This is a genomic window from Hoeflea marina (genome assembly GCF_003182275.1).
GTDB lineage: Bacteria > Pseudomonadota > Alphaproteobacteria > Rhizobiales > Rhizobiaceae > Hoeflea > Hoeflea marina.
Genome location: NZ_QGTR01000004.1, coordinates 226,919 through 338,286, shown reverse-complemented (window position 1 = coordinate 338,286; position 111,368 = coordinate 226,919). Strand labels below are relative to the sequence as shown.

General features: G+C 65.5%; 116 protein-coding genes, 1 pseudogene and 1 riboswitch (2 of these 118 running past the window's edge). Of the genes and pseudogenes, 74 read left to right on the top strand and 43 right to left on the bottom strand.

What is annotated here, in order from left to right; translation table 11 throughout:
• The 17 genes and pseudogenes from DFR52_RS17020 to DFR52_RS16940 all read left to right on the top strand — a co-directional run.
• Positions 1-1,762: the 3' portion of an AMP-binding protein gene (locus DFR52_RS17020; protein ID WP_110033194.1), read on the top strand. Its footprint begins 221 nt before the window's first position; the window shows 1,762 of its 1,983 coding nt (coding positions 222-1,983); its start codon lies beyond the left edge, outside the window; its stop codon occupies positions 1,760-1,762.
• The gene (locus DFR52_RS17015; RefSeq protein ID WP_110033193.1) at positions 1,759-2,583 is read left to right on the top strand and encodes an ABC transporter ATP-binding protein; all 825 of its coding nucleotides are present in this window, start codon (positions 1,759-1,761) and stop codon (positions 2,581-2,583) included. The genes DFR52_RS17020 and DFR52_RS17015 overlap by 4 nt, the downstream gene beginning before the upstream one ends.
• Positions 2,583-3,542, top strand: a complete 960-nt coding sequence (locus DFR52_RS17010; RefSeq protein ID WP_110033192.1) for a branched-chain amino acid ABC transporter permease — start codon at positions 2,583-2,585, stop codon at positions 3,540-3,542. Before DFR52_RS17015 ends, DFR52_RS17010 begins: the two co-directional genes overlap by 1 nt.
• A 9-nt stretch (positions 3,543-3,551) precedes the next feature.
• Complete coding sequence (locus DFR52_RS17005; protein WP_110033191.1) at positions 3,552-4,631, top strand: branched-chain amino acid ABC transporter permease; 1,080 nt, start codon at positions 3,552-3,554, stop codon at positions 4,629-4,631.
• A gap of 120 nt (positions 4,632-4,751) precedes the next feature.
• The gene (locus DFR52_RS17000) at positions 4,752-6,065 is read left to right on the top strand and encodes an ABC transporter substrate-binding protein (RefSeq protein WP_245415396.1); all 1,314 of its coding nucleotides are present in this window, start codon (positions 4,752-4,754) and stop codon (positions 6,063-6,065) included.
• A 77-nt stretch (positions 6,066-6,142) separates the two neighbouring features.
• Positions 6,143-6,985, top strand: coding sequence for an ABC transporter ATP-binding protein (locus DFR52_RS16995; protein ID WP_110033189.1), 843 nt, complete (start codon positions 6,143-6,145; stop codon positions 6,983-6,985).
• 88 nt (positions 6,986-7,073) lie between these two features.
• Complete coding sequence (locus tag DFR52_RS16990) at positions 7,074-7,679, top strand: TetR/AcrR family transcriptional regulator (protein WP_110033188.1); 606 nt, start codon at positions 7,074-7,076, stop codon at positions 7,677-7,679.
• A 14-nt stretch (positions 7,680-7,693) separates the two neighbouring features.
• Positions 7,694-8,842, top strand: a complete 1,149-nt coding sequence (locus tag DFR52_RS16985; protein ID WP_483423390.1) for an isovaleryl-CoA dehydrogenase — start codon at positions 7,694-7,696, stop codon at positions 8,840-8,842.
• Between the two features lie 111 nt (positions 8,843-8,953).
• Entirely contained in the window at positions 8,954-9,442 is a 489-nt protein-coding gene (locus DFR52_RS16980) for a hypothetical protein (protein WP_146215626.1), read from the top strand.
• Complete coding sequence (locus DFR52_RS16975; protein WP_110033185.1) at positions 9,439-9,822, top strand: type II toxin-antitoxin system VapC family toxin; 384 nt, start codon at positions 9,439-9,441, stop codon at positions 9,820-9,822. The genes DFR52_RS16980 and DFR52_RS16975 overlap by 4 nt, the downstream gene beginning before the upstream one ends.
• Positions 9,822-11,438 (top strand): carboxyl transferase domain-containing protein, encoded by a 1,617-nt coding sequence (locus DFR52_RS16970; protein ID WP_110033184.1) that lies wholly within the window; start codon positions 9,822-9,824, stop codon positions 11,436-11,438. Before DFR52_RS16975 ends, DFR52_RS16970 begins: the two co-directional genes overlap by 1 nt.
• 54 nt (positions 11,439-11,492) lie before the next feature.
• Entirely contained in the window at positions 11,493-11,747 is a 255-nt protein-coding gene (locus tag DFR52_RS16965; RefSeq protein WP_110033183.1) for a FitA-like ribbon-helix-helix domain-containing protein, read from the top strand.
• 2 nt (positions 11,748-11,749) lie between these two features.
• Positions 11,750-12,184 (top strand): type II toxin-antitoxin system VapC family toxin, encoded by a 435-nt coding sequence (locus tag DFR52_RS16960; RefSeq protein WP_158284988.1) that lies wholly within the window; start codon positions 11,750-11,752, stop codon positions 12,182-12,184.
• Positions 12,181-12,261 (top strand): annotated as a pseudogene (locus DFR52_RS25125) (biotin carboxylase N-terminal domain-containing protein); the annotation flags it as partial. The gene DFR52_RS16960 and the pseudogene DFR52_RS25125, both read left to right, overlap by 4 nt.
• A gap of 49 nt (positions 12,262-12,310) precedes the next feature.
• On the top strand, positions 12,311-12,577 hold the full coding sequence (locus DFR52_RS16950; RefSeq protein WP_110033180.1) for a type II toxin-antitoxin system RelB/DinJ family antitoxin: 267 nt from the start codon (positions 12,311-12,313) through the stop codon (positions 12,575-12,577).
• Positions 12,564-12,845, top strand: a complete 282-nt coding sequence (locus DFR52_RS16945) for a type II toxin-antitoxin system YafQ family toxin (protein ID WP_110033179.1) — start codon at positions 12,564-12,566, stop codon at positions 12,843-12,845. Before DFR52_RS16950 ends, DFR52_RS16945 begins: the two co-directional genes overlap by 14 nt.
• A 10-nt stretch (positions 12,846-12,855) precedes the next feature.
• Positions 12,856-14,862: an acetyl/propionyl/methylcrotonyl-CoA carboxylase subunit alpha gene (locus DFR52_RS16940; protein ID WP_110033178.1), complete on the top strand. Its 2,007-nt coding sequence runs from the start codon at positions 12,856-12,858 to the stop codon at positions 14,860-14,862.
• A 21-nt stretch (positions 14,863-14,883) separates the two neighbouring features.
• Here the strand turns inward: DFR52_RS16940 and DFR52_RS16935 are convergent, their stop codons facing one another.
• A complete protein-coding gene (locus DFR52_RS16935) occupies positions 14,884-15,597 on the bottom strand; it encodes an HAD family hydrolase (RefSeq protein WP_110033177.1) in 714 nt (237 codons plus the stop codon).
• A gap of 101 nt (positions 15,598-15,698) precedes the next feature.
• Between DFR52_RS16935 and DFR52_RS16930 the strand changes: the two genes are divergently transcribed.
• The 3 genes from DFR52_RS16930 (at position 15,699) to DFR52_RS16920 (ending at position 19,471) form a co-directional block, all read left to right on the top strand.
• A complete protein-coding gene (locus DFR52_RS16930; RefSeq protein WP_110033433.1) occupies positions 15,699-16,244 on the top strand; it encodes a DUF924 family protein in 546 nt (181 codons plus the stop codon).
• A 180-nt stretch (positions 16,245-16,424) separates the two neighbouring features.
• Complete coding sequence (locus DFR52_RS16925) at positions 16,425-18,953, top strand: mechanosensitive ion channel family protein (RefSeq protein WP_110033176.1); 2,529 nt, start codon at positions 16,425-16,427, stop codon at positions 18,951-18,953.
• Positions 18,954-19,207: 254 nt separating this feature from the next.
• Positions 19,208-19,471: a hypothetical protein gene (locus tag DFR52_RS16920; protein WP_110033175.1), complete on the top strand. Its 264-nt coding sequence runs from the start codon at positions 19,208-19,210 to the stop codon at positions 19,469-19,471.
• Positions 19,472-19,718: 247 nt separating this feature from the next.
• Here DFR52_RS16920 and DFR52_RS16915 read toward each other — a convergent pair whose 3' ends face one another.
• Positions 19,719-20,195 carry an Lrp/AsnC family transcriptional regulator gene (locus DFR52_RS16915; protein ID WP_110033174.1) on the bottom strand — a complete coding sequence of 159 codons (477 nt, stop codon included), beginning with the start codon at positions 20,193-20,195 and terminating at the stop codon, positions 19,719-19,721.
• Positions 20,196-20,294: 99 nt separating this feature from the next.
• Here DFR52_RS16915 and DFR52_RS16910 point away from each other — a divergent pair, with 99 nt between their 5' ends.
• The 4 genes from DFR52_RS16910 to DFR52_RS16895 all read left to right on the top strand — a co-directional run bounded on the left by DFR52_RS16910 (position 20,295) and on the right by DFR52_RS16895 (position 24,173).
• Positions 20,295-21,302, top strand: coding sequence for a threonine ammonia-lyase (locus DFR52_RS16910; protein WP_210205859.1), 1,008 nt, complete (start codon positions 20,295-20,297; stop codon positions 21,300-21,302).
• Positions 21,303-21,410: 108 nt separating this feature from the next.
• On the top strand, positions 21,411-22,220 hold the full coding sequence (locus DFR52_RS16905) for a DUF1194 domain-containing protein (RefSeq protein ID WP_110033173.1): 810 nt from the start codon (positions 21,411-21,413) through the stop codon (positions 22,218-22,220).
• Positions 22,221-22,374: 154 nt separating this feature from the next.
• A complete protein-coding gene (locus DFR52_RS16900; RefSeq protein WP_170132299.1) occupies positions 22,375-23,220 on the top strand; it encodes a response regulator in 846 nt (281 codons plus the stop codon).
• A gap of 62 nt (positions 23,221-23,282) precedes the next feature.
• On the top strand, positions 23,283-24,173 hold the full coding sequence (locus DFR52_RS16895) for a response regulator (protein ID WP_158284987.1): 891 nt from the start codon (positions 23,283-23,285) through the stop codon (positions 24,171-24,173).
• A gap of 63 nt (positions 24,174-24,236) precedes the next feature.
• Here DFR52_RS16895 and DFR52_RS16890 read toward each other — a convergent pair whose 3' ends face one another.
• Together DFR52_RS16890 and DFR52_RS16885 are read right to left on the bottom strand one after the other, a co-directional pair.
• Positions 24,237-25,238 carry a GlxA family transcriptional regulator gene (locus DFR52_RS16890; protein WP_110033170.1) on the bottom strand — a complete coding sequence of 334 codons (1,002 nt, stop codon included), beginning with the start codon at positions 25,236-25,238 and terminating at the stop codon, positions 24,237-24,239.
• Between the two features lie 200 nt (positions 25,239-25,438).
• Complete coding sequence (locus tag DFR52_RS16885; protein ID WP_110033169.1) at positions 25,439-25,639, bottom strand: hypothetical protein; 201 nt, start codon at positions 25,637-25,639, stop codon at positions 25,439-25,441.
• Positions 25,640-25,752: 113 nt separating this feature from the next.
• Between DFR52_RS16885 and DFR52_RS16880 the strand changes: the two genes are divergently transcribed.
• Together DFR52_RS16880 and DFR52_RS16875 are read left to right on the top strand one after the other, a co-directional pair.
• Positions 25,753-26,658, top strand: coding sequence for a LysR family transcriptional regulator (locus DFR52_RS16880; RefSeq protein WP_110033168.1), 906 nt, complete (start codon positions 25,753-25,755; stop codon positions 26,656-26,658).
• Positions 26,659-26,783: 125 nt separating this feature from the next.
• Positions 26,784-27,149 (top strand): SH3 domain-containing protein, encoded by a 366-nt coding sequence (locus DFR52_RS16875; protein ID WP_110033167.1) that lies wholly within the window; start codon positions 26,784-26,786, stop codon positions 27,147-27,149.
• A gap of 37 nt (positions 27,150-27,186) precedes the next feature.
• Here DFR52_RS16875 and DFR52_RS16870 read toward each other — a convergent pair whose 3' ends face one another.
• Both DFR52_RS16870 and DFR52_RS16865 read right to left on the bottom strand, forming a co-directional pair.
• The gene (locus DFR52_RS16870) at positions 27,187-28,377 is read right to left on the bottom strand and encodes an MFS transporter (RefSeq protein WP_110033166.1); all 1,191 of its coding nucleotides are present in this window, start codon (positions 28,375-28,377) and stop codon (positions 27,187-27,189) included.
• Positions 28,378-28,500: 123 nt separating this feature from the next.
• The gene (locus tag DFR52_RS16865; protein WP_110033165.1) at positions 28,501-28,923 is read right to left on the bottom strand and encodes a PACE efflux transporter; all 423 of its coding nucleotides are present in this window, start codon (positions 28,921-28,923) and stop codon (positions 28,501-28,503) included.
• A 158-nt stretch (positions 28,924-29,081) separates the two neighbouring features.
• On the opposite strand from DFR52_RS16865, the gene DFR52_RS16860 reads away from it, so the two are divergent.
• Positions 29,082-30,014, top strand: coding sequence for a hypothetical protein (locus tag DFR52_RS16860; protein WP_110033164.1), 933 nt, complete (start codon positions 29,082-29,084; stop codon positions 30,012-30,014).
• 29 nt (positions 30,015-30,043) lie between these two features.
• Here DFR52_RS16860 and DFR52_RS16855 read toward each other — a convergent pair whose 3' ends face one another.
• The 6 genes from DFR52_RS16855 to DFR52_RS16830 all read right to left on the bottom strand — a co-directional run bounded on the left by DFR52_RS16855 (position 30,044) and on the right by DFR52_RS16830 (position 36,506).
• Positions 30,044-32,092, bottom strand: coding sequence for an ASKHA domain-containing protein (locus tag DFR52_RS16855; RefSeq protein ID WP_110033163.1), 2,049 nt, complete (start codon positions 32,090-32,092; stop codon positions 30,044-30,046).
• A gap of 470 nt (positions 32,093-32,562) precedes the next feature.
• Positions 32,563-33,522 carry a methyltetrahydrofolate cobalamin methyltransferase gene (locus tag DFR52_RS16850; protein WP_110033162.1) on the bottom strand — a complete coding sequence of 320 codons (960 nt, stop codon included), beginning with the start codon at positions 33,520-33,522 and terminating at the stop codon, positions 32,563-32,565.
• A 79-nt stretch (positions 33,523-33,601) separates the two neighbouring features.
• On the bottom strand, positions 33,602-34,702 hold the full coding sequence (locus DFR52_RS16845) for a methylenetetrahydrofolate reductase (protein WP_170132298.1): 1,101 nt from the start codon (positions 34,700-34,702) through the stop codon (positions 33,602-33,604).
• Positions 34,699-35,289: a methylenetetrahydrofolate reductase C-terminal domain-containing protein gene (locus DFR52_RS16840; protein ID WP_110033161.1), complete on the bottom strand. Its 591-nt coding sequence runs from the start codon at positions 35,287-35,289 to the stop codon at positions 34,699-34,701. The genes DFR52_RS16845 and DFR52_RS16840 overlap by 4 nt, the downstream gene beginning before the upstream one ends.
• The gene (locus DFR52_RS16835; protein ID WP_110033160.1) at positions 35,282-35,587 is read right to left on the bottom strand and encodes a virulence factor; all 306 of its coding nucleotides are present in this window, start codon (positions 35,585-35,587) and stop codon (positions 35,282-35,284) included. The genes DFR52_RS16840 and DFR52_RS16835 overlap by 8 nt, the downstream gene beginning before the upstream one ends.
• 148 nt (positions 35,588-35,735) lie before the next feature.
• Positions 35,736-36,506: a formyl transferase gene (locus tag DFR52_RS16830; protein WP_110033159.1), complete on the bottom strand. Its 771-nt coding sequence runs from the start codon at positions 36,504-36,506 to the stop codon at positions 35,736-35,738.
• A gap of 200 nt (positions 36,507-36,706) precedes the next feature.
• On the opposite strand from DFR52_RS16830, the gene DFR52_RS16825 reads away from it, so the two are divergent.
• Positions 36,707-37,660: an alpha/beta fold hydrolase gene (locus tag DFR52_RS16825; RefSeq protein ID WP_158284986.1), complete on the top strand. Its 954-nt coding sequence runs from the start codon at positions 36,707-36,709 to the stop codon at positions 37,658-37,660.
• A 96-nt stretch (positions 37,661-37,756) separates the two neighbouring features.
• On the opposite strand, the gene DFR52_RS16820 is transcribed toward DFR52_RS16825, so the two are convergent.
• Both DFR52_RS16820 and DFR52_RS16815 read right to left on the bottom strand, forming a co-directional pair.
• The gene (locus DFR52_RS16820; RefSeq protein WP_110033430.1) at positions 37,757-38,401 is read right to left on the bottom strand and encodes an exopolysaccharide biosynthesis protein; all 645 of its coding nucleotides are present in this window, start codon (positions 38,399-38,401) and stop codon (positions 37,757-37,759) included.
• Between the two features lie 83 nt (positions 38,402-38,484).
• Positions 38,485-39,102, bottom strand: coding sequence for a DUF1638 domain-containing protein (locus DFR52_RS16815; protein WP_110033157.1), 618 nt, complete (start codon positions 39,100-39,102; stop codon positions 38,485-38,487).
• 68 nt (positions 39,103-39,170) lie between these two features.
• Between DFR52_RS16815 and DFR52_RS16810 the strand changes: the two genes are divergently transcribed.
• Positions 39,171-39,299, top strand: coding sequence for an entericidin A/B family lipoprotein (locus tag DFR52_RS16810; protein WP_110033156.1), 129 nt, complete (start codon positions 39,171-39,173; stop codon positions 39,297-39,299).
• A 51-nt stretch (positions 39,300-39,350) separates the two neighbouring features.
• Here the strand turns inward: DFR52_RS16810 and DFR52_RS16805 are convergent, their stop codons facing one another.
• A complete protein-coding gene (locus DFR52_RS16805; protein WP_110033155.1) occupies positions 39,351-40,052 on the bottom strand; it encodes a corrinoid protein in 702 nt (233 codons plus the stop codon).
• A 249-nt stretch (positions 40,053-40,301) separates the two neighbouring features.
• Between DFR52_RS16805 and DFR52_RS16800 the strand changes: the two genes are divergently transcribed.
• From DFR52_RS16800 to DFR52_RS16785, 4 genes are all read left to right on the top strand, one after another.
• Positions 40,302-41,888: a trimethylamine methyltransferase family protein gene (locus tag DFR52_RS16800; RefSeq protein ID WP_110033154.1), complete on the top strand. Its 1,587-nt coding sequence runs from the start codon at positions 40,302-40,304 to the stop codon at positions 41,886-41,888.
• A gap of 100 nt (positions 41,889-41,988) precedes the next feature.
• Positions 41,989-42,723, top strand: coding sequence for a 4Fe-4S dicluster domain-containing protein (locus tag DFR52_RS16795; RefSeq protein WP_110033153.1), 735 nt, complete (start codon positions 41,989-41,991; stop codon positions 42,721-42,723).
• A 36-nt stretch (positions 42,724-42,759) separates the two neighbouring features.
• Positions 42,760-43,248: an HXXEE domain-containing protein gene (locus tag DFR52_RS16790; protein ID WP_110033152.1), complete on the top strand. Its 489-nt coding sequence runs from the start codon at positions 42,760-42,762 to the stop codon at positions 43,246-43,248.
• Positions 43,249-43,604: 356 nt separating this feature from the next.
• Positions 43,605-44,045 carry a PadR family transcriptional regulator gene (locus tag DFR52_RS16785; RefSeq protein WP_245415381.1) on the top strand — a complete coding sequence of 147 codons (441 nt, stop codon included), beginning with the start codon at positions 43,605-43,607 and terminating at the stop codon, positions 44,043-44,045.
• 81 nt (positions 44,046-44,126) lie between these two features.
• Here DFR52_RS16785 and bmt read toward each other — a convergent pair whose 3' ends face one another.
• The 5 genes from bmt to DFR52_RS24535 all read right to left on the bottom strand — a co-directional run bounded on the left by bmt (position 44,127) and on the right by DFR52_RS24535 (position 49,315).
• Positions 44,127-45,140: a betaine--homocysteine S-methyltransferase gene (gene bmt, locus DFR52_RS16780; protein WP_110033429.1), complete on the bottom strand. Its 1,014-nt coding sequence runs from the start codon at positions 45,138-45,140 to the stop codon at positions 44,127-44,129.
• Positions 45,141-45,293: 153 nt separating this feature from the next.
• A complete protein-coding gene (locus DFR52_RS16775) occupies positions 45,294-46,346 on the bottom strand; it encodes a quaternary amine ABC transporter ATP-binding protein (RefSeq protein WP_110033150.1) in 1,053 nt (350 codons plus the stop codon).
• Positions 46,339-47,226 carry an ABC transporter permease gene (locus tag DFR52_RS16770; RefSeq protein ID WP_110033149.1) on the bottom strand — a complete coding sequence of 296 codons (888 nt, stop codon included), beginning with the start codon at positions 47,224-47,226 and terminating at the stop codon, positions 46,339-46,341. Before DFR52_RS16770 ends, DFR52_RS16775 begins: the two co-directional genes overlap by 8 nt.
• A gap of 199 nt (positions 47,227-47,425) precedes the next feature.
• Positions 47,426-48,433, bottom strand: a complete 1,008-nt coding sequence (locus tag DFR52_RS16765; RefSeq protein WP_110033148.1) for an ABC transporter substrate-binding protein — start codon at positions 48,431-48,433, stop codon at positions 47,426-47,428.
• A gap of 717 nt (positions 48,434-49,150) precedes the next feature.
• Entirely contained in the window at positions 49,151-49,315 is a 165-nt protein-coding gene (locus DFR52_RS24535) for a hypothetical protein (protein ID WP_158284985.1), read from the bottom strand.
• Between the two features lie 322 nt (positions 49,316-49,637).
• Here DFR52_RS24535 and DFR52_RS16760 point away from each other — a divergent pair, with 322 nt between their 5' ends.
• The 10 genes from DFR52_RS16760 (at position 49,638) to DFR52_RS16715 (ending at position 59,881) form a co-directional block, all read left to right on the top strand.
• Positions 49,638-51,101, top strand: a complete 1,464-nt coding sequence (locus tag DFR52_RS16760) for a cobyric acid synthase (RefSeq protein WP_110033147.1) — start codon at positions 49,638-49,640, stop codon at positions 51,099-51,101.
• Between the two features lie 42 nt (positions 51,102-51,143).
• A riboswitch (cobalamin riboswitch) is annotated at positions 51,144-51,510 on the top strand.
• Positions 51,511-51,560: 50 nt separating this feature from the next.
• Positions 51,561-51,740 (top strand): CbtB domain-containing protein, encoded by a 180-nt coding sequence (locus DFR52_RS16755; RefSeq protein ID WP_110033428.1) that lies wholly within the window; start codon positions 51,561-51,563, stop codon positions 51,738-51,740.
• Positions 51,741-51,752: 12 nt separating this feature from the next.
• Complete coding sequence (locus DFR52_RS16750) at positions 51,753-52,565, top strand: CbtA family protein (protein ID WP_110033146.1); 813 nt, start codon at positions 51,753-51,755, stop codon at positions 52,563-52,565.
• Positions 52,562-53,095, top strand: a complete 534-nt coding sequence (cobU, locus tag DFR52_RS16745; RefSeq protein WP_110033145.1) for a bifunctional adenosylcobinamide kinase/adenosylcobinamide-phosphate guanylyltransferase — start codon at positions 52,562-52,564, stop codon at positions 53,093-53,095. The genes DFR52_RS16750 and cobU overlap by 4 nt, the downstream gene beginning before the upstream one ends.
• Positions 53,096-53,098: 3 nt before the next feature.
• Positions 53,099-54,157, top strand: coding sequence for a cobalamin biosynthesis protein CobW (cobW, locus tag DFR52_RS16740; RefSeq protein WP_110033144.1), 1,059 nt, complete (start codon positions 53,099-53,101; stop codon positions 54,155-54,157).
• Positions 54,158-54,163: 6 nt separating this feature from the next.
• Positions 54,164-57,970, top strand: coding sequence for a cobaltochelatase subunit CobN (cobN, locus tag DFR52_RS16735; RefSeq protein ID WP_110033143.1), 3,807 nt, complete (start codon positions 54,164-54,166; stop codon positions 57,968-57,970).
• Positions 57,963-58,352 (top strand): GFA family protein, encoded by a 390-nt coding sequence (locus DFR52_RS16730; RefSeq protein ID WP_158284984.1) that lies wholly within the window; start codon positions 57,963-57,965, stop codon positions 58,350-58,352. Before cobN ends, DFR52_RS16730 begins: the two co-directional genes overlap by 8 nt.
• Before the next feature lie 2 nt (positions 58,353-58,354).
• Complete coding sequence (locus DFR52_RS16725; protein WP_110033141.1) at positions 58,355-58,786, top strand: GNAT family N-acetyltransferase; 432 nt, start codon at positions 58,355-58,357, stop codon at positions 58,784-58,786.
• Between the two features lie 36 nt (positions 58,787-58,822).
• Positions 58,823-59,437 (top strand): cob(I)yrinic acid a,c-diamide adenosyltransferase, encoded by a 615-nt coding sequence (cobO, locus tag DFR52_RS16720; protein ID WP_110033427.1) that lies wholly within the window; start codon positions 58,823-58,825, stop codon positions 59,435-59,437.
• 12 nt (positions 59,438-59,449) lie between these two features.
• Positions 59,450-59,881 carry an EamA family transporter gene (locus tag DFR52_RS16715; RefSeq protein WP_110033140.1) on the top strand — a complete coding sequence of 144 codons (432 nt, stop codon included), beginning with the start codon at positions 59,450-59,452 and terminating at the stop codon, positions 59,879-59,881.
• Positions 59,882-59,887: 6 nt separating this feature from the next.
• Here DFR52_RS16715 and DFR52_RS16710 read toward each other — a convergent pair whose 3' ends face one another.
• A complete protein-coding gene (locus DFR52_RS16710; RefSeq protein ID WP_110033139.1) occupies positions 59,888-60,673 on the bottom strand; it encodes a TSUP family transporter in 786 nt (261 codons plus the stop codon).
• Between the two features lie 186 nt (positions 60,674-60,859).
• Here DFR52_RS16710 and DFR52_RS16705 point away from each other — a divergent pair, with 186 nt between their 5' ends.
• The 9 genes from DFR52_RS16705 to cobM all read left to right on the top strand — a co-directional run bounded on the left by DFR52_RS16705 (position 60,860) and on the right by cobM (position 68,768).
• Positions 60,860-61,318, top strand: a complete 459-nt coding sequence (locus DFR52_RS16705) for a TerB family tellurite resistance protein (protein ID WP_158284983.1) — start codon at positions 60,860-60,862, stop codon at positions 61,316-61,318.
• Complete coding sequence (locus tag DFR52_RS16700; RefSeq protein WP_110033137.1) at positions 61,315-61,737, top strand: TerB family tellurite resistance protein; 423 nt, start codon at positions 61,315-61,317, stop codon at positions 61,735-61,737. The genes DFR52_RS16705 and DFR52_RS16700 overlap by 4 nt, the downstream gene beginning before the upstream one ends.
• A 273-nt stretch (positions 61,738-62,010) precedes the next feature.
• On the top strand, positions 62,011-62,253 hold the full coding sequence (locus tag DFR52_RS16695; RefSeq protein WP_110033136.1) for a DUF6732 family protein: 243 nt from the start codon (positions 62,011-62,013) through the stop codon (positions 62,251-62,253).
• Between the two features lie 4 nt (positions 62,254-62,257).
• Positions 62,258-63,532, top strand: coding sequence for a sirohydrochlorin chelatase (locus DFR52_RS16690; protein WP_110033135.1), 1,275 nt, complete (start codon positions 62,258-62,260; stop codon positions 63,530-63,532).
• A 3-nt stretch (positions 63,533-63,535) separates the two neighbouring features.
• The gene (locus tag DFR52_RS16685) at positions 63,536-64,177 is read left to right on the top strand and encodes a precorrin-8X methylmutase (protein ID WP_110033134.1); all 642 of its coding nucleotides are present in this window, start codon (positions 63,536-63,538) and stop codon (positions 64,175-64,177) included.
• A complete protein-coding gene (cbiE, locus tag DFR52_RS16680; RefSeq protein WP_110033133.1) occupies positions 64,170-65,396 on the top strand; it encodes a precorrin-6y C5,15-methyltransferase (decarboxylating) subunit CbiE in 1,227 nt (408 codons plus the stop codon). Before DFR52_RS16685 ends, cbiE begins: the two co-directional genes overlap by 8 nt.
• Entirely contained in the window at positions 65,393-66,127 is a 735-nt protein-coding gene (cobI, locus tag DFR52_RS16675) for a precorrin-2 C(20)-methyltransferase (RefSeq protein ID WP_110033132.1), read from the top strand. Before cbiE ends, cobI begins: the two co-directional genes overlap by 4 nt.
• A complete protein-coding gene (gene cobJ / locus DFR52_RS16670) occupies positions 66,124-67,986 on the top strand; it encodes a precorrin-3B C(17)-methyltransferase (RefSeq protein WP_110033131.1) in 1,863 nt (620 codons plus the stop codon). Before cobI ends, cobJ begins: the two co-directional genes overlap by 4 nt.
• Entirely contained in the window at positions 67,983-68,768 is a 786-nt protein-coding gene (gene cobM / locus DFR52_RS16665) for a precorrin-4 C(11)-methyltransferase (protein WP_110033130.1), read from the top strand. The genes cobJ and cobM overlap by 4 nt, the downstream gene beginning before the upstream one ends.
• 21 nt (positions 68,769-68,789) lie before the next feature.
• On the opposite strand, the gene DFR52_RS16660 is transcribed toward cobM, so the two are convergent.
• The 5 genes from DFR52_RS16660 to DFR52_RS16640 all read right to left on the bottom strand — a co-directional run bounded on the left by DFR52_RS16660 (position 68,790) and on the right by DFR52_RS16640 (position 72,031).
• Positions 68,790-69,128 carry a helix-turn-helix domain-containing protein gene (locus tag DFR52_RS16660; RefSeq protein ID WP_110033129.1) on the bottom strand — a complete coding sequence of 113 codons (339 nt, stop codon included), beginning with the start codon at positions 69,126-69,128 and terminating at the stop codon, positions 68,790-68,792.
• Entirely contained in the window at positions 69,125-69,472 is a 348-nt protein-coding gene (locus tag DFR52_RS16655; RefSeq protein WP_245415380.1) for a type II toxin-antitoxin system RelE/ParE family toxin, read from the bottom strand. Before DFR52_RS16655 ends, DFR52_RS16660 begins: the two co-directional genes overlap by 4 nt.
• A gap of 83 nt (positions 69,473-69,555) precedes the next feature.
• Complete coding sequence (locus DFR52_RS16650; RefSeq protein WP_110033128.1) at positions 69,556-70,182, bottom strand: glutathione S-transferase family protein; 627 nt, start codon at positions 70,180-70,182, stop codon at positions 69,556-69,558.
• Positions 70,183-70,251: 69 nt separating this feature from the next.
• The gene (locus DFR52_RS16645) at positions 70,252-70,932 is read right to left on the bottom strand and encodes a cobalt-precorrin-6A reductase (RefSeq protein ID WP_110033127.1); all 681 of its coding nucleotides are present in this window, start codon (positions 70,930-70,932) and stop codon (positions 70,252-70,254) included.
• Positions 70,922-72,031, bottom strand: a complete 1,110-nt coding sequence (locus DFR52_RS16640) for a cobalt-precorrin-5B (C(1))-methyltransferase (protein ID WP_110033126.1) — start codon at positions 72,029-72,031, stop codon at positions 70,922-70,924. The genes DFR52_RS16645 and DFR52_RS16640 overlap by 11 nt, the downstream gene beginning before the upstream one ends.
• Before the next feature lie 87 nt (positions 72,032-72,118).
• Here DFR52_RS16640 and cobA point away from each other — a divergent pair, with 87 nt between their 5' ends.
• The 5 genes from cobA (at position 72,119) to DFR52_RS16615 (ending at position 76,819) form a co-directional block, all read left to right on the top strand.
• On the top strand, positions 72,119-72,964 hold the full coding sequence (cobA, locus tag DFR52_RS16635; RefSeq protein ID WP_110033125.1) for a uroporphyrinogen-III C-methyltransferase: 846 nt from the start codon (positions 72,119-72,121) through the stop codon (positions 72,962-72,964).
• Positions 72,961-74,259 (top strand): cobyrinic acid a,c-diamide synthase CobB, encoded by a 1,299-nt coding sequence (locus DFR52_RS16630; RefSeq protein ID WP_110033124.1) that lies wholly within the window; start codon positions 72,961-72,963, stop codon positions 74,257-74,259. The genes cobA and DFR52_RS16630 overlap by 4 nt, the downstream gene beginning before the upstream one ends.
• Positions 74,260-74,264: 5 nt before the next feature.
• Positions 74,265-75,287, top strand: a complete 1,023-nt coding sequence (gene cobD, locus DFR52_RS16625; protein WP_245415379.1) for a threonine-phosphate decarboxylase CobD — start codon at positions 74,265-74,267, stop codon at positions 75,285-75,287.
• The gene (gene cbiB, locus DFR52_RS16620) at positions 75,284-76,261 is read left to right on the top strand and encodes an adenosylcobinamide-phosphate synthase CbiB (RefSeq protein ID WP_110033123.1); all 978 of its coding nucleotides are present in this window, start codon (positions 75,284-75,286) and stop codon (positions 76,259-76,261) included. Before cobD ends, cbiB begins: the two co-directional genes overlap by 4 nt.
• A 126-nt stretch (positions 76,262-76,387) precedes the next feature.
• Positions 76,388-76,819 (top strand): L,D-transpeptidase, encoded by a 432-nt coding sequence (locus tag DFR52_RS16615; RefSeq protein WP_110033122.1) that lies wholly within the window; start codon positions 76,388-76,390, stop codon positions 76,817-76,819.
• A gap of 60 nt (positions 76,820-76,879) precedes the next feature.
• On the opposite strand, the gene DFR52_RS16610 is transcribed toward DFR52_RS16615, so the two are convergent.
• From DFR52_RS16610 to hemN, 7 genes are all read right to left on the bottom strand, one after another.
• Positions 76,880-77,812 (bottom strand): lipid A biosynthesis lauroyl acyltransferase, encoded by a 933-nt coding sequence (locus DFR52_RS16610; RefSeq protein WP_110033121.1) that lies wholly within the window; start codon positions 77,810-77,812, stop codon positions 76,880-76,882.
• Positions 77,813-77,841: 29 nt separating this feature from the next.
• The gene (locus tag DFR52_RS16605) at positions 77,842-78,870 is read right to left on the bottom strand and encodes a zinc-binding dehydrogenase (protein WP_110033120.1); all 1,029 of its coding nucleotides are present in this window, start codon (positions 78,868-78,870) and stop codon (positions 77,842-77,844) included.
• 155 nt (positions 78,871-79,025) lie between these two features.
• A complete protein-coding gene (locus DFR52_RS16600; RefSeq protein ID WP_110033119.1) occupies positions 79,026-80,312 on the bottom strand; it encodes a beta-ketoacyl-ACP synthase in 1,287 nt (428 codons plus the stop codon).
• 11 nt (positions 80,313-80,323) lie between these two features.
• The gene (locus tag DFR52_RS16595) at positions 80,324-81,532 is read right to left on the bottom strand and encodes a beta-ketoacyl-ACP synthase (RefSeq protein WP_110033118.1); all 1,209 of its coding nucleotides are present in this window, start codon (positions 81,530-81,532) and stop codon (positions 80,324-80,326) included.
• The gene (locus DFR52_RS16590; RefSeq protein WP_110033117.1) at positions 81,529-82,050 is read right to left on the bottom strand and encodes an ApeI family dehydratase; all 522 of its coding nucleotides are present in this window, start codon (positions 82,048-82,050) and stop codon (positions 81,529-81,531) included. Before DFR52_RS16590 ends, DFR52_RS16595 begins: the two co-directional genes overlap by 4 nt.
• Positions 82,051-82,072: 22 nt before the next feature.
• Positions 82,073-82,351, bottom strand: a complete 279-nt coding sequence (locus DFR52_RS16585; RefSeq protein ID WP_170132296.1) for an acyl carrier protein — start codon at positions 82,349-82,351, stop codon at positions 82,073-82,075.
• Positions 82,352-82,470: 119 nt separating this feature from the next.
• The gene (hemN, locus tag DFR52_RS16580; RefSeq protein WP_110033115.1) at positions 82,471-83,820 is read right to left on the bottom strand and encodes an oxygen-independent coproporphyrinogen III oxidase; all 1,350 of its coding nucleotides are present in this window, start codon (positions 83,818-83,820) and stop codon (positions 82,471-82,473) included.
• A gap of 186 nt (positions 83,821-84,006) precedes the next feature.
• On the opposite strand from hemN, the gene DFR52_RS16575 reads away from it, so the two are divergent.
• The 3 genes from DFR52_RS16575 to DFR52_RS16565 all read left to right on the top strand — a co-directional run bounded on the left by DFR52_RS16575 (position 84,007) and on the right by DFR52_RS16565 (position 87,542).
• The gene (locus tag DFR52_RS16575; protein ID WP_110033425.1) at positions 84,007-84,729 is read left to right on the top strand and encodes a Crp/Fnr family transcriptional regulator; all 723 of its coding nucleotides are present in this window, start codon (positions 84,007-84,009) and stop codon (positions 84,727-84,729) included.
• Positions 84,730-84,843: 114 nt separating this feature from the next.
• Entirely contained in the window at positions 84,844-85,545 is a 702-nt protein-coding gene (locus tag DFR52_RS16570; protein ID WP_110033114.1) for a PAS domain-containing protein, read from the top strand.
• A 269-nt stretch (positions 85,546-85,814) separates the two neighbouring features.
• Entirely contained in the window at positions 85,815-87,542 is a 1,728-nt protein-coding gene (locus DFR52_RS16565; RefSeq protein WP_110033113.1) for an electron transfer flavoprotein-ubiquinone oxidoreductase, read from the top strand.
• 200 nt (positions 87,543-87,742) lie between these two features.
• Here DFR52_RS16565 and DFR52_RS16560 read toward each other — a convergent pair whose 3' ends face one another.
• Both DFR52_RS16560 and DFR52_RS16555 read right to left on the bottom strand, forming a co-directional pair.
• A complete protein-coding gene (locus tag DFR52_RS16560; RefSeq protein WP_110033112.1) occupies positions 87,743-89,242 on the bottom strand; it encodes an AMP nucleosidase in 1,500 nt (499 codons plus the stop codon).
• 47 nt (positions 89,243-89,289) lie between these two features.
• A complete protein-coding gene (locus DFR52_RS16555; RefSeq protein WP_245415378.1) occupies positions 89,290-89,748 on the bottom strand; it encodes an Lrp/AsnC family transcriptional regulator in 459 nt (152 codons plus the stop codon).
• Between the two features lie 117 nt (positions 89,749-89,865).
• Here DFR52_RS16555 and DFR52_RS16550 point away from each other — a divergent pair, with 117 nt between their 5' ends.
• The 4 genes from DFR52_RS16550 (at position 89,866) to DFR52_RS16535 (ending at position 92,203) form a co-directional block, all read left to right on the top strand.
• A complete protein-coding gene (locus tag DFR52_RS16550) occupies positions 89,866-90,702 on the top strand; it encodes a PhzF family phenazine biosynthesis protein (RefSeq protein WP_110033110.1) in 837 nt (278 codons plus the stop codon).
• 95 nt (positions 90,703-90,797) lie between these two features.
• Positions 90,798-91,244: an SRPBCC family protein gene (locus DFR52_RS16545; RefSeq protein ID WP_110033109.1), complete on the top strand. Its 447-nt coding sequence runs from the start codon at positions 90,798-90,800 to the stop codon at positions 91,242-91,244.
• Positions 91,231-91,587 carry an ArsR/SmtB family transcription factor gene (locus DFR52_RS16540; RefSeq protein WP_110033108.1) on the top strand — a complete coding sequence of 119 codons (357 nt, stop codon included), beginning with the start codon at positions 91,231-91,233 and terminating at the stop codon, positions 91,585-91,587. The genes DFR52_RS16545 and DFR52_RS16540 overlap by 14 nt, the downstream gene beginning before the upstream one ends.
• A gap of 247 nt (positions 91,588-91,834) precedes the next feature.
• Entirely contained in the window at positions 91,835-92,203 is a 369-nt protein-coding gene (locus tag DFR52_RS16535) for a response regulator (RefSeq protein ID WP_110033107.1), read from the top strand.
• Positions 92,204-92,372: 169 nt separating this feature from the next.
• Here the strand turns inward: DFR52_RS16535 and DFR52_RS24610 are convergent, their stop codons facing one another.
• Positions 92,373-92,546 carry a hypothetical protein gene (locus DFR52_RS24610; protein WP_170132295.1) on the bottom strand — a complete coding sequence of 58 codons (174 nt, stop codon included), beginning with the start codon at positions 92,544-92,546 and terminating at the stop codon, positions 92,373-92,375.
• Between the two features lie 26 nt (positions 92,547-92,572).
• Positions 92,573-92,743: a hypothetical protein gene (locus DFR52_RS24530; protein WP_158284982.1), complete on the bottom strand. Its 171-nt coding sequence runs from the start codon at positions 92,741-92,743 to the stop codon at positions 92,573-92,575.
• Positions 92,744-92,897: 154 nt separating this feature from the next.
• On the opposite strand from DFR52_RS24530, the gene DFR52_RS16530 reads away from it, so the two are divergent.
• Positions 92,898-93,599 (top strand): glutathione S-transferase family protein, encoded by a 702-nt coding sequence (locus DFR52_RS16530; RefSeq protein ID WP_110033106.1) that lies wholly within the window; start codon positions 92,898-92,900, stop codon positions 93,597-93,599.
• Between the two features lie 36 nt (positions 93,600-93,635).
• On the opposite strand, the gene DFR52_RS16525 is transcribed toward DFR52_RS16530, so the two are convergent.
• Positions 93,636-94,529, bottom strand: coding sequence for a LysR family transcriptional regulator (locus DFR52_RS16525; protein ID WP_110033105.1), 894 nt, complete (start codon positions 94,527-94,529; stop codon positions 93,636-93,638).
• 101 nt (positions 94,530-94,630) lie between these two features.
• On the opposite strand from DFR52_RS16525, the gene DFR52_RS16520 reads away from it, so the two are divergent.
• The 3 genes from DFR52_RS16520 to DFR52_RS16510 are packed head-to-tail and all read left to right on the top strand — an operon-like array spanning position 94,631 to position 96,510.
• The gene (locus DFR52_RS16520; RefSeq protein WP_110033104.1) at positions 94,631-95,371 is read left to right on the top strand and encodes an SDR family oxidoreductase; all 741 of its coding nucleotides are present in this window, start codon (positions 94,631-94,633) and stop codon (positions 95,369-95,371) included.
• Positions 95,372-95,378: 7 nt separating this feature from the next.
• On the top strand, positions 95,379-96,281 hold the full coding sequence (locus tag DFR52_RS16515) for an SDR family oxidoreductase (protein ID WP_110033103.1): 903 nt from the start codon (positions 95,379-95,381) through the stop codon (positions 96,279-96,281).
• 16 nt (positions 96,282-96,297) lie between these two features.
• The gene (locus tag DFR52_RS16510; RefSeq protein ID WP_110033102.1) at positions 96,298-96,510 is read left to right on the top strand and encodes a tautomerase family protein; all 213 of its coding nucleotides are present in this window, start codon (positions 96,298-96,300) and stop codon (positions 96,508-96,510) included.
• A 72-nt stretch (positions 96,511-96,582) separates the two neighbouring features.
• On the opposite strand, the gene DFR52_RS16505 is transcribed toward DFR52_RS16510, so the two are convergent.
• Positions 96,583-96,924, bottom strand: coding sequence for a DUF2147 domain-containing protein (locus DFR52_RS16505; RefSeq protein WP_110033101.1), 342 nt, complete (start codon positions 96,922-96,924; stop codon positions 96,583-96,585).
• Positions 96,925-97,454: 530 nt separating this feature from the next.
• On the opposite strand from DFR52_RS16505, the gene DFR52_RS16500 reads away from it, so the two are divergent.
• Positions 97,455-97,721, top strand: a complete 267-nt coding sequence (locus DFR52_RS16500; RefSeq protein ID WP_110033100.1) for a sel1 repeat family protein — start codon at positions 97,455-97,457, stop codon at positions 97,719-97,721.
• A 201-nt stretch (positions 97,722-97,922) separates the two neighbouring features.
• On the opposite strand, the gene DFR52_RS16495 is transcribed toward DFR52_RS16500, so the two are convergent.
• On the bottom strand, positions 97,923-99,032 hold the full coding sequence (locus DFR52_RS16495; RefSeq protein WP_110033099.1) for a pyridoxal phosphate-dependent aminotransferase: 1,110 nt from the start codon (positions 99,030-99,032) through the stop codon (positions 97,923-97,925).
• Positions 99,033-99,377: 345 nt separating this feature from the next.
• Here DFR52_RS16495 and DFR52_RS16485 point away from each other — a divergent pair, with 345 nt between their 5' ends.
• The 5 genes from DFR52_RS16485 to DFR52_RS16465 all read left to right on the top strand — a co-directional run bounded on the left by DFR52_RS16485 (position 99,378) and on the right by DFR52_RS16465 (position 107,330).
• Complete coding sequence (locus tag DFR52_RS16485; RefSeq protein WP_110033097.1) at positions 99,378-101,624, top strand: tetratricopeptide repeat protein; 2,247 nt, start codon at positions 99,378-99,380, stop codon at positions 101,622-101,624.
• A 420-nt stretch (positions 101,625-102,044) separates the two neighbouring features.
• Positions 102,045-103,001 carry an AEC family transporter gene (locus DFR52_RS16480; protein WP_110033096.1) on the top strand — a complete coding sequence of 319 codons (957 nt, stop codon included), beginning with the start codon at positions 102,045-102,047 and terminating at the stop codon, positions 102,999-103,001.
• A 136-nt stretch (positions 103,002-103,137) separates the two neighbouring features.
• A complete protein-coding gene (gene glpD / locus DFR52_RS16475; protein ID WP_110033095.1) occupies positions 103,138-104,646 on the top strand; it encodes a glycerol-3-phosphate dehydrogenase in 1,509 nt (502 codons plus the stop codon).
• Between the two features lie 115 nt (positions 104,647-104,761).
• Positions 104,762-106,255: a glycerol kinase GlpK gene (gene glpK / locus DFR52_RS16470; RefSeq protein ID WP_110033424.1), complete on the top strand. Its 1,494-nt coding sequence runs from the start codon at positions 104,762-104,764 to the stop codon at positions 106,253-106,255.
• Between the two features lie 73 nt (positions 106,256-106,328).
• Complete coding sequence (locus tag DFR52_RS16465; RefSeq protein ID WP_245415377.1) at positions 106,329-107,330, top strand: alpha/beta fold hydrolase; 1,002 nt, start codon at positions 106,329-106,331, stop codon at positions 107,328-107,330.
• A 220-nt stretch (positions 107,331-107,550) separates the two neighbouring features.
• Here DFR52_RS16465 and DFR52_RS16460 read toward each other — a convergent pair whose 3' ends face one another.
• From DFR52_RS16460 to pobA, 3 genes are all read right to left on the bottom strand, one after another.
• Positions 107,551-108,639: an Acg family FMN-binding oxidoreductase gene (locus tag DFR52_RS16460; RefSeq protein WP_110033093.1), complete on the bottom strand. Its 1,089-nt coding sequence runs from the start codon at positions 108,637-108,639 to the stop codon at positions 107,551-107,553.
• A gap of 124 nt (positions 108,640-108,763) precedes the next feature.
• Positions 108,764-110,128: a L,D-transpeptidase gene (locus DFR52_RS16455; protein ID WP_425351214.1), complete on the bottom strand. Its 1,365-nt coding sequence runs from the start codon at positions 110,126-110,128 to the stop codon at positions 108,764-108,766.
• A gap of 92 nt (positions 110,129-110,220) precedes the next feature.
• Positions 110,221-111,368, bottom strand: the 3' portion of a protein-coding gene (gene pobA / locus DFR52_RS16450; RefSeq protein WP_110033091.1) for a 4-hydroxybenzoate 3-monooxygenase. Its footprint extends 34 nt past the window's final position; only the last 1,148 of its 1,182 coding nucleotides appear in the window; its start codon lies off the right edge, out of view — the gene reads right to left on this strand; the stop codon is at positions 110,221-110,223.

The window sequence follows — 111,368 nt, the reverse complement described above, 5'->3', positions numbered from 1 at the left end:
CTCCAATCGGCCGCGCCTCTACTGGGCCTTCTGCGCCGCGCAGTCGCTGAAGGCCATTCCGGTGCCGGTCTATGCCGATGCGGTGGCCGAGGAAATGGCCTATGTGCTCGACAATTCGGGCGTCCGCTTCGCCATCGTCCAGGACCAGGAGCAGGTCGACAAGATCCAGTCGATGGCCGAACGCATCCCGCTCCTCACCGACATCATCTTCGACGAACCGCGCGGCCTGCGCGACTATGATCTCGCCAAGCTGCACGACTACGAGGCGGTCGCCGAGTCAGGGCGCGCCGCTGGTGCCGACGCGAAGGCCGTCTCCGACTGGGAGGCGGGCATCGCCGCCTCCGACGGCTCGGAAATCTCCGCCATCCTCTACACGTCCGGCACCACCGGGCGCTCCAAGGGCGTGATGCTGGGGGCTGCGCGGTCGGTGAAGGCCGCCGAGGACACCGCCCGCTTCGACCATCTCGACGAGCATGACGAGGTGCTCGCCTACCTGCCGCTGGCCTGGGTCGGCGACCATTACCTCAACTATGCCCAGGGCTATGTCTCGGGCCTGTGCATGAGCTGCCCGGAAAGCCCGGACACGGTCCCGCTCAACCTGCGCGAGATCGGCCCGACCTTCTATTTCGCCCCGCCGCGGGTGTTCGAGGGGCTGCTCACCAGTGTGATGATCCGCATGGAGGACGCAAGCGGCCTGAAGAAGAAGCTGTTCCGCCATTTCCTCGCTGTCGCCAAAGCGCATGGCGAGAAGATCCTCGAGGGCCGGCCGGTGCCATTGTCCGGGCGGATCGCCTACTGGTTTGGCGACAAGATCATCTACGGGCCTCTGCGCAACGTGCTGGGCTTCACCCGCATCCGTGTCGCCTACACCGCCGGCGAGGCGATCGGGCCGGATCTGTTCTCGTTCTTCCGCTCGCTCGGCATCAACCTCAAGCAGCTCTACGGCCAGACCGAGGCGTTCCTCTATGTGACCTGCCAGAAGGACGGCGAGGTCCGCCCCGACACGGTGGGGCCTGCCGCCCCCGACGTCGAGATCCGCATCGCCGAGAGCGGCGAGGTGCAGTTCCGCTCGCCGGGCATGTTCGTGGGCTATTACAACGCCGCCGAAAAGACGGCCGAGACGCTGACCCCGGACGGCTTCGTGATGACCGGCGACGCCGGCATCTTCGACGCCCAGGGGCACCTCAAGATCATCGACCGCGCCAAGGACGTGGGCAAGCTCAACTCGGGGGCGCTGTTTGCACCGAAATACATCGAGAACAAGCTCAAGTTCTTTCCCAACATCAAGGAGGTCGTGGCCTTCGGCGACAAGCGCGACTTCGGCGCGGTGATGCTCAACATCGACCTGACGGCGGTGGGCAACTGGGCCGAGCGCAACAACATCTCCTACGGGTCCTACCAGGAACTCGCCGGCCTGCCGCAGGTCTACGAGATGATGCGCGGCCATGTCGAGCAGACCAACCGCGACCTCGCCGCCGAGCCGATGATGGCCGGCGCGCAGATCAAGCGGTTTCTGGTGCTGCACAAGGAACTCGACGCCGACGACGGCGAACTGACGCGGACGCAGAAGGTCCGCCGCAGCTTCATCGACGAGCGCTACGCGCCGCTGATTGCGGCGCTCTATGACGGCTCGAGCGAGAAATATGTCGAGACCGAAGTCACGTTCGAGGACGGCCGCAAGGGCATGATATCGGCCACGGTGAGGATCGTCGATGTGCCGGTCTTCCCCGCGGCTGCCGATCACAGGGAGGCCGCGGAATGAATGCGCGAATCCAGCATGTCGAGCTGCACGCCGCCGATGACGGGCTCAAGCCCGGCGACGTCATGCTCAACATCGAGAACGTCTCGCTGTCCTTCGGCGGCGTCAAGGCGATCACCGACATCTCCTTCGACATCCGCAAGGGCGAGATCCGCGCCATCATCGGCCCCAATGGCGCCGGCAAGACCTCGATGCTCAACGTCATCAACGGCTTCTACCACCCGCAGCAGGGCACCATCACCTTCCGCGGCCAGGCGCGCTCGCGCATGCAGCCGCACGAAGCGGCGCTGTCGGGCATCGCCCGCACCTTCCAGAACGTGGCGCTGTTCAAGGGCATGTCGACGCTCGACAACATCATGTCGGGCCGCACGCTGAAGATGAACACCAATTTTTTCTGGCAGATGCTGCATGTGGGGCCGGCACGCAACGAGGAGATCGCGCACAGGCTGAAGGTCGAGGAGATCATCGACTTTCTCGAGATCCAGGCCATCCGCAAGACGCCGGTGGGCAAGCTGCCCTACGGGCTGCAGAAGCGCGTCGAGCTGGGCCGGGCGCTGGCGATGGAGCCCGACCTGCTACTGCTCGACGAGCCGATGGCGGGAATGAACCTGGAGGAGAAGGAGGACATGAGCCGCTTCATCCTCGACGTGAACAGCCAGATGGGCACGACGATCGCGCTGATCGAGCACGACATGGGCGTGGTGATGGACATTTCCGACCGTGTCGTGGTGCTCGATTACGGCCGCAAGATCGGCGACGGCACGCCCGGCGAGGTCAAGGCCAACCAGGACGTCATCGACGCCTATCTGGGAGTGTCGCACTGATGGATACGCTCTATGCAGTCTTCGTCGATCCCTTCGCGCAGATGATCGACATGCCGGACTTCTTCCTGCAGGTGCTGTGGGAAGGCTTCGTCGCCGGCGTGCTCTATGCGCTGATCGCGCTCGGCTTCGTGCTGATCTTCAAGGCCTCGGGCGTGTTCAACTTCGCGCAAGGAATCATGGTGGTGTTCGCCGGGCTGACCCTGGTTGGTCTGCACGAAAAGGGCGTGCCCGCCTGGCTGGCGCTGATCCTGGCGATCGCGGTGATGGGGGTGCTGGCGTTGGCCGTCGAGCGCCTGGTCATGCGGCCGCTGGTCAACCAGCCCGACATCATCCTGCTGATGTCGACGATCGGGCTCACCTATTTCCTGGTCGGCTTCGGCGAGTTCGTCTTCGGCGGCGAGCCCAAGCAGATGATCACCCGGGAGCTCGGCCTGCCGACCGGGTCGACGGCCATCGAAATCGGCGAGAACGGGCTCCTGATCCTGCAGCACATCGACATCGCCGCCGCCGCCATCGCGCTGCTCATGGTGGCGGGGCTCGGCATCTTCTTCAACAAGACCCGCATCGGCCGGGCGCTCCGGGCGGTGGCCGACGACCACCAGGCGGCGCTGTCGGTGGGGATCTCGCTCAACCAGATCTGGGTCATCGTCTGGTTTGCTGCCGGCATCGTGGCGCTCGCCACCGGCATCATGTGGGGCGCGCGCTCGGACGTGTCGTTCGCGCTCGAGATCATCGCGCTCAAGGCGCTGCCGGTGCTGATCCTCGGCGGCTTCACCTCGATCCCCGGCGCCATCGTCGGCGGGCTGATCATCGGCATCGGCGAGAAGCTCGGCGAGATCTACTGGGGGCCGCTGGTCGGCGGCGGCATCGAGAGCTGGCTCGCCTACATGATCGCCCTCATCTTCCTCCTGTTCCGGCCGCAGGGCCTGTTCGGCGAACGCATCATCGAGCGGGTCTAGGAGACAGCCATGTTCTACCGCGAATCCGGCCAGTACAAGACGACCTACGAGAGCGACCAGGCGATCTTCCCGATCCGGGAGGACCGCATCGGCATCGCCATCATCATGGCGATGGCGCTCATCACCCCGTTCATCGCCAGCGAATTCATTCTCGCCTCGATCATGATTCCGTTCCTGATCCTGGCGCTCGGCACCATCGGGCTCAACGTGCTCACCGGCTATGCCGGGCAGCTGTCGCTCGGCACCGGCGCCTTCATGGGGGCGGGGGCCTATGCGTGCTACAAGCTGGCGACGATCTTTCCCGACATCAACATCGTCGTCCTGATCCTGCTGTCGGGCGTCTTTTCCGCCGGCGTCGGCATCCTGTTCGGCCTGCCGTCGCTGCGGATCAAGGGACTGTATCTGGCGGTGACGACGCTGGCGGCACAGTTCTTTCTGGAATGGTGCTTCATCCGCATTCCCTGGCTCTACAACTACAATGCCTCCGGGGCCATCGAGGTGCCGGAGCGCCGCGGCTTCGGCGATCTCATTCTGACCGGGCCTTCGGCGACGGCGACGACACGCTACTACGTCGTGCTGGCCATCGTCGTGGTGGTGACGCTGGTGGTCAAGAACCTGGTTCGCGGCCGCATCGGCCGGCAATGGATGATGATCCGCGACATGGACATCGCCGCCGAGCTGATGGGTGTCCGGCCTTTGTGGGCAAAGCTGTCGGCCTTCGCCGTTTCGTCCTATCTGGCGGGCGTGGCCGGCGCCATGTTCGTCTTCTTCTATCTCGGCGCGGCCGAGCCGTCGTCCTTCGGTATCTCGCTGTCTTTCCAGGTTCTGTTCATGGCCATTCTCGGCGGGCTCGGCTCGCTGGTGGGCTCGTTCTTCGGCGCTGCCTTCATCTGGATCCTGCCGATCGCGCTGCGCGTGGGCCTGCCGGCCGTCGGCGTCGATGTCGGGGCCGAGATCATCTTCCAGATCGCCCAGATGGCGGTGGGCGCCCTGATCATCTTCTTCCTGATCGCCGAGCCGCACGGACTGGCGCGGCTGTGGGCGATCGGCAAGGAAAAACTGCGCGTCTGGCCGTTTCCATACGCCTGAGCGCTTTCGACATGCCCGAAGCCTCGGGCATCATGAGAAGGCACCGGACAATCGAGCCAGGTCCGGTGATCGCATATCGGCTCGGACGTATTGATGCGATCATGGGAGGAAAACATGAGCATGCTTAAACTGACCACAGCGGCCTTCGCCGTTGCCCTTGCCGCCGGCGTGGCACTGCCCGCGCAGGCGGAAGACAGTGTCTACATCCAGCTTCCGACTTACCGGACCGGCCCCTATGCCGGCTCGGGCATTCCCATCGCCAACGGCATGCACGACTATCTCACGATGCTCAACGAGCGTGACGGCGGCATCAACGGCGTCAAGATAAATGTCGACGAATGCGAGACCGGCTATGACACCCAGAAGGGCGTCGAATGCTACGAGCAGGCCAAGGCCAAGGGCACGCTGGTGTTCAATCCCTGGTCGACCGGCATCACCCTGCAGGTGATCCCGAAGGCGTCGGTGGACAAGATTCCGGTTCTCTCGATGGCCTATGGCCTCTCGGCTGCCTCGCAGGGCGACGTTTTCCCCTGGGTGTTCAACCCGCCGATGACCTACTGGGACGGCGCCTCGGGCATCATCAAGTATATCGGCGAGCAGGAAGGCGGTCTCGACAAGCTGAAGGGCAAGAAGATCGGCTACATCTTCCTTGACGCCGGCTACGGCCGCGAGGCGATACCGCTGCTCGAGGATCTGTCGAAGGAATACGGCTTCGAGATGCTGCAGTATCCCGTCGCCGGCAAGGAAATGCAGAACCAGTCGTCGCAGTGGCTCAATGTCCGCCGCGACAAGCCCGACTACATGGTCATGTGGGGCTGGGGCGCGATGAGCCCGACGGCTGTCAAGGAAGCCACCAAGATCCGTTATCCGATGGACAAGTTCATCGGCGTCTGGTGGTCGGGCGGCGAAGACGACGCGCGGGCCGGCGGCGCCGCTGCCAAGGGCTACAAGACGCTCAACTTCAACTCGGTGGGTCCGGACAAGCCGGCGCTGCAGGACATCAAGAAGCTGGTCGTCGATGCGGGCAAGAGTCAGGTCGATCCCGCCAAGTTCGGCGAGAACCTCTACAATCGCGGAGTCATGAACGCGGTGATCATGGCCGAGGCCATCCGCGTGGCCCAGGACAAGTCCGGCAAGACGGTGATCAACTCCGAAGACATGCGCGTCGGTCTCGAGAATCTGAGCATCGATGCCGCCCGCCTGGAGGCCATCGGCCTGCCCGAGTTCTTCTCGCCGATGCAGATCAGCTGCAAGGACCATTCCGGCCATACCAAGATGTATGTGCAGGAGTGGGACGGGGAGAACTGGAAGCAGGTCTCGGACTGGTTCGAGCCGATGTCGGACAAGGTCGAGCCGCTGCTCGCGGCGGCGGCAGAGGAGTACAAGACCTCCAACGCGCCATGGCCCGCCCGCGCGGAAGCCTGCGCCAACTGAGCGTGGCATGAAGCGGACGCCGCGCGACAGCGCGGCGTCCCAACCGTCCGATCCCAAGCCAACCGGGGTGCCGAGAGATGACAGACCAGACATCCGGACTTGCGCCTGCCCAGGCAGGAAAGCCGATCCTCGCGGTCAACAACATCGAGGTGATCTACGACCACGTCATCCTGGTGCTCAAGGGCGTGTCGCTGACAGTGCCCGAGGGCGGGATCGTGGCGTTGCTGGGCGCCAACGGCGCCGGCAAGTCCACCACGCTGAAGGCGATCTCCAACCTCTTGCGCTCCGAGCGCGGCGAGGTGACGAAGGGATCGATCGAATTCGAAGGCGCCCGCATCGAGGCGCAGACTGCCAACGAACTGGTGCGGCGCGGCTGCATCCAGGTGATGGAGGGCCGGCACTGCTTCGGCCATCTCACCGTCGAGGAGAATCTCATGACCGGCGCCTTCACACGGCGCGACGGCAAGGCCGCGATCAAGCGCGACCTGGATATGGTCTACGACTACTTCCCGCGGCTGCGCGAGCGCAGGTCGAGTCAGGCCGGCTACACATCGGGTGGCGAGCAGCAGATGACGGCGATCGGACGGGCGCTGATGAGCCGTCCGAAGATGATCCTGCTCGACGAGCCGTCGATGGGCCTGGCGCCGCAATTGCAGGAAGAGATCTTCGAGATCATCCGCAAGCTCAACGAGGAGCAGGGCGTCTCCTTCCTGCTGGCCGAGCAGAACACCTCGATCGCGCTGCGTTACGCCACCTATGGCTATATACTGGAATCAGGCCGCATCGTCATGGACGGGGCGGCAAGCGACCTGCGCGAGAACGCAGACGTCAAGGAATTCTATCTCGGCGTTGGCGGCGAGGGCCGGCGCTCTTTCAAGAACGTCAAGCACTACAAGCGTCGCAAGCGCTGGCTGGCATAGGCAAGGCTGTTGATGCCGCTGCCGCGGACTTGCGTGACGGGAACCAAGTGGATAGAAATGAACAAATGTTCATTTAAATGTGGGAATCATGGCGCGGAAAGTCGGATCGACCGGGGCGGAGACGGCGCAGAGGGTGCGCGAGGCGGCGCTTGAGCTGTTTGCCCGCTCAGGCTACGCCGCCGTGTCGATGCGGGCCATCGCCGCCGAGATCGGCGTCCAGGCGGGCGCCATCTACAACCATTTCCCCACCAAGCAGGACCTTCTCAAGGAACTGCTGACCGGGCACATGGAGACGCTGATCGCCGCCTGGCGCGCGGTGGAACAGCCTGACCTCAAGCCGCCGCAGGCGCTGGAGGCCTTCGTCCGCTTTCATATCCGCTACCATCTCGACCGCTCGCGCGAGGTGTTCATCTCCTACATGGAATTGCGCAATCTCGAGGACGAGAATTTCGGCCAGATCGAGCAGTTGCGGCGCGATTACGAGCGGATCCCGTGGACCATTCTCGAGAATGGCTCGGCCGACGGCTCGTTCGACATCATCGACCCGCAGGTCACCACCATGGCGATGATCGCCATGCTGACCGGCATGACCACCTGGTATCGCGACAGCGGACGGCTGTCGCTCGACGAGATCGAGGCCATCTACATCCGCCTGGTGGCACGGATGGTGCGTGGCCGGAAAAGGAGCCTGTGATGTTCAACGCAAGCATGAATTTCGGCCATGGCGAGGAGATCGACGCGTTGCGCGACACCGTGGCGCGCTTCGCCCGCGAGCGGGTGGCGCCGGTGGCCGACAGCACCGATCGCGACAACCAGTTCCCGATGCATTTGTGGACCGAGATGGGCGAGTTGGGTCTCCTGGGGATGACCGCCAATCCGGAGTTCGGCGGCACCGGCATGGGCTATCTCGCCCACTGCGTGGCGATGGAAGAGCTCAGCCGCGCCTCCGCCTCTGTGGGCCTGTCCTACGGCGCGCATTCCAATCTCTGCGTCAACCAGATCAACCGCTGGGGCACCGAGGCGCAGAAGCAGAAATACCTGCCGAAGCTCTGCTCGGGCGAGCATGTCGGCGCGCTGGCGATGAGCGAGCCCGGTTCGGGCTCCGACGTTGTCTCGATGAAGCTGCGTGCCGAGAAACGTAACGACGCCTATGTGCTCAACGGCAACAAGATGTGGATCACCAACGGACCCGACGCCAGCACGCTGGTGGTCTATGCCAAGACCGATCCGGCTGCGAAGTCGCGCGGCATCACCGCTTTCCTGATCGAGAAGACGATGAAGGGATTCTCCACCGCGCAGAAGCTCGACAAGCTCGGCATGCGCGGATCCAACACCTGCGAGCTGGTGTTCGAGGACTGCGAAGTTCCTTACGACAACGTGCTCGGCGAGGAGGGCCAGGGCGCCGCGATCCTGATGTCCGGGCTCGACTATGAGCGCGTCGTGCTGGCCGGCGGGCCGCTCGGCATCATGGCGGCGGCGATGGACGTGGTGGTACCCTATGTTCACGAGCGAAAGCAGTTCGGCCAGCCGATCGGCGACTTCCAGCTCATGCAGGGCAAGCTTGCCGACATGTACACGACAATGAACGCCTGCCGGGCCTATGTCTACGCGGTGGCTGCCGCCTGTGATCGCGGCGAGACGACGCGCAAGGATTCCGCCGGCTGCATTCTCTATGCCGCCGAGAAGGCGACGCAGATGGCTCTGGAGGCGATCCAGGCGCTCGGCGGCAACGGCTACATCAACGACTACCCGACCGGCCGGCTTCTGCGCGACGCCAAGCTTTACGAGATCGGCGCCGGCACGAGCGAAATCCGCCGCATGCTGATCGGTCGCGAGATGATGGTGGAGACGGCTTGAGGGACAAGGGGTCAAAGCTAACGCTGCGCTGGGAGCGAGGGGATCTTGATTTATCGATAATAACGTTATATATCGAATTTAACGTTATTTCGTCAATCGATGGAGGTTGTCATGCTGCATGAACAGGTTCGTGTCGGGTCGGAAAAGAAGCGCATCTGGAAGATGTGCGACGAGCTGCTCGCCGAACGGGGCGAAATCCCGTCGGGCCGCGAGGTTGCCGATCTCTATGTGGCATCGGGCGGCAACGAGGGCACCGGATTCACCCAGTATTCCCATTGGAAGCGCGCGCTTGCCGAACAGCAGGCGGGCGCGGCAAGCAGGGCTTCCGCGGAGATGAACGAGCCGGGCACGGTCGGGTTCAGGGCGATGAATGTGGCGGGCGACGGAACTCTGCAACTGCCCGACGACATCCGGGCCGCCATGCTGCTCGACCGCGACGGCCGGGTGACGGTTCGGGTCGAGGACGGCGAGTTGCGCATCATCTCGCCGCTCGCGGCGGTCAAGCGGCTGCAAGCGAGGGCGGAACAACTGATCAAGCCCGGTGAGCTGGTGTCCGACGAACTGATCGCCGACCGACGTCGCGAAGCGTCCCGCCCATGAAGCCGGTGGTCCTCGACGCCTCCGCGATCCTGGCGCTGGCCTTCCGGGAGCCTGGCGAGGAACGGGTGACCGGGGTGCTCTCGCAGGCCATCGTCAATGCGGTCAATCTGTCGGAATCGGCGGTGAAGCTGATCAAGAAGGGCTTCGCGCCCGACGAGGCCATAAACTGGCTTGGTGCTATCGGCTTTGAAGTGGTGTCCTTCGACACTGATCATGGCTGGCGCGCTTCGCGGCTCAGTGCCGATCCGGCCAACAAGCGGCTGTCCTTCGCCGATCGCGCCTGCATCGCCACCGCCGAACGCGTCGGCGCCACAGCGCTGACAACCGACCGCATCTGGGCCGATCTCGACCTTCCGTGCAAAGTGGAGCTGATCCGATAATGACCATCATCCAATCGAAAATCTCCACCGGATCGCAGGCCTATCGCGACAACGAGGCGCGAATGCTCGAGCTGATCGCCGGGACCGAAGCGGTGGCGGAGACGATCGGGGTCGGCGGCACGGCGCAGGCGCGCGAGCGCCATGTCGGCCGCGGCAAGCTCCTGCCGCGCGAGCGGGTGCGCGCGCTGCTGGATCCGGGCACGCCGTTCGTGGAGGTGGGGCGGTTCGCCGCCCATGATCTCTACGGCGGCGAGATCGCCTCGGCCGGCATGATCACCGGCGTCGGCCGGGTCTCGGGCCGCGACGTGATGATCGTCTGCAACGACGCCACGGTGAAGGGCGGCACCTATTACCCGATGACGGTCAAGAAGCATCTGCGCGCCCAGGAAATCGCCGCCGAGAACGGACTGCCCTGCGTCTATCTGGTGGATTCGGGCGGCGCCAACCTGCCCAACCAGGACGAGGTTTTCCCGGACCGCGACCATTTCGGCCGCATCTTCTACAATCAGGCGATGATGAGCGCCGCCGGCATCGGCCAGATCGCCGTGGTGATGGGGTCGTGCACGGCGGGCGGCGCCTATGTGCCGGCGATGAGCGACGAGACCATCATCGTGCGCGAGCAGGGCACGATCTTTCTCGCCGGCCCGCCGCTGGTCAAGGCCGCCACCGGCGAGGTGGTGAGCGCCGAGGATCTCGGCGGCGGCGACGTGCACACCCGGCTGTCGGGCGTCGCCGACCATCTCGCCGAGGACGACACCCATGCGCTGCTCTTGGCGCGGCAGGCGGTGGCCAATCTCAATGGCATGGGCAGGCTCGGGCTGGCGCAGATGTCCTTGCAGCCGATCGAGGACCCGCTCTACGACCCGTCCGAGATCGCCGGCATCGTGCCAACCGATACGCGCCAGCCCTACGACATCCGCGAGATCATCGCACGGCTGGTCGACGGCTCCCGTTTCGACGAGTTCAAGGCGCGCTACGGCACCACCATCATCTGCGGCTTTGCCCATGTGATGGGCATGCCGGTCGGCATCATCGCCAACAACGGCGTGCTCTTTTCCGAAAGTGCGGTGAAGGCCGCGCATTTCGTCGAACTGTGCTCGCAACGGAAAATCCCGCTCGTGTTCCTGCAGAACATCACCGGCTTCATGGTGGGACAGAAATACGAGGCCGGCGGCATTGCCAAGGACGGTGCCAAGCTGGTGACCGCTGTCGCCACCACCAAGGTGCCGAAGATCACGATGATCGTCGGCGGCTCCTTCGGCGCCGGCAATTACGGCATGTGCGGCCGCGCCTTCGGCCCGCGCTTCCTGTGGACCTGGCCCAACAGCCGCATCTCGGTGATGGGCGGCGAGCAGGCGGCCGGCGTGCTCGCCACCGTCCGCCGCGACGCCATCGAGCGCAAGGGCGGTGAGTGGTCGGCCGCCGACGAGGCCGAGTTCAAGCGCCCGACCATCGAGATGTTCGAACGCCAGAGCCACCCGCTGTATGCGTCGGCGCGGCTCTGGGACGACGGCATCATCAATCCGCTGAAGAGCCGCGAAACGCTGGCGCTGAGCCTGTCGATCGCGCTCAACGCGCCGGTGGAGGAGACGAAGTTCGGCGTGTTCAGGATGTGATGGATTCGTCGAGGCGGAAATGATATCATTTTGATATCAATCGGAGCGAGTGAGATGGGTCAGATCATCGTAAGGCAATTGGAAGAGGCGGTGCTGGAAGCGGTGAAGCGCCGCGCGGTGGCAAACAAGCGGTCAACCGAAGCCGAGGTTCGTGCCATCCTGACGGACGCTGTCGGCCTCTCGACGCCGAGGGCTGATGACCGGCATCCCCGGACATTTCGCGATTTTGTCGGCATCGCTGCCAACAGACGCACCCAGGACGAGATTGACACCTATGTTCGCGCGCTGCGTGACGAATGGGATCGCTAGGCATGGCAAACGCCCGACGCGTCTATCTTGATACCAATGCGCTGATCGGCATCCTTGAGAGACGCAGTGAACTGGATGGTGCACAGGAGCAGTTGGTCGAGGATATCACGGACGGTGAAGTCGAGGCGGCGACCAGTGAGCTTGCATTGGCAGAATGCCTCAGCAAGCCGATCGCCGACCGGGACGAGGCGCTGGTGCGCATTTATCTGCGGTTGCTCGCGACCGACAGCAAGTTTGTGCGGGTCGTTCCTGTGAGCCGAGACGTCATTCTTGAGGCGGCGAGGGTGCGCGCGGGCACAGGCATCAAACTGCCGGACGCCATTCACCTCGCGACCGCCAGGATGAGCCGCTGTGATGCGTTCATCAGCAACGACAGGCGCCTGGCCTCCGCATCCGCCATGCCTTTCAGACTCTGGAGCGAAATGGGAAAGCCATGATCACGAAAATCCTCATCGCCAACCGCGGCGAGATCGCCTGCCGCGTCATCCGCACCGCGCGCAGGACGGGACTGTCTGGAGATGGGGTTCCCACTGTGCTACATTGTAGCCCAAAGGAGTTTCGCTATGGCTGAGAATGATGTGGTCCGGGCGCGGATCAATGGCAAGATCAAGGAGGAAGCCTCGGTTGTGCTCGAGGCGATGGGGCTGACGGTGTCGGATGCGTTCCGGATGCTGCTGGTGCGGGTGGCGCGCGACAAGGCGTTGCCGTTTGAGCCGCTGGCGCCCAACGCGGAGACGATCGCGGCGATCGAGGCGGCGCGACGTGGAGAATTTTCCAGAGAGTTCGGCACTGTGGATGAGCTGATGGACGATCTGGGTGCGGAAGGTTAGGGCGCTATCGCAGTTCAAGAGAGATTTTCGCCGTGAACGGTCCGGCCGCCACGGAGCCCGGCTGGATGTGGAATTGAAGACGGTGCTCGACCAGTTGGTCCGCGACGAACCGCTGCCTCGCCATCGCTTCGACCATCCGCTCAAGGGTGAATGGAATGACTGCCGTGACTGCCACATCCGGCCCGATCTGGTGCTGATCTACCGGAAGCCGGACGACGAGACACTGGAATTGCTGCGGCTCGGGTCGCACAGCGAACTGGGCTGGTAAGGGAGAGAGCATGATCACGAAAATCCTCATCGCCAACCGCGGCGAGATCGCCTGCCGCGTCATCCGCACCGCGCGCCAGATGGGCATCGCCACCGTGGCCGTGTTTTCGGACGCCGATGCGGACGCCCTGCATGTCGAGATGGCCGACGAAGCGGTGCGGATCGGCCCGGCGCCGGCGGCGGACAGCTATCTCAAGATCGACGCCATCCTGCATGCGGCCAAGGTCACCGGCGCGGACGCGATCCACCCGGGCTACGGCTTCCTGTCCGAAAATCCCGGCTTCGTTGAGGCAGTCAGCAAGGCCGGCCTCATCTTCATCGGGCCGTCGGCCTCCGCGATCCGCGCCATGGGTCTCAAGGATGCCGCCAAGCAGCTGATGGAGAAGGCCAATGTGCCGGTGGTGCCGGGCTATCACGGCGAGGCACAGGAACTGGTGGTGCTCTCCGGTAAGGCCAGGGAGATCGGGTTTCCGGTGCTGATCAAGGCGCGCGCCGGCGGCGGAGGCAAGGGCATGCGCCGGGTCGACGCGCAGGCGGATTTCCCGGCGGCGCTGTCGTCGGCCAAGCGCGAGGGCAAGGCCTCCTTCGGTGACGACCGGGTGCTGGTGGAGAAATATGTCTCCAGCCCGCGCCACATCGAAATCCAGGTGTTCGGCGACAATCACGGCAATGTGGTGCATCTGTTCGAGCGCGACTGCTCGGCGCAGCGCCGCCATCAGAAGGTGATCGAGGAGGCGCCGGCGCCGGGCATGACGGCGGAGATGCGCGCGGCCATGGGCGCGGCCGCCGTGCAGGCGGCCAGGGCGATCGGCTATTCCGGCGCCGGCACGGTCGAGTTCATCGTTGACGCCAGCGACGGGCTGCGATCGGACCGCTTCTGGTTCATGGAGATGAACACGCGGCTGCAGGTCGAGCACCCGGTCACCGAACTGATCACCGGGCTCGACCTTGTCGAGTGGCAGATCCGGGTGGCGGCGGGCGAAAGGCTGCCAATGAGCCAGGAGCAGCTGTCGATCAACGGGCATGCGGTCGAGGCGCGGATCTATGCCGAGGACCCGGCGAAGGATTTCATGCCGGCGGTCGGCACCATCGGCCATCTGGCATTTCCGAACAATGGCATCCGGGTGGATTCCGGCGTCCGTTCCGGCGACGCCATCACCCCGTTCTACGACCCGATGATCGCCAAGGTGATCGCCCATGGCGCCACCCGCGCCGAGGCGCTCGACCGGCTGGCCGGAGCGCTCGGCCGCACCGAGATCGCCGGCACCGTCACCAACACCGCCTTCCTGGCGCGGCTCGTCAGGCAACCGGATTTTGCCTCGGGCAAGCTCGATACGGGGCTGATCGACCGCAATCTCGAAGAGCTTTCGCTCGCTGAGCCGACGCCGCCCGACATCGCCGCCCTCATGGCGCTTGCGGCCTCGGGCATTGCCGTGCGGCCGGCGGACAGCGGCGACCCGGCGGAGCTTGTCGGTCCCTGGGAAAGCTGGGGCCGGCCGGAGCGCGGCCTGAGGCTCATCGGCGGCGACGGTGAGTTCGCGGTCCGCATCACCAGGCTTGCAGCCACCGACTGGCTCGTCGCGGGCGAGGAAGCCGCGGCATCCGGAGTGACCCTGTCGCAGGTGACGCGCGCCGCCGATGGCGTCTCCTGGACTGCGTTCGCCGGCGGCCGGCGGCTCGGCGTGCGCATCATCGTGCTCGAAGGCTCGGTCACCGCCATCGCCGGGGGGCATACCTACAGCCTCGGCCTGCCCAGGGCGGCGGTCGCCGGAGCCGATGCGTCGGGGGGGGATTCGGTGATCTCACCCATGCCCGGCATCATCAAGGAGGTGCTCGCCGTGGCGGGCCAGATGGTCAAATCAGGCGATGCCATGGTGATCATGGAGGCGATGAAGATGGAAATGACCCTTGCCGCGCCGCGCGACGGCACGGTCGGCGAGGTGCTGGTCAGGGCAGGGCAGCAGGTGGCGGACGGGGCGTTGCTGGTGGCGCTGGAGGTGGCGGCGAAGGCGGCATGAGCCGGAAACCGCAGCCGGCCGTCAGCTGGGATGGCCCAGAGCGTCGAGCAGAGCGGGGAGTTCGGCGAGCCGGGCGATTTCGCGGAAGCGCGGCGCGTGCAGCGGCGCCTCGGCATGCTCCAGCGACCAGGTCAGGTCGTGCGGCACATAAATGCCCCAGGCGCCGGCCTCGATGGCCGGGATGACATCCGATCTGAGCGAGTTGCCCACCATCATCGAGCGCGCCGCACCGTCGCCGTGGCGCCGGAACACGCTCTCATAGGTCGAAGGCTTCTTGTCGGAAACGATCTCGACGGCCTGGAACAGCTCGCCCAGACCCGACTGCGCCAGCTTGCGCTCCTGGTCGAACAGGTCTCCCTTGGTCACCAGCACCAGCTTGAACCGGCCGGAGAGTTCGGAGAGCACCTCTGCTGCGCCCGGCAGGGTTTCCACGGGATGGGCAAGCAGCTCGCGACCGATGGCAAGGATCCTGCCGATCACCTCCGCCGGCACCGCATTGTCCGTCACCTCGATGGCCGTCTCTATCATCGACAGGGTGAAGCCCTTGATGCCGAATCCGTAGAGGCCGAGGTTGCGCCGCTCCGCCTCGAGGAGCCGCGCCGTGACCGTGTCGTGGTCACCGTGGTCGCTGAGCAACGCGGCGAATTCGCGCTCGGTGAAGCGGTAGAACTGCTCATTCTGCCAGAGTGTGTCATCTGCATCGAAGCCTATTGTTGTCAGTTCGCTGTCGGTCAATTTGCAGCTCCATTCGGCCTGTCGCCGGCCAACCCATTGAAATCCGGCGCTTGATGACCCAGATTGCAGGAGGTTCCGAAGTCCCGGCGGAAGGTTATCCCATGACAGAAAACATCGAAAGCGTTCTTGAATTCTGGTTCGACAGGCTCACTCCCGAAGACTGGTTCGTCAAGAAGGAGGCGATCGACCAGGAGATGATCCGGCGTTTTTCCGGCCTGCATGTGATGCTGTCGCGGGAGATTTCCGACGACTGGAGGGCCGACCCGGAGGCGCGGCTGGCGCTGATCATCGTGCTCGACCAGTTCCCGCGCAACATCTTTCGTGGCAGCCCGCACGCCTTCGCCACAGACGGGCTGGCCCTCCGCGAGGCCAAGGCGGCGATCGCGGCCGGGGCCGACCAGGCCGTCCCGGACGAGCGGCGCTTCATCTTCTACATGCCGTTCGAGCATGCAGAGGACATGGCCGAGCAGGACCGCGCCGTGGAGCTGTTCACGGCTCTCGGCAACGCCAATTATCTCGATTATGCCGTGCGCCACCGGGATGTGATCGCCCGCTTCGGCCGTTTCCCGCACCGCAACCCGATCCTGGGCCGCGAGAGCACGGCGGCCGAGGCGGAGTATCTTGCCCAGCCCGGCGCCGGGTTCTGAACCCGGACACCGCTCCCGATGTCGGTCGTCCGGTCCACAGCGTCCGCGCATGCCAGCCACCGTCCCGCAGCCGATCACGGCTGACAACAGTCTTCGTCCCGTATAGGGTTCGCCAGAAGCCGGTTGTCTTGGCGGGTGCCTGGGCGCCGGCGGCAAGTCGTGCGAAAGCTCGGGGGCCGAATGTCATTGCGAACCATGTTGATCCATCTGTCGCTGGCCGTGCTGATGGCGCTGGCGCCCTGCGCGGCGCTGGCCCAGGCCGACACCGTCGACTCCTCGCCGGTGGTGGCGGAGGCGATGCAGAAACTCTCGGCGGCTGAGGAGAAGATTGCCGGGCTGAGCAAGAGAATCGAGGCCGAAAAGGACAACGACAGCGCCCTGGCGAGCCTGAACATCGAAGTCGAGGCGCTGGCCCGCAGCATGCTCGACATCGGCGTCAGCCTCAGGCCTCGACTCAGCGAACTCAAGGCCCGCATCGACCAGCTGGGCGCCAAGCCCACGGCCGACGAGGAGCCGGAGGCGCCGATGGTCGCCGAGGAGCGGGCACGGCTGGCCGAGGAGCGGGCGGCGATCAATGCGCTGACCGGGCGGGCGGAGTCCGTCTCGGTCGGAGCCAGCGAACTGGGTGGACAGATCATCCAGATCCGCCGCGAGCTGTTTGCCAACACGCTGCTCAACCGCACCAGCATCGATGCGGAGTTTTTCCTCAGTGCCGTCGAGGCCTGGAGCGCGGAGGCCTCAGATTTCAGGCGGACGGTGCGCAGCTGGTTCAATTTCGTCTGGTCGTTCAAGACCAATGCGCTGCTCGGGGCCGTCTTTCTATCACTGATGGCGGCGCTGTTCTTCATCGCCGGCGGCTACCGGCTGTTCGGCCGGCTGATCGAACGCGACCCGGCCATCGCCGATCCCTCCTATATCAGCCGGCTTTCGGTGGCGCTGTGGTCGACGGTGATCCCCACCGCGTCGGTGCTGGCGCTGGTGCTGTCGATCTTCGGGTTCCTCACCAATTTCGCGGTGCTGCGCGGCGACATCAGCACCATGCTCTCGATCCTTCTTGCGGTGACGGTGGTCGAGTTCTTCGTCGGCAAGCTGGCGCGATCGGTGCTGGTGCCGACCATGCCGAACTGGCGCCTGGTCAACATGTCCAACGGCGGCGCGCAGCTGATGTTCTGGCTGGTGCTGGCCATGGCGATCGTCAACGGCGCCGACTATGTGCTGGGCGGCATCAGCGAGGCGCTGGGCTCTCCTGTCGTCCTGACCGTGGCCAAGAGCTTCGTGGCCGCCATCATCATCGGTCTCATCCTCATCGTGATGTCACGCAGCCGGCCGATGCTGGCCGAGAGCGGCGATCCGAAGGATCCGGGGCGGCCATGGCCGCGGCTGATCTCGGCGGCGCTGATGCTGGCCGGCCTCGGTCTGGTGCTGATGGCGCTCACGGGCTATGTCGGGCTGGCGCGTTTCGCGGCCACCCAGATCGTGGTCACCGGCGCCATTCTCGCCACCATGTACATCGGCTACCTGTCGGCGCAGGCCGTCTCCGGGCCATCAGCCTTTGCCGAGACGACGATCGGACGCTTCATCGACCGGCGGTTCGCTCCTGGCCAGGTGACGCTGGACCAGACGGGAATCGCGGCCGGACTTCTGATCAATCTCGCGGTGCTGCTGATCGGTGTGCCGCTGATCCTGCTGCAATGGGGCTTCCAGATCCAGGACATCCAGATCTGGCTCTATCGGGTGCTCACGGACATCCGCGTCGGCGGCATCACCATATCTCTGATGGGGATCCTCATCGGGGTACTGCTGTTCCTGTTCGGCCTTTTCGCGACCCGCTGGTTCCAGCGCTGGCTCGACGGCAGCGTCATGGCGCGCGGGCGCGTCGACACCGGCGTGCGCAACTCGATCAAGACAGGCATCGGCTATCTCGGCGTCGGCCTCGCCGGGCTGCTGGCGATCTCGGCGGCGGGCATCGATCTTTCCAGCCTGGCGCTGGTGGCCGGCGCCCTGTCGCTCGGCATCGGCTTCGGCCTGCAGAACATCGTCTCGAATTTCGTCTCCGGGCTGATCCTGCTGGTCGAGCGGCCTTTCAAGGTCGGCGATTGGGTGGTCACCGGGGCCACGGAGGGCTTCGTCAAGAAGATCTCCGTGCGCGCCACCGAGATCGAGACCTTCAACCGGCAGTCGATCATTGTTCCCAATGCCGACCTGATCAACGCCTCGGTCGGCAACTGGACCCACCGCAACCGCATGGGCCGGGCCGATGTCAATGTCGGCGTCGGCTATGGCAGCGACCCGCGCCAGGTTATGACGATCCTCGAGGAGATCGCGCTGGCCCATCCGAAGGTGCTGAGAAACCCCGAGCCGATCGTCCAGTTCATCGAATTCGGCGCCTCGTCGATCGATTTTGCGCTCAAGGTGTTCATCGCCGACATCCTCGACGGCGGCCAGGTTCGCTCCGAACTGCGACTGGCTATCTTCGAAAGGCTGAAGGCGGAGGGCATCGAGATCCCTTATCCGCAACGCGACTTCAACATCACAGCGGTATCGGCAGAGAATCTGGCCCGCGCCTTTTCGGCGGGTAGGTCCCCCACGCCTGAACCGCAGGCCGGTTTCGTGCTTCCGGACGACAGGCCGGTGGGCGCGGGCGATGGTGAGGCTGCGGCGGTAACAAGGGTCAAGGCCGTGTCGAAACGCAAACCGGCCCGGGCCTGATGCAGGGCGCCCGAAGCTGTGCAGCAGTTTCGGCACCACGACCTGCATGTTTCAAAGGTGCGACGGCACATCGCGTGATCTGGTTACATGCGATGCGCCTTGGGCGTCGCCCGGCCCGGCTCCGTGTCGGGGAAGGACAGGACCTCTAGGCGTTCAGCTTGCATTCAGTTTCAAGCTGCTAGACAAAGATCCAGGACGAAAGCTTCGGACTTCGTCACAGCAACAAAGGAGCGGCGGACACTCGCCGGCAACACATGAACCAAGTCCTCATTGCCATCGCCCTGATCCTTGCACCGGTGAGCAGCGCGCTTTCGGCAACCGTGATCAACAAGGATGCGCAGGCTCAGGTGCTTGTCGTGACCGAAGACGGCAACACGGTGAACGTCGCAGTGGATGCTGGCGGCCAGATCGAATTCTGCCCGAACGGATGTTTCGTGACCATGCCGAGCGGCGACCGCGAGACCCTCAGCGGCAGCGAGACCATCGAGATCGTCAACGGCTCGGCCGTCATCCGCTGACCCCTGGTGCATTGCCAGACGAAGGTGAACTTCACTTCGTCACAGGACACCGCGACACATCAAAGGCTTCGAGCGCTTCTGCGATTCAATGAAAAGCAGAAGCGCTCCGAGGGCAGGGCGCCGGCCTCCCTGCACGGCGGCCAATGAATGGCACGCGGGTCCGGCCATCAGGGCCGTCCGACATTCGCCGCAGAGACGGCTCGCTTCGCAAGGATCGGGCACCTCCGGCGCCCGCCGCGGTCATGCGTCAGTCGCCTACGGGAACGCGCAGGCCGCGCTTGAGCGTCTTCAGCGCCACGCTGGTGGTGAATTTGCGGATGTTGCGGTTGTCTTCCATCATCCGCTCCGCCAGTCCGTCGAACTCCTCGATCGATCGCGTGACCACCACCAGCAGAAGATCACCGCGACCGGTGATCTGCCAGGCCTGCTGCACGGAGTCCGTGGCCGCGATCCAGTCCTGAAGCGCCGGCATCAACTCCGGGCGGTCGCGCTCCAGTTCGAGTTCGACCAGCAGTGTGATGCGTGTTCCCAGCCTTTTCGGATCGATCACCGCGATCTCGCCGCTGATCACCTTTGAATCGCGAAGCCGCTGCAGGCGGCGCTGGGTGGCGGAGGCGGAAAGGCCGCAGGCCTGTGCCAGCGCCTCGATGGTCCGCCTGGCATCGTCCTGCAGCAGCGAGATGAGCTTCCTGTCAGCGGCATCGATCGGGATATTTTCCGGCATTGGCGCTCTCCGTGGGCAAACAATCCGTCATGTGTAGCACAATTGGATGAAAAACCCAAGCAAGCGCTCTACGCTTTGGCTTTCGGTAGGAGCCAAGCCATGAACCCAGCCCTTTCGCCTGATCTTCCCTTCGACGCCCATCCCGTCCATCGCCTCTCGCTGGCCAACATCCGCCGCGCCATGGACGTCATCGACCCGGTGTTTCTGGGATCGCCGCAGTACGAATGCGAGGCGCTGAGCGCCGCCGTCGGCTGCCGGCTGACGCTGAAGCTGGAAACCGCCAATCCGATCCGCAGCTTCAAGGGGCGAGGGGCTTCCTTCCTGATCCGCGAACTGCTGGCGCGGGGCGACGCCGAGGGGCGGCGGCTGGTGGCGGCGAGCGCCGGCAACTGGGGACAGGCACTGGCTTATGCCTGTCGCTCCGCAGGGCTGCCGCTGCTGCTCTATGCGTCTGCGAACGCAAATGCCCTCAAGGTCGAGCGCATGCGCGCGCTCGGCGCCGAGATGCGGCTTGGTGGCGAGGATTTTGACGCCGCAAAGCTGCGCGCGGAGGATTTTGCCCACCGCAGCGGGGCGCTGATGCTGGCCGACGGGCTGGCACCGGAGGCCTCGGAAGGCGCAGGCACCATGGCGCTGGAACTGATGGCCGGACCGGACATCCCCGACTGCATCGTCGTGCCCCTGGGGAACGGCGCCATGCTGACCGGCATCGCCCGCTGGGCCAGGGCGGTGCGGCCGGACATCGAGATCATCGGCGTGCAGGCCGAGGGCGCCGATGCGATGGAGAAGTCCTGGCGCACCGGAAAGCTGGTGTTTCCCGCCACCGTCTCGACGATTGCCGACGGAATTGGCGTCCGGGTTCCGATCGCGGAAGCGGTCGCGGACATGGCCGGGCTGGTCGACGACGTGCACCTGGTGACGGATGGGTCGCTGATCGAGGCCATGCGGCTGTTTCATCAGACAGCCGGGCTGGTGGCCGAGCCGTCGGGAGCCGCCGGGCTGGCGGCCATCCTGTCGCATCCGGAGCGGTTCCGAGGCAAAAGAGTGGCGACAATCCTGTGCGGAGGCAATCTGACCGGCGAGCAGATGCGGTCCTGGCTGGCGTGACCATGCCGGCGACCCGTCGCCCGCCCGGCGATCCTGCTGACGGAATGTTGAACGGCATTCGCCGGCCGGCGCCTGTTAATTGCCATGATCCTGGTTATGATTTGTCCCATGACGAAGTCTGGCGCCCTTTCGCTCATTCTCGCCGCGGCCCTCGGGCTGGGACTGAAGGACGACGCCCGTGCCGAAGACGTCGACGTCACGCTGGTGCTGGCCATCGACGTATCGCGCTCGATGTCGCCGGACGAGTTGCGGATCCAGCGCGAGGGCTATGCCGCGGCCATCAACCATCCGGATGTGATCCGAGCCGTCGGCCAGGGCGCCTATGGCCGCATTGCCGTGACCATGTTCGAATGGGCGGCTGACTACAACCAGCGCGAGGTGTTCGGCTGGACGCTGGTGGAAAACCAGGCGGATGCCGACAGGCTGTCGGACATCATCCGGGCCGCCCCTACCTATGGCCAGAGCCGGACATCGATTTCCGGGGCGATCAACCACGGCGTCGACCTGCTTGCCGACCCGCCCTACCAGGGCTTTCGCAAGGTCATCGACATCTCGGGCGACGGTCCCAACAATCAGGGTGGCCCCGTGGTCGAGGCCCGCCAGAAGGCACTGGACCAGCGCATCGTCATCAACGGGCTGCCGCTCATGACCCAGGGCGGCTACGGCGCCGCCTTCAACATCGGGGCGCTGGACAGCTACTACGCCGATTGCGTCATAGGCGGTCCGGGCAGTTTCCTGGTGCCCGTCAATACCTGGGAGCAGTTCCCCGAGGCGATCCGGCGCAAGCTGGTGCAAGAGATCGGCGGCGCCGCGCCGCCCAAGTCGCTGGTGGTCCCCGCAAGCGCGGAGGTGCCCTCCGACTGCATGGTCGGAGAAAAGATCTGGAAACAGCGGCAGTGGATGTTGGACGCGCAATAGCACTGCCGGTCGATCCGCCGCATTCCTTGGCGCTGTACCGCAGACCGGGCGCTGATTGCGCGGGCGGTGCGCCAACGGCCAGATGCTGGGCCAAACGTTAACCAAAAATTGAATGGAGCCGTGATTAGCCTTACTCAACAATAGAGGGGCGCCCATGTTCATTGGCATATCGGGAATGCAATATACCGGCGGTTCTCTCGGAGAACACCGTATTCTGGTTGCCGAAGACTCCAACTTCTTCACATCCATGATTGGCCAGAAGTTCAAGGAGCTTTTCGATATCGACATCGAGGTCTGCCGGAACTTCGAACAGATCCAGCTTGCCTTCGAGTATGGCAGCAAACCGATCACCCTGGCGATCTCGAACATCAACCTGCCGGGCGCCGAGAACGGCGAGGCGCTCAATTACCTGGCCGAACTGTCGATCCCGATCATCGTCTTCACCGGCACCTTCCACGAAAAGACGCGCGAGGGCATCCTGGCGCGCGACATCGTCGACTACGTCATCAAGGACAGCACGCTCGCCATCGACCTGCTTGCCGAGTCCGTGTGCCGCTTCCTCACCAATCACCGCCACCATGTTCTCATCGTCGATGACAGCCCGACCGCAAGAGCGCTGCTGCGCAGCCGGCTCGAACGGTTCAATTTCAAGGTGAGCGCCGCAGCCAGCGGCGGAGAGGCGCTGGAAATCCTGAAGGCGTCGCCGGATATCGGCCTGGTCATCACCGACTACAACATGCCCGATATCGACGGTTTCGAGCTGACGCGGCGCCTGCGCACGGTGCGCGGCAGCCACGAGCTGCGCATCATCGGGGTTTCATCCTCCGACAACCGCCTGCTGTCCGCCCGCTTCCTGAAAGCCGGCGGAAATGATTTCATGCTCAGGCCGTATGTGGACGAGGAATTCTACTGCCGCGTCAACCAGAACCTTGACACGCTGGATCAGATCAAGGCGGCGCGGCGATGGGGCGGGATCAGCGGCGCCAACAAGGTCGCCTGACCAGTGCGCGACATCGCTCTCGGCCGTCCCGGGCCGGCACATGCACAACAGGAGTGGCTGACGTGCCTCTAGCGCTGAAACAGAAGATGGACAATGCCGCAGGGGCCGATGCTCCGGGGGACAATGCCGCGGGCGCTGCAGTCGCCGCCGAACGCCTGCGCGTGCTGATCGTGGAGGATTCGCGTATGTTCACCTCCGCGCTGAAATATCGTTTCGAGATGGATCTCGGCGTCGATGTCGTGACCTGCGCGTCGCTGGCGGACATGAAGAAAGCGGCGGCCGACGCCGACCATGGCTTCTATCTCGCGGTCACGGACCTCAACCTGCCCGATTCGCCCCACTGCGAGGCACTCGATTATGCGCTGCAAATCGATCTGCCAACCATCGTGTTCACGGGGAAATTCGACTTCCATACCCGCGAGAGCATTCTGAAGAAGAACGTGCTCGACTACGTCATCAAGGACAATGACCGGGCTTTCGACGAGATCGCCGCCGCGGTCAGCCGCATCATCTCCAACCGCGCTTTCCGGATTCTCGTGGTCGATGATTCGAAGACCCAGCGCAGCATTCTGTCCTCGATGCTGCGGGCGCAGAAGTTCCAGATCATCGAAGCCGCCTCCGGCGAGGAGGCGCTCGATGCGGTCCGGTCCGATCCGGAGATCAGGCTGGTGCTGACCGACTATCACATGGGCGACATGGACGGCTATCAACTGACGCGGAAGCTGCGTCGGCTCTATTCGGACGACGCGCTGCGCATCATCGGCATCTCCAACTCCACGGACCCGGCGCTGTCGGCAAGCTTTCTGAAGGCGGGGGCGAGCGATTTTCTCTACCGCCCCTTCGTCCAGGAGGAGTTCCAGTGTCGCATCGCCCAGAACATCGGCATCATGGTGAAGATGGAAGCGCTGCGGAAGGCAGTTGCGGCGCTGACGCCGGCCGTCCTCTCCGCCTGACGGACCAGCCTGCCGGGGCCGGCCAAGTCATCCGGTTTCAGGTTCCCGCGCCGTTGGTTGCGCTCAGGCCGCGACGAGATACTGCTTGCGGTCGGCGCGCTCCTGCTGCGGCGAACGGCTGTAGAGTTCGCGGTAGCATTTGGAGAAATGCGACGCCGACACGAAGCCGCAGGCAACGGCCACCTCCACCACAGGCATCGATGACTGGATGAGAAGGTGCCTCGCCCGGTCGAGCCGGATCTCGAGATAGTAGCGCGCGGGCGAACGGCCCATTTCCTGCCGGAACAGTCGCTCGATCTGACGGCGCGACAGGTCGGCCCCGTCGGCGATCTCGATGAGCGACAGCGGCTCTGAGAGATGGGCCTCCATCAGTTCGATGATCGACAGCACCTTGGAGTTCTGGACGCCGAGACGGGCGCGCAATGGCAGCCGCTGGCGGTCCTGGGCGTTGCGGACGCGATCCGTGAGCGCCATCTCGCAGATGCGGTTGACCAGATGTTCGTCATGGTCCTGGCCGATGAGGCTCAGCATCATGTCGAGGGCCGCGGTGCCGCCGGCGCAGGTGTGGATAGTGCCGTCGATCTCGTAGAGATCGGCATAGACATCGGCCTTTGGAAACGCCTCGGAAAAGCCCGGCAGGTTCTCCCAGTGGATGGCGCAGCGTTTGCCCGACAGCAGGCCTGCCAGCGCCAGGATGTGGGCGCCGGTGCACAGGCCGCCGACGGAGACGCCGCGGTTGTGCTCCTCGCGCAGCCAGGCCAGCACCGACTTGTTGGAGAATTTCTCGACATTCACGCCGGAGCAGACAAAGACCATGTTTGGTCGCTGTTCGCCGCCCATGTTGCGGCGCTCGTCGGCCAGCGACGTGTCGGCGGCGATGCTGACATGGTTGGAAGCCGAGACCGGCTGGCCGTCATAGGAGGCAAGCCGCCAGCGGTAACACTCGAAGCCGAGCATGCGATTGGCAAGCCGAAGCGGCTCCACCGCCATGGCGAAGGCGATCATCGAGAATTCCGGTACCAGATAGAAAACGATCGAACGTTTGACTTTGTGCGCGGACTGCATTCGCAAACCCTGTCGATGACGGTGATGTCGCATTCAGGGCATAAATTGTTGAAGATGTCACCGGAAATCTGCATCGCAGACTGATTGCGACATGAATTAAAGCTGGCGAGGCATCCAGATGCCTCACTTTTAGGCAGGCCGCGTGCCCTGGCCTGACGGACGCGGGGATTGACCGCGTCCGTGCAAGGCGAGGTTCATCCTCATGCCAGCCGACGGCCGGATGCGCCGGGAACGCCGCGGCGTTTGCAACTGGTGTCTGGGCCGAGGTCGACCGGAGTCGGCCAGCCGAGATCCTTGCGCACGCCCTGGGGCATGGACGAGAGGATTTCCTCCAGCCGGCGGCGTTCGCGGTTCATGCGGTAACGCTGGGCGTAATCGATGATGCGCTGGGTCAGAAGCATGGTTCTCTCCTTCTCTGGTTGCCCGGACAATCCGGATTGACAACAGCATCATTGATGGGCATCATTCAATCAAACGAAATGAATTGACACCTTAGATCAACGGAATTGATGCCATGAACGCTCCGCTCGCCCATCCCGTGCCCATGCTGGACCCCGAATTGCTGCGCAGTTTCGTTGCCATTGCCGAGACCGGCAGCTTCACGACTGCCGCCGCCCGCGTCTTCCGCACGCCTTCGGCGGTGTCGATGCAGATCAAGCGGCTCGAGGAGCATCTGGGCGTGTCGGTGTTCGCGCGCGACGCCCGCAATGTCTCGCTCACGCCTGACGGCAGCGTACTCCTCGGTTACGCGCGGCGGCTGATCGCGCTCAACCGCGAGACCGTGACGCGCTTCGTCACGTCCGCCGTCAGCGGCGTGGTGCGGATCGGCACGCCGAGCGACTACGGCGAGGCGGTGCTGCCGGGCGTGCTCAAGCGCTTTGCCAAGACCCATCCCTCGGTGGTCGTCGACGTGGTCATCGACCAGTCCTCAAGCCTGCGCAAGCGGCTGGCTGCCGGCCAGATCGACATCGCTCTGGTCAGCTGCGTGGTCGACAACGCGGTCGAGCTGGGCGAGGTGGTGATGCAGGACCGGATCGTCTGGGTCGGGGCCAAGGGCGGCCAGGCGCACATGATCGACCCGTTGCCGGTGTCGATGTGGGACGAGGGCTGCGTCTGGCGGCAGCGCGCCATTGCCACGCTCGACGCGGTCGGCCGCCGATACCGGGTCGCCTTCATGACCGCGCATGCCTCGGGCCAACGCACGGCAATCCTGTCGGATCTGGCCGTAGCGCCGATGGGGCAGAGTTTCCTCGGCACGGACATCCAGGTGCTGGGACCCGACTGCGGCCTGCCCGATCCGGGCACCTACGAACTGCTGCTGCAGGTGGCGCCCGACGCGCCGCCGCCGGTGCAGGCGGTGGCCGACCATTTCCGCGCCGTGTTCGAGCATTTCCGCCAGGAGGGCAGCTTCCTCTATTGATGTCCGCCGCGCCGGCGGCTTTGGTGAACGGCGGCTGAACCGGCGGTTCAGCTGCGGGACAGCAGGATGCATGTAGCTTTCATGAACCGGCGCAGATCGACGCGCCACTACAGGGAGACAAGAGCATGAACCAGTCCATTCACATCCTGCTGGCCGTGTCGGCCGCAGTGGCGAGCCTCGGCCCGGCGCCGGCCGTGGCGTCGGCCTTCACCGCCGGAACGGTCACGGCGATTGCCCCCGATGACGCGCTCAACATCCGCAAGTGGCCCTCGGCCGGTTCACAGGTCATCGACGCCTATGCGCTCAATGCGCCGATCAGCCTGACCGGCCGCTGCAAGAACATCGTCACCAACATCTCGTTCCGGGTCGATGGCTGGGGCAGCGCGCAGGTCAAGTACGACACGATGAAGCGCGCCAATGTCTGGTGCCAGGTGATGACAAATGACGCCCAGCTCGGCTGGGCGCGCGGCAAATACATCTGGCCCGAGTGACCGACCGGCGATGACCGAACAACTCTGATCCGGTGGGTCAATCCGGCCGGATCTGGCCGAGAGCAACCCTCCGGCAGCTCCGCGCCATGGCCAGATGCACGGCGATGGCGCAGGCATAGCAGCCGATGAGGAAGAGCGGCAGGCCCGCGGCCAGCCCGGTGGAGGCGATGGCGAGCATGGCGGGCGTGCCGAGCGCGTTGCCGATGTTGCCGGTCTGGGCGATGCCGCCATTGCCGAGCGCGCGATCGGCGGTGGACGCATTGAGTTCGGGCACGGCGGCGAAGCTGGCGCCCTGGACCAGGCCGAGCGCGGCAAACAGGGCGATGAACAGCCACGGATCCGGACCGGCCAGCATGAAGACCATGAGCAGGGCGATGGCCACAGAGAATCCGGTGATGATGACCGCGACCGCCGACAGGCGCCGGAGCAGCATGTTGCCGGCGGTCATCGACGAGATGATGCTGGCGACCGGCATGGCGGCGGCAACGAAGGGGCGCATTGTGGGCTCCACCATCGACGGCAGGATGGCGAGCATGGAGACGAAGGTGAGCGTGTAGAACAGCCAGCCCAACGCCGGGGCGGCGATGAAGGGCGAGGAATAGACGACCACATGGCGGCGGGCAATCTCCGCCAGGGACGGCCAGGGCGGCGCGTCGCGACCGTCCGGCGCGGGCAGCAGCGCTGTGAGCAGCACCGCGAAGGCCGCCATGTAGACGGCGTGCAGCGCCGGCAGGCCGGCCAGACCGAGTGTCCGGAGGATCGGCGGCGCGGTCAGCGCCACGGTGGCGAAGGCGACACCGAAGTAGGTGCCCCACAGGGTGAGCGCCATCCCCTGGTGACGCTGCACCGTCAGCTGCGCGATCAGCGTCGGCGCGGAGACCACGATCGCCAGATGCGAGAGACCCTCGAGAAAGCGGCTGGCCAGCATCCATTCAAAGCCGGGAAGCGTTGCCTGGAAGCCGGATATCAAGGCGCCGAGCACCAGCCCCGCCAGCAGCAGCCGGCGCACCCCGATCTGGGTGGCCAACACTCCTGCGATCAGCCCGAGGGTCATCCCGACCACGGACAGCAGCGAGACAAGATAGCCGGAGGCAGCACCCGTCTCGCCGTAATGGGCCTGCAGTTCGGGGAAGATCACCACGATCTTGGCAAACTGCGCGGCGGCGCCAAGGCCCGCGGCCCAGAGCGCCAGAACGAGGACCAGCGGTGATCGGATGAAGGAGGACACGTCAGACGCCTAGACCGAGTTTCGATTCGGGTAAAGGGAGGGCGGCCCGCCCGGGGGCAGTCTCACGCGGCCACCACTCCGGTTCAAGTTCGGCCGGCCGCCCCATGCCTCGGCTCCGCGGCTTCACGATGCGGGCGCCGGGATCGGGAAGACCCGGTCATAGGCCCAGTTGAAGCCGAAGGCATAGACCATGTAGAAGAGGGAGAACGACACATCCATGGTGAGCGCATGCATCAGGCTGACATCCAGATACCAGGCGATGAACGGCATCAGCAGCACGACCACCCCGGCTTCGAACAGGGCGGCGTGCAGCACGCGCATGGCGAGAGTCTTGCGCAGATCGCCGAGAAAACGGACGAGGGCATGGTCGAACATCAGGTTGAAGACATAGTTCCAGGCCGTGGCGATGGTCGCGCTGACGAGGCTGACCACGCCGATGTCCTCGAGCGGCATGCCGAAGGTCCAGGCGCCGAGCGGGGTGACGAGGCTCAGGCCGATGATCTCGAAGCTGATGGCGTGTCTGATCCGGTCTCTGGTGGTGCGCATGACGGTCCTCGTTGGCTCCGGGTCGTCCCGAACAGGTCCCGGATGGGGGAGGTCGTCCTCACTCGTTCCGTCTATAGACGTGCAGGCATGGCCGGACAAGGGGGCCGTCTGCCGGTTCGCCAAGGCGAAACCGGGGTGTCGAAGGGCGCGCCCGGAGGATGACCCTTCTCATTCACATCGGCACGACCAAGACGGGCTCGAAGGGCATTCAGACCTTCCTGCAACGCAACCAGCAGATCCTTCTGCGGTACGGATGCGTCTGGCCGACGGAGGGAAGGGACGGCAACTGGCATCGCCCCCTGGTATTCGACTTCGATCCCGCGATGATCCCGGTCCTTGCCGGCCAGGTCGCGGAGGCTTCGCACGCGGTCATATCCTTTGAGAACCTTTACGAAGCCGGCGATTCCCTCATCGAGCATCTGTCCCGGCTTTCCGATGCCCCGACCGTCCTGCTGTTCGTCAGGAACCCGGTCGACTGGGTCAACTCCTTTCTCAACCAGATGGTCAAGTCGCATCGGCGATCGATCCGGGACATCGACGGCTTCGCCTGGAACGATGCGGGGCTCTCGAACCGGTTCGATGTCGAATCCCATTTGCGCCGCTGGGAACGGGTCTTCGGCCGGCAGGCGATCAGGGTCGTCCCCTATTCAAGGCAGCGCTCGTCGGTGATGCCTGTCATCGAATGCCTCGACCTGCCGGAGGCGGCGCTCGCCGAACTGACGTTCCCGGCCGAGAACATGAACAAGGCAGCCGACATCTCCAGCCTGCGGGTCCTCTACCGCCTCAAGCAGCAGATCGGCGTCGACGACATGGAGCGGCTGGTCAGGGGCGTCACGCTCGCCCATCGCCATCTGGCAGAAAGATGGATCGACAGCCGCGTCGCGGCGGTGCCGATGCTGCTGGGAAGGGCCGACCGCGATGCCATCGCCGCCGCCCTGGGCGGGCCGACCCGGGCAATCGCCGAACGGTACGGTCTCGGGGAGAGTCTGATGACGGACGGCGACTGGTCGGAGGCGGAGGGCGCAAGGTTTTCTCGTCCCACCGACGAGGAGGCCGAACTGGCCGATGCCCTCTACCGGGCATCGGCATGAGGTGAGGGGCGGGCGGCCTCAGGTCTGCCTCAGCCCCGCCTGCGTCCGCCCCGCCTGCGACCGGCGCCCGGGTCGATTCCGTCGGCCGCATCGGTGTCCACCGAGCGTTCCGGCAGCTTGACGACCTCGGCGAGTTTGGGGAAGGCGTCGACCTTGTTGGGCAGCGCCATGGCGTAGACGAAATGCTCCTGGAATTTCGGCTCCAGAGCGGTCTCGATCTTCTCGATGCGGGTGACCGTGTCCTCGATCTCGCGGCGATGGTCGCGGTTGAGAAGCGCCATGCGCGCGCCGGTGCCGGCGGCGTTTCCGACGGCCTTGACCTTGTCGAGATCGCAATCGGGCACAAGGCCGAGCACGAGGGCGTATTTGGGATCGATGAAGGAGCCGAAGGCGCCGGCGAGCCCGATGCGGTCGACATGGTCGATGCCCTGTTTGTCCATGAGCAGCTTGATGCCGGCATAGAGCGCTGCCTTGGCGAGCTGGATGGCGCGCACGTCGGTCTGGCTGATGGTCAACCTGGGCTCGCCGTCCTTGAGCAGATAGGACCAGGTGCGGCCGGTGGCGATGACGCGCCGGCTGCGGGCGGCCAGCGCGCCGTTGATGACGCCGTCCTCGGAGATGATGCCGGCAAGATACATCTCGGCGATGATCTCGATGATGCCCGAGCCGCAGACGCCAGTGACGCCGACACTCTTGGCCATTTCCTCGAAGCCCGGCTCGTCCGACCACTGCTCGATGCCGATGACGCGGTAGCGCGGCTCCAGCGTCTCGGGGTCGATGCGGATGCGTTCGATGGCGCCGGGGGCGGCGCGCTGGCCGCAGGAGATCTCGGCGCCCTCGAAGGCGGGTCCCGTGGGCGAGGAGGCGGCCACGGTGCGGGTGCGGTTGCCGAGCACGATCTCGGCATTGGTGCCGACATCGACCAGTAGCATCATCTCGTCCTGGCGGTGCGGGCCTTCGGTCAGCGTGGCGGCCGCCGCATCGGCGCCGACATGGCCGGCGATGCAGGGCAGCATGTAGGTTCGCGCCCCGGTGTTGAGGTGGATGCCGATCTCGGAGGATTTGAGCGCGACCGCACCGGAGACCGCCAGCGCGAAGGGCGCGCCGCCGAGTTCCGTCGGGTCGATGCCGAGAAACAGATGGTGCATGATCGGATTGCCGACGAAGACCGAATCGAGAATGTCGGTGCGCACGATCCCGCCCTCGGCGCAGACCTTGTCGATGAGCCCGTTGATCGCCTCGCGCACGGCAATCGTCATGCCCTCGCGGCCTTCCGGGTTCATCATCACATAGGAGACGCGGCTCATCAGGTCCTCGCCGAAGCGGATCTGCGGGTTCGACGTGCCGGCGGAGGCAAGCGTGCGGCCCGAGAGCAGCGAGGAAAGATGCATGGCAATCGTGGTCGAGCCGATGTCGCAGGCAATGCCGTAGGCCTCGTTCTTGAGGCCGGGATAAACGGCGATGAGATGCGGGCGCTCGCCGTCGGCGTCATGATGGATGGCAAGCGTCACCTTCCACTCGCCCTGGCGCAGCACCTTCTGGATGCCCGGAAGGATATGGGCGTCGATCACCGGGCGGCCGATGCCCCAGTCGGTCTCAAGCGCGATCAGCATGCGGTCGAGGTCGCCCAGCGGCTTGTGCATGTCGGGTTCCTCGACCTCGACATAGCACATCTGGATTGCCGGATTGCGCGCGATGACGCGGCCATCGGAGTCCTTGCGCACCACCTGGGCGTTGACCACGGTGTCCTGGGGGATGTCGATGACCAGGTCGCCAAGCACCCGTGCCGTACAGGAGAGGCGGCGGCCGGGCTTGAGGTCGCGCTTCTCGGCGTAGCGGATCTCGTTGCCGCCGAAGGGGGTGATGTGGTCATTGGAGGAGGTGATGCCGTGCTTGGCGAACTTGCCCTCCTGGACCTCGATCTGGCAGCGGCCGCAGATGCCGCGCCCGCCGCAGACGCTTTCCACATGCACGCCGAGCTGGCGCGCCGCCTCGAGAAGCGGGGTGCCTTCAGCGAAGCGGCCGCGCTTGCCCGACGGCATGAAAAGGACGAGGTGGTCTGCGCTGGACGCTGTCATGGGATGGGGAACTTTCGGGGGTTTACCAATCCTTGGCGGATTGGGCGGAAGCTGGCCGGCAAAGCGGAGACCGGCGAGCCTGATGTATTCCTGACGTCTTTGTTTTCAAGCTTTTTTCTGGTGCCGCCACGGATCGTCGGCGCGGCGGTCCCTGTGGCCACACCCTCTCCCTTCGAGCCTTCCCCTCGCCATGCTCGGGCTCGCATCTCAGGATGAGTGTGCGGAGGTAGCGCCGGCCAGTCCTTTCCCTCATCCTGAGTGGGCCGCGCGGCGGCCCTCGAAGGGCGAGGAAAAGCCACTGCGCCGGCAACCATCACTGCAGCCGCCATGCGCTTTTCCTCCACGCACAAAGCCGCGGCGACAGGGGCCTGATCCCGTTCCGCTGGCTTGCTCGTGATGGTGGTTTGGTCGGATATGGCAACCTCCAAAGGCAGTGGGGACCATGGCCCGTGCGGCCATGGTCCGCCGGATCATGCCCCGCCGGAGCGGGCAGCGCGGCCGCCGCGGCGGCGTCCGCCTTCGGCCGAGGAGACGGCCGGGTTCGGCGTCGGGGCGGAACCTGCGACGTGCGGCTGGTAATCCTTGTAGGTCTTGATCCAGTTGGTGCAGTTGGCATCGGTGCCATTGAGAACATTGGCGGCACGCACCGCTTCCATCTCCTGCGGCCGGCACGGATTCATGATGGCGCTCGTCATGCCCGCGCCGATGACCATCGGGATGAAGCCGGCATTGATGCCGTGGCGGTGAGGCAGGCCAAAGGAGACGTTGGAAAGGCCGCAGGTGGTGTTCACCTTCAGTTCCTCGCGCAGGCGGCGGAGCAGAGCGAACACCTGGCGCCCGGCGTCGCCCAGCGCGCCGATCGGCATCACCAGCGGATCGACAACGATGTCATAGGCCGGGATGCCGAAGTCGGCGCAACGCTCCACGATCTTCTTGGCCACGGCAAAGCGGACGTCGGGGTCCATGGAAATGCCGGTCTCGTCGTTGGAGATGGCGACCACTGGGACGTTGTATTTCTTGATCAGCGGCAGGATCGCCTCGAGCTTCTCCTCCTCGCCGGTGACAGAATTGACCAGCGGGCGGCCCTTTGCGACCTTCAGTGCCGCCTCGATGGCGGCGGAAACCGAGGAATCGATCGACAGCGGCACGTCGACCAGATCCTGGACGATCTGCAGCGTCTGTACCAGCAGGCCCGGCTCGGTCTCGTTCGGGTTGACCGAGGTGACCCCGGCATTGACGTCGAGCATTGTGGCGCCGGCGGCGACCTGTTCGAGCGCATCCTTGATGACGGTGTCGAAATTGCCCTCGACCATCTCGGCGGCGAGCTTCTTGCGGCCGGTGGGATTGATCCGCTCACCGATGACGCAGAAGGGCTGATCGAAGCCGATGATGATTTCTCGGGTGGCGGAGGCTACGATGGTGCGGGTCATGTCTGGTCCTTGGTTTCGGGACATAAAGATTTACTTATGTCATTATGCGGTTTTCGGGCTGATTATCAAGCCGCCCGAGTCAATTCGGTTCGTTGCTTTCGGCGGCGACGCCGGCCATGGCATGGGGCGTCATGCGCGGCTGTTCGGCCGCCTCCTGGAGATGGGCTTCTGCCAGCGCATTGGCCGGGTTGGGCTCCTTGCGCCAGGGCTTGCGGCCCTTGAGCACACCTGAATCATGGACGATCTCGGCGACGAATTCCTCCTGCCGGTAGGCCATGACATGGATGCCCGAGACGCCTTCTATTTCCTTGACCTCGTTGATGATGTCGATGCAGATCTGCTTGCCTTCCTTCTTCTGGTCGGCAGCGCCCTCCAGGCGGGCAATGATGTGATCGGGAATGTGGACGCCGGGCACGTTGGCGCGCATCCACTTGGCGGTGCGGGCCGAGGCCAGCGGTCCCACGCCGCAGAGGATGAAGCAGTCTTCGGTCAGGCCGAGTTCCCGGACCTTCTGCATGTAGCTGCGGAACATCGGCACGTCGTAGCAATACTGGCTCTGCACGAACTGGGCGCCGGCGGCAATCTTCTTGGCCAGCCGATGCGGACGGAAATCATAGGGCGGCGCAAACGGATTGATGGCCGCACCCAGGAACACCTGCGGCGGTGTCGTCAGCTTGCGGCCGGAGAGAAACTTGCCGTTGTCGCGCATGATGCGGATGGTCTCGAGCAGCGACATGCAGTCGAGATCGAAGACCGGCTTGGCGCCCGGCTGGTCGCCGGCCTGCACGCCGTCGCCGGTCAGGCACAGGATGTTGCTCACGCCCATGGCTGCGCCGCCGAGCACGTCGCCCTGGATGGCGATGCGGTTCTTGTCGCGGCAGGCGATCTGCATGATCGGCGCGTAGCCCATGCGGGTCAGCAGCGCGCAGATGCCGACCGAGGACATGTGGCAGTTGGCGCCGGAGGCATCGACCGCGTTGATGCCGTCGACCCAGCCGTCAAAGACGGCGGCGCGATTGTAGACATCTTCAGGGTCGGCGGAATCGGGCGGGTTGAGTTCAGTGGTGACGGCGAATTCGCCGCGCCTGAGCACGCGTTCCAGCCGGCCGCGCGAGGAGTGCCCGGGCAGCGGATCGAGCGGCAGGTGAACGCCGGCGGGATTGACGTCGGACATGCTCATGCGGGTGTTTCCGTGGTCTTGGCGGCCTCTTTGCGGGCGGCGGCCTGGGCGGTGGTCCTGAGCCAGGCGGATGTCTCGCGCAGGGATTGATCGACCGGCTTCTGCACGGCGAGGATGGCCTTGTTCTCGACCATCTGCTGCGAGCCGTTCCATGCCTGCACCCAGACGCAGGGCATGTCGGGCTCGACTTCGCAGTTGCCGTTGGCCCGCACGCCGCCGCAGGGGCCGTTGCGCAACTGCTTGGGGCAGTTCATCGGGCATGACATGCCGGTCGACGACAGCACGCACTGGCCGCACATGCGGCAATCGAACAGGAAACCCTTGACGTGGCGCTCGACGAATTTGACCGGCCCCTCGACACGCTGGTATCCGAGCGCCTTCCACACCGGATGCAGCAGCAGGAAGAGGTCGGCAAACTGCTTGTAGACCCATTCCAGGGCGCGCGAATGCCGCACCGCCCAGAGCCGGACGACGAAGCGCCGGCGGTAGCGCCGGACGGCCGACACATCGGCCGGCTTGTAGTCTGTCTTGGGCGCGGCCTTGCGGTTGAGGCTCGCCTGGGTGGTCGGCGTCGGGCTGTCAGTCATCGCTTTCCTTGCCGTGGCTCTTCACCAGGGCGACGAGGCGCTCCTTGGGATAGGCCGCTTCGAGTGCTGCCGCCGCCTCATCGGCTTCGGCTTCCAGGTCGTCGGAGACAGGCTCGGGTGCCGCACGGCGCCACTCGGCAAGATAGTCCTCGGTCTCGGCCGCGCCTGAGCGCATGGCTGACATGTCGATGGCCTCGGTGAACCGGAGCGACAGTTCCCGCTTGGCGGTGGCACGGCCTTTCTTGATGATCACCTGGGCGGGAATATCGCGCCAGTAGACGATTATGCGGTCTGCCATTTGGGTCTCCTTGAGGATTAGAATGCGCACGCGGAATTTTTGCCCGCTTCGCTCACGGCGACGCGTGCAGCGTCAAAAACGACTTGCCGATTTTCAGGCGCCGGAATAGGGCAGACTTGCCCCGCAAGTTGGCGCGGTCAAGGGCCTGCTACCAGGTTCCGCGGGAAAGGCCGTTGCCGATCCACGTCCAGATCGGCGGGTGAAACCGCTGCACCGAGGGCAGGTCGACCGGCTGCGGTGACAGCCTGCCGTCGAGTGCATCGCGGACGGCGGCAATGACGATGTCGCGCGACCCGGCCGCCTGCGCCATGGCATCGGTGAGCAGGGTCTCGGCGGGGTCGGGGGTGATGAAGGCCTGGTAGAGCACCGCGCCGGTGTCGACGCCCGCGTCGACCAGATGCACGGTGGTGCCGTAATTGCCGGGATCGCCGAGCGCGCGGGCCCAATACCCGCCCTGCACGCCGCGGTACTTCGGATTGATGCCGGCATGGTAGTTTATCACCGGGCACGGGATGGCCGCCAGGGTGGCGCGGCTGAGCATGCGGCAGCCGGCGAGCAGCACCACCGCCGGCCGTGCGCCGGCGATGGCGGCCAGGCACTCGGATGAATTGGCAGAGGGGACATGCGTGATGGGGATGCCGGGGGCCGGTTCAGTGGCGAGGCCGTGGCGCAAGATCAGGTCCGCCTCGCGGGCGCGGACGCAGCGTTTGCCGAAGCGTGACAGCGTCATGGTTGCGAACTGGCCTGCGGTCTGCAGCCAGCCGACCTTGCGTGCCCTGCGGCGCAGGAACAGCGCCCGGGATTCCGGCGCCTCGACAAGCACCTCCACAGAAGGGAATGCCAGCGCCAGCGCATTGATGACGATCCAGGGATAGGGGCCGCCCGCGGTCAAGACGAGAATGGTGGCTGGTCTGGTCATCTCTTCCCCGGCTTGCTTGGGCCCGAACCGGTCTAGCCGATCGGGGTTAAGAAACCGCAAGCCCGGGCCGCCCGGGCTTGACCGGCGTCAAAGTGGCGGCGGAGTTTCGCGTCCATCCTCGCCTCGCGGACAGGCACGCATGCGGAGGGAAGGATGTTTCCAGATCGCCAGGAATGCGGTTTTGCCGCGGGCGGGCACCGGTGAGCCGGTGGTCGTTGCGCCTGATGGCGCTGGCGCTGGCGGCGGCCGCGGCGCTCGCCGGCGTTCTGGTGTTGGCCGCCTATCGACGCGACATGGCGGCCGTTGCAGCCCGGCTGGCCGCCGACGGCCGTACGGTGGAGACGCGCGCCGGGCGCATCGAGTTTGCGAGCGGCGGCGAGGGGCCCGCGCTCATCGTCTTGCACGGCGCCGGCGGTGGTCATGACCAGGGCCGGCTGATCGCCGCTGTGTTCGCCGACTGCGGCTTCAGGTGGATCGCGCCGTCGCGTTTCGGCTATCTCGGCACGCCGATGCCCGAGGACGCCTCGGTGGCCGCGCAGGCCGAGGCGCTCGCGGCCCTTCTCGACCACCTCGGTGTCCACGACGCCGCCGTGCTGGCCATGTCGGGCGGCGTCCCGGTGGCGCTGCAGTTCGCCGCCGGGCATCCCGGCAGGAGCCGGGCGCTGGCGCTGCTGTCATCGGCACCCTTCACGCCGATGCGGGCGCGCGAGCAGGGTCTGGCGCTGCCCGCCGGGCTGTATCAACTGCTCTTCCGTTCGGACTTTCCATTCTGGCTGATTGCGCATGCGGCACCCCGGCTGATGGAGCGGCTGTTCGACGTCACCCCGGCGATCAGGGCCCGGATGGGAGATTCCGACCGGAGATTCCTGTCCGCCATGATCGACCTGTTCGAACCGGTGAGCGCCCGGGCAGCCGGACTGGCCAACGAGGGGGCGGCGATCGACCCTGCCGCCCGATACGATCTCGCCGCCATTGCCGCGCCGACTCTGGTGGTGCATGCGCGGGACGACGCGATCAACGCGTTCGCCATTGCACAGACCATTGCCGGCGGGATCCAGGGTGCGGATCTGATGGCGCTCGAGGAAGGTGGACATCTGCTGATCGGCCATCATGCCGAAGTGCGGCAACGGGTGTGCCGCCACCTGGCCCGATAGCCATTGCCGCAGGCGCCTTCCTATATTCAAAAAGACAGAGCATGTCCCGACGAGCTGAACTTCACCTCGCCGCAGGACAATGCGACAATCAGGAACCTAGAAAATCCGCAGCAGCAATGCGCCGGTGAACAGCACGATGGCGCTGGCGACGGTCGCGGCGATGATGCCGACCACCCCGCCGAGCACCAGGCAGTTGCCGTCGCGCTCGGTGTGGGCGATGCCGAGAATGGCGATGGCGAACGCTGGCGGCCAGTTTCCGAACGGAATCGGCAGGACACAGATGATTGCGAGAATCAGCACGAACAGTCCGAAGATCTGCTCGCGGATGGCACCGTTGAGAGGCCAGTTGCGCGGCCGCACCCAGGTCTCTGTCCGCCTAAGCCAGGGGACGACCCGCAGCACCATGCGCTGGAACGTGGCCCGTTCCACCGAATAGTCGGCCAGCGCGCGCGGCAGCCAGACCTTGTTGTAGCCGATCAGCATCTGCCAGGCGACGACCACCATTGGCAGCCCCAGGATCATGGTGGCGCCAGGGGGGAGCGGAATCAGGTTGGGCAGCGCGAAGACAAGCAGGAAGGCGCCGAAGGAGCGGTCATCCAGCGCCTCGGCCATCTGGCGGATCGAGATGCGGTCGTCTGCGGTGCGGGCCAGCCGCTCGAGCAGATCCGATAGCTTCTCAGGATGATGGCGAACCCCCGCCTGGATGGCGGGAACGACGGAAGTGGATGATTGGTGACTCACGGTGCGACACATCCTGCTGATTGCAGGTCTGATATAAGCACGAATTGCTTAAAGAATATGGCAATTGCGGCCGCCGGAAAAAATCATCCCAACTGTGACATCGCTGCCGCGAGATCCCCGTATCCCGTGAGCCTGCGCTCGTAGCGCAGCCCAAGACGCTCCGCCGCGGAACGTGCCTTCTGCTCAAGTTCCGGATCCTCGGTCTGGGCAAGGTACAGCGCGCGCTCGTAGTTTCCGAAGTACATTTCGCGCAGTTCCGGATGGCGGTCGAGCCCGAGCGGGCGGATCAGGAAGGCCTCGAAATGGCGGGCCAGGAAATCGGTGATGAAGAATGTGGTCATCATCCCATCGCCTTCCGCCTCGAAGGCCCGGTTTCCCATATAGAAGGAAAAGCAGTGCGGGCCGGCGATGCGGTCGACCCCGTGGGCGGCGCAGACCTTGTCGAGTTCGCCGCCGGTGCCGCAGTCGGCATAACCGATGAAGACATGCTCGTAGCCCTCGGCGCGGGCCTGGCGGATGGCGCGGTCGGCAGCCGGGGCGATCTTCTCGGGGTGATGGTGGAAGTCCGCGTCGAGACACTTGAGGTCGACATGGTCGAAGCCGAGCGACCTGTTCACCGCCAGGACCTCGCGGGCGATCATGCCGCAGGCGATAACCCGCACACGGTGTGGAACTTTTCCCGAAGCTTGACGTTGTGCCATCGTAGTAGCCTTTGCGAAGGCGGACTTCTCAACCCATGCATTCCTGCAGCACCAAGGATTTTACCCCGATGACCCTCACCAAGATCTCCGCAGTCCTGTTGATCGCCCTGACGCTTGCGTCCTGTGCGAACACAATCCGCGGCGTCGGCCGCGACGTCAATGCGTCCGCGGATGCGGTCGAAGATTCGGTCAACTAATACAGCCCGGAACAGGCGCCGCATCCGGCGCCTGTTCCGTATGACTGCGGATCAGCCGCCCGCGGCGAGCCGGTTGTGGCGGCGCTTGATCAGTTCCTTGGCGGTTTCCACCGCAACGGCCGCATCGCGGCAGTAGGCGTCGGCTCCGACGGCCTTACCGAATTCCTCGTTCAGCGGCGCGCCACCCACCAGCACGATGAAGTCGTCGCGGATGCCCTTTTCCGTCATCGTGTCGATGACGACCTTCATGTAGGGCATGGTCGTGGTCAGCAGCGCGGACATGCCGAGAATGTCGGGCTGCTCGCGCTCGATCGCCTCGATGTATTTTTCCACCGGATTGTTGATGCCGAGATCGATCACGTCGAAGCCGGCGCCTTCCATCATCATGCCGACAAGGTTCTTGCCGATGTCGTGGATGTCGCCCTTGACGGTGCCGATGACCATCTTGCCGAGTTTCGGCGCACCGGTCGCAATCAGCAGCGGCCGCAGAATGAACATTCCGGCCTTCATGGCATTGGCCGACATCAGCACTTCCGGGACAAACAGGATGCCGTCGCGGAAATCTTCGCCGACGATGCGCATGCCCTCGACGAGCGCCTTGGTGAGCACGTCGTAGGGGGTCCAGCCGCGCTCGAGCAGGATGTTGGTGCCTTCCTCGATCTCCTCCTTCAGCCCATCATACAGATCATCATGCATCTGCTGCACAAGCTCGTCGTCGGACATTTCGGACAGGATGATTTCGTCGTCGGCCATGCTATGCTCCCTTGATGTCCCGGCGGCCCTGAAGGCGAATTGCATGCCGCATGCATAGCGATACAGGCCTTCGATTGCAAAACGTTCTTTGAAAACGACAGAGCGGCAAAAAAATGCGACGGGGCCGTTTCGACAGTATCCCTCATGCGGCAAGGCTTGGCGTTTAAAGGAAGGTGCGCGGCGTGCTATGGGCTAGCATGGCTCACACAAGGTGCAATTGGGCGCCAACAGAGACATGGCAGGTTCGGCATGGATACCATAGACCCACAGATCCCCGAGGAAACCGCCGGCGAACCGGCTGCGGGACGTCGCACGCGGGGCGTGGCCGGCGCGGCCGGCCGGCGTGCTGCCCGCTCCGGCGGCGGTCCCGGCCTTTCCCAGCCCTTCATCATGCGCAAGCTCGGTGTCTACGAGGTGCTCGACGAGGAAGGGCTCCAGCTGATCGAGCGCAACGCGGACAAGATCCTCGAGGAAATCGGCATCGAGTTCCGCGATGACGCCGAAGCCCTGCGGCTCTGGAAGGATGCCGGCGCCGATGTCAGGGGCGAACGGGTTCACTTCCCGGTGGGACTGTGCCGCGAACTGCTCAAGACCGCCCCGGAAGTCTTCACCCAGCATGCCCGCAACCCGGCCCGCTCGGTGCAGATCGGCGGCAAGGCGACCGTGTTCGCGCCGGTCTACGGCCCGCCCTTCGTGCGCGACCTTGAAGGCGTGCGCCGCTATGCGACGATCGAGGATTTCCGCAACTTCGTGAAGCTGACCTACATGGCGCCGTCGCTGCACCATTCCGGCGGCACGGTCTGCGAGCCCGTCGACGTGCCTGTCAACAAGCGCCATCTCGACATGGTCTACAGTCACATGAAGTACAGCGACAAGCCGTTCATGGGTTCGGTGACCGCGCCGGAACGTGCGGAAGACACGATCGAGATGTGCAAGATCCTGTTCGGCGCCGAGTTCGTCGACCAGAACTGCGTCACCCTCAACCTGATCAACGCCAATTCGCCGATGGTCTTTGACGAGACCATGCTCGGCGCGCTCAAGGTCTATGCCCGCAACAACCAGGCCTGCGTGGTCTCGCCCTTCATTCTTGCCGGCGCCATGAGCCCGGTGACGGTGGCGGGCACGCTGACGCAGATCCTCGCCGAGGTTCTGGCCGGCGCCTCGTTCACGCAGCTCATCCGTCCGGGCGCTCCGGTGCTCTTCGGCACGTTCGCCGCCTCGATCTCGATGCAGTCGGGCGCGCCGACCTTCGGCACGCCTGAGCCGTCGCTGGTCTCCTACGGCGCGGCGCAACTGGCGCGCCGGTTGAAGATCCCGTTCCGCACCGGCGGGTCGCTGTGCGGCTCCAAGGTTCCCGACGCGCAGGCGGCGCACGAGAGTGCGGCGACGCTGAACATGACGCTTCTGGCCGGCACCAACTTCGCGCTGCACTCGGCCGGCTGGCTGGAAGGCGGGCTGGTCAGCTCCTACGAAAAGTTCATGATCGATGTCGATCAGCTCGGCATGCAGCAGCGCTTCGCCGAGGGTGTCGACCTGTCGGAAACCGGTCAGGCTCTTGACGCCATCGCGGAAGTCGGCCCGGGCAGCCATTATCTCGGCTGCGCCCACACCCAGGCCAATTTCCAGACCGCCTTCTATCGTTCGTCGCTGGCTGACAACAATTCCTACGAGCAGTGGCTGGCCGAGGGCGAAAAGCGCATCGAGGACCGCGCCCGCGTGCTGTGCCAGTCGTGGCTCGACAGCTATCAGGGGCCGGAACTCGACCCCGCGATCGACGAGGCTCTGCTCGCCTATATCGCCAGCCGCAAGGACTCGATGCCCGACGCCTTCACCTGAACACAGCCCGTTCAAGCCAGGGAGTCAGGCGCACAGGAGAAAGTCGCAAACCTCATCCACAGGGAGGTCTGGAGATCCGCGTTCAAAAGCGGCGGTTCAGGTGGATGAAGCGGGGCTGATCGCCGGCGTCGCCGCCGCGCTGGACTTTTCGGGTCTCGCGCCGCGAGGCTGGCTTAGGCCCGCCCCTGACTTGGCGCCGCGGCTGGCGGATGGCGAGGCCGCGGCCGCCATCTGCCTCGTCGGCCATGCCGGCGGGGCGTTCTGGCCCGTTTTTGCCGCCTGGCACGCCGACCATCCCGGAATTGCCGACCCGCTCGACCGATGGTCGGAAGCGGTGATCGGGCCGGTCGCCGACCTTGTGGGCGGCTCGGCGGTGTTCCCCTCCGACAGGCCATGGCAGCCGTTCCAGCAATGGGCGATGGCGGCGGAGGGCCTGACGCCCTCGCCGCTGGGGATGCTGATCCATCCCGTATACGGACTTTGGCACGGCTATCGCGGCGCGATCCTCTTTGGAATGGACAGGCTGGCTGTCGAGCGGGAAAACCGCGCCGCTCAGGGATCGGAAGCGACCGCGTGGATCGCCTCGGCGGCCATGGCGGAATCTGCCCATCCCTGTGAGCGTTGCGTGGGAAAACCCTGCCTCGGCGCCTGTCCGGTGGGCGCATTCGTTGCCGGCGGCTTCGACGTTGCCGGCTGCCGGACGTATCTGGCCAGTGAAGCGGGAACCCGCGGCTGCATGCAGACCGGCTGCCTTGCCCGCGCCGCCTGCCCTGTGGGGCCAGGCTATCGCTATGGCGAGGCGCAACTGCGATTTCACATGGCCGCCTTCCGCTGAGCGCGATAGAATGGCCCGGTGCGCGGGGAGGCTGCCATGGGGTTCCAGGCCTGGTGCCTTATATTTGTCGGCGCGGTGGCCGCCCACAACCTAGAAGAGGCGATCTGGCTGCCGGACTGGTCGCGCCGCCGGGGACAGCGGCTGCGTCCGGTGCAGGACGCGCCGTTCCGCCTCGCCGTCATCGTCTTCACGCTCCTGGCCGGTCTCTGTGCCTGGCTGCCTCGCACCGAGCTCCCCGGTTCCGCCTATCCCGTCAGTGGCTACGCGCTTGCGATGCTGATCAATGCGCTGGTGCCCCATCTTGCCTTCACCGTTGTCGACCGTCGCTACATGCCCGGTACCGCAATTGCCATGCTGCTCGTCGCTCCGGCCGCCATCGCCCTCCTAATGAGCGCATTTCGCAAGGGGCGGGTGACAATCGCCTCTTTCCTCGTCACGGGGCCGCTTGTGGCGCTGGCGCTGGCGGGACTGATCCCTTTGCTGATCGCCGCCGGGAGCCGCCTGGTCCGGCAGGATGGGTCATGAACCCGTCCGGCTGCCGGCAACGTAAGACACGATAGCCCGGTCACATGCGAGAAGCGGCAGAAATACCCTCATTAAACCAATGGCCTGGCCGGGACGTCGCAGGATTCCTTTCGATGCGTCTTGCAAAAGATATATCTTTGCATAGATAATCTGTTATCAAGACTGAACGCAACGATGAGGATATCGAAATGTTTGGAATGCACAGACACGATTGCCACGGCCATGGCCGTGATCGCAGGGGGATGTTTGCCGGCCCCGAGGGTTCCGAAGGCGCCGGGGGGCGCGGCGGCCGAGGCGGCGGCGGACCCTACGGGCGCCATCGCGGCGGACCGTTCGGTGGCGGCAGGGGCAGCCGCATGTTCGATTCGGGTGCCTTGCGCCTGGTCGTTCTCGGGCTGATCGCCGAGCAGCCGCGGCACGGCTACGACATCATCAAGGCGCTGGAGGCCCGTTTCCAGGGCGCCTACAGCCCGAGCCCCGGCGCCATCTATCCGATGCTGCAGATGCTGGAGGAGGCCGACCTGGTGTCCTCCGAGATGCAGGGCAACAAGAAGCTGTTCTCGATCACCGCCGAGGGCAGGGCCTATCTCGAGGACAACCGCGCCGATCTCGACCGGATCAACGCCCAGCTCGACGAGGCGTCCGAGGAAATCCAGGGCGTGGCGCTGGGCGGCGAGTTCCGCGCTCTGCGCAAGTCACTGTTCCGGCAGGTGAGGGGCGGGGAGTTCTCGGCCGCCCAGGCACAAAAGGCGCTGGAAATTCTCAGGCAGGCGCGCAAGGACATCGAAAGCCTGTGAGCAGCGTGTCCGCTGCAGACGGAAAAGGCCGGAGCGTCAGCTCCGGCCTTTTTCATTTCATTGCCAGATGCTGATTGAGGTTCAGCCCCTGCGGCCACGGCGCTCGCGGGTCGGCGCAGGGTTGTCGGTGGCCACCGTGTTGCGCATCGGGCCGATGCGCTCGACGATCTCGGCCACGCTGGGGCGCTGGGACTTGATGTGGCTGTCGACCGCCTCCCGCATGGCGCGCAGATGGTCGCACGACGTGCCGCAGCAGCCGCCGATGATGCGGGCGCCGCTGTCGATGGCAAGCCGCGCGTAATCTGCCATCAGCGGCGGGGTGCCGGAGTAGTGAATCACCGCGCCGCGGAATTCCGGGATGCCGCAATTGCCCTTGACGATGACGACGGCCTCGGGATCGGCGTCGGTCATGTCGAGCAGCGATGAGAGAATGTCGGAGGCGCCGACGCCGCAATTCGCGCCGACCGCGAAGGGACCGTCGCCGATGTCGCGCGCCAGCGAATGGATGTCGCGCGGATGAACGCCCATCATGGTCTTGCCGGCGGTGTCGAAGGAGCCGGTGTAGACATAGGGAAGGCCGGCGTCGGTGGCGGCCTGGGCGGCGGCGCGGATCTCGTCGGTGGCCGACATGGTCTCGATCCAGACCACATCGATGCCACCGGCCTTGAGGCCCCCGATCTGTTCGGCAAAGGATTCCACTGCCGAGTCATAGGTCATGGCGCCGAGCGGCACCAGCAGATCGCCGGTGGGACCGACGGAGCCGGCGACGATCACCTTGCGCGGCGCCTTGTCCGCGACGGCGCGAGCGATTTCGGCCGCCCGCTTGTTGAGCGCGTGCACGCGGTCATCGGCCTGGTGCAGCTTGAGCCGGTTGCGCGTGCCGCCGAAGGAGTTGGTGAGGATGATATCCGAGCCGGCATCGACAAAGTCCTGATGCAACTTCGAGATCTTTTCCGGTGCCGTCTCCAGCCACATCTCCGGTGCTTCACCTGATTCAAGCCCCATGGCGAACAGGTTGGTTCCGGTGGCGCCGTCGGCGAGAAGAATGCCCTTTTCGGCCAGCAGGACGGCGAGCGGGTTGGAAACAGTGGTCATGGAAATCTCCGAAAGTGTTTCCATGTGATATAAAGATTTCTTTATGTGATTGCAACCGCTTTGCTGGGGCAGCCGGTCAACAAAACCCCGCCGGGAGGGATTCTCGGCGGGGTCTGGGATTGCGGCCCGGAGAGCCGGGCAGGCGCCGTGAGGCTATTCGACGTCGGTGTGGTCGACCGGCGTGACCATCGCCGAAATCACGTGCTGGATGTTGAGGGCACCGATCAGCTTGCCGTCGCTGTCCACCACGTGGCTGTGGCTCTGGTTCTGGTCCGTCATCTTCTTTGCCGCCAGTTCGAGGATCGTGCCCGATTTGATCGGCATGCCGAGCGCTTCGCCGTTGGGCGGCGTCATGACCATGTCGATGGTGATGACGCGGCCGCGATTGACCTCCCGCACGAAGCTGGAGATGTACTCGTCGGCCGGTGCGAGGACGATTTCCTGCGGCGTGCCCTGCTGCACCACCTCGCCGTCCCGCAGGATGGCGATGCGGTCGCCGAGCCTCAGCGCTTCGTCCAGATCGTGGGTGATGAAGACGACAGTCTTGCGGATTTCCTTCTGCAGGTCGAGAAGAACACTCTGCATGTCCATCCGGATCAGCGGGTCGAGAGCCGAGAAGGCCTCGTCCATGAGCAGGATCGGCGCGTCATTGGTCAGCGCGCGGGCCAGGCCCACCCGCTGCTGCATGCCGCCGGACAGCTGATTGGGATAGCTGTTCTCAAAGCCGTCCAGGCCGACGCGGGAAATCCAGCGACGTGCCTCTTCTTCCTGCTTTGCCCGCGGCAGGCCCTGGATCTCCAGGCCGTAGACGGTGTTTTCAAGCACCGTGCGATGGGGAAGCAGGGCGAACTTCTGGAACACCATCGCCGTCTTGTGGCGGCGGAATTCCCTCAGCTCATTCTCGTTCATCTTGACGACATCGTCATCACCCACCAGCACCTCGCCCGCGGTGGGATCGATGAGCCGGTTGATGTGGCGGATCAGCGTCGACTTGCCGGAGCCGGAGAGCCCCATGACGACCTGGATGCCGCCGCCGGGCATGTCGATGTTGATGTCCTTGAGACCGAGGACATGGTCATATTTGTCCTTGAGCTCGGCCTTGGTCATGCCCTGCTTGACCTGGTCGATATAGGCTTCCGGACTCGACCCGAAGATCTTGTAGAGCTTGCGGATGCTGATGCCGATGCCTTGTTTTGCCTCAACCATGTACGACCTCCAGATGCTTCTGCAACCGCTTGCCATAGGCCTGGCTGGTGCGGTCGAAGATGATGGCGATGCCGACGATGGCGAGGCCGTTGAAAATACCCAATGTGAAATACTGGTTGGCGATGGCCTTGAGCACCGGCAGGCCGAGGCCCTGGACGCCGATCATCGAGGCGACGACGACCATGGCGAGCGCCATCATGATCGTCTGGTTGACGCCGGCCATGATGGTGGGGAGCGCCAGCGGCATCTGCACGTTGACCAGCCGCTGCCAGTTGGAGGAGCCGAAGGCGTCGGCCGCCTCGAGCACATCCTTGTCGACCAGCCGGATGCCGAGATTGGTCAGGCGGATGATCGGCGGAATGGCATAGACCATCACCGCGATGAGGCCCGGAACGCGGCCGATGCCCAGCAGCATGACCACCGGAATGAGATAGACGAAGCTCGGCATTGTCTGCATCACGTCGAGAATCGGGTTGATCACCGACTGGACCCGGTTCGAGCGACCCATCAGGATGCCGATGGGAATGCCGATGATGATGGCCATGATGGTCGCCACCACGGTCATGGCGACCGTCTTCATGGTGTCTTCCCACATGTCGAAATAACCGATCAGCAGCAGTGTCACGATGACACCGACAGTGATCTTGGCGCTGCGGCTGGCAAGCCAGGCGATGATCGCAAAGCCGAGGATGACGAGAGGCCAGGGCGATTGCGTCAGAAGTGTCTCGACGCGATACATGAACCATTGCACCGGATAGAGCAGGGTTTCAAATGTGTCGCCGTTGGCGCGGGTAAATTCACGAAACCCCAGATCGATCGCCTTCTTGAGGGCGGTGAGTCTCTCTGTGTCCATGGCGGGAAATTTTGTGAGCCAATCCATATTCACGCTCCAAATACGGGAAATGAGTGTGCGCTGATGCCGAGGCGACCAGCAATTCATCGCTGCCTTCAGCCTGACGATTGCACCACTTGGCGCGTGCCCCCGGTTCCGGCTCCAGAGCAATGCGGCTGTGTCCCCCGCCGCGCTACGCTGGAAAGAAATGTGGCGGACCAGGGCCCGCCACACCGTAAGCGATAGTTTACATCACTGCTTTCTTGATTTTCTCGGCGGCTTCCGGCGACACCCACTTCGTCCAGATGTCTTCATTTTCCTTGAGGAAATGACGGGCGCCGGCTTCGCCGGTTGCCTGGTTGTCAGCCATCCATGCGAGCAGGGTGTTGACGGTCGAGTTGGGCCAGCTGCGGTTTGCCAGATACTCGTAGGCAGGTCCGGCGCGCTTCTTGAAGGAATCCGTCACGACCGTGTAGACTTCCGACTTGGACCAGGCATTCTTCTTGGGGTCGGGGCAATCGGTGATCGATGTGCAACGGTCCCATTCAGCCTTGTCGTGCGGAACGCCATGTTCGAGCTTGACCATCTCGTACTTGCCGAGGATGGCGGTCGGAGCCCAGTAGTAGCCGAGCCACGGATCTTCGCTTTCGTAGGCCTTGGCGATCGAGCCGTCGAGGCCTGCGGCCGAACCGGTCTCGACCGTCACCCAGCCCTTGTCCGCGGCGCCGTAGGCCTTGAACAGGTTGGTGGTGATGATGCGGCAGCCCCAGCCTTCGGGGCAGTTGTAGACGCCGCCCTTGCCGGCATTTTCCATGCCGGGCGCCGGGAACAGCTCGGGGTGTGCGAGAGCGTCGTCAATGGATTTGATTTCCGGATGTGCTTCGGCGAAGTACTTGGGAATCCACCAGCCTTCGACGCCGCCATCGCTGAGCGATTCGGAAGCGTAGTCGAGCTTGCCTTCGGCGACGGCCGCGTCGAGCAGTGTGCGGAGCGAGTTGATCCAGGCTTCGGGAGCGACGTCCGGTTCCTGCTTTTCGACCATCGAGGTGAGCGTCGGTGTGGTGTCGCCGGCAACCAGTTCGGCCTGGCAGCCATAGCCTTCGGAAAGGATGATTTCATCGATATTGGCAAGAACCTCGGCCGAAGCCCAGTTCATGTTTGCGATCGTGACGCGACCGCAGTCTTCAGCGGATGCAGCGCCGGCAAAGCCCATCAGGCCTGCGGCGAGCACGGTGGAAGCGAGGAGCTTCTTCATATGTTAAGACCTCCCAGTCTTAAGAGCAGTGGATTTCCCGTTTTGTGGCATCCGGTCACTGCGTTTACCGGACGTCGGTCGGATTTGAAGGCGTTGTGCCTTGAGAGCATCTAAGCCCATCTGAGCAGTCTCTCATGCCGCATTGGCGACATGAAGTGGTGCAGGCGCGCCCCGCGGAACTCTGTCGCGGAACGCCAGTGGGCTCCAATCCGTCAAGCCTAAGCGCTCGCCGATAAAAATCAACCTCCCGCCGAACAATTGCCGACATTCTGAACAAATGCGCAGATGCGTTCCGATACCCCCTGCACCGCCGCGGTCGGCGATGATCTGAATCCCGCTATGTCTGCGTGCGATCCTGCGCCCATTCTCGGGGAATAGACGGATGGACGGCGGTAAAGTTTCAAAAACAGGAGCGATTCATACTTGCTTAGGGTTTCGATAACCGTCCGGTAACGATGTCCGAGTTACACATCTCTCACGGCGGGGGACACCTGCTGACCGCCCCGGATCAGGTAATGCGTACCGGGGCGTCGTGGATCTCATGTGTTGTGTGGGGTCGCCAAGCGTATCTTTGGCAGGCCGCCGGTTTGGAAACAGACCCGGCGGCCTTCGCATTTCCGGCTCTGGCCGATTCTCAGGACCTCGTTTTTCCAGACAGCAAAAAGCCGCCTCCGGTTGCCCGTGGCGGCTTTGGCAGGTCCCGATCGTCGGCGTGGTTCAGCCGGCGGAACTGGTCCGGATGAAGCGGCTGAATCCAGCCATCAGGCCGCGGGGGCGGCTCTTGGTGGACGGGCCGGTGCTGTTCCAGGCGATGTGAATTCCGTTGCTGCCGTTGAAGATAAATAGCATGGTCGTCAATCTCTGTTGGGCCTTGCGGGCCATGGGTTTGCGGGTGACCCGCACTGGGCGTGGATCTAGGCTTTTTCGTGATGATGCAGTGCAAGAATTCCGGCATCCTGTGTCGCATTTCGGACGTGCTATTCCAAATGCGCCGGCGTTGCGGTCCAACGCCTTCCGGCGGCTCGGGAAATGGCGCTGCCGGGCCGGGATAGCGGCGCATCGCCGCTATCCCGTTGGCGTCCGCCAGTGCTAGAGCACATCGCGTGAATTCGGATTCACGCGATGTGCTTAGCTCTTTCTAATTGTGCATGTCGTGATCCCGAAACCGTTGCACACCTTCGGCCGATATGCGTTAGGGAGGGACATGACCAAGGCGTTGATGTTTCAGGGGACCGGCTCGGACGTGGGCAAGACCGTTCTGGTGGCGGGCTTTTGCCGGCTGGCGGCTAATCGCGGTCTTGTCGTGCGGCCGTTCAAGCCGCAGAACATGTCCAACAACGCCGCCGTCGCTGACGATGGCGGCGAGATTGGCCGGGCGCAGTGGCTGCAGGCCCTGGCCTGCCGGCAGCCGTCCTCGGTGCACATGAATCCGGTGCTGCTCAAGCCGCAGTCGGAAACCGGCAGCCAGGTGATCGTGCAGGGCAGGGTGCACGGCCAGGCGCGCGGCCGGGACTACCAGCGGCTCAAGCCCGAGCTGATGGCGGCGGTGATGGACAGTTTTACCCGGGTCAGCGCCGGCGCCGACCTGGTGCTGGTCGAAGGGGCGGGGTCCCCCGCCGAGATCAATCTCCGAGCCGGCGACATTGCCAATATGGGATTTGCCACGCGCGCGCGCGTGCCCGTGGTGCTGGTCGGCGACATCGACCGCGGCGGCGTCATCGCCTCGCTGGTGGGCACCCACACGATCCTGCCCGACGAAGACCGCGCCATGGTGGCGGCCTATCTGATCAACAAGTTCCGCGGCGACGTCACGTTGTTTGATGCAGGCATCACGGCCATCGGCCGTTTCACCGGATGGCCCTGTCTGGGCGTGATCCCCTGGCTCAAGGATGCCGCGCGGCTGCCGGCCGAGGATTCGGTGGCGCTGGAACGGCTGGCGCGCGGCGAGGCGCGGGCCTTGAAGGTCGCCGTGCCGATGCTTGGGCGGATTGCCAATTTCGACGATTTCGACCCCCTCAAGGCCGAGCCCGAGGTGGATCTGGTCTTTGTGCGTCCAGGCGAACGCTTGCCCGCCGATGCCGCCCTGGTGGTGCTGCCGGGGTCGAAATCGACCATCTCCGATCTTGAGGATTTCCGCGCCCAGGGCTGGGACCGGGATCTCGCGGCTCATCACCGCCGCGGCGGGCGCATCATCGGCATCTGTGGCGGCTTCCAGATGCTCGGGCGGCGGGTCACCGATCCGCTCGGCATCGAGGGCCGCCGGAGCGAGATCGAGGGTCTCGGCCTGCTCGATATGGAAACCGAGATGGCGCCCGAGAAAACGGTGCGGAACGTCAGGGCCCGCCACGCCAGGAGCGGCGCTGCGCTTGACGGCTACGAGATCCATCTCGGGGTGACGCGCGGGCCGGACTGCGCGCGGCCTTTCGCCGTCATCAACGATCATCCCGACGGCGCGATCTCTCCCGACGGACGGGTCTGCGGCACCTATCTGCATGGGCTGTTCGGCTCCGACGCCTATCGCGCTTCGCTGCTGGCCGAATTCGGCATTCTCGCCGGCCTGGCCGATTACCGCGGCGCGGTGGATACGGCGCTCGACTCGATCGCCGAGGATCTCGACCGGCTGGTGGGTTTCGAGGCGATTGTCGCGGCAGCGGCATCGATCGCCTGACCGCGCCGCAAACGCGATTGACACCCGCAGGCGCCCTCACTATCAATCAGAGGACTGAATGGTTCCACGGCGGCAAATTGTCGCCAGGATCAAAAGGGAATGCGACGGGATCGACCCAAGCAGGGAATCCTTATCGCAGCCGACCCCGCGACTGTAGAGCGGCGAGGCGAATGTCACCGGCCGGCATGCCGGATGAAGGCAGGGCAATTCCGCCCGGACTTTCAACCCCGATGCCGATCGGCCAAGCCACTGGCGTGGCGGTATGAGCAACCAGGCGCGGACGCCTCCTGATCTACGAATCGTCCCGTTTCATCACCGTCGCAACCGCCGGGAAGGCCGACATTCGCTGATGGCAACGAAGTTGCCGTGACCCGCGAGCCAGGAGACCTGCCATTCGACAGGGCGTTCTCGCCCGAGCCCTGGGAGAGGTCCTCTTCCATGCCATTCACGGAGGTTGTCATGGCTGCCAACACTGTTTCGTCTTCGCTCGCCACCCGCACCAGCGCCCGCGCGACGGCCGGCCTGATCGCGCTTCTTCTCGGCGCTTTCCTGGTCTTCGGCGTCGGTCTCGCCAATTCCGCGGCGCTGCACGATGCGGCGCACGACACGCGCCATTCCTACGGCTTTCCCTGCCACTGAGGGATTGATCCGATGATTGTCAGGTTTCTCCTGGCGGCGCTTGCCGCCGGGCTCATTGCCGGTTTGGCGATGACCCCCGCCCAGTACATCAAGATCGTGCCGCTGATCCTGCAGGCCGAAGCCTATGAAGGCGGCGGCAGCGCCGCCGTTTCCACGCACGACCATGGAGCCGGCACGACCGAAGTTGCCGGCCACGACCATGGCGCAGCCACGCCCGCGGGCCATGCTCACGCCAACACGGACGCGGCAGCGCCCGCCAGTGCGGCGCCCGAAGCCCATTCTCATGATCACGGCGATGGCGAATCCGTGCTCGGCTTAGGCCGGCTCGGCAACACGGTGCTCGCGAACCTCGCGGCCGGCGGCGGCTTCGGGCTGATGCTGGCGGCAGCGGCGTTGCTGCTCGATATCCGCTTCGGCAAGGGCAAGCAGGCCGTCGGCCGCGGCCTGCTGCTCGGGGCCGCCGGCTGGTTTGCGGTGCAACTGGCGCCGGCCTGGGGCCTGCCGCCCGAGCTTCCCGGCTTTCCCGAGATCGACCTGCAGGCGCGGCAGACCTGGTGGATGATCACGGTGGCGCTGTCGGCGGCCGGGATCTGGCTGGTCGCGCTCAGGCCCGAATGGATCGCCAAGTCGCTCGGCGTGGTGCTGATCGTGGCGCCGCATGTCTATGGCGCGCCGCAGCCCGCGGACATTTCCAGCGCCGTCCCGGCGTTCCTGGCGGCCGAATACACCGTCGCTTCGCTGGCGACCACGCTCGGCTTCTGGCTGCTGCTCGGCGGCCTGCTCGGTCACTTCCTGTCCCGGGTCGACGAAGGCGCATCGGTGTGAGCGGCCGGGTTGCCGCACTGCAGCCAGTGACGCTGGTGCTGGGCGGTGCTCGCTCGGGCAAATCGGGCTTTGCCGAAAGCCTGGTCACGCAGGCCGCCCCATCCTGGCTCTACATCGCCACCGGCCAGGCCTGGGACGCGGAGATGGGCGAGCGCATCGCCCGCCACCAGGACCGGCGTGGCGACGGCTGGACGACCATCGAGGAGCCGCTCGATCTCGCAAGCGTGCTCAAGCGCGAATCACGCCCGGATCGGCCGGTGCTGGTCGACTGCCTCACCTTGTGGCTCACCAATCTGATGCTCGCCGACAAGTCGGTCGACCTGGAGGTCGATGCGCTGCTGGCAGCATTGCCCGGGCTTGCCGGCCCCATGGTGCTGGTCTCCAACGAGGTCGGCCTCGGCATCGTGCCGGAGAACGCCATGGCCCGCGCCTTCCGCGACCACGCGGGGCGGGCGCACCAGAAAATCGCGGCAATTGCCGAGACGGTCTATTTCGTGACCGCCGGGCTGCCATTGAAAATGAAGGGTTGAAAGATGCAGACGACAAAGATTCCCGCCACCGTGATCACCGGCTTCCTCGGCGCCGGCAAGACCACGCTGATCCGGCACATGCTGACCCACGCCAAGGGCAAGCGCATCGCGCTGATCATCAACGAGTTCGGCGATCTCGGCGTTGACGGCGACGTGCTGCGCGGCTGCGGCGCGGAAGCCTGCCGCGAGGACGACATCATCGAGCTCACCAATGGCTGCATCTGCTGCACCGTGGCCGACGATTTCATTCCGACGATGGAAAAGCTTCTCGCCCGCGACAGTCGTCCCGATCACATCATCATCGAGACCTCCGGCCTGGCTCTGCCGCAGCCGCTGGTGGCCGCCTTCAACTGGCCCGGCATCAAGACCCAGGTTACCGTCGACGGCGTCATCACCGTGGTCGACAGCGCCGCGGTCGCCGCCGGTCGCTTTGCCGACGATCATGACAAGCTCGACGCCCAGCGCATGGCCGACGACCAGCTCGACCATCACAGCGCGCTCGAGGAACTGTTCGAGGACCAGCTGACGGCCTCCGACCTGATCGTGCTCAACAAGGCCGACCTGGTGTCCGACGAGGCCATCGAGGCGATCCGCGCCGACATTTTCGCCCATCTCAAGCGGACGCCCGCTGTCATCGTCTCGCGCAACGGCGAAGTCTCGCCGGAAGTGCTGCTGGGCCTGGGCGTCGGCAGCGAGGACGACATCGCCAACCGCAAGTCGCATCACGAGATGGAGCACGAGAATGGCGAGGAGCACGACCACGACCACGACGAGTTCGAGAGCTTCATCGTCGAATTCGGTGCGGTCGCTGACCCGGCGGGCTTCCAGAACGGGCTCAAGGCGATCATCGCCGAGCACGACGTGCTGCGGCTCAAGGGATTTGTCGCCATGCCCGGCAAGCCGATGCGCATGGTGGTCCAGGCCGTGGGCTCGCGCATCGACAGTTATTTCGACCGGCCCTGGGGCGCCGACGAAGCGCGCGCCACAAGGCTCGTGGTCATCGGCCTGCACGATATGGACGAAGCCTCCATTCGCTCCGGCCTGACCGCTCTCGGGGGCTGAGCCGCCATGCATCTGCTGCTCGCCCAGAAGGGGACGCTGTCGGAGGAGGGCGAGGCGCTCGACCTCGGACAGACCCCGGGCGACATCGTCCTTCTGAGCGCCGCCGACACGGAACTTGCGGCCATCGCCGCGGCGCGGGCCACGACCGGCGGGCTCGACTGGCGGCTTGCCAATCTCGGCCAGCTCCGCCACCCGATGTCGGTCGACACCTATGTCGCCAAAACGGTCCGGCACGCGAAGCTGGTGGTTGTCCGGGCGCTGGGCGGCGCCAGCTATTTCTCCTATGCGCTGGAAGCGCTGCACGCTTGCGCCGTCAACGGCAAGTTCGCCATCGTGGCGCTGCCCGGAGACGACAAGCCGGATCCGGGGCTCGACTCCTTTTCCACCGTCGCTGCATCCGACCGGGCACGGCTCTGGGCGTATCTGAACGAGGGCGGGGCAGAGAATGCCGCCGCCTTTGTCGCGGCGGCCGAGGCGCTGGTCACTGGGGTCGAGGCGCCCGCGCCGGCATCGCCGCTCCTGAAGGCGGGGCTGTGGTGGCCGGGTGTGGCCTCGCCGTCGCTCGACAGGCTGCGCGCCGAGCACTGGATCCCGGGCGCGCCGGTGGCGGCGATCTGCTTCTACCGGGCGCTGGTGCAGAGCGGCCAGACCGCCCCGGTCGAGGCCTTGATCACCGCCTTGCGCGAGCAGGGTGCCAACGCGCTGCCCGTCTTCGTCTCCAGCCTCAAGGATGCCGTCTCCTGCGGCACGGCGGAGGCACTGTTCGCCGACTGCGCGCCCGACGTGGTGATCAACTCCACCGGCTTCGCCGTCTCCGCGCCGGGAGGGGTCACAAAGGGCACAGTGCTGGAATCAACCGGCGCCGTGGTGCTGCAGGCAGTCTTCGCCTCGACCACGCGCGAGGCCTGGGCGGGCTCTTCCCAGGGCATGAATTCGCGAGATCTCGCCATGCACGTGGCGCTGCCGGAAGTCGACGGCCGGGTGCTCGGCCGCGCCGTCAGCTTCAAGGCGGCGGCGCGCTTCGACCCGCTGGTCGAGACCAACATCGTCACCCACGAACCGGCGCCCGACCGGATGGCCTTCGTCGCCGAACTCGCCGCCCGCTGGGCGCGGCTCAGGCGCAAGCCCGAGGCGGAGCGCCGCGTGGCGATCGTTCTCGCCAATTACCCCAACCGCGACGGCCGCATCGCCAACGGCGTCGGCCTCGACACGCCGGCGGGCACCGTCGAGGTCATGAAGGCCATGCGCGCGGCTGGCTATGCCATCGGCAAATTGCCCGCCGACGGCGATGCGCTGATCGACAGGCTCAAGGCCGGACCGACCAATGCCCTGGTCGAAGGCCGCACAGGCGGCGAGGAATTGTCGCTGCAGGATTACGCTGCGTTTTTCGCCACGCTGCATCCGGACGTGCAAGAAGCCGTCACCAAACGCTGGGGCGCGCCCGAGACCGATCCGTTCCTCGCCGATGGCGCCTTCCGGCTGCCGCTCCTGCGCTTCGGCAATGCCGTCGTCGGCATCCAGCCGGCGCGCGGCTACAACATCGACCCGAAGGCGAGCTACCACGCGCCCGATCTGGTGCCGCCGCACGGCTACCTGGCCTTCTACTGCTGGCTCAGGCGCTGCTTCGACGTCGATGCCGCCGTGCATATGGGCAAGCACGGCAATCTGGAATGGCTGCCGGGCAAGGCGCTGGCGCTGTCGTCCGCCTGCTATCCGGAAGCAGCGCTCGGCCCGACGCCGCATGTCTATCCCTTCATCGTCAACGATCCGGGCGAGGGGACGCAGGCCAAGCGCCGCTCCGCCGCCGTCATCATCGACCATCTCACCCCGCCGCTCACCCGGGCCGAGAGCTACGGGCCGCTCAGCGACCTCGAGGCGCTGGTCGACGAGTTCTACCAGGCTTCGGGCCACGATCCGCGGCGGCTGAAACTGCTCAAGGGCCAGATCCTCGACCTGGTGCGGGACATCGGCCTCGACACGGATGCTGGCATCGCAGCCGGCGATGACGACGACATGGCGCTGGAAAAGCTCGACGCCTGGCTCTGCGATCTCAAGGAAATGCAGATCCGCGACGGGCTGCACATCTTCGGCCTGGCGCCCGAAGGCCGTCTGCTCACCGACCTGGTGGTGGCGCTCGCCCGCCTGCCGCGCGGCACCGCCCCGGGCGAGGCGAGCCTGCACCGGGCGATTGCGGCGGATGCGGGGCTTTCGGCAGGGTTTTCCTCCCCCGATACGGGGGAGGTGGCCGCGCGCAGCGCGGACGGAGGGGGCAGTGCCATCTTCGACCCCCTCGACTGCGCCATGGGCGCGCCCTGGTCCGGACCGCGACCCACCGAACTCCGCGCCGTCAGCGACGATCCGTGGCGGACCAACGGCGACACCGTCGAACGCATCGAACTCATGGCGGCGCAATTCGTCTCCGGCGAAACGGCCGTGCCAGCCGGCTGGGCCGCGACGGCGGCCGTGATGGCCGAGGTGAACGCCACCATCCGGCCCTCCGTCACGGCCTCCGGCCCCGCCGAAATCGACGGCATCCTCACAGCATTGTCAGGCCGCTTCGTCGCCCCCGGCCCCTCCGGTGCGCCGACGCGGGGACGGCCGGACGTGCTGCCGACGGGGCGCAATTTCTACTCCGTCGACAGCCGCGCCGTGCCGACGCCGGCGGCCTGGGAGTTGGGGCGGAAATCCGCCGAGCTGCTGGTCACCCGCCATGTGCAGGATCATGGCGAGTGGCCGACCTCGTTCGCCATCACCGCCTGGGGCACTTCGAACATGCGCACCGGCGGCGACGACATTGCCCAGGCGCTGGCGCTGATCGGGGCAAAGCCGGTCTGGGACATGGCCTCGCGCCGCGTCACCGGCTACGAGATCATCCCGATGGCGATGATGGCGCGGCCGCGTGTCGACGTGACGCTTCGCATCTCCGGCTTCTTCCGCGATGCCTTCCCCGACCAGATCGCGCTGTTTGACCGGGCGGCGCGCGCGATCTCGCTTCTCGACGAGGACCGCGAGGACAATCCGCTGGCGGCCCGCGCCCGTGAGGAAACCGCAGGCCTGATCGCCAAGGGCGCCAGCGCCGAGGATGCCGCACGCCAGGCCTCGTTCCGGGTGTTCGGCTCCAAGCCCGGCGCCTATGGTGCCGGCCTGCAGGCGCTGATCGACGAGAAGGGCTGGACGAGCCGCGACGATCTCGCCGAGGCCTTCATCGTCTGGGGCGGCTACGCCTATGGCGCGGAGGCCGAAGGCCAGCCGGCGCGAAGCCTGTTCGAGCAGCGGCTTTCGAGCGTCGATGCGGTGGTGCAGAACCAGGACAACCGCGAGCACGATCTTCTCGATTCCGACGATTATTACCAGTTCGAGGGCGGCATGACGGCGGCGGTGGAATCGCTGAAAGGTTCTCGCCCGGCGATCTACCACAACGACCATTCGCGCCCCGAGCGGCCGGTGATCCGCTCGCTGGAGGAAGAGATCGCCCGCGTGGTGCGCGGCCGCGCTGTCAATCCGAAATGGATCGCCGGCGTCATGCGCCATGGCTACAAGGGCGCCTTCGAGATGGCGGCGACGGTCGACTATCTCTTCGCCTTCTCCGCCACCACCGGCGCGGTGCGCGACCACCATTTCGAGGCGGTCTACCAGGCCTATCTCGTCGACGGCGCGGTGCTCGACTTCCTGCGCGAGAAAAACCCCGATGCGCTGAGGGAAATGGCGGCTAAGTTCGACGAGGCGATCGAGCGCGGGCTGTGGCGGCCGAGAAGCAATTCGGCGCGCTTCGATCTTGCGCAACTCTCTCAAGGAGATGAAGCCCATGGTTGACCTGACGGGACGCTGCCTGTGTGGCGGCGTGAAGCTGAAAATTCACGGCGCCATCATCGGTGCCAATCACTGCCATTGCGAGAGCTGCCGCCGGGCGACGTCGTCGCCGGTCACGAGCTTCTTCACCGTGGCCACGGGCGATGGTGAGCTCGAGGGCGATGCCGTGCGCTTCTTTGCCTCCTCGGCGGGCGTGAGGCGGGGCTTTTGTGGAAATTGCGGCTCACCGCTGTCCTACGAGTCGGATCAGCGCCCTGGCGAGATCGACTTTTACGTCATGCTGCTCGAAGAGCCGGCCGCGATCACGATGCGGCAGCATGATCACTGGGGCGAGCGGGTCGGCTGGCTGACCGTTGCCGATGACCTGCCCAAGGACATTGATTGAGCATGAACTTTGCCATCACCGAGATCGAGGGCGAGGCGGACGATTTCGCGGCCTCGCTCAACGCCATGCTGGATGCCGCCGCACTCGAGCTGGACAAGCCCTTCATCGAGACACCCCTGCACCTGAGGGCCGATGCCGGTGACGGTGCCCTCATCGGCGGCCTTGCCGCCTGCACCATGCAGGGGTGGCTGTTCGTCAGATATCTCGTCGTCGCCGAGGGCCGGCGCGGCAGCGGCCTCGGCCGCGCGATGATGCTGCGGGCCGAGGAGATCGCCCGCGACCGCGGTCTGGTGGGCGTCTATCTCGACACCTTCGATTTCCAGGCACCGCGATTCTATGCCAGCATGGGCTATATCGAATGCGGCCGTCTTCCGGCGGCCGGCGGCGCGCCGCAACGAATCTGGTTCGCCAAGACATTTCAGACATCGGAGTAAGACATGAGCGACGACCGCCCCAAGATCACCGACGGCATGACCGAGGAAGAACTCAACGCCCGCCACGCCGAGAAGATGGCCAAGAAGAAGGCGGCGCGCGAGAAGATCATGGCCACCAAGACCGGCGAGAAGGGCCTGGTCATCGTCCATACCGGCAAGGGCAAGGGCAAGTCTTCGGCCGCCTTCGGCATGATCTTCCGCCACATCGCCCACGGCAAGCCGTGCGCGGTGGTGCAGTTCATCAAGGGCGCGATGTCGACCGGCGAGCGCGACCTGATCCTCAAGCACTTCTCCGAGATCTGCCAGTTCCACACCATGGGCGAAGGCTTCACCTGGGACACCCAGGACAAGGCCCGCGACATCGAGATGGCGCAGGCCGCCTGGGCGAAGGCCAAGGAGATGATCCGCGACGAGCGCAACTCGATGGTGCTGCTCGACGAGATCAACATCGCCATGCGCTATGACTATATCGACGTCAACGAGGTGATCGATTTCATCGCCACCGAGAAGCCGGCGATGACCCACGTCGTGCTCACCGGCCGCAACGCCAAGGACGAGCTCATCGAGTTCGCCGACCTGGTCACCGAGATGGAGATGGTCAAGCACCCGTTCCGCTCCGGCGTGAAGGCGCAGATCGGCGTGGAGTTTTAGACAGGCGTAGCAATGAGCCTATCGGCAAGCTGGCAATTCTGGGCTCTGGTGGCCGCCGTGTTTGCGGCGCTGACGGCGATTTTCGCCAAGATCGGCATCAGCGACATCGACAGCGATCTGGCCACCTTCATACGCACCTGCGTAATCATGCTGGTGCTTGGTGCCATCCTGACGGCGATGGGCAAATGGCGCAATCCGCAGACAATCCCGCTGAAGACCTGGTTCTTTCTCGGACTGTCCGGCCTCGCCACCGGCGCCTCGTGGCTCGCTTACTTCCGGGCGCTGAAACTGGGTGACGCCGCCCGTGTGGCGCCGCTCGACAAACTCTCGATCGTGATGGTGGCAATCTTCGGCGTCATGTTCCTGGGCGAACATCTGTCCGCGATGAACTGGTTCGGCGTGGGGTTGATCGCCACAGGCACGATCCTGCTCGCCGTGTTCTGAAGCCTCTCAGATTCCCAGCCACACCCTGACCGGGTTGGCCGGATCGCTGGCGAGCTTCAGCGCCAGCGCCGCGCAGGTGATGACCAGCAGCGGCTTGATGATTCGTGCGCCGTTCTTCATGGCGAAATGCGAGCCCGCCTGGGCGCCGGCGAATTGCGCCACGCCCATCATCAGGCCTATCTTCCAGGAGATGACGCCGAAGACCGCGAAGACGGCGAAGGCGCCGAAATTCGAGGCAAAATTGAGCAGCTTGGTATGGGCGGTGGCCTTGAGCACGCCGTAGCCGGCAAGCGCCACGAAGGCGAGCATGAAGAAGGATCCGGCGCCGGGACCGAAGATGCCGTCATAGAAGCCGACCAGCGGCACGATGGTGGCGGCGAAGATCAGCGCCGGCATCCGGCGGGCGCGGTCGATATCGCCCATATTCGGCTTGAAGGCGAAGAACAGCGCGATGGCCACCAGCATGAAGGGCAGCACGGCGCGGAAGACGTCGCCGGGCACATAGGCGGCCAGCAGCGCCCCGACAGCGGCACCGGCGGCCGACAGCAGCGCCGAGCCGAACTGGCTCCGCAGGTCGACATGACCCTTGCGCGCATAGGCGATGGTGGCGGAACTCGAGCCGAACAGGCCCTGCAGCTTGTTGGTGCCGAGCGCCTCCACCGGCGAAAGCCCGGCCAGCAGCAGCACCGGCAGGATGATCATGCCGCCGCCGCCGGCAATCGAATCGACAAATCCGGCCAGAAATGCCGCCAGCAGCAGCAACAGCATCAGGAGAAGGGTCGGATCTGACATGGGGGGCCTGGCTCGCGGAAACGTGGCGAGCCTATGACACGGACCGGTGGCAGGGACAATGCCGGACTTGCATCCGGGGCAACGTGGCGAGCGGTTCCGCCGGTCGGCAGGCCGATGGGAATTTCCTGCCGATTTCAATTCCGCCCGACCCGGCCTAAGATGCGCCGTCAGTCGGGAATCATCCCGATGCAACAGGAAGCGACCGAACTGTCCAACCTCGTCAAGGTTCTGGCCGAACGCTTCCGGCGCAAGCCGGTCCGTTCTCCCGCGATCGAAAGACTTGCCGGCGATCCCGTCGCCATGGCGCAGATGCTTCTGCTGTTCCGCGTGGTGCTGCTGGACGGCGTCGTGCGTCAGGAAGAGCTCAACGGCTTCGAGCGTGTCTGCCGCGACAGGTTCGACATCGGCGCGGAGGATCTGGCGGCCATGCACGCCTTGCTCGATTCGCCGGAGGGGCGGGCGGTCGAGGCCGAAAAGTTCGAATTGCTGCGGATGCTGGGGCGCGCGGAACGAAGGCAGCTGCTGGCCGCAATGATCAGCATCGCGGGCGGCGAATCGGCTATGAACGAAGACACACAGCGGCTGATCGGCAATACCGCCGACCTGCTCGGAATCGATCCGGATATCGAAGGAATTTCGCCATGACCGACACGCCCTCCGGTTCACAGACATGGCTGGACAAGGTCCGCGGCCTGTTCGACACCCATTCGTCGATCGAGACCGTGGCCGACGACCCGCATCTGGTCGCCGAACTGCTGCTGCTGGTGCGCATGTCGTTCGCCGACGCCAAGGTCGGCCCCGACGAAGCCGCGGCCTTCACCAGCGTCTGCACCCGGCTGCTCGGCCTGCAGGCGGACGAACTGGGCGACATTCTCAAATACATCGATGATTTCGGCTATGAGACCACCGACGCCCAGGCAGCCGACATGCTGGCGGCGCTGCCGGTCGCGCGCAAGCGCCAGATTCTCGAGCATATGGCGGAAATCGCGCGTGCCGACGGCGACATCGACGACCGCGAGAAAGCGCTCTTCTCGGCCACCGCGCGGCGGCTCGGCATGGCCTGAGCGAGGTCCGGGACGACCGCGCTTTTCCACGGCCATGACGCGAATGATGCCGGCGCTGGCGCAATCGGGGTTTGACCCCCGGGGACGATCGGCCTAAGACTCCGGCCCATGTGCGACGGCGCCTGGTGACAGGCTGAGAGTGATTTCGGTGCGGCTGACTTAGATCAAGGGCCAAGTCCGAAGCTGTCCGGTTCGGTCCCCTGGCCTGGCGTTTCGCGTCGGCTGGTTGCCGGCGTTTCGTGCAAATTTTGTCACGTCGTCCGGAGGCGCCCGATGCGCAAGCTGATACCTTTCCTTCTGATCTTCCGTGCCTTCGGCGCCGGCCAGGCGCACGCCCATGGCGGGCATCTGGGCGAACTGGCCGGTCACAGCCATTGGGTCGGCTGGGCTGCCGCCGCGGGGGCGGCGGCGATCGCCGCCTGGGCCGGCAAGCGCAAGCTCAACGCCGATCGTGACAGCAAGGAAGCCGACGCAAGCGCGGACGCGGAACCGGACACCCAGGGCGCGGAGGCCTGACACAATGGAAAAGATAGGAATCATGGTTTGCGGCCACGGCAGCCGCAACCAGAACGCCGCGCGCGAATTCGCCACGGTGTCGGAAGGCCTGCGCGCCCGCTATCCCGACACGCCGGTCGAATACGGCTATCTCGAATTCTGCAATCCGGTGATATCCGAGGGGCTCGACCGGCTGCGCGCCAAGGGCGTCACCCGGGTGCTGGCCGTGCCGGGCATGCTGTTTGCCGCCGGCCACGCCAAGAACGACATTCCCTCCGTGCTCAACACCTACCAGGCGCAGAACCGCGACATGGTGATCAGCTACGGACGCGAACTCGGCATCGATCTCAGGATGATCCGCGCCGCCGGCGCCCGCATCACCGAAGCCGTCGAAGCCGCCAATGCCGAGTTCGGCGAACTGCCGCTGCATGACACCATGCTGGTGGTGGTCGGCCGCGGCTCGTCGGATCCGGACGCCAATTCCAACGCCACCAAGGTGATGCGGATGCTCTGGGAAGGGCTCGGCTTCGGCTGGGGCGAGACGGTCTATTCCGGCGTCACCTTCCCGCTGGTCGCCCCCGGGCTCAAGCACGCGGCCAAGCTCGGCTACAAGCGCATCATCGTGTTTCCCTATTTCCTGTTCACCGGCGTGCTGGTCAAGCGGATCTATTCGCAGACCGACGAGGTGGCCGCCGAGCATCCCGAGATCCAGTTCGTCAAGGCTTCCTATCTCAGCGACCACCCGCTGGTGCTCGACACCTTCCAGGACCGGGTGCAGGAAATCCTCGACGGCCAGGCGCTGATGAACTGCCAGATGTGCAAGTACCGCGAGCAGGTGCTGGGCTTCGAGGCCGAAGTCGGCCTGCCGCAGGAAAGCCACCACCACCATGTCGAGGGCATCGGCGGCGGTCTTGAGAACTGTCCCTGCAAGGGTGACTGCGACGCGTCGTGCCGCGAGGAGGAGTTCTGCCGCGCCCATGGCCTGCCGTGGACGCCGGTGCACAGCCATTCGAGCCCCGCGGCGCTCGAGCCTGTGGCTCATGCGCACGGCGATCATGAGCATCATGACCATGACCATGGCCACGATCATCACCACCATGACGGCGGCCACGATCACGGAAACGACCACGATCACGATCACGGCCATTCGCACGACCATGCCCACGATCATGCCCATGCCCATGATCACCCGCATGACCACAGTCACGACCACGGCGACGGCCATGCCCATCACCATCATCCCTATCCCCATGCCGACCACCCGCTGGGACCGCGCTCGATGGACAAGAAGAAGGTCTGAGCCGTGGCCGTCCCCGACCATGTCCGCGATCCCTCGGAAATCTACCGGCAGTCCTTCGCGACCATTCGCGCCGAGGCGGATCTCGGCCGGTTTTCGGCGCCGCTGGCCGATGTCGTCATCCGGCTCATCCACGCCTGCGGCATGACCGACCTGGCAGGCGACATCGTCGCCTCCGCCGATCTGGTCGAGGCCGGCCGGGCGGCGCTGATGGCGGGGGCGCCGGTGATCTGCGATGTCGAGATGGTGCGTCACGGGGTGATCGCGCGGCTCATGCCGAAGGCCAATCCGGTCATCTGCCTGCTCGGTGATCCGCGCGTGGCCGATCTGGCGACGGCGAAGGCGACGACGCGGTCGGCCGCCCAGGTCGATCTCTGGAGCGAGCACATGGCCGGCGCGGTGATCGCCATCGGCAACGCGCCGACGGCCCTGTTCCGGCTCCTGGAACTCATCGACGCCGGCGCCCCGAGGCCGGCGGTCATTCTCGGCCTGCCGGTCGGTTTTGTCGGCGCCGCCGAATCCAAGGACGAACTGATCGCCAATCCGCGCGGCGTGTCGTATCTTGCCGTGCGCGGACGGCGCGGCGGCAGCGCCATGGCCTCGGCCGCGGTCAACGCGCTGGCGGCGGGGCTCGAAGGACATGGCTGACACTTCCTGGCTGACGATTCTCGGCATCGGCGACAACGGTCTCGACAGCCTGACGGCGGAGGCGCGCGCCCTGTTCGACGAAGCCGCGACCGTGATTGCGCCGCAGCGCGTTCTCGACGTCATCGATGCGGGCGAGCGCGAGGTGATCGCCTGGACCTTCGGCGTCAGCGAGACCATCGAACTGCTGCTGGCCCGCCGCGGCAAGCCCGTCACCATTCTCGCCACCGGCGACCCGATGCATTTCGGCATCGGCGCCACGCTCAGGCGCTATCTTGATGCCTCCGAAATGCGGGTGATCCCCAACCCCTCGGCGTTCTCGCTGGCGGCAAGCCGGCTCGGCTGGGCGCTGCAGGACGTGGCGCAGATCTCGCTGCACGGCCGCTCGGTGCATACGCTGGCAGCCCACATGCAGCCGGGCAACCGCATCGTCGCGCTGACATCAGCCGGACGCACCATCGGCGATGCGGCTGCAATCCTGGCTGCCGCCGGCTATGGTCCCTCGATCATGACCGTGCTCGAGCACATGGGCGGCGCGGCCGAGCGGATCCGGCGGATGACGGCGAGCGAGATCGTCGCCGGCAGAACCGACTTCGCCGCCTTCAACACGCTGGCCGTCGAGATGATTGCGAAGCACGGCGCGGCCCTCAATCCCCTGGTGCCGGGCCTGCCCGACGAGGCCTTCCTGCATGACGGTCAACTGACCAAGCGCGAGATCCGGGCCGCCACGCTCTCGCGGCTGGCGCCGTGCCCGGACGCGCTGCTCTGGGACATCGGCGCGGGCAGCGGCTCGATCGGCATCGAATGGATGCGGGCGGCGCGCAACGCGCGCGCCATCGCCATCGAGGGCACGGCGTCGCGGCGCGACATGATGGCCGACAATGCCAGGACGCTCGGCACCCCCGGTCTCGAGATCGTCGCCGGCCATGCGCCCGACGCGCTGGCCGGCCTTCCCGCGCCCGATGCGGTTTTCATCGGCGGCGGACTGACCGGCGAGGGGGTGTTCGAGGCGGCCTGGGCCGCACTGAAAGCCGGCGGTCGGCTGGTCGCCAATGCGGTGACGGTGGAGAGCGAGGCGCGCCTGTTCGCGCTGCAGGCCAGCCACGGCGGTGAGTTGATCCGCATGCAGGTCAGCCGCGCCGAACCGGTCGGCCGCTATCTCGGCTGGAAACCGATGATGCCGGTGACCTTGTGGTCGGTGACCAAGGGACACGAGGCATGACCGGCACCCTCTACGGCCTCGGGCTCGGTCCCGGCGATCCCGAACTCATGACCCTGAAGGCGGTGCGGATCCTGAAATCCGTCCCCGTGATCGCCTGGCCGGCGCCCGACACCGGACCGAGCTTCGCCCGCGAGATCGCGGCACCCCACCTGCCCGGCGGGCAGATCGAGGTGGCGATCGTCGTGCCGATGCGCACCGAGCGCTTCCCGGCGCAGGATGTCTATGACCGGGCGGCGGACGAGATCTCGGCCCATCTCGATGCCGGCCGCGACGTCGCCGTGCTCTGCGAGGGCGATCCGTTCTTCTATGGCTCCTTCATGTATCTGCATGAGCGGCTGGCGCACCGATATCCGACGCTCGTCGTGCCCGGCGTCTCCTCGATGATGGCGGCGGCGTCGGCCGCCGGGCGCCCGCTGGCGGCGCGCAACGACGTGCTCAGCGTGCTGCCCGGCCCCTTGTCCGACGCCGAGCTGACAAACCGAATCAACTCGGCCGGCGCTGTGGCGATCATCAAGATCGGCCGGCATTTCAAGCGCTTGCGGACGCTGATTGAAGATCTGAATCTGACGCCTCATGCAGTTTATGTGGAGCGCGTCTCGCTTGCCGCCCAGCGGCTGATGCCGCTTTCCGAGGTGCCCGACGACACGGCGCCGTATTTTTCGATGATCCTGATCTACAAGGGCGGGGAGGACTGGGTTGCGAACCTGCCTTCGCCGGGGAGCCAATTATGAGCCAGCAACCAGCCATTGTCATCCTGTCGGACAAAGCCCGGCCGTTGGCGGACATCATCGCCGCCGCGTTGGGCGGTTCCGTGCACGGGCTCTCGCGCCGCGTCGGCGTGGCCGATGTCCGCTTCGAGGACACCGGCGCCCATCTCGCGGAGCTGTTTGCCGCGGGCCGGCCGATCGTCGCGCTGATGGCGGCGGGGGCTGTCATCCGGCTGATCGCGCCGCACCTTTCCGACAAGACGGGCGAGCCGCCGGTGATCAGCGTCGCCGAAGATGGATCGGCGGTCGTGCCGCTCCTGGGCGGCCACCACGGCGCCAATGACATGGCGCGCAAGATCGCCGGATTGACCGGCGGCATGGCGGCGGTGACCACGGCGGGCGACGTGCGCTTCGGCATCGCGCTCGACGCCCCGCCGGAAGGATTTTCGCTCGCCAACCCGCAGGCCGCAAAGCAGGCGATGGCCGATCTGGTGGGCGGCGCTGCGGCCCGGCTCGAGGGCGAGGCGCCGTGGCTCAGCCAGGCCCGATTGCCGCTTTCCGATGAGGGCGCAGTCGTGCTGATGACGAGCGACCGCGATGTCGCGGCACCCGCAGATGGTCTGCTCTATCACCCGAAAACACTGGCGCTCGGCATCGGCTGCGAGCGCGGCTGCGACGCCGACGAGGCCTGGGACCTGGCGATGGAAACGTTGAAGGCCGCTGGCCTGTCTCCGGCCTCGGTCGGCGTCGTCGTCTCGCTCGACGTCAAGGCCGACGAGGCCGCCGTGCATGCGGTCGCCGAGCGCCTCGGCTGCCCGGCGCGGTTCTTCGATGCGGCGACGCTCGAGGCAGAGACGCCGCGGCTCGCCCATCCGTCCGATGTGGTCTTCGCCGAGGTCGGCTGCCACGGCGTCTCCGAGGGGGCCGCGCTCGCCGCTGTCGGCGCCTCGGGCGCACTGGTCCAAGCCAAGCGCAAGACCCGCCGTGCCACCTGCGCGATCGCGTGTGCCGCGCAGCCCTTCACTCCGACCCACCTGCCGGGTCGTGGGCGCGGCAAGCTCTATGTCGTCGGCATCGGCCCGGGTTCGGACGGCTGGCGCTCGCCGGAGGTTTCCGATCTGGTCCGCGCCTCCACCGATCTCGTCGGCTACTCGCTCTATCTCGACCTGCTCGGGCCGCTGGCCCGCGGCAAGACACGGCACGATTTCGACCTCGGCAAGGAAGAGGCGCGCGTCCGCCACGCCATGGAACTTGCCGGCGAGGGGCGTGACGTGGCGCTGGTCTGCTCGGGCGACGCCGGCATCTACGCCATGGCGACGCTGGTGTTCGAACTGCTCGACAAGGCCGAGGGCGAGGAGGGCCTGAGCGACGGCGCCAGGCGCATCGCGATCCAGTGCTCGCCCGGCATCTCGGCGCTGCAGGGCGCCGCTGCCCGCGCCGGCGCGCCGCTGGGGCACGATTTCTGCACCATCTCGCTCTCCGACCTGCTCACCCCCTGGGAAGACATTCAGCGGCGGCTGAAGGCGGCCGCCGAGGGCGACTTCGTCATCGCCTTCTACAATCCGGTGTCGATGAAGCGCCGCACCCAGCTGGCTTACGCCCGCGACCGGCTGCTCGAGCACCGTCCCGCCGACACGCCGGTGATTCTCGCCACCAATCTCGGCCGCCCCGGCGAACTCGTCCGGGTGGTGCCGCTGGGCTCGCTCGATGTCGACGATGTCGACATGCTGACCGTCGTCATCGTCGGCTCGTCCAACACCACCACCGTGCGCACCGGCGACGGCCGCCAGTGGGTCTACACGCCGCGCGGCTACGCCCGCAAACAGGGCAGCGCCATGACACGCCAGGGGTCAGGCCAGGCAATCGCAGGAGCAGCAGAATGACCGTCTATTTCATCGGCGCCGGACCGGGCGCGGCCGACCTCATCACCGTGCGCGGGCTCAAGCTGATCCAGCGCTGCCCGGTGTGCCTGTTCGCCGGTTCGCTGGTGCCGGAGGAAACGGTGAAGGCCGCCCCCGAGGGCGCGCGGGTGCTCGACACGGCGCCGCTCAATCTCGAACAGATCATCGCCGAGATGGAAAAGGCGCACGCGCTCGGCCAGGACGTGGCGCGGGTGCATTCCGGCGATCCCTCGATCTACGGTGCCGTGGCCGAGCAGATGCGCCGGCTCGATGCACTCGGCATCGACTACGAAGTCGTGCCCGGCGTGCCGGCCTTCGCCGGCGTGGCCGCGAAGCTCGCCACCGAACTGACGCTGCCGGAAATCGCCCAGACGGTGATCATCACCCGCACCGGCATGAAGGCCTCGTCGATGCCGGAATTCGAACAGCTGGAAATTTTGGGCCAGTCGCGGGCGACGCTCGCCATCCACCTGTCGATCCGCAATCTCGATTATGTCCGCCGCGCGCTCGAGCCGTTCTACGGCGCTGACTGCCCGGTAGTTATCGCCTACCGCGCGACCTGGCCGGACGAGCTCTACATCCGCACCACGCTCGAGGGCATGAAAGAGGAGGTGCGCAAGAACAAGATCACCCGTACCGCGCTGATCATGGTCGGCAAGGTGTTCGGCGAAAACAAGTTCCGCGACAGCGATCTCTACAATTCCGACTATTCGCACGTGCTCAGGAATGTCGGGAAAAAGAAGAAGGCCAAGGCGGAGGTTTGAGGGGAAGCCCGCAGAGGCGCCTCAGCCGGAGACCGGCCTGAATGTAATCTGGCCGGGGCCACCATCCTTCGCTCTTGATGTGGCTACGATCTCAACGTCCTGGTCAAAGGCGGTCAGGAAGCCGATCAGCCGCTCCACCGAGTATTCGCGGAAATGGCCCTTGAACAGGCGCGAAACCTCCGGCTGGCTGATGCCCATGCGGGCGCCGGTCCGGGCCTGGGTCAGCTTCGCTTCCTGCGTGAGCCGATACAGCTCCGCAACGATCTGCGCCTTGAGGAAATGGCTTTCCGCGTCGGGCAACTCCAGCTCGGCAAAGATGTTGGGATTGCCGGCGTGAACTTCGTTGTTATCAGTGCTCATCCCTTCGGATCCTCTTTGATACGGCTCTTATAGTCGGCTTCCGCCACCTGGGCACGGCGTCGGGTCAGATCGAGATCTGTCTTTTGCGTTTGACGGCCGCGTTTGGATTCTTTCTTGAAACAGTGAAGCACGTAGATCGCTGTCTCGAAGTTCACGGTGTAGACGGACCGGAACGTGTCGCCGTCAAAATCGCCGACCAGTTCCACGACGCCGGCACCCACGCCCTTCAGCACCTTGGCGGAGGGCGGGTGATGACCTGTCTGCGGTAGAAACAACTCGAAGCCGAGCCTTCCTGTACTTTTGGTGGAAAGGCAGCGTAGTCCTTTCTGCTTGAGCCAATCCAAAGCTGCGGCCGTGGAGGGCGCGATAACCGGTCCATTCCTGCATTATGAGTAAACACTCATCGCAAGTCAGTGTCCGCGCCCCCTCACTTCGGCGGAATGAACGCCTGGCTGTTTTCCTTGAACACGTCCATCGCCTCCAGCCGCGCGCAGTGGGCGCGGATGGCGGGGTATTCGCCGGCGCCGACCACGTCGGGCAGCGCCTCGGTCAGGTGCCGGAAGGCGCAGGCGACCGCGATGTCGGCGTGGCCGATGGCGTCGCCAAACCAGTAATCGCCGTCCGCCTCCGCTCGCGAGCTCTCCAGCGCGGCCAGCGCGCCGTGGATCTGCATGGTGAGCCGCGCCATCAGGCTGGTCGAGGGCTGCTGATGCATGTGGATCTCGTAGAACAGCGCCACCGCCTTGTCGGCGACGCCGGTGGCGAGCGCCGCCACCTTCATGGCGCGGTGGCGCTCCGGCTCCGCGGCCGGAAACATCGCCTTGCCGGCGGGCGCCAGCCGGTCGAGAAAATCGATGATCGAATGGCTGTCGATCAGCACCTCGCCATCGTCGAGCACCAGCGTCGGCACCCGCACCAGCGGATTGACCTTGCGCAGCCGGTCTGCGTCCGAGAACACCGACCACGGCCGGTGCTCGAAGGCGATGCCGTAGAGTTTCATCGCGATGGCGATGCGGCGGGTGAACGAGGAATCATACTGGCCGATGAGAATCATGCTGCGGCTCCGGTGGGGCGAGGGCGGCGCGATGCTCGCCCAGCTTGAGCGGCTTGGCAAGGCAGCCGCTCAGTCGCGTCCGACCATGATCACCGGCAGTTCCAGGCGGCGCGCCGCCTCGATCTTGGCGTAGGCGCCGGCGCCGCCGGAGTTGCGGCAGACGATGTGGGTGATGGCGTGTGCATGGAGCAGGGCCGATTCCGCCTCGACGGTCGCGCCCGGACGCCCCAGAACGAGGGAGTGGTCGGGCAGGGCGGGCGGCGTCTCCGGAGCGTCCACCATGCGGATGACGAAATGCACGTCGGCGCGGCTTGCGAAGACCTCGATGTGCTGCGAGCCGAGCGCCAGCAGCACGCGGGCGCCGGATGGAATGGTATCACGGGCGGCTCCCAGGGTGGCGACTTCGGTCCAGAGGTCGCCCGGGCGCTTCGGCCAGGGTTCCCGCGAGCGCACCTCCAGCGGCACACCCGTCATCTCCGACGCGATGACGGCGTTGCGGCTGATCTGCGTGGCGAAGGGATGGGTGGCGTCGATCAGCCTTGTGACGCGGTTGTCGCGGATCCATTGCGCCAGGCCCGCCGCGCCACCGAAGCCGCCGCTGCGCACCTCGCCCGCAACCGGTACCGGCTGCCTGGTCCGCCCGGCCAGCGAGGTGACGATGCGGGCGCCGGGCAGGGCGGCCACCATCTCTCCCGCCAGACTTGCCGCCTCGCTGGTGCCGCCGAGAATGAGGATGGTGTCAGCTGGCATGGGCGATGATGGTCCCGGAGCGGTCCGTGACGATGACATCGACCTCGACGTGAGCGCCGCGCAACGTGTCGAGTGCCACAAGACGCGCCTGCCGGGCCACGACCGTCGCGATGTCGACGCCGTTTTGCCGTGCAAGTTCAAACACTTCGAGCGCGGTGTTGGCGGCGAGAATCGGCTGGCTCAGAGACTGATTCAAGGTGAGCCTGGCCACCTCGTCGGCGAGCCACCGCATGTCGACCTGGCTGCGGCCGGAATGCAGGTCGAGCGCGCCCTGGGCGAGCTTGGTCAGCTTGGCGAAGCCGCCGGCCATCGTCAGTCTCGGTACCGGATGGACGCGAAGATATTTGAGCAGGCCGCCGGCGAAGTCGCCCATGTCGAGACATGCGATGTCGGGCAGGCTGTAAAAATCCTGCGCGGCTTTCTCCGAGGTCGAGCCGGTGGCGCCGAGCACATGCGCCAGCCCCTCGGCGCGGGCGACATCGATGCCGCGGTGGATCGAGTGGATCCAGGCCGAGCAGGAGAACGGATGCACGATGCCGGTGGTGCCGAGGATGGACAGGCCGCCGAGGATGCCGAGCCGCGGGTTCCAGGTCTGCCGGGCGATGTCCTCGCCGTCGGGGATCGAGATCTCCACCGCGATGTCGGCGGCGCGGCCATGGACGGCGCAGAGGCTCTCGATCACGTCGCGCATCATGGCGCGCGGCACCGGATTGATCGCCGCCTCGCCGACGGCCACCGGCAGGCCGTTGAGCGTCACGGTGCCGACGCCTTCGCCGGCCTTGAAGATGATGCCGCTGCCCGAGGGTCCCGTCCGCACGCTCACCATGATCGTGGCGCCGTGGGTGACGTCGGGGTCGTCGCCGGCGTCCTTGACGATCGCAGCCATCGCCTGGCCGCCACCCAGTGCCTCGCGCGCCAGCGGAAACGACGGCGTCTCGCCGCGCGGCAGGGTGATGCTGACCGGGTCGGGGAAACGGCCGGTGAACAATGCGGTCAGCGCGGCCTTGGTCGCGGCTGTGGCGCAGGCGCCGGTGGTCCAGCCGCGGCGCAGTTCGCCTTCGGGTTTTTCCACGCGGGTGGTGTTTTCTGCGCCGTCCATGTCGCTAATCGGTGTCCCGGTGTGTGTGTTGCCGTTATAGTGCTCCTGGAGTACAGGCGTAAATCCGCAATTGCGAACGGAAATTCGATGAGTGACTGGCAGGCGGGATTGCCCGGCATGAAGCCCGGGGAGGTGTGGCTGGTGGGAGCGGGGCCCGGCGATCCGGGCCTGCTGACGCTGCACGCCGCCAACGCGCTTATGCAGGCCGACGCGATCGTCCACGATGCGCTGGTCAATGTCGACTGCCTGCGCTTTGCCCGTCCCGGCGTGCTGATCGAGCATGCCGGAAAGCGCGGGGGCAAGCCCTCGCCAAAGCAGCGCGACATTTCGCTCAGGCTGGTGGAGCTGGCGCGCGCCGGACATCGCGTCCTGCGGCTCAAGGGCGGCGATCCCTTCGTCTTCGGCCGCGGCGGCGAGGAGGCGCTGACGCTCGTTGAACACCACATTCCCTTTCGCGTCGTGCCCGGCATCACCGCAGGCATCGGCGGGCTCGCCTATGCCGGCATTCCGGTCACCCACCGCGACACCAATCACACCGTGACTTTCCTCACCGGCCATGACGCATCCGGCCTGGTCCCTGACCGCATCGACTGGGACGGCGTGGCGCGTGGCTCGAAGGTGATCGTGATGTACATGGCGATGAAGCACATCGCCTCGATCACTGCACGGCTGATCGAGGCCGGTCGCTCGCGCGACGAACCGATGGCCTTCGTCACAGATGCCAGCACCGACCACCAGCAGGTGCTGGAGACGACGCTTGGCCGCGCAACCGATGACCTCGCCGCCTCCGGGCTGGAGCCCCCGGCCATTGTCGTGGTGGGCGAGGTGGTGCGCCTGCGCGCAGCGCTTGATTGGGCCGGTGCCGCCGCCGGACGGGTGCTGACCGCCGATCCTCTCGGCATTCGCGCCGCCGGCCGGAAGGATTCCGCATGAGGGGTCTGGTCATTGCCGCGCCGCAATCGGGCTCGGGCAAGACAACCTTCACGCTGGGTCTGCTCAGGGCGCTCCGGCGCCGTGGTGCGGCGCTCGCCCCCGGCAAGGCCGGCCCCGACTACATCGACCCGGCCTTCCATTCGGCCGCCAGCGGCGCGGACTGCCTGAACTATGATCCCTGGTCCATGCGCGAGGACCTGCTGCGCGCCAATGCGTCGCTCGCCACCCAGGGCGATCGGCTCCTGGTGATCGAGGCGATGATGGGCCTGTTTGACGCTGCCGCCAGCGGCAGGGGATCGGCGGCCGATCTCGCCGAAATGCTCGGCCTGCCGGTGGTGCTGGTGATCGATTGCGCCCGCATGTCCCACTCCGTGGCGGCGCTCGCGCGGGGTTTCATCGGCTTCTCCCCCAATGTCATGGTCGAAGGCGTCATTCTCAATCGCGTCGCCAGCCCGCGGCACGAGATGATGCTGCGCGACGCCCTGGCGAACGCGCGGGTAAAGGTCTTCGGCGCTTTGCCGCGCGACGAGGGTCTGACGCTGCCCGAGCGGCATCTCGGCCTGGTGCAGGCTGGCGAGAATGCCGATCTGGAAGCCCATGTCGAGCATGCCGCCGATCTGATCGACCGGCATGTCGATGTGGAAAGCCTGGAAAAGATGGCGGGACGTGTGGTGCCTTCGACCGCGCTGGCCAACATCCTTCGGCTTCCGCCGCCGGGGCAGAAGATTGCCGTCGCCCGCGATATCGCCTTCGCCTTCTGCTACGAGCACATGCTTCTGGGCTGGGCGCGGCGCGGGGCCGAGATCTTGTTCTTCTCGCCGCTCGCCGACGAGGGCCCGGCGACCGATTGTGACGCGGTGCTCTTGCCGGGCGGCTATCCCGAGCTGCATGCGGGGCGGCTTGCCGCCGCCGGCGGGTTCCGCGCCGGCATGGAGGCGGCCATTGCCCGCGGCGTCAGCGTCTATGGCGAGTGCGGCGGCTTCATGGTGCTGGGCGAGGGGCTGGTGGATGCCGAGGGCGTGCGTCACCGCATGCTCGGGGCGCTGCCGCTGGAGACCAGCTACGCCACCCGCGTCAGGCATCTGGGTTACCGCAAGCTCAAGCCGAAAGCGGGGTTCTTCTGGGACATGCCGATGCGCGCGCATGAATTCCATTATTCGACGATTGTCCGGGAGGGCGCGGCCGAGCGGTTGTTCGAGGTCGCGGACGCCCAGGACAACGATCTGGGCGAAGCCGGTCTGAGGTGCGGCGCCGTGTCGGGTTCCTTCATCCACGTGATCGACCGGGCGGACTGAGCGTCGTGGCCACTGACCCGAAACCGATCGCCCATGGCGGCGCGCTGGCGGACGCCATGGCCCGCCACGGTGGCGCCGCCGCCGACTGGCTCGACCTGTCGACCGGTGTCAGCCCGTTTTCGCTTGAACTGCCGGCCATGGATACCGACGTCTGGCGGCGGCTGCCGGACCCGGCAACGGTGCGCGAGATGGCGGCGGCGGCGCGGGCCTATTATCGTGGCGGCCAGCTGCCGGTTCCCACGCCGGGAAGCCAGGCGGCCATCCAGCTGCTGCCGCGGCTGGCACCGTCCGGCCTCACACGGCGCGTGGCGATCCTGTCGCCGACCTATGGCGAGTACGAACTGGCCTTCCGTCGCGCCGGCTTCGACATCGCCGCCGCGACCATGCTCGACGCCGCGCTCGATGCCGATGTCGCGGTGCTCGCCAATCCCAACAATCCCGATGGACGGCGCTTCGACCGGGCCACGCTGACTGCTTTCGCCGAAGCCCGCGCGGGACGGCTCACCGTCGTCGACGAGGCCTTCGCGGACATGCACCCGGACCTGTCCATCGCCGACCTGGCAGGGCATCTCCCCGGGCTGGTGGTGCTGCGCTCCTTCGGCAAGTTCTTCGGCATGGCCGGCATCAGGCTGGGCTTCGCCTTCGCCGATCGGGAGATCTCGGCCGCGCTCGAAGCCGGGCTTGGTCCCTGGGCGGTGTCGGGTCCGGCGCTGGCGGTGGCGGGGCAGGCCTTCTCGCGGCCCGATCTGGTTGACGGGCTCAAGGCGCGGATCTCGACCGCCCACGCCCTGACGCTCGCGGCCATCGCGCAGGCCGGGCTGGAGCTTGCCGGCGAGACGGCGCTGTTCGCGCTGGTGGGCTATCGCGGCGCCGCGCGACTGCGCGACCGGCTGGCTGCCGACCATGTGCTCACCCGCGCCTTCGATCACTCGCCCGACCGGCTGCGGATCGGGCTTGTCGCCGATCCGGAGCAAGCCGCCCGGCTTTCCGCGACGCTTCGAAAGGCTGCCGCGGAGGGGCCCGCGTGATCCGGCTTCTGGTGCTGCTGGCGGCGCTCATGCTCGACCGCCTCGTCGGCGATCCCGACTGGCTGTGGCGGCGCCTGCCGCATCCGGTCGTCTGGTTCGGCGCCGCTATCGGCCTTGCCGACCGGCATCTCAACCGCGAGGACGACAGCCCTGCGAAACGCCGGATGAAGGGGCGGGTGGCCATTGCCGCGCTGCTGCTGCTCGCGGTCGCTGCCGGCCTGCTCGTCCATTTCCTGCTCTTCCGGCTGGGGCCTCTGGGTTGGCTGCTCGAGGCGGTCATTGTCGCCGTGCTGCTGGCACAGAAGAGCCTGGCGGACCATGTGGCGGCGGTGCCGGCCGCGCTGAGGACGGGCGGGATAGAGGCCGGCCGCAAGGCGGTGTCGATGATCGTCGGCCGCGATCCCGATACGCTCGATCACCCGGCAGTCGGCCGCGCGGCGCTGGAAAGCCTGGCAGAGAATTTCTCCGACGGCATCGTCGCCCCCGTGGTCTGGTACGCCATTGCCGGCCTGCCGGGGCTGTTGGCCTACAAGATGCTCAACACCGCCGATTCGATGATCGGCCATCTCAACGACCGCTACCGGGATTTCGGCCGCGCGGCCGCGCTGCTCGATGATGTCGCCAACCTGCCGGCCTCGCGCCTTTCGGCCGCGCTGATTGCCTGCGGCGCCGCCGTCTCGGTGTCGGCCTTCGCCGGCCGCCGAGCGCTCGTCACGGCTTTCCGGGACGCCGGCCTGCACCGCTCGCCGAATGCCGGATGGCCGGAAGCGGCGATGGCGGGAGCGCTCGGCGTGGCGCTGGCCGGGCCGCGTTTTTATGGCGGCGTGAAGGTGGTGGAGCCGAGCCTGAACGGCAGCGGACGGCTCGAGGTCGGCACGGCCGACATCGACAGAGGCCTCCGGATCTATGGCCATGCCTGCACAGCGCTTTCTCTATTAGTATTTTCTGCTCTTTTGATTTCAGTTTTTATCTAGTTGAATCAATCTCCTAATCCCATCGGTCGAATTTGATGCCTGAATTTAACTTTATTTGATCGTCCTCCGGTTATAGTGTCTCCACGGGGCAGAAAACAGAACTCAGGCAACAACGTGGAGAGTAACATGAGAAGCTTTGTTTTGGCGGGGGCACTGGCGCTTGGACTATTGCCGATTTTAGGCGCACCAACCTTGGCCGCCAACCTGGTGGCAAAGATCGATATCTCGACCCAGACAATGGTCGTCAGCCACAACGGGGCGGTCAAGTATCGCTGGAAAGTCTCGACGGGCAGGTCCGGCTACGGAACTCCCTCAGGCTCCTGGTCAGCCAAATGGCTGTCGAAGAACCACCGCTCGCGCAAGTACAACAATGCGCCGATGCCCTATGCCGTCTTTTTCAACGGCGGCTATGCGGTGCACGGCACCAACGATCTCAAGCGGCTCGGCCGCCCGGCCTCGCACGGATGCGTCAGGCTCGACCCCAGGAACGCCGCCGTCTTCTTCTCGATGGTGCAGAAGACCGGCAATGCCAACACGCGGATCGTCATTTCCCGCTGAGCGGCATGCTTCGCTGCAGCCACAAGGCCCGGCAACCGCGAGGTTCCGGGCTTTGTGCTGTCAGCCGCGCCGCACCTTGCGCTTGATGTTCCATCGGTCGTGAAACCATTGCCACTGGCCGGGATGTTCCCGCACCCAGGCTTCGACCTTGTCGTTGAGCATCTGCGCGGTGGCCGTCACGTCGACGCTGCCGTCGGCGGTGCGGGGGACGGGCATTGCGGGCTCGAATTCGAGCCGGAAGCGCCCGCCCGGCAGCCGGATGCAGCGGGCGGGAAACACCTCGCAATCGAACTGCCGGGCCAGCTTGGCCAGCAGCGGGTTGGTCTTGACCGGCAGGTCGAAGAAGGTCGTCACCGCACCCTTGTGGAACTTCTGGTCCACCAGCATGCCGACGCCGCCGCCGCTGTCGAGCTTGCGGGCAAGCGCGATGGCCGCGCCGGCGCGGGATGGAACCAGATGGCCCATGCTGGTGCGACGCGCCGAGAGCACGCGTCCGGCGATGTAGGGATTGTTGGGCGGGCGGAACAGCGCCGTCACATCCAGGTCGAACGTCGCGGCGGCGATGGGCAGCAGTTCGAAATTCCCGGTGTGGGCGGTGAAGACGATGAAGGGGCGCGGATTGTCCCGCAGGTCATTGAAGATGTCGGCGCCCGCCACCTCGACCCGGCCCGGCACGGAGGCGGTCGGATCGACATCGAACAACTGGTCGAGAAAGACGTATTCGGCGGCCAACCGTGCCATGTTGCCCCACATCTCGACGGCAATCTGTTCGCGCTCGGCCTCCGACTTCCCGGGAAAGGCCCGGGCCAGATTGGTCCGCGCCAGCCGGTGGCGGGAGGTCCAGGGGCCGATGCGGCGGGCGGCGCGATCGACGAAATTGATCGCCGGCTCCATCGGAAACAGGGAGACCAGCCAGAGCAGCGCGAAGACCACCATGGCAATGGTCCAGTCCCGCGCCCGACGGACGGCGAGCACCCAGCGGGTGACCTGCATGCGCTGCGTCTGTTTCATCGGCCCCGGCCTCAATCCATCCGGAGGATGATCTTGCCGAAGACCTCGCGGCCTTCCATGCGGGCCAGCGCCTTGTCGATCTCATCGAATCCGACTTCGGTGTCGATGACCGGGTGCACAAGGCCCGCCGCCATCTTCTGCATGGCATTGGCCATGTTCTCCATCCGACAGCCGAAGGAGCCGATCAGGCGCAACTGCTGCTGGAACAGCATCATCAGGTTCATCTGGGTGGAGACGCCCGAGGTCGAGCCGCAGGTGACGAGCCGGCCGCCCCGGCGCATGCACAGCATGGAGCCGGCCCAGGTGTCGGCGCCGACATGCTCGAACACCACGTCAACGCCGCGCTTTTTCGTGAGCTTGCGGACAATGCCTTCAAACCGGTCGACCCGGTAGTTGATGACATGGTCGGCGCCCAGCGCCTTCGCCGGCTCGATCTTTTCGTCGGAGCCGACGGTTGTGATCACGGTGCAGCCCATCTTCTTGGCCAGCTGGATCGCCGCCGAGCCGATGCCCGAGCCGCCCGCATGGATCAGGATGGTTTCGCCCGGTTCCAATTTGGCGTTGTCGAACAGCATGTGCTCGACCGTGCCGAAGGTGACCGGCGCCACCGCGGCAGCCACCGCGTCAACTCCGGGAGGGGCGGGGACCAGCAGGCGTGCGGGCAGGTTGGCCTTTTCCTGGGCAAAGCCGTCGAGGTGAAAGCCGTGCACGCCGCTCACATGTTCGCAGAGATTGTCGCGGCCTTCGCGGCACGGACGGCACAGGCCGCAGGTGCGGGCGCCATAGATCGACACCAGCTGGCCGGGCAGCAATCCGGAGACACCCTGGCCGACTGTTTCCACAACGCCGGAAGCCTCGGCGCCGATGGTCAGCGGCAGCTTGCGCTTGGCGAAAGCCATGCCGCGCCAGCCCCAGACATCGATGTGGTTGAGCGCCACGGCCTTGATGGAGACCGTGACTTCGCCGATGCCCGGCGGCGGCGGCGGGGCGACGTCGACGGCTTCGAGCTTGCGGTCGGCGATGAGCTGCAAGGCGCGCATGATACATTCCTTCGTCCGGAGCATTCTGGCTGGGCGGCTATGCCCAAGTGCTCCAATTTGGTGTCCTGCCGCAAAGCCCCGGGACGAAACGATCGGCTTCGCCGGCAAGGCGGAAATGCGGCGGACGCATCATGGCCGCCGCTTGCGATGTCGGATTAAGCGGGTTCGGCTGTCATGACAAGGCATGCGTTCTGTCCACCGAAACCGAAGGAGTTCGACAGCACGCTGGTGACCGCCTTGTCGCGCTTGACGTTGGGGACTGCGTCGAGCGGGATCGCCGGATCCGGATTGTCATAATTGATGGTCGGCGGCAGCACGCCGGTGATCATGGTCTGCAGCGAGAACACCGCTTCCACGGCGCCTGCTGCCGTGAGCGTGTGGCCGATCATCGACTTGTTGGACGACACCGGCACATTCGGCATGCGTTCGCCGAACACGGTCGAGAGCGCCTGGTATTCCATCTTGTCGTTCTCCGGCGTCGAGGTGCCGTGGGCATTGATGTAGCCGATGGACTCTTCGGAAAGACCGGCATCCGCCAGGGCCGCGTGGATGGTGGCGATCGCAGGGCCGCCGTCGGGCGAGGAGCGGGTGCGGTGGAAATGGTCGGCCTTTTCGCCGCATCCGGTGAGAATGCCGAGCACGCGGGCGCCGCGGGCAAGCGCGGCCTCCAGCGATTCCAGCACCAGCGTGGCAGCACCCTCGGCGATGACGAAACCGTCGCGGTCCTTGGTGAATGGCTTGGATGCCTTCTCCGGCTGGTCGTTGTGGGTCGACAGCGCCGACAGGAGCGAGAAGCGGATCAGCGCCTCGGCGCTCACCGAGCCGTCGGTGGCCACCGTCAGCGCACGTTCGGTGCGGCCCTGTCGGATGGCTTCGACCCCGAGCTGGATGGCGGTGGCGCCCGAGGCGCATGCGGTCGACAGCGTCACCGGCAGGCCGCGGGTGCCGAAGCGGTCGGCAAGCCGCTCGGAGATCGAGCCGAACTGGATCGCCTCGTAGAATTGCGGGTCGGGCCTGGCATGCAGGACTGCAAGGAACTGCTGATAGGCATTGCCGCGCCGCTGGTCCTGGGGCACCCGGTCGGAGAGGTCGAAGCGTGCCGACCATTCCGGCTCGATCGGCGGGGCTGCGAGAAACAGCGGACCGCCGAAGTCGCCGGACAGGCCTGCCTGCGTCAACGCCTCGAGCGTCGTTTCGCGGGCGAAGGCATAGGAGCGTTCGACGGAATTGGGCACCGGGACATCGATGAAATCGACAGTTCCCGAAATCCGCGTCGAGAGCTTCTCGGTGGGAAAGCGGGTGATGGTGTGGATGCCGGAGCGGCCGGAGGTCAGCGCCGCCCAGTTGTCGGACAAGCCCTGGCCGAGCGAGGTGACGACGCCCATGCCGGTGACGGCGACGATCGGCCGGCCCAGATGGTCCCTGTAGGCGGATTTGGTCATGGCGTTTCTCCCTATGACCGCAAGGCTGAAAGCCGGGCGAGGCCTTCGCCGCGCTGATGGCCGACAGTGGTGACGAGGGCGGTTGCGGGGGCCGCGTTCATCGGGGCGTTCGTGCCATCGGTGAACGGACAGACGGCTCCGTCCTGGGCGATTGCCAGGCTTGCCAGGGCCATGCCGATGGGGAACTGCGCCTCGATGCAGTGGCCGAGCAGTGCCGCCTGGCTGCACGTCGACGCCTCCGGGAAGCGGCCGGCAAGAAAATCCCGCTCCCGCGCCGAGAGGCCGGGTATGCCGGTGGCGCCGGAGACAATCAGTGTGCCGGCGCCGGTCGCGCCGGGAGCAACCTGATCGGCAAGGTCGGCCATCCGCTGTTCCAGGCGATCCGCCTCGCGGCTGCCGCGGTCACCTATCACCGAATCGAGACGGGCGTAGATGGTGGCGCCGCGAGCCTCAGCATGCTCGAGCGATTCGAGCACCAGAAAAGCCGAACCGGTGCCGAGATTGATGCCGCCGGTTTCCTCGGTGCGCGACCAGAACGGCCGGGTTTCGCCGCTCTGCAACAGGCCCATCGCATCGACGACGAGCAGGATGTCAAAGCGCTCGGAAATGAAGGCCCCGCCGACAAGGCAATGGGTCGACTGGCCGGCGGCGATGCGGGCGTGCGCGGTCTCGAAGGCGGAGACGCCTGCGCCTTCCTCGCCCATGAAGGTGCGCGAGGATCCGGTGACCTTGTGGACGATGGAGATGTTGCCGGCGAGCAGGTTGGACAACTGGGCCAGAAAGAGCGTCGGTCTCAGCTCCGTGGTCAGCTTCTCGTTGAGCAGGACTTCGCGGTCGTTGCGCGACCGCGCTTCCTCGACGATCAGCGTATCGACGGTGACATCGCGCTCGCCGCCTCCGGCAGCCACGATCATGTCCATGCTGGCGCAGCGCTCGGCGTCGTCCTTGAGGCCGGCGTCGTCAAGCGCCAGGCCGGCCGTGAAGACGCCAAGCCGCTGCCAGTTTTCCATCTGCCGCTGGTCGCCGCGGCGCGGGATCTGCTGGGACCAGTCGATCTCGGGAAGCGGGTGGATGGTATAGGGCGCGAACTGTTCGCTGTCGGTGACGGGCGCGGGCGCCTGGCTTGCGCTCAGCACTGCCTGGTGAGCGGCGCGGCCGACCCCCAGCGAGGTGACGATGCCGACGCCGGTGACAACCACCTGGTGGCCTGGCTGGTTCATTGTCCGTCTCCTGAATTTTGCGGTACGGCGGCGGTCCCGGAAGCCGGCTTGGAAGCCGCAATGGCGTCCATCAGACCCACATCAACCGCGCGCTGCCTGACGATGGCCGCCAGCTCGGTCTGCTCGAAGGGCACCGTGCGGAACTTGAGCTGGCAGTCTGCCACCTTCCTGCCGCCCGAAGTGATGGTCGCCTTGGTGACCGCGTAGCCCGAGCCTTCATGCTCCAGCCGCGCGGTGATGTCGAGGGCCGTGCCGGGATTGACGAAGTCGCGCATCTTGGCGCCATCGACCATCATCAGAAACGGCATCGCCGAAAAGCCTGTCATTGCCATGACCAGAAAGCCGCTGGCCTGGGCCATGGTCTCGATCAGCAGCACGCCCGGAACCAGCGGCGTGCCGGGAAAGTGGCCTTCGAACACCGGGCTCGCATCCGGAACCAGGCTCTTGGCGCTCAGATGTCCGGTGCCGAGATCAACTGCCTCGACCCGGTCTATCATCTGGAAATATTCAAGCAGCATGAGCGGAGCACAGCCGGACCCGTCAGCCCTTGGCGGCCCTCAGTTCATCGATCTTGGCGCACAGATTGCCGAGAACGAAGTACTCTTCGGTGGAGGCCTTGCCGTCATTGACTTCCTGCGTCCACTGCTCGAGCGGAATCTTGATGCCGAATTCCTTGTCGATGGCAAAGACGATGTCGAGAAAGTCGAGGCTGTCGATGCCCAGATCGTCGATGGTGTGGCTTTCGGTCGTGATGGTGTCGCGATCAATTTCGCTGGTTTCAGCGATGATGTCGGCGACCTTGTCGAATGTTGCGGTCACGCGTTTTACCCCGTTGGATGACATATTGGCGGAAGCTATAGAAAAATCCGCGGCAAAAGCCAATGGGTTCATTTGCCATGGGAGCGCAGCCGGAAGTGCCGGCTATCCATGGTGGTGGATCAGACGGAAGCCGAATGACGCGCCGTGCCAAGACCGAAGTAGCTGTCGAAGGCCGACGCGACCGAGCGCACGAAGGGCCTCCCCTTGTCGGTGACCTGGAACAGGCCCCCGGACATCTCGATCATGCCGTCGGTATCGGACCGCGCCAGATATTCGGCCTCATCGAGAACGGATTCGGCCGCGCCGCCGAACTCGTGCCTGACGGTGGCAAAATCGAAGGCGAAGTCGCACATCAGCAGTTCGATCACCCGCCGGCGAATCCGGTCTTCGGCGGAAAGCTCGAAGCCCCGCACCGTGGCGAGATCGCCGGATTTGACCCGCCGCTGGTATTCTCCGGTTGAGGGCTGGTTCTGCACATAGCCTTGCGGCAACTGGCCGATGGACGACGCGCCCAATCCTATGAGCACCTCTGCCGTGTCGCTGGTGTAGCCCTGGAAATTGCGGCGCATGTGGCCTGAGGCTGCGGCAATGGCCAGGCTGTCGGCGGGCAGCGCGAAATGATCGATGCCGATGGCGGTATAGCCCGCTGCCGTAATCAGTGAGGCGCCGCGATTCATCTGGGCGAAGCGTTCGGTGACGTCCGGCAGCACGCTCTCGTCGATCATCTTCTGGTGCGTCTTCATCCACGGCACATGGGCATAGCCGAAAAGCGCGATGCGGTCCGGCGCCAGCGACAGGACCTGCGCGATGGTCCGTTCGACCGTCTGCCTGGTCTGGTGCGGCAGCCCGTAGAGGACGTCGCAATTGATCGAGCGGACGCCGCGCGCGCGGACCTGGTCGACGACTTCCCGGGTCTGCTCGAAAGTCTGCTCGCGGTTGATGGCTTTCTGGACCTGCTCGTCAAAGTCCTGGACGCCGATGGAGGCGCGGGTCATGCCGATGGCCGCAAGCGCGTCATAGCGGCCGGCGTCAAGATCGTTGGGATCCATTTCGACGCTGATTTCCGCATCGGCGGCAAAGTCGAAGCTGCGACGCAGGCTGGAGTTGAGCGCCATTATGTCTCCGGGCTTCAGCATCGAGGGCGAGCCGCCGCCCAGATGCAGCGCGGTAACCTTGCAGCCCGGATCGATCAGGCCGGCGACGGTGGAGATTTCATGTTCAAGCGCAGCGAGATAGGTCTCGAGCGGGTCATATTTCAAAGTCTGCCTGGTGTTGCAGCCGCAGAACCAGCAGAGCCGGTCGCAATAGGGAATGTGAACATAGAGCGACAGCGTCTGCCCCGGTGCAAGCTTTCCCAGCCAGCCGGCATAGACATCGCCGTTGACACCGGAGTGAAAGTGCGGTGCGGTCGGATAGCTGGTGTAACGCGGCGCCGGTCCGGCATGGCGGCTGACGAAGTCTTTTTGCATGGACGTGTCTCTCGATTGTCGTGCGAGAGTGCAGGGGAAAGCCGGACCGGTCCTTGATGTCGATCAAGCGGCCCGAAGTTCGATGTTTCCCCCTTTCGCCGGATCGCCGCAGCCTTGTTCCCGGCACTATTTGGGGATTGGGCTTTGAATTGCGGCGCTGTAAGGTCCGGCGCAAGCGAGGTGATGATGGACACGCGCAAGGACATCCACAATTCCGAGGTGCCGCTCCTGTGCAGGGCGTGCGAAGCCCGGCACCGCGGCGTTTGCGGCGCGCTGCGTCCCGAGCAGCTCATCGAGTTGAGCAAGCATTCGACGCGAAAGCGGGTCGGCTCCGCGTCCGAGCTCTACGGGGAGAGCCGTCAGGGCAGCACCTATTCCAACATCATCGCCGGCGTCGTCAAGCTCACCAAGATGATGGCCGACGGGCGCCAGCAGATTGTCGGGCTGCAATTTGCTCCGGATTTTCTCGGCCGCCCGTTCCGGGCCGAAAGCAACCTCACCGCCGAAGCGGCGACCGAGGTCAGTGTCTGTTCCTTCCCCAAATCCGTCATCGACCGGATGATCGGCGAGACGCCGGAGCTCGAGCACCGACTGCTGCAGCAGACGTTGAAGGAGCTTGATGAGGCGCGCGACTGGATGCTGACGCTGGGGCGCAAGACGGCCTCGGAGAAGGTGGCGAGTTTTCTGCTGCTCATTGCAACCCATGTGGATCCGGAGTCTGAACTCGACTCCGCCGAGTTCGAACTTCCGCTCACCCGGTCGGACATTGCCGACTTTCTGGGTCTCACCATCGAGACCGTCAGCAGGCAGCTGACCCGGTTGCGCAAGGACGGTGTCATCGTCATCAACAACAATCGGTGCGTGATCGTGCCGAATCTGGATATGCTTGCCCAGCGGGCCGCGATCTGATTTACGGATGATCAGTGACAGTATAGACTGTCTGGTATTCGGCTGGTGGAATTCTTGAGCCTGTTGATTTGGACTGATGTGAATACAAGATTTGCGAGGCGAACCGGGGCGAATATGCTGAGCCAGCTCATATCGCAATTCGATGAACTCTGCCAGACACTGTCGGATGCGGTCCGCCGCGGCGATGAAGACAGGGTGGCCGAAGCGGATGACCGCATCCTGCCGCTGATGCGCCGGATATTCCTGATGCGGGCGCCGGATCGGTCTGAAATCGGCCGGCAGGTGGATTTCTTCGCGAACCTGGCGGTGAGGAATTGCGACGACGAGGCCAGCGTCCGCCGCTACACGCGGATGATGGCCCAATTGACGGAGCGCTATCTCGATGCCGTATCCGGGTCCGCCGGGATCGAGTTTCTTTCACGCATGCAAGACAGTCCCGCGCGTGTCGGCCACGATGCTTCACTGCACGAGATCATCCTCGATTCGATGCCCGAGCGGGTCGCGCTGGTCGGGCGGGATTACCGCTACATCTACACAAATGTCCGCAACGCGGAGTTCCACGGTTTGCGGCCGGCCGATTTCATCGGCCGTCATCTGCGCGATTTCATCGGAGACAGACGCTTCAGGTCGCGCGCCAAGGGCAAGCTCGACAGCTGTTTCGAGGGCAATGCCCTGCGCTACCACTACACGGTTGCCGACGGCGAAGGACAGATGCAGGACGTGGACTGCCGGATGAGGCCGCTGCGCGGCGGGGACAGCGAGATCCTCGGCGGCCTGATCGTGCTCGAGATGCAGCCCGTCTTCGCCGGCGCCTGAGATCCGGTTGCTTCGGGGCGCCCGGCCATCCGCCCGACAAGCTTTCACCGCCGGGGATCCTGTGCCGGCTTCCTGCCGCAGGCCGGCCGTTCGGTTGCCTGGAACAGCGGGCAGGGTGGTGGTCCGTTCGCGCAATTTACGTCAACGTCAAAATTTGTTACGGATGCCGGATGGTTCCTGTCGCAACCCGGCTCGACACCGGCGTCGGGTTTTGTCATGACAGGACAACAGAGGTGAGCCCCCTTGGGGGTGAGACATGAGGGCAGGCAATGAGCGAGACGGCGGAACTTCCCGAGCGCGAAAGCATGGAATTCGATGTGGTGATTGTCGGCGCCGGGCCGGCCGGTCTGTCGGCGGCGATCCGCATCAAGCAGGGCAATCCGGATCTGACCGTGGTGGTGCTGGAAAAGGGAGGCGAAGTCGGCGCGCATATTCTCTCGGGCGCGGTAGTCGATCCCGTCGGCATCGACATGCTCATTCCCGATTGGCGCGAGGATCCCGACCATCCGTTCCGGACGGAAGTCACCGCCGACCATTTTCTGGTTCTCGGACCCGGCGGATCGGTGCGGCTGCCGAATTTCGCCATGCCGCCGCTGATGAACAATCACGGCAATTTCATCGTCTCGCTCGGCAACGTCTGCAGATGGCTGGGCGCCCGCGCGGAGGCGCTGGGCGTGGAGATCTATCCGGGCTTCGCCGCAACCGAAGTCCTCTACAATGAGGCAGGAGCCGTCATCGGCGTTGCAACCGGCGACATGGGCGTCGAGCGCAACGGCGAGCCGGGTCCGAACTATGCGCGCGGCATGGAACTCATGGGCAAATACGTGCTGATCGGAGAGGGCGTGCGCGGGTCGCTGGCCAAGCAGCTGATTTCCCGCTTCCGGCTCGATGAGGGCCGCGAGCCGCAGAAGTTCGGCATCGGCCTGAAGGAGCTCTGGGAGGTCAAGCCCGAACACCACAAGCGCGGCCTGGTGCAGCACTCCTTCGGCTGGCCGCTCGACATGAAGACCGGCGGCGGTTCGTTCCTCTACCATCTGGGCGAAAACCAGGTGGCGGTCGGCTTCGTCATGCATCTCAATTACAGGAATCCCTATCTTTCGCCGTTCGAGGAGTTCCAGCGTTTCAAGACCCATCCGTCGATCGCCGGGGTGTTCGAGGGGGGCAAGCGCCTCTCCTACGGCGCCCGCGCCATCACTGAGGGCGGCTTCCAGTCGGTGCCGAAGCTGGTCTTCCCCGGGGGCGCGCTGATCGGCTGCTCGGCCGGCTTCGTCAATGTCGCCCGCATCAAGGGCTCGCACAACGCCATGCTGTCGGGCATCCAGGCCGCCGACGAACTGGTGGCGGCGATTTCAGCGGGCCGCAGCAACGACGTCCTGCAGGGTTACGAGGACGGCTGGCGCGCATCCGCTATCGGAGCCGACCTGAAAAAGGTGCGCAACGTCAAGCCGCTGTGGTCGAAGCTCGGCACCATCGGCGGCGTGGCGCTCGGCGGCATCGACATGTGGTGCAACTCGCTGTTCGGCTTCTCGCCGTTCGGCACGATGAAGCACGGCAAGCCGGATTACGCCTGCCTGGAGCCCGCGGAGCAGCATTCGCGCATCGACTATCCAAAGCCCGACGGCGTGCTGACCTTCGATCGCTCCTCGTCGGTGTATCTGTCCAACACCAATCACGACGAGAACGAGCCGATCCACCTGCAGGTCAAGGACCCGGCGCTGCAGAAATCGTCGGAATATGCCGTCTTCTCCGGACCCTCGACGCGCTATTGCCCGGCCGGCGTCTATGAATGGCTCGACGCCGACGGCAATGCGCTCGCCGGCGGCCCCGGCGCGTCCGAAAAGGGCGGCGAGGTCTCGCATTCCAATCCCGAGGCGCGCTTCGTGATCAATTCGCAGAACTGCGTGCACTGCAAGACCTGCGACATCAAGGACCCGAACCAGAACATCAACTGGGTCCCGCCCCAGGGCGGCGAAGGCCCGGTCTATGTCGACATGTGACCGGGGGCGTTTGCGGCGAGGCCTGCGCTGAACCCACTCTCCCCCCTTGCGGGGGAGATGTCGGCAACGCCGACAGAGGGGGGTGATGTTGCCGCAAACGCCGAACGTGCCGGACGAGTGGGGAACTCACCGCCCTCTGTCACCTTCGGTGACATCTCCCCCGCAAGGGGGAAATGGCATCGTGGCTGCCGCGCGAAGCGCTACTGGAACGCGGTCTCGAAGAAACTCCTGAGCTTGCGCGAATGCAGTTGCTCGGGCGGCATGGCGGCAAGCTTCTGCATGGCCAGAAGCCCGATCTTGAGGTGCTGGTTGACCTGGGTGCGGTAGAAGGCCGAGGCCATGCCGGGCAGCTTCAGTTCGCCGTGCAGCGGCTTGTCGGAGACGCAGAGCAGCGTGCCGTAGGGCACCCGGAACCGGAAGCCGTTGGCGGCGATGGTGGCCGATTCCATGTCGAGCGCGATGGCGCGCGACTGCGACAGCCGCTGCACCGGGCCGCGCTGGTCCCGGAGTTCCCAGTTGCGGTTGTCGATGGTGGCGACCGTGCCGGTGCGCATGATGCGCTTTAGGTCATAATCGGTGAGCCCGGTGATCTCGGCCACCGCGTCCTGCACCGCCACCTGCACCTCGGCCAGCGCCGGGATCGGCACCCAGGACGGCAGATCGTCGTCGAGCACATGGTCCTCGCGGACATAGGCGTGGGCGAGCACATAATCGCCCAGCGCCTGGCTGTTGCGAAGCCCGGCGCAGTGACCGAGCATCAGCCAGGCATGGGGGCGGAGGACGGCGACATGGTCGGTGATGGTCTTGGCGTTGGACGGTCCGACGCCGATGTTGATCATGGTGATGCCGTTGTGGCCCGGCTTGGTCAGATGATAGGCCGGCATCTGCGGCAGGCGCGCGGGCGCGATGCCCTCCACGGGGGCGCCGTGGCCGGCGGGTGTGACCAGGTTGCCCGGCTCGACGAAGCCGTCGTAGCCGTGGCCGCCCTCGGTCATCAACTGGCGGGCATGTTCGCAGAACTCGTCGATGTAGAACTGGTAGTTGGTAAACAGCACGAAATTCTGGAAATGGGCGGCACTGGTCGCGGTGTAGTGCGACAGCCGCGCCAGCGAGTAATCCACCCGCTGCGCCTTGAAAGGCGCCAGCGGCTGAGGTTCACCGGGGGCCGGCACATACAGGCCGTTGACGATCTCGTCGTCTGTGGTGGCGAGATCGGGCGTGTCGAAGATGTCGCGCAGCGGCATGTCGAGCTTCTCGGCCACCGCCGCCTCGACATAGGCACCCTCGCCGAAGGCGAAGTGCAGGGGGATCGGGGTGCCCGATTCCGACACCGTGACCGCCGTGCCGTGGTTGCGGATGAGAAGGTCGAGCTGGGTGGTGAGGTAGCTGCGGAAGAGATCGGGCCGGGTGATGGTGGTGGCATAGAGCCCGGGCGAGGCGACATGGCCGTAGGAGAGGCGCGAATCGATGCGGCCGAAGCTGGTGGTCTCGAAGCTCACCTGCGGATACCAGGCCCGGTAGCGGCCCTGCGGCGGCTCATGGGCCAGATTCTCGAACGCCTGGCAAAGGAAACGGGTGTTGCGGGTGTAGATGGCCTCGAGCGCCGCCACCGCTTCGGCGGCGTCAGTGTACTGACGCGGCTCGACAGGAGGGGGTGACATGAAACCGGCGGGAGAGGGAGACTGGATTTGCTGATTCATGCACCATCATAGACGAAGTTTGGCGACAAGGAAAAGACCGTCCCGGATCACTGCTGCAAGGGCATGCGCCGGCGCACAGGCGAGGATTTGACGATGGCGGTGCTGGTCTCGGCGCGGTCGTGAAAGGGATCGAGAATCCGATCGAGCTCGGCGATGTCGCGCAGCGCCAGACGGGCGACGAAGCAGTCATCGCCGGTGACCTTGTCGCAGTCGATGAACCGCGGCTCATCGAGGATCATTCGCTCCACCAGATGCAGGCTGCCCGGGCGGGGCTTGATGCGGACAATCGCGTGGAGCGAGAAGCCGAGTGCCGCCAGGTCGACATCGACGGTGAAGGCGCGGATGACGCCGCGCTGCTCGAGCCTGCGGATGCGCTCGGCGACACCCGGTCCCGACATGCCGGCCCGCCGCGCCAGCTCTGTGAGCGCGATGCGGCCGTCGTCGGCGAGCAGCGCCAGAATGCGCAGATCAGTGTCATCGACGGATTTTTGATTTTCAACGCTCAATCGCCGATTTCCTTTCATTTCACAGCTGATCATGCTGAAATTTCGCACAGGATGCATGGAATGACCATGCCTGCCTTCGTATGGTGTCGACAATGCTACGAGACAGGAACCAAGATCATGGAAGTGCAAAGATTTGCGGCCTTTTCGGACGGCCATGCCGGCGGAAATCCGGCGGGAATCGTGATCGGCGATGCCCACCCCGATGCGGCCGAGATGCAGGCCGTCGCCGCCGATGTCGGGTTTTCGGAGACGGCCTTCGCGGCCCCGACCGACGGGGCCGGGCACTGGCGGGTACGGTATTTCTCGCCGGAATCCGAGGTGCCGTTCTGCGGCCACGCGACGATCGCGCTGGGCGCGGCGCTGGCCGAGCGGGAGGGACGGGGCACCTATCACCTGCATCTCAATGAGGCGCGGATCTCCGTCGACGGCGCCGAGGCGGGCGGGATCTATGCCGCCGCGCTGCAGTCGCCGCCGACCTGGCACGCCGTGCCCGATCCGGGACTGCTTGTCGGGGCGCTGGACCTCATGGGCTATTCGGCGCAGGACCTCGATGCAGCGTTGGCGCCGGCCCGCATCCATGCCGGGGCGGATCATCTCCTGCTGGCGCTCGGGAGCCGGTCCCGTCTGGCGGCGATGGATTATGATCTTGATGCGGGCCGCGCGCTGATGACGCGCCATCGCCTGGTGACCGTCATGCTGGTCTGGCGCGCCGGGGACGGCGTCGTCCATGTCCGCAACGCCTTTGCGTCGGGCGGGGTGCTCGAGGATCCGGCAACAGGCGCGGCGGCGGCCGCCTTCGCCGGCTATCTGCGCGACAGCGGGCGTGCGGCGGGCGGATCGATCGACATCGTCCAGGGCGAGGACATGGGCATGCGTTCGCTCATCCGCGCCGAGTTCTCCGCGGTCCACGGCTCCTCCGTCCGGGTGTCGGGCACGGCACGCCGACTGCCCTGACCTGTCCGCGGCGGGCGGTGGTGTCGAATACGCAACCTTCGGGTTGCGTAAATCCAGATTCCGCGTTATGAGAACGGCAACCAGGAGGTTGCGCTATGTCTGATAGAATTGAAAAGCAGATCGATCTGAAGGCGCCGATCGGGCGGGTCTGGAAGGCGCTCACCGACCACCGCGAATTCGGGGCGTGGTTCCGGGTGCATCTCGACCAGCCGTTCGAGGCCGGCCGGCCAAGCACCGGCCACATCACCCACCCCGGATACGAGCATCTCAAATGGACCGCCACGGTGGTGGAGATGGTCGAGCCGCATCTGTTCTCCCTGACCTGGCATCCCGCGGCCATCGACCCGGATGTCGACTACAGTTCCGAGACCCCGACGCTGGTCGAATTCCGGCTCGAAGAGATTGACGGTGGAACCCGGTTGCGGCTTACCGAAAGCGGCTTCGACAAGGTACCCGCCGATCGGCGTGCGGAGGCCTGGCGCATGAACGAGGGCGGCTGGACCCAGCAGATGGCCAACATCAAGACCCATGTCGAATCCTGATCCGCTGCCGGCACCCGCCGATCCCGCTCCGGTCTTCGCGGCGCTCGGCGACCGGACACGGCTGATCCTGCTCAGCCGTCTCAGCGACGGCAAGCGGCGCTCGATCTCGGCGCTGGCGGCCGACAGCCGGATGACGCGGCAGGCGGTGACCAAGCATCTCAAGGTGCTCGAACAGGCAGGCCTGGTCACGAGCAGCCGGAGCGGCCGCGAAAGCCGCTACAGCTTCGACCCGAAGCCGATCGCCGGGCTGAAGGCCTATCTCGACCAGGTCTCGCTGCAATGGGACGGCGCGCTCGCGCGCCTGCAGGCCTTCGTCGAGGACGAGGGCAGCGGTTCGGCGTGAGGATGATCCTCGGCGCACGGCAGGCGGGCATGTGCGGCAACCGCCGGGCCGGGAGGCTGGCCGCGACCGAATGGCCGCGGTCGTCCTCGCAGCGTTCTTCGGGCCTGCGGCGCCGACTCATTGCTTGCGACGATGCTAAAATGTGAAAAGTCCCAAGAATCTGCTGGTGGCCTGCAACCTTATCCTGCCTCATCTGTTTGATCCGAAGGCGCCGTGTTCGCGCCTGTCAAATCAGTGGTGGTGTGGCATGGCCGGTCGAAAATCCGTCGTTTTGGTTGTCGAGGATGACACGCTCATCCGCATGGCGGCTGTCGACCTTCTGGAGACCGCCGGATACGACGTGCTGGAGGCGGGAACGGCGGACGAGGCGATCCTGATGCTTGAAGCGCCCAATGACATTGCGCTGGTGTTCACGGATGTGGAGATGCCCGGAAGCATGGACGGAATGAAGCTCTGCCATGCGATCCGGGATCGCTGGCCTCCGGTCAAGCTGATCGTGGCTTCGGGCCGCCAGGTAGTCGAGGGGAACCAGCTGCCGTCCGGCGCGCGCTTCTTCTCCAAGCCCTACAGGGACGACACCATCGTGGCGGCAGTCGGCGAACTGCTGGCGGCCTGAACCCGACCTTTTTCGCCAATCCTGCCGCGACAGTCGAAGCCCTGCCCGCTCCGGCCCGAGAGCATTCCGTTTTCATCGGATCGCAGAAGCGCTCCAAGGTGTCGATTTATGAGATCATCCCGGGACAAGCAACAGTTTGCTGCGTCTGGAAATGCTCCAGCCGCCGGTTTCATCCCGCATTGCGCTGCAGGCTGACATAGAGGACGAAGCCCGCGCCGGCGTTGGCTTCGGCTGCGGTCCCGGCATTGACATAGGCAAAGGCGCCGACCGGCACGACGAAGTAGGCCGCGAAGGCGAGCATGCGGATGACGGTTGAAACAGTGCGGCGGGAGGTGCGGGTCATGGGCGGCTCTTCTCTTTCAGATCTGTTCAGCGTGCGATCCGGCAGTCCGGACCCGGGGTGAAGCTGCAAATGTGGAACTGTCCGGTGCGCCAGGATTTTCTGTTGCGATCGGCGTCCGCGACGGCCGCGGCCATCAGCATCGCAAAGATTGCGAAGACCAGGCTGAGAAGGATGAAGCGGCGGGCGATCTTGGTCATGTCTCTCAATCCCGGGGCGATTGCCGTTGGTGTTGATGAAACATTCGCATTTGCTGGCTGAACGATCCCTGATGGGCCTGTTCATCTGGCGTTCAAACACATTAACATGGGCTTCCGCGCCATCCCGTTTTGCCGGCCAGCCAGAGGACATGCCATGACCAGCCAGACCACGCCCATCGAACTGCACTACTGGCCGACGCCCAACGGCTGGAAGATCTCGATCATGCTCGAGGAACTCGGCGTTCCCTATGAGGTGAAGTATGTCAACATCGGCAAGGGCGAGCAGTTCGAGCCCGCATTCCTGGCGATTTCGCCCAACAACCGGATGCCGGCGATCGTCGATCCGGACGGGCCTGACGGCGCGCCGATTTCGGTGTTCGAGTCGGGCGCCATCCTGCAATATCTCGGTCGCAAGTTCGGCCGCTTCTATCCCGCTGACGAACGCAGCCGCGTCGAGGTGGAGCAGTGGCTGTTCTGGCAGATGGGCGGCCTTGGCCCAATGGCGGGACAGGCGCATCATTTCCGCATCTATGCGCCCGAGACGATCCCCTATGCCATCGACCGTTACACCAATGAGTGCAACCGGCTCTACGGGGTGATGAACCGGCGGCTGGCGGACCGGGACTATCTCGCGGGTGATTATTCAATCGCCGATATCGCCAGCTTCGGCTGGACCCGGTCGCACGAGCGACAGGGACAGGATCTCAACGATTTCCCCAATCTCAAGCGCTGGTTCGACGCCATGCAGTCACGGCCGGCGGTGATGCGCGGCGTCGAGCTAGGGCAGGAACACCGGCGCAATCTGGCCGGCGACAAGGAAGCGTCGAAAGTGCTCTTCGGCCAGACTGCGCGCTAGAAAGTGCACCGGTCGGCGCCGTCCGGTCTGTCTCGGCTAGATTTCGGCTTCCGCGAAAATGCCTGATACCCAGTCAAGGAAGACCCTGAGACGCGGCGAAAGCTGGCGGTTCTGCGGATAGAGCGCCGAAAGCGGCGTCGGGGAGGGCGGAAACTCCCTGAGCACCTCGACCATGGTTCCCTGCAGCAGGTCCTGCTGCAGCCGGTAGCGCGGCGCCTGCATCAGTCCGAAACCGAGCCGTGCGAGTTCGGTCACCGTGTCTGAATTGTTGGCGGTGACGCGACTCGGCAGCGTGACCTCGCGCAAACCACCCTTCTGCGTGAATTCGAGCGGCAGGGTTGTTCCTGTGCGCGAGGAGACGAAGCCCACGCAGAGATGACCGTCGAGATCGTCGGGCGAAGCCGGAATGCCGTGGGTCTCCAGATAGGCGGGGCTGGCGCAGGTCACCTCCGCGATTGTCGTGAGCCGCCGCATGATCAGGCCGCTGTCGGGTTGCGCGCCCGCCCGGATTACGCAATCGACGCCCTCGCGGACCAGATCGACCAGCCGATCGCCCTGGCCGATGTGCAGGTCGAGATCGGGGTAGCGATCGAGAAACCGCGGCAGGTGCGGCAGCAGGAAGGTGTGGGTGAGCAGCGGGTGGGCGTCGATGCGCAGCAGCCCGTGCGGCCGGGCATCGCGGAAGGCGCTGCTTGCCTCCTCGAACTCGCTCAGGATCGACAGGCAGCGCTGGTAAAAGGCCTCGCCGTCGAGGGTCGGGGCGACATGGCGGGTGGTCCGCTCCAAGAGCCGGGCGCCGATATCGGCCTCCAGAGTCTTGATGGCTTCCGTGGCTGTTGACCGCGCAAGACCGAGATCCGCGGCCGCGGCACTCAGGCTTCGGCGCTCGACCACGCGGGTGAACAATGTCATGCGATCCAGACGATCCATGCTCACTGTTCATCACAGCCGAATTCTGATGTCAATTCCCATGTGATTGTTTGTGTTATCCGCCGGATCTATCTCCTTTGTCAGCAAGCAAGGAGACAAACATGAGCGAGAAACAAAATCGCGTTGCCATCGTCACCGGTGCCTCGAAGGGCATCGGCGCCGCCATCGCCCGCCGGCTGGCCCGGGATGGCACCGCGGTCGTGATCAATTATTCCCGCGATGCCGGCCTTGCCGAACAGGTGGTCGGCGACATCGAAGCCGGCGGAGGCCGCGCCATTGCGGTGGCAGCCGACATCGGCAGCGCGTCCGGCCTGCCTTCGCTGTTCGATGCCGCTGAAGAGGCCTTTGGCGGGGTCGATATCCTCGTCAACAATGCCGGCATGATGCAGCTCTCGCCGATCGCCGGCGTCGAGGACGATGCGTTCGAGCGGCAGATCGCCGTCAATCTCGGCGGCGTCTTTCGCGGCATGCGCGAAGGCGCCAGGCGCTTGCGCGACAACGGCCGCATCGTCAGCTTCTCGTCGAGCGTCGTCGGCATCTACCAGCCGACCTACGGCGTCTATGCCGCGACCAAGGCGGCGGTGGAGGCCATGACCCATATCCTGGCCAAGGAGCTGGGGACGCGCGGCATCACCGTCAATGCGGTGGCGCCCGGGCCGGTCGAGACCGAGCTGTTCATGACCGGCAAGTCGGAGGAGCTGGTGCAGAGCATCGCCGGCATGAATCCGTTCAAGCGTCTCGGCCAGCCCGACGACATCGCCAATGTCGTTTCGTTCCTCGCCGGTTCCGATGCGGCCTGGGTCAACGGCCAGGTCATCCGCGTCAATGGCGGCGTGGTCTGAGGAGGCAATGATGAGCAAGATCATTCTGATTACGGGTGCGTCGAGCGGTTTCGGCGCCATGGCGGCCCTGGAACTCTCCCGCGCGGGACACACGGTCTACGCCTCGATGCGCGATCCTGCTGCCCATGACGGCAAGCCGATGGGCGAAATCGCCAGGCACAGGCAGGAGGAGGACCTGGATATTCGTCCTCTTGCCCTCGACGTGACCTCGGACGCTTCGGTGGCGAATGCAGTGGAAAAGCTGATCGGCGAGGCCGGCCGCCTGGACGTGCTCATCCACAATGCCGGCCATATGGGCTTCGGGCCGACGGAAGCGTTCACGCCGGAGCAGCTGACGCGCCTCTACGATGTCAATGTGGTGGGCACCCAACGGCTCAACCGCGCCGCCCTTCCGCATATGCGGGCGGCTGGAAGCGGGCTGGTGGTCTGGATCGGATCGACCAGCACCCGCGGCGGCACGCCGCCCTTTCTGGCCGGATACTTCGCCGCAAAGGCCGGCATGGATTCGCTGGCGCAAAGCTATGCGCTTGAACTGGCCCGCTTCGGCATCGAGACCAGCATCGTCGTGCCCGGCGCCTTCACCCAGGGCACCCAGCACTTCGCCCATGCCATGCAGCCGGAGGACACCGCGCGTGCGGCGGAATACTGGTCGGGACCCTATGCCGGAGTCGATGGCGAGGTTCTGAGAGGTCTCGCCGGACTCGAACCCGACGACGCGGATCCGGGGGACGTGGCCCGCGCCGTGGTCGATCTGATCGCCATGCCGCACGGAAGCCGGCCGTTCCGGGTTCACGTCGATCCGTCCGACGACGGCGCGGAAGTCGTCAACCGGGTCGCCGACCGCGTGCGCGCCCAGTTGCTGGAGCGCATCGGCCTTGCCGGCCTGCTCCATCCATCCAGCCCAACCTGAAGCAAAGGAGACAGATATGCCGTTCATCAACATCAAGACGCCGGAAGGCGCATTGTCAAAAGTCCAGAAGGAAGAGATCGTCCACCGCGCCACGGACCTGATGGTCGAATATTTCAGCGAGGCGGCGCGGCCGCACACGATGGTGCTGATCGAGGAGGTCAGGGATGGCGGCTACGGCCGCGCCGACGAGGTCTTCATCCTGCCGCCCGAGTATCGCGCCGCGGACTGAACGCGAGTTCAAAGAAACGGCCCGGCGCGAAATGTCCGCCCGGGCCGTTTCCCGTTTTGCAGGCGGCTGTGCCTACAGCTTCTTCCAGGTCTGGCTTTCGCAGAGCACGGCCAGCACGCAGCCGGTCATCTTCAGCGAGCTGCCCGACAGCGTGGCGCTGCCCTTGTAGGTCTTGCCGTTCGACGGCTTGGTGATCGATCCCGAATACTTGTTGCCGCCATCGGCCTTCATCTTGCCGATCGACTGGCCGGAATATTCGCCGGATGTCAGCTTGATGCAGAAGGATCCGCCGCAGGGGCTGATCATGGCGTTGTCGCCGGCCTTGGTCTTCCAGGCGCCCTCGATCGGGTCTGCAAGGGCGGGGGCGGCCATGGCGGCCAGGATTGCGCCCGCGAGAATCAGTTTACGGATCATTGTTTCCTCCCAGAAAATGCGCCGATCCACCAGCGCCAGATCTAACGTAGCTTACGTCTACGTAAAGGTAAACGGGAATTTTGGTCTCGGCCGCGGCGATCAGCCATGGTCGTCCGGCGCTGATCCGGCCCGCCGGCAAGTGCCTCCGCGCATCGATTGTTTTGACGCTTGGACGGCATTTGCAGAAAATGCGATTGGTTCGTGGTTAGCCAAAGGTTGCGATTGCGACACTGGGAAATCCGCCCTTCCGGAGCGGAATCGCGCAAAGCAAAGGCGTGCGATGTTTAACGGAATCGCAAATTTACCAAGCATTTGAACTTTGTTTGTCTTGCATTAAGCAAGCAATTTAACGGCAATTTCAGCCGGCAGGGGCACACTTGGTCTCAAGAAAGAGCGACGGCAGTGACCGCCGCCGGAGACAGGCAAAGACCAGACGACCGGAAAAATCCGGCGCAAAGAAGACCAGGACGACGGCTCCTCAAGGGCTGACAGGGAAAACCAGACGAACCGACCTAACGGGGATTACGAAAATGGCACGCTACGAAATTCAGGATCTCGACCAGGCCAGCATCGGCGGCGAAGCCCGCGCGGACATCTTCTGCGAAATGGGACTGATGTATGCCACCGGCCGCGAATGCGACGTCGATCTCGTCGCCGCCCACAAGTGGCTCAACATCGCCGCCATCAAGGGCTCCGACCGCGCCGCGAGATTGCGCGCCGAACTGGCGGAAAGCATGACCAAGTCGGAACTGGCGACCGCGCTCCGCCAGGCCCGCGAATGGATGACCATGCACTGAGCCCGACCCGACGGTCGGACTTGCCGGGATCATCATTGGCTTCAGACGACAGGCGCGCTTGACGCAGCCGGGCAGCCCGCACCGCGGGACGAGCCAGACAGTTTGCCTCGAGGGGAAGGGGCGCGGGCCGGCGGAGGGGACGCCGCAGGCTCGCAGGGAACCGTGACCGGCCGGAAACAGGCGGGCACGGTTCCTCGCGTTTCAGAGCGCGGCAAGCACTTCCGGCAGGATTTGCGCGAACAGCGCCAGGTCGGGCTCAGGTCCGACCGACACCCGGATGCAGCGGTTGAGCGGGGCCGGGCCCGGCATGCGGATGAAGATGCCGCGGCCGACCAGGCCTTCCAGAATCGCTTTGGCGCGCGGAGCGCCTCCACCGCAATCCATGCTGACGAAATTGGTGGCCGAGCCAATCGGGACGAGACCGTTGTCGCGCGCGATTGCCGACAGCCGGTCGCGGCCGGCCGACACCGACCGGACCACGTGATCAAGCCAGGGGGCATCATCAAGGGCCGCAAGGGCCGCTACCTGGCCGAGCCGGTTGACGCCGAAATGGTTGCGCACCCGGTGGAAGCGCGCCACCGTCTCGGGCACGCCGAAGGCATAGCCGACGCGCAGGCCGGCCAGACCGTAGGCCTTGGAGAAGGTGCGGAAGCGCACGACATTCGCCATTCCGGACAGCGCGTCGATCGCTGGCACGGCGTCGCCGGGCGCGGTCTCGCAATAGGCCTCGTCGAGCACCAGCAGGGTGGTCTCGGGCAGCGCCCGGGCGAAGGCCACGAGGTCGGCGGCGGAATGCCAGGTGCCCATCGGGTTGTCCGGATTGGACAGGTAGACCAGCGGCGCCTGCTCGCGGACGACGGCCTCGCGAAGGGCGTCGAGATCCTCGCGGTCGTCGCGGTAGGGCACGGTGACCAGCCGGCCACCGAAACCCGCGACATGGAAATTGAACGTCGGGTAGGCGCCGAGCGAGGTGACCACCGGCGTGCCGGGCTCGACGATCAGCCGCACGATCAGCCCGAGCAGGCAGTCGATGCCTTCGCCGACCACGACCGACTCGGGGGCGACGCCGAGCCGGGCGGCCAGCGCCTGGCGCAGCTCGTGGTTCTCCGGGTCGCCATAGCGCCAGCTGAGCGGCGCGGCCTCCGCGATGGCGGCGATCACCGACGGCGCCGGGCCAAAACCGTTCTCGTTGGCGCCGAGCCGGGCGCGGAAGTCGGCGCCCCGGGCGCGCTCCTGGGTCTCAGGCCCGACAAAGGGCACCGTCGGCGGCAGCGATTCGGCTAGCGGGGTAAAACGCGGGAAGACGGGCATGGGCGGGATCCGGTCTGAGGCAACGGTCCAATCCCTAGCGGCAAGCGGGAACGGCTTCAAGCCGCCGGGCGATCTTTGCCGCAGCGGGTTGTCGTCCGGAACCTCGATGTCCGTCACCCCGGACTTGATCCGGGGTCCAGCCACGGCGCGTCTGCGCCGTGAGAGACTCATGGTGCTGAAGAGAACGGTCTTCCGGCGCATGGACATGCGCCTGCTGGATGCCGGATCAAGTCCGGCATGACGGAGGAGGGGTGGGCAAAAACCAGAACCCGCATAAAACCCGTTGGCAACCAAGGGTGGCGCAGCTAGGCTTGCCAGGCGTTGGGTTGCAGGGGCGGGCAGGCGATGCCGGAATGGCTGGCAGAAATTGGCGATCTCAACAGATACGCGCAGATCGCAACAATCTGCGGGTTCTTGTTGGCGCTGATCACTGCAATCCTTGTTCTCGTCGGCAAATTTTTCTCAGTATTGCGGGGACTGCTCTCGGGAATCTTTTGGGTCGCGCGCGGTTTCAAGCGCAGACAGCCGGAGCCGATCCGGGTCGTGCTTGAACAGCCGGCGGTTCCTTTGCCCGTTCTCCAGCCCAAGTTCAGACCCGGACCGATCAACCTCCCGGCCGGACGGCCGGTCGTCGGGCGGGAGGCGGAGGTGGCGGAGTTGCGGCGCAAGCTCCTGGCTTCGACGGAGGGCAATGTGTCGGTGACCAATTCCGGGGCGGTGCTGCGCGGGCAGGGAGGGCTCGGCAAGTCGACGCTGGCACGGCGCTATGCCGAGCTGCATGGCGGCGACTATAACGGCGTCGTCTGGGTCGAGGCGCTCAACCGGCAGGCGATTATCGAGGGGCTGGTGGCGCTGTGCGCGCATGTTGAACAGCCGGTCCCCGACGTGCCACAGCTCCAGCATGCGCAAGCGGTGCTGGCCGGGATTGCCCGCAGCGGCCAAGCCTGGCTGTTCATCTATGACAATGTCGAGGACTACGCGGATCTCAAGGGCCTGCTGCCGCCTCCGGGCACGCATCTCATCGTCACCACGCGGCAGGGCGCGGGCTGGCCGGGCTTCGCGGTGATGCTGCTCGACAGGCTCAGCTTCGAAGCCGAGGGTTCCCCGGCGGTGAGATTGTTGATGCAGGAGGCTGGGCGCGAGGACGGAGCTTCCGAGGCCCGGGCGCTGGCCGAGGATCTGGGCGGGCTGCCGCTGGCGCTGGTGGTGGCGGGGCGGCTAATCCAGGCCACCGGCGAGGGCTTTGGCGCCTACCGGGCGCGGCTGGATGACATCCTCAGGCAAGCGCCGCAAAACGAGGACTATCGGACTTCGGCGATGGGCGCGGTGCAGTTGTCCTATGATAGACTTTCCGGGGACGCCCGGATGGTTGCCGATCTCTGCGCCTGGTGGGCTCCGGATGGGCTGGAGCCGCGGCTGCTGACCGATGCGCCGCAGGGCTGGCTTTGGGACAGGTGGCTTCAGGATATTGCGGTGCCGGTTCAGTTGCTTGCCGCAGACGCCGGCCGGGTGCGCGCCGGCTTTGCCGAGCTGGCCTCGCGGTCGCTCCTGGACGGCAGGTCTGGAAGCTGGTCGATGCACCTGATGACGGCGACATCGCTCAGGCATTTGCAGTCGGAGCTTGGAGACTCGGAAACGGCCATGGCAGCATCAGCGCTGCTGGCGGCGGTCTATCCGGGTGGGCGAGATGGTCCGCACCAGCCGAGTACATGGCCATTATTCGCCCGGCTGACGCCGCACGTGCGTGCGATACTTGCTGCCGGCGCAGCGCCGGCTACGGAGGCGATGGATTTCCTGCATAATCAATCGGCGGTCTATCTCGACAAGATTGCCGACTATCCCGGCGGGCTGGAGATGGCGCGGGCTTCATTGGTGCTGAAACAACAGCTGTTGCCAGAGAACCATCGCGACATCGCTGTCGGCTTCGCCAATCTCGGCGTGGCCTTGATGAGGACAGGCCAAATGCCGGAAGCTGAGGTGAATCTGCGCCGTGCAGTGGTGCTGGACGAGATGCACCGGCCGGGTAGTCTGGATCTAGCTGACCACTATGAAATGCACGGTGGTGCTCTTTTCCGACTGGCGGAAGCTGGAGAGCGGGGAGCGTTCGGCAAGGCTGTGAAGCGGAATCAGCAGGCACTGATCCTGTACCGGCGGCTTGCGGGCCGCAATAGTTGGCAAACCGCGCAATCGCTGCATAGCCTAGCTTTTTTGCGAAACCGACAAGGCCGAAAAATCGTTGCTGGGCTGCTGGCTGACGCGGCGCTGAGGATTGGCCGCGAAGCTCTTGACGCCGGCGATGCTCGGCTAGGTCCGCTTCTCGTAAATTTGGGATCCATATGGCTCTTATCCGGATATCCGGATCGGGCCTTGCCGCTGCTGCGCGACGCCCTGCAGCTTTGGCAAAATGTCTTTGCTGCCCATCCGCAACACCCGAACACGCGGGACACTGCCAGTTGGCTAATTCCCTGTCTCGTGGCGTTGGGGTTGGCGGGGGACAGAACTGCGGATCTGCGGGCGGAGGCGCGGGCGCTCTGCGAGCGCTATGGCTTCGATTTTGCCGATATGGAGGAAATTGCCAAGCAATACGTGTAGAATCCTCGGCAGGATTGAGGCGCAGCGCGGATGGATACGGCGGCGTACCGCAGGATCGGGCGGGGCATCGCGGCTATAGAAGACGACCTGATTTCGGCACGCGGACCCTCGGCTCCGTCACCCCGGACTTGATCCGGGGTCCAGCCACGGCGCGTCTGCGCCGTGAGAGACTCATGGTGCTGAAGAGAACGGTCTACCTGCGCATGGCGCCTGCCGGATGCCGGATCAGGTCCGGCATGACGGAAGACCAGACCGAATTTCCCGCCTGGCCCCTCGTGGTTCGAGGCTCGGCGGGGCGCCGAGCACCTCATCATGAGGGGAACAACCCGGCCTCCGCGCCAAAGTGGGCCACCGCGCTTTGCCTCGCGCGCCGGGCGGTCTATGACGAAGATCCCTTTCAAGTTTCCGAGTCTCCCGCCCATGCCCGCCTTTGCCGAAACCATCATCGTCGTCTTCGCGCTCATCGCCATCGGCTACGGCGCCGCCTGGACGAGGATCCTCAGGCCGGAGACCGGCGAGGGGCTGTCGGATTTCGTCTTCACCATCGCCGTGCCGCTGCTCCTGTTTCGCACCATCGCCACCGCCGGCTTCGACCACGGATTGCCGCTGGCGCTGTGGGCGACCTATTTCACCGGCGTGCTCGTGACCTGGACGGCCGCGCACGGCCTGATCCGCTCCGGTTTCGGGCGCGACACCCGCGCCGGCGTGGTGGCGGGCGTGACCGCGGCGTTCTCCAACCTGGTGCTGCTCGGCGTGCCGTTCATCTCCGGAATCTTCGGCGAACCGGGACTGGCGATCCTGTCGCAGGTGGTCTCGATCCACCTGCCGATCATGATGGCAGCCTCGATCCTGCTGTTCGACTGGGCCATGCGGCGCGACGGCGTGTCCTCCGCGCCGGCAGGCTTCATGCCGATGCTGAGGAGCTTTCTCGGTCAGCTGCTCGTCAATCCGTTGATCATCGGCATCCTCGCCGGCATCGTCGTGCGGGTGAGCGGGCTTGCCATCCCCGGAGTCCTCGACCGCGTCATCGCCAGCCTGGCGGGCGTCGCGGGGCCCGTGGCACTGTTTGCCATGGGCGTGGCGCTGCGCGGCTACGGCATCCGCGGCCAGATTCCGCAATCTCTGGCGACGGTCGGGCTGAAGCTGGTGCTGATGCCGGCGGTGGTGCTGGGCATGGCGCTGCTCTTGGGCCTGCCGGAGCTTGTGGCGAAGGTCGTGGTGGCGATGGCGTCGCTGCCCGCAGGGGTCAATTCCTGGTTGATCGCCAGCCGCTTCGGCACCGGCCAGCGTCTTGCATCCACTGCGATGACGCTCGGTACGGTGCTCGCGGCGCTGTCGACCGGCATCTGGCTCTTGATCGCCGACCTGCTGTTCTGACCCGCCGGATGCCAGCAATTCCGCCAGTCCGATTTCCATCGGAGCGGCTGCGAGTTTCGTTTGTTTTCGTTTGACATTCGTTATTGGTTCGATTTAAATTCGAGGTGATCAGAACGCGCATGTCGGGGAGGGACAGATGCCAGCGGAGAAGCTCCACGACGTGTTCGTCATCGGGGGCGGCATCAACGGTTGCGGCATCGCCCGCGATGCGGTCGGCCGCGGCTACTCGGTCTTCCTGGCGGAAATGAACGACCTCGCCTCCGGCACGTCGTCCTGGTCCTCCAAGCTGATCCATGGCGGCTTCCGCTATCTCGAATACTACGAATTCCGGCTGGTGCGCGAGGCGCTGGGCGAGCGCGAGGTGCTGCTCGCCAATGCGCCCCACATCATCTGGCCGTTGCGCTTTGTGCTGCCGCACCACAAGGAGATGCGGCCGGCATGGCTGCTCAGGCTCGGCCTGTTCCTCTACGACCACATAGGCAAGCGCAAGCTGCTGCCCGGCACCCGGACCGTCAACCTGAAGACATCGCCTGTCGGCAAGCCGCTCAAGCCGATCTTCTCCAAGGGCTTCGAATATTCCGACTGCTGGGTCAACGACGCCCGCTTCGTGGTGCTCAATGCCCGCGACGCCGCCGACCGCGGCGCCGAGATCCGCACCCGCGCCGAGGTGGTGTCGGCACAGCGCAAGGACGGCCACTGGCAGGTCACCGTCGCCGACCGGCTCGGCGGAACAGAGCAGATCGTGCACGCCCGGCTCCTTGTCAATGCCGGCGGGCCCTGGGTCGACCGCGTCCTCTCCGGCGTCGTCGGCCGCAACGACGCGCACAATGTCAGGCTGGTGCAGGGCAGCCACATCGTGGTGCCGAAGCTGCATGACCACGACCGCGCCTACATCTTCCAGAACGGCGATGGCCGCATCATCTTCGCCTTGCCCTACGAGGAGGATTTCACCCTCATCGGCACCACCGATCTCGACTATGAGGGCGATCCCCGCGACGTGAAGATCTCCGACAGCGAGATCGACTATCTTTGCGCCGCGGCCAGCGAGTACTTCGCGAGACCGGTCGAGCGCACCTCGATCGTCTGGACCTATTCCGGCGTCCGGCCGCTGTTCGACGACGGCGCCTCGACGGCGCAGGAGGCGACGCGCGACTATGTGCTCAAGCCCGATCCCGGCGAGGGGGCGCCGCTCATCAACATTTTCGGCGGCAAGATCACCACCTCGCGCAAGCTGGCGGAATCGATGCTGGAACTGATCGAAGCGCGGCTGGGCACGAAGGGGCCGAAATGGACCCACCATGCGCCCCTGCCGGGAGGTGATTTTCCGGCCGACGGCTACGAGCACCAGGTGGCGGCGCTGCTCGGCGACTACCCCTTCCTGCAGCCGGCGCAGGCGCGACGCTATGTCAGGCTCTACGGAACCCGTGCGCGCATGCTGCTGGGCACTGCGTCCTCAACGGCTGACCTCGGCGACCGCTTCGGCGACGACCTCTATGGCGCCGAGGTCGATTACCTGATGGCGCAGGAATGGGCGCTGGAGGCCTCCGACGTGCTGTGGCGCCGGACCAAGCGAGGCCTGCGGCTCGGCGGCGACGAGGTCGCGGCACTCGAGAGCTACATGCGCGCCAGGCGCGCGGCGCGCTGAACCGTGGACAGCCCGGGGCTGGGGCTATGCCGCGGCTCTGTTTCGGGATCAAATGCGCCCCGACACCACGATGACAGACCGCGCCGGCCAGGCGCGCGACCCATGGGAGACCAGCATGAGCGGCTACATTCTCGCGATCGACCAGGGCACGACCTCGACCCGGGCGATCGTCTTCGACGGGGAGATGAAGATCATCGCCACCGGCCAGAAGGAATTCGCCCAGCATTTTCCGCAGTCGGGCTGGGTCGAGCACGATCCGGAGGAGATCTGGTCGACGGTGCTGTGGTCGGTGAAGCAGGCGCTGAAAAAGTCCGCGCTGCAGGCCGCCGACATCACCGCCATTGGCATCACCAACCAGCGCGAGACGGTGGTGGTCTGGGAGCGCGACACCGGCAGGCCGATCCACAACGCCATCGTCTGGCAGGACCGGCGGACCGCCGCCTATTGCGAAAAGCTCAAGCGGCTAGACCTGGAGAAGGTTTTCACCAAGAAAACCGGACTGCTGCTCGACCCCTATTTCTCCGGCACCAAATTGTCGTGGATGCTCGCCAACGTGAAGGGTGCGCGGGCGAGGGCGGCCAAGGGCGAACTCTGCTTCGGCACCATCGACACGTTCCTGATATGGCGGCTGACCGGCGGCAGGTCCTTCGTCACCGACGCCACCAATGCGTCGCGGACGCTGATGTATAATATCGGCTCCAACGAGTGGGACGCCGAACTGCTCAAGGTGCTGCGGGTGCCCGAGCCGATGCTGCCCGAGGTCAAGGATTGCGCCGCCGATTTCGGCGTCACCGACAAGAAACTGTTCGGTGCCGAGATCCCGATCCTCGGCGTCGCCGGCGACCAGCAGGCGGCCACCATCGGCAACGCCTGCTTCGAGCCGGGAATGATCAAATCCACCTATGGCACCGGATGCTTCGCGGTGCTCAATACCGGCGCGGACATGGTGCGGTCGAAGAACCGGTTGCTGACCACCATAGCCTACCGGCTCGACGGTAAGACCACCTATGCGCTCGAAGGCTCGATCTTCATCGCCGGCGCCGCCGTGCAATGGCTGCGCGACGGCATCAAGGTGATCGGCAAGGCCGAACACAGCGGCGCGCTCGCCGCCGAAGCCGACCCGACCCAGGATGTCTACATGGTGCCGGCCTTTACCGGACTTGGTGCGCCGCACTGGGACGCGGAGGCGCGCGGCGCCATTTTCGGCCTGACGCGCAACAGTGGACCGGCGGAGTTCGCACGCGCGGCGCTGGAGGCGGTCTGCTACCAGACCCGCGACCTGCTCGACGCCATGCACAAGGACTGGAAGAGTTCCGACACCGACACGGTGTTGCGCGTCGACGGCGGCATGGTGGCCTCGGACTGGACCATGCAGCGGCTGGCCGACATTCTCGACGCGCCGGTGGACCGCCCGGCGATTCTGGAGACCACGGCGCTGGGGGCCGCCTGGCTCGCCGGGCAGCGGGCCGGCATCTGGCCGAAGCAGAAGGCCTTCGCCAGATCCTGGTCGCGCGACACCCGCTTCGCGCCGAGGATGGACGAGAAGACCCGCAACGCCAAGCTCAAGGGCTGGCGCGACGCGGTGCGGCGGACGCTGAGCAAGATCTAGACTTCCCGCGAAGAGCACCATAGATTTCAAGATCTTGCGCCGCGGTCGCTTCGCCGCTGGCGGAGGTGCGGTCGTGTGGAAATCCCCGGCGGACGAGCGAGGCAAGACGATGCGGCAGATCCAGACTATCCTGTCCCGATGGCGCGACCGGCGTGCGGTGCCCGCGAAGAGCGCCACCGACAGGACGGCGGATTCGGGACACCATTTCGTCGAGCTCGATGGCCACAGCTTCCACTACCGCGCATGGGGGCAGGCGGACTCACCGATCCTGCTCATGCTGCACGGCTTTCCCGAATACAGCGATGCCTGGTCGGAAGTGGCCGAAGCGCTGGCCGGCTCCTACCGCTGCATTGCGCCGGACCAGCGCGGATATGGCCAGAGCTGGGCACCGCCGGAGGTGGAGTCCTACGGGCTTCGGCTGCTGGTGCATGACATGGCGGCCCTGATCGGACAGCTCGGAGGCCCGGTCACGGTTGTCGGTCACGACTGGGGCGCGGCCGTGGCCTACGGGTTGGCCATGTTCCGGCCGGAGCTGGTGTCGCGCCTGGTGGTGATCAACGGGGTCCACCCGGTGCCGTTCCAGCGCGAAGTCGCTGCCGGCGGCGCGCAGTCGGCCGCCTCGCAGTATATCCGGCTGCTGCGCGCGGAAGGCTCGGAGGAGAGGCTGGTGGCCAACGACTTCAAGGCGATGCTGGGCGTGTTCTCGGGCAAGATGGGAATGGAGTGGCTGAGTCCGGAAAAACACGAAGGCTACAGGCGGGCCTGGTCTGACGCCGCCCGGGTACGATCCATGGTCAACTGGTATCGCGCCTCGCCGCTGTCGGTGGCGCGGCCGGGAAGTCCGCTCAGCGAGGTTCCGCGCCTGCCGGTGGAACTGCTGCATGTGCGCTGCCCGCATCTGGTGATCTGGGGCGATGGCGACACCGCATTGCTGCAGGTGTGCCTGGAAGGCCTCGACGAATTCGCTGCCGACCTGACGGTGCGCCACGTGGCGGATGCCGATCATTGGATCTGTCACCAGCAGCCTGCACAGGTGGCGGAGCTGATCGGCTCCTGGCTAGCCGAGCGCGCCTGAGACAGAGGCCGGGTGCAGGGGCGGGCAGACCGGCCTGGCCTTTGCCGAACCGCTTTGCGCGCCGGCATGCAATGCAAATCCACGAGACCGGCCGCGCTCCGGCCCTTGGATGGGATGCGGCCAAGGGTTCGTCATGCGGATCGCCAATGCGGCCGATCCGCCGGCTCACATGCCGGCATGCCATGTTGACCACGGATCGAGGATTTCGCCGGTGGCTTCCTTACACGATGACGTCCTCCACCGGGCGCCTGAGCGATCGCGGCATCGGCTGCCCGTAACCGTATCGAAGCACCAGGTCGGGACGCCGGTCGCCGATGCCCAGCCACCGGGCGAAGGCCCGGCGATGGTCGGCCACCTCCACCGGCTGGTTGACGAAGGCATGGCTGATGCCAAGGGCGGTGGCCTGCAACGCAAGCCGCTGGCAGCTGCGGCCGGACTGCACCCAATGGGCCCGGTCGTTCCGTTCCGTGACGATCACCGCCAGGCCCGCGGAGGAGCGGATCTGCCGGGCGAGCTTGTCGTTGTCGGCCCCGGTCCTCAAGACCAGCTCGAAGGCCAGGCCGCCGAGCCAGGCGGGCAGTTCCGGGTTGCCGGTGCAGCCGCTGAACAGTCCGTCGCGATGGCTGCCGGCCTGCCGGGCATTGAAGCGGATCCATGACTTGAGTTCCGCCACGAAACGCGGATCGGCGACCTGGGCGGCGTTGGCGGCGACGATCATCTCCAGCGCCTGCTCGATAAGCGTCCTGTCGGTCATTACAATGAGCTCGGCGCCCTCGACACGGGCCGCCGCCCGGAGCTTTTCCAGGTCGTCGCCTGAAACGGCTCTGCCGTCATAGTCCGAGCGGGTGCACTGGCGCCGCAGGATGGCGTCGAAGAGCGGTGGCTGGCTTGTGGCGGAGGCAGAGACATCAATCTCGACGGCGGCTTCGGGACCATCCCGGAAGACGATGCCGGCGGCCTTTCCCGCCGCCATGGCCGCAAGCGCAAGGTTTTCGCCGGCGCAGCCGAGGCTCGCATAGAGGTGATGGTCGTCGGGGTCGACCACCGGCGTCTGCCTGGCCATGTCGGGCCTGATCCGGATGACCCGGCCGGAGCGCTCGAAAAGCCAAGGCTGGGTGTTGTGGGAGTTGGCCGCCAGCGTCGCGTAATGCACGAGATAGGCGAGGTCGGGGTCGGCTGAGGGGTGCCGGGGAACCCACACCGACTCCGCCAGATCCTCGTAGGCCGGCGATGCCTGCAATGCATAGGCCGCGGCGCCCGTAACGGCGGCCGCGGCTGCGCCCAATATGATCGTCCTGCGCGTGACCATTTTCGGATCTCCTGACCGGTTCGCACCGGACAGTCTGCGAGATCGGCGCCTGGCTGCCATGATCAGGATCAATCGGGCGAGACCCGACACCGGATCTTCCGGTGCCGGTATCCACGCGGCCTTGCTATTCCTCGAAGGCGACGGTGACGCCAGGCTTGACCATCTTGGCCAGTTCGCCGGCGTCCCAGTTGGTCAGGCGGACGCAGCCGTGCGATTCGGTCTTGCCGATGGCGGATGGCTCGGGCGTGCCGTGGATGCCGTAGGTGGGCCTGGAGAGCGCGATCCACATCGTGCCGACAGGGCCGTTCGGGCCCGGCGGGACCTCCAGAACCTTGTCGTTCTCGCCCTGCTTGAAGTTGACCTTGGGGTTGTAGGTGTAGCCGGGATCCGGCGCGATGCGCTTGACCTCGACCATGCCCGAAGGCGACGGCGTGTCGGAGGAGCCGATGGTGGCCGGATAGGCGGCGACCAGCTTGCCCGCCTCGTCATAGGCCCGAACCTGCTTGCGGCCCTTGTCGGCGACGATGCTGGCGACCACGCCGGTGCGCGCCTTGCCGGGGATCGCCACCTTGATGATGGTGCCCTGGCGGGTGAAGTCGGCGTCCGGGTTTATTTCCTTCAGATAGGCCTCGTCCATGTGGAAGCGCTCGGCAAGCATTTCCACCGTCGAGGTAAAGGCCATCCGCTCCAGCTTGGCCTTTTCGGCGTAGTCGGTCGGAATCGAGGCGACATAGGGGCCGGCGGCGTCCTCGGCGGTGATGGTGTAGGAGCCGAAGGCCAGGCCTTCGCCGGCCGCCAGCCGCTGCATCACGGTGTCGGTGTCGGCCGGATCAAGCGTTTCTCCGGTGGCTTCCTTCCAGGCGCTCAGCGCCTTGGCGACATTGCCGCCCAGGCGGCCGTCGATGACGCCCGGCGACATGCCGTTGCGGTCGAGAAAGACCTGCAGGGCGACGACCTGCGGCTTGGAGATCTTCGGCCAGACCGGCTGCTGCTGCACGTTCTTCTGCTGCGGCTGGCCCTGGTCGGGATAGGCCTGGATGGCTCCGGGGATGTCCTGCGCGGCCGGCTGCTGCTCGTCGGGCACGGTTCCGGTGATCGGGTCGAGATTGCCTCGGTCGATGCTGGCGGCGTCGTAGCCGTCGTCGCTCCCGGGCTGCATCGGAGCCGGCGGCTCGGGAAAGGCGTCGGCGCTGTCGTTGCCGAAGGTTTCGTTCTCGAGGCCCACGCCGCCGTAACTGCGCTGGTAGTCGCGCGCCGACATCTCGATGGCGACCACCTCGTTCCAGTCATTGATCAGGAGATTGCGGCCGAATTCGTCGGCGACGATCCGCACAGTGCCGAGCTCAGGCATGTCGCGGATCAGCCGTCCGTCGGGGCTGACCAGCACGGTGTCGCCTTCGCGCCACTGGGCCGCGGCCGGGAGCGTGGTCGCCAGCATGGAGGCGGCAAGGAGAAGGGCGGTGGTTCGGGCGATACGCAGTCCGGACATTTTCGAATCAACCTGCATGATGGAGTGGATGGCGAGACCATCATTGCTCGCTTATGGTGAATGCAAGCTGAACAAAGCCACCGATAACGGCTTCAATAGGGCAGACCGACATAGTTTTCCGCCAAGGCGGCCTGCGCCGTCTCCGATCCGAGCGTGTAGGCGAGTTCGGCGTCGTGGATCCGCTCGTCGAAGGGCGCGCGATCGGGGAACTGGTGCAGCATCATGGTCATCCACCAGGAGAAGCGCACCGCCTTCCAGGCCCGGTCCAATGCGCGAGCCGAATAGGCATCGAGCGTGAGCGGCGACCGGTCGCGATAGTGCTCGCGCAGCCCCTCGAACAGGTAGTGTACGTCCGAAGCCGCGAGATTGAGCCCCTTGGCTCCGGTCGGCGGCACGATATGGGCGGCGTCGCCGACCAGGAACAGACGGCCGAAGCGCATCGGCTCGGCCACGAACGACCTCAGCGGCGCGATCGACTTCTCGAAGGATGGCCCGGTGACGACGGCATCCGCCGCGGACTCGGGCAGGCGGCGGCGCAGTTCATCCCAGAAACGCTCGTCGCTCCAGGCCTCGACGCTGTCGCCGGCATTGCACTGGACATAGTAGCGGCTGCGGCTCGGCGAGCGCATCGAGCACAGCGCGAAGCCGCGCGGATGGTTGGCGTAGATCAGTTCGTGGCTGACCGGCGCCACGTCGGCGAGGATGCCGAGCCAGCCGAAGGGATAGACCTTCTCGAAGGTCCGGATGGCGGCCTCGGGCACGGCGCGGCGGCTGGCGCCGTGAAAGCCGTCGCAGCCGGCGATGAACTCGCAGTCGATGCGCAGATCCTCGCCCTCCAGGCGGCAGGTGACGAAGGGATGGACGCCGTCGAAGCCGTGCGGTTCGACATTTTCGGCCTCGTAGTGAGTGACGCCTCCAGTGGCCGTGCGTCGGTCGACCAGGTCGCGGGTGACTTCGGTCTGGCCATAGACCATCACCGACTTGCCGCCGGTGAGCCGCTTGAGATCGATGCGGTGGCTGACGCCGTCATGGGCGATGGCGAAGCCGTCATGGACCAGTCCCTCCGTGTGCATGCGGGCACCGACGCCGACCTGATCGAGCAGGCCGACGGTTCCCGGTTCGAGCACCCCGGCGCGGACCCGCGCCAGCACATGGGCCCTGGTGCTCCGCTCGAGCACGATCGTGTCGATGCCGATGTCGTGCAGCAACTGCCCGAGGAGCAGGCCGGACGGCCCGGCGC

Coding starts and splice junctions, on each gene's coding strand:
- DFR52_RS17015 (WP_110033193.1), top strand. CDS start 1,759: ATGAATGCGCGAATCCAGCATGTCGAGCTGCACGCCGCCGATGACGGG.
- DFR52_RS17010 (WP_110033192.1), top strand. CDS start 2,583: ATGGATACGCTCTATGCAGTCTTCGTCGATCCCTTCGCGCAGATGATC.
- DFR52_RS17005 (WP_110033191.1), top strand. CDS start 3,552: ATGTTCTACCGCGAATCCGGCCAGTACAAGACGACCTACGAGAGCGAC.
- DFR52_RS17000 (WP_245415396.1), top strand. CDS start 4,752: ATGCTTAAACTGACCACAGCGGCCTTCGCCGTTGCCCTTGCCGCCGGC.
- DFR52_RS16995 (WP_110033189.1), top strand. CDS start 6,143: ATGACAGACCAGACATCCGGACTTGCGCCTGCCCAGGCAGGAAAGCCG.
- DFR52_RS16990 (WP_110033188.1), top strand. CDS start 7,074: ATGGCGCGGAAAGTCGGATCGACCGGGGCGGAGACGGCGCAGAGGGTG.
- DFR52_RS16985 (WP_483423390.1), top strand. CDS start 7,694: ATGAATTTCGGCCATGGCGAGGAGATCGACGCGTTGCGCGACACCGTG.
- DFR52_RS16980 (WP_146215626.1), top strand. CDS start 8,954: ATGCTGCATGAACAGGTTCGTGTCGGGTCGGAAAAGAAGCGCATCTGG.
- DFR52_RS16975 (WP_110033185.1), top strand. CDS start 9,439: ATGAAGCCGGTGGTCCTCGACGCCTCCGCGATCCTGGCGCTGGCCTTC.
- DFR52_RS16970 (WP_110033184.1), top strand. CDS start 9,822: ATGACCATCATCCAATCGAAAATCTCCACCGGATCGCAGGCCTATCGC.
- DFR52_RS16965 (WP_110033183.1), top strand. CDS start 11,493: ATGGGTCAGATCATCGTAAGGCAATTGGAAGAGGCGGTGCTGGAAGCG.
- DFR52_RS16960 (WP_158284988.1), top strand. CDS start 11,750: ATGGCAAACGCCCGACGCGTCTATCTTGATACCAATGCGCTGATCGGC.
- DFR52_RS16950 (WP_110033180.1), top strand. CDS start 12,311: ATGGCTGAGAATGATGTGGTCCGGGCGCGGATCAATGGCAAGATCAAG.
- DFR52_RS16940 (WP_110033178.1), top strand. CDS start 12,856: ATGATCACGAAAATCCTCATCGCCAACCGCGGCGAGATCGCCTGCCGC.
- DFR52_RS16930 (WP_110033433.1), top strand. CDS start 15,699: ATGACAGAAAACATCGAAAGCGTTCTTGAATTCTGGTTCGACAGGCTC.
- DFR52_RS16925 (WP_110033176.1), top strand. CDS start 16,425: ATGTCATTGCGAACCATGTTGATCCATCTGTCGCTGGCCGTGCTGATG.
- DFR52_RS16920 (WP_110033175.1), top strand. CDS start 19,208: ATGAACCAAGTCCTCATTGCCATCGCCCTGATCCTTGCACCGGTGAGC.
- DFR52_RS16915 (WP_110033174.1), bottom strand. CDS start 20,195: ATGCCGGAAAATATCCCGATCGATGCCGCTGACAGGAAGCTCATCTCG.
- DFR52_RS16910 (WP_210205859.1), top strand. CDS start 20,295: ATGAACCCAGCCCTTTCGCCTGATCTTCCCTTCGACGCCCATCCCGTC.
- DFR52_RS16905 (WP_110033173.1), top strand. CDS start 21,411: ATGACGAAGTCTGGCGCCCTTTCGCTCATTCTCGCCGCGGCCCTCGGG.
- DFR52_RS16900 (WP_170132299.1), top strand. CDS start 22,375: ATGTTCATTGGCATATCGGGAATGCAATATACCGGCGGTTCTCTCGGA.
- DFR52_RS16890 (WP_110033170.1), bottom strand. CDS start 25,238: ATGCAGTCCGCGCACAAAGTCAAACGTTCGATCGTTTTCTATCTGGTA.
- DFR52_RS16885 (WP_110033169.1), bottom strand. CDS start 25,639: ATGCTTCTGACCCAGCGCATCATCGATTACGCCCAGCGTTACCGCATG.
- DFR52_RS16880 (WP_110033168.1), top strand. CDS start 25,753: ATGAACGCTCCGCTCGCCCATCCCGTGCCCATGCTGGACCCCGAATTG.
- DFR52_RS16875 (WP_110033167.1), top strand. CDS start 26,784: ATGAACCAGTCCATTCACATCCTGCTGGCCGTGTCGGCCGCAGTGGCG.
- DFR52_RS16865 (WP_110033165.1), bottom strand. CDS start 28,923: ATGCGCACCACCAGAGACCGGATCAGACACGCCATCAGCTTCGAGATC.
- DFR52_RS16860 (WP_110033164.1), top strand. CDS start 29,082: ATGACCCTTCTCATTCACATCGGCACGACCAAGACGGGCTCGAAGGGC.
- DFR52_RS16855 (WP_110033163.1), bottom strand. CDS start 32,092: ATGACAGCGTCCAGCGCAGACCACCTCGTCCTTTTCATGCCGTCGGGC.
- DFR52_RS16850 (WP_110033162.1), bottom strand. CDS start 33,522: ATGACCCGCACCATCGTAGCCTCCGCCACCCGAGAAATCATCATCGGC.
- DFR52_RS16845 (WP_170132298.1), bottom strand. CDS start 34,702: ATGAGCATGTCCGACGTCAATCCCGCCGGCGTTCACCTGCCGCTCGAT.
- DFR52_RS16840 (WP_110033161.1), bottom strand. CDS start 35,289: ATGACTGACAGCCCGACGCCGACCACCCAGGCGAGCCTCAACCGCAAG.
- DFR52_RS16835 (WP_110033160.1), bottom strand. CDS start 35,587: ATGGCAGACCGCATAATCGTCTACTGGCGCGATATTCCCGCCCAGGTG.
- DFR52_RS16830 (WP_110033159.1), bottom strand. CDS start 36,506: ATGACCAGACCAGCCACCATTCTCGTCTTGACCGCGGGCGGCCCCTAT.
- DFR52_RS16815 (WP_110033157.1), bottom strand. CDS start 39,102: ATGGCACAACGTCAAGCTTCGGGAAAAGTTCCACACCGTGTGCGGGTT.
- DFR52_RS16810 (WP_110033156.1), top strand. CDS start 39,171: ATGACCCTCACCAAGATCTCCGCAGTCCTGTTGATCGCCCTGACGCTT.
- DFR52_RS16805 (WP_110033155.1), bottom strand. CDS start 40,052: ATGGCCGACGACGAAATCATCCTGTCCGAAATGTCCGACGACGAGCTT.
- DFR52_RS16800 (WP_110033154.1), top strand. CDS start 40,302: ATGGATACCATAGACCCACAGATCCCCGAGGAAACCGCCGGCGAACCG.
- DFR52_RS16790 (WP_110033152.1), top strand. CDS start 42,760: ATGGGGTTCCAGGCCTGGTGCCTTATATTTGTCGGCGCGGTGGCCGCC.
- DFR52_RS16785 (WP_245415381.1), top strand. CDS start 43,605: ATGTTCGATTCGGGTGCCTTGCGCCTGGTCGTTCTCGGGCTGATCGCC.
- bmt (WP_110033429.1), bottom strand. CDS start 45,140: ATGACCACTGTTTCCAACCCGCTCGCCGTCCTGCTGGCCGAAAAGGGC.
- DFR52_RS16775 (WP_110033150.1), bottom strand. CDS start 46,346: ATGGTTGAGGCAAAACAAGGCATCGGCATCAGCATCCGCAAGCTCTAC.
- DFR52_RS16770 (WP_110033149.1), bottom strand. CDS start 47,226: ATGGATTGGCTCACAAAATTTCCCGCCATGGACACAGAGAGACTCACC.
- DFR52_RS16765 (WP_110033148.1), bottom strand. CDS start 48,433: ATGAAGAAGCTCCTCGCTTCCACCGTGCTCGCCGCAGGCCTGATGGGC.
- DFR52_RS24535 (WP_158284985.1), bottom strand. CDS start 49,315: ATGGCCCGCAAGGCCCAACAGAGATTGACGACCATGCTATTTATCTTC.
- DFR52_RS16760 (WP_110033147.1), top strand. CDS start 49,638: ATGACCAAGGCGTTGATGTTTCAGGGGACCGGCTCGGACGTGGGCAAG.
- DFR52_RS16755 (WP_110033428.1), top strand. CDS start 51,561: ATGGCTGCCAACACTGTTTCGTCTTCGCTCGCCACCCGCACCAGCGCC.
- DFR52_RS16750 (WP_110033146.1), top strand. CDS start 51,753: ATGATTGTCAGGTTTCTCCTGGCGGCGCTTGCCGCCGGGCTCATTGCC.
- cobW (WP_110033144.1), top strand. CDS start 53,099: ATGCAGACGACAAAGATTCCCGCCACCGTGATCACCGGCTTCCTCGGC.
- cobN (WP_110033143.1), top strand. CDS start 54,164: ATGCATCTGCTGCTCGCCCAGAAGGGGACGCTGTCGGAGGAGGGCGAG.
- DFR52_RS16730 (WP_158284984.1), top strand. CDS start 57,963: ATGGTTGACCTGACGGGACGCTGCCTGTGTGGCGGCGTGAAGCTGAAA.
- DFR52_RS16725 (WP_110033141.1), top strand. CDS start 58,355: ATGAACTTTGCCATCACCGAGATCGAGGGCGAGGCGGACGATTTCGCG.
- cobO (WP_110033427.1), top strand. CDS start 58,823: ATGACCGAGGAAGAACTCAACGCCCGCCACGCCGAGAAGATGGCCAAG.
- DFR52_RS16715 (WP_110033140.1), top strand. CDS start 59,450: ATGAGCCTATCGGCAAGCTGGCAATTCTGGGCTCTGGTGGCCGCCGTG.
- DFR52_RS16710 (WP_110033139.1), bottom strand. CDS start 60,673: ATGTCAGATCCGACCCTTCTCCTGATGCTGTTGCTGCTGCTGGCGGCA.
- DFR52_RS16705 (WP_158284983.1), top strand. CDS start 60,860: ATGCAACAGGAAGCGACCGAACTGTCCAACCTCGTCAAGGTTCTGGCC.
- DFR52_RS16700 (WP_110033137.1), top strand. CDS start 61,315: ATGACCGACACGCCCTCCGGTTCACAGACATGGCTGGACAAGGTCCGC.
- DFR52_RS16695 (WP_110033136.1), top strand. CDS start 62,011: ATGCGCAAGCTGATACCTTTCCTTCTGATCTTCCGTGCCTTCGGCGCC.
- DFR52_RS16690 (WP_110033135.1), top strand. CDS start 62,258: ATGGAAAAGATAGGAATCATGGTTTGCGGCCACGGCAGCCGCAACCAG.
- cbiE (WP_110033133.1), top strand. CDS start 64,170: ATGGCTGACACTTCCTGGCTGACGATTCTCGGCATCGGCGACAACGGT.
- cobI (WP_110033132.1), top strand. CDS start 65,393: ATGACCGGCACCCTCTACGGCCTCGGGCTCGGTCCCGGCGATCCCGAA.
- cobJ (WP_110033131.1), top strand. CDS start 66,124: ATGAGCCAGCAACCAGCCATTGTCATCCTGTCGGACAAAGCCCGGCCG.
- cobM (WP_110033130.1), top strand. CDS start 67,983: ATGACCGTCTATTTCATCGGCGCCGGACCGGGCGCGGCCGACCTCATC.
- DFR52_RS16660 (WP_110033129.1), bottom strand. CDS start 69,128: ATGAGCACTGATAACAACGAAGTTCACGCCGGCAATCCCAACATCTTT.
- DFR52_RS16650 (WP_110033128.1), bottom strand. CDS start 70,182: ATGATTCTCATCGGCCAGTATGATTCCTCGTTCACCCGCCGCATCGCC.
- DFR52_RS16645 (WP_110033127.1), bottom strand. CDS start 70,932: ATGCCAGCTGACACCATCCTCATTCTCGGCGGCACCAGCGAGGCGGCA.
- DFR52_RS16640 (WP_110033126.1), bottom strand. CDS start 72,031: ATGGACGGCGCAGAAAACACCACCCGCGTGGAAAAACCCGAAGGCGAA.
- cobA (WP_110033125.1), top strand. CDS start 72,119: ATGAGTGACTGGCAGGCGGGATTGCCCGGCATGAAGCCCGGGGAGGTG.
- DFR52_RS16630 (WP_110033124.1), top strand. CDS start 72,961: ATGAGGGGTCTGGTCATTGCCGCGCCGCAATCGGGCTCGGGCAAGACA.
- DFR52_RS16615 (WP_110033122.1), top strand. CDS start 76,388: ATGAGAAGCTTTGTTTTGGCGGGGGCACTGGCGCTTGGACTATTGCCG.
- DFR52_RS16610 (WP_110033121.1), bottom strand. CDS start 77,812: ATGCAGGTCACCCGCTGGGTGCTCGCCGTCCGTCGGGCGCGGGACTGG.
- DFR52_RS16605 (WP_110033120.1), bottom strand. CDS start 78,870: ATGCGCGCCTTGCAGCTCATCGCCGACCGCAAGCTCGAAGCCGTCGAC.
- DFR52_RS16600 (WP_110033119.1), bottom strand. CDS start 80,312: ATGACCAAATCCGCCTACAGGGACCATCTGGGCCGGCCGATCGTCGCC.
- DFR52_RS16595 (WP_110033118.1), bottom strand. CDS start 81,532: ATGAACCAGCCAGGCCACCAGGTGGTTGTCACCGGCGTCGGCATCGTC.
- DFR52_RS16590 (WP_110033117.1), bottom strand. CDS start 82,050: ATGCTGCTTGAATATTTCCAGATGATAGACCGGGTCGAGGCAGTTGAT.
- hemN (WP_110033115.1), bottom strand. CDS start 83,820: ATGCAAAAAGACTTCGTCAGCCGCCATGCCGGACCGGCGCCGCGTTAC.
- DFR52_RS16575 (WP_110033425.1), top strand. CDS start 84,007: ATGGACACGCGCAAGGACATCCACAATTCCGAGGTGCCGCTCCTGTGC.
- DFR52_RS16570 (WP_110033114.1), top strand. CDS start 84,844: ATGCTGAGCCAGCTCATATCGCAATTCGATGAACTCTGCCAGACACTG.
- DFR52_RS16565 (WP_110033113.1), top strand. CDS start 85,815: ATGAGCGAGACGGCGGAACTTCCCGAGCGCGAAAGCATGGAATTCGAT.
- DFR52_RS16560 (WP_110033112.1), bottom strand. CDS start 89,242: ATGAATCAGCAAATCCAGTCTCCCTCTCCCGCCGGTTTCATGTCACCC.
- DFR52_RS16550 (WP_110033110.1), top strand. CDS start 89,866: ATGGAAGTGCAAAGATTTGCGGCCTTTTCGGACGGCCATGCCGGCGGA.
- DFR52_RS16545 (WP_110033109.1), top strand. CDS start 90,798: ATGTCTGATAGAATTGAAAAGCAGATCGATCTGAAGGCGCCGATCGGG.
- DFR52_RS16540 (WP_110033108.1), top strand. CDS start 91,231: ATGTCGAATCCTGATCCGCTGCCGGCACCCGCCGATCCCGCTCCGGTC.
- DFR52_RS16535 (WP_110033107.1), top strand. CDS start 91,835: ATGGCCGGTCGAAAATCCGTCGTTTTGGTTGTCGAGGATGACACGCTC.
- DFR52_RS24610 (WP_170132295.1), bottom strand. CDS start 92,546: ATGACCCGCACCTCCCGCCGCACTGTTTCAACCGTCATCCGCATGCTC.
- DFR52_RS24530 (WP_158284982.1), bottom strand. CDS start 92,743: ATGACCAAGATCGCCCGCCGCTTCATCCTTCTCAGCCTGGTCTTCGCA.
- DFR52_RS16530 (WP_110033106.1), top strand. CDS start 92,898: ATGACCAGCCAGACCACGCCCATCGAACTGCACTACTGGCCGACGCCC.
- DFR52_RS16525 (WP_110033105.1), bottom strand. CDS start 94,529: ATGGATCGTCTGGATCGCATGACATTGTTCACCCGCGTGGTCGAGCGC.
- DFR52_RS16520 (WP_110033104.1), top strand. CDS start 94,631: ATGAGCGAGAAACAAAATCGCGTTGCCATCGTCACCGGTGCCTCGAAG.
- DFR52_RS16515 (WP_110033103.1), top strand. CDS start 95,379: ATGATGAGCAAGATCATTCTGATTACGGGTGCGTCGAGCGGTTTCGGC.
- DFR52_RS16510 (WP_110033102.1), top strand. CDS start 96,298: ATGCCGTTCATCAACATCAAGACGCCGGAAGGCGCATTGTCAAAAGTC.
- DFR52_RS16505 (WP_110033101.1), bottom strand. CDS start 96,924: ATGATCCGTAAACTGATTCTCGCGGGCGCAATCCTGGCCGCCATGGCC.
- DFR52_RS16500 (WP_110033100.1), top strand. CDS start 97,455: ATGGCACGCTACGAAATTCAGGATCTCGACCAGGCCAGCATCGGCGGC.
- DFR52_RS16495 (WP_110033099.1), bottom strand. CDS start 99,032: ATGCCCGTCTTCCCGCGTTTTACCCCGCTAGCCGAATCGCTGCCGCCG.
- DFR52_RS16485 (WP_110033097.1), top strand. CDS start 99,378: ATGCCGGAATGGCTGGCAGAAATTGGCGATCTCAACAGATACGCGCAG.
- DFR52_RS16480 (WP_110033096.1), top strand. CDS start 102,045: ATGCCCGCCTTTGCCGAAACCATCATCGTCGTCTTCGCGCTCATCGCC.
- glpD (WP_110033095.1), top strand. CDS start 103,138: ATGCCAGCGGAGAAGCTCCACGACGTGTTCGTCATCGGGGGCGGCATC.
- glpK (WP_110033424.1), top strand. CDS start 104,762: ATGAGCGGCTACATTCTCGCGATCGACCAGGGCACGACCTCGACCCGG.
- DFR52_RS16460 (WP_110033093.1), bottom strand. CDS start 108,639: ATGGTCACGCGCAGGACGATCATATTGGGCGCAGCCGCGGCCGCCGTT.
- DFR52_RS16455 (WP_425351214.1), bottom strand. CDS start 110,128: ATGTCCGGACTGCGTATCGCCCGAACCACCGCCCTTCTCCTTGCCGCC.